Genomic DNA, 115,343 nt, shown 5'->3' on the forward strand with positions numbered 1-115,343 from the left:
GAGCCTGAACCAATTGTTGAGCCTGAACCAATTGTTGAGCCTGAACCAATTGTTGAGCCTGAACCAATTGTTGAGCCTGAACCAATTGTTGAGCCTGGCGCAAATGATTCTCAATTAATAGCCCACTCTGATGAAGATCCACGCACGTTGCTGCGTTGTCCACCTCAAGAACTGACAGGCGAGTGGAACCCAGAAAAGTGGGACTACTGGTTACAAACTGCTCGTGAAGGCGAGGTATTGGCACAAGATGAGCTAGCACTGGCACGACAAGGTACAATGACTGGTCAATGCAATGGCAAAGCCACGTTTTTGACCAGTGTTGATAGTAAGCATTTGCAGGTCACTTTTCAGCAATTGGCAGCTAAGCTACAACAGCAATTTACGCAAGCTGACATTGACTTGAAAATTGATAGTAGTATCATGCAGACCGAAGATAAAACCCCAGAGCGCCGACAGAAAAAACGTTTAGAGCAAGCGAAAACCGTTGCTGAAACGAAATTACTAAAAACACCAGTGATGCAGTATTTGACTGAACGCGGTGAAGGGAAAATGGGTAAAGTACAGCTGTATTGAAACTTTAGAGCAGTGATTGGTCAAAGTATTTGAAAGTATATTTATATATTGAACGTAGTTTTATATTAAATATCAAGGTGATAGCGATATATCATCTTGATATTTTTGTTTTTATTACGGGTCAAAATATATTTATCAAACAAGAGAGAACCATTTGATAACGATAAGATGAATGTAAAGTCGTTATAATGGTTAAGTTATATTAAAAACTGAAATGACGTTTAGGTGAGAATATGTTGGATAATTTACGCGGTATGGCTGTGTTCGCCAGTGTGGTCGGACATGGCTCTTTTAGTGGCTCAGCACGTGAGCTAGGTATTACAACCAGTGCAGTCAGTCAGCAAATTCGTTCATTAGAGAACGAGCTTGGCGTGGTATTGCTACATCGCTCAACTCGTAAGCTAAGCTTAACAGAAGCTGGTGAGAGCTTTTATGAAGCGGCAAAAGACGTCGTCAGTGCAGCGGAGCAAGGGCGTATCAAAGTTAATCAATTGCGTGATGAGCTAGCAGGTAGCTTGCGTGTATCGACCACGCCTGAGCTTGGTGTTAATCACATATTGCCAGCACTCTCTACTTGGATGGCGGCACATGATGATCTTAGCGTCACCTATCTAGCAGACAATCATTATATTGATATGATTGATGAGCGTATAGATATTGCTATTCGCATGAGTCCATCGATTAATGACTCTAGTCTGAGCAGTCATCCATTGACTGATGTGCGCCAATTATTGGTTGCCTCACCTCAGTATTTGCGTCAGCACAGTAAACTAAATACGCCTAAAGACTTGGCTGAGCATCAATTAATCTGTATTGAAATCATGAAAGATGCCAATCAGATCGATATGATTCAGACTGAAACTGGCAAAAAAACGCGTGTCAAAATGAACTCGCGTATCTATACCAATAACGTGTTTATGGCAACGACGTTGGCTAAAGAAGGTCACGGGTTGGTTAGAATGTTAGAAATGGACGTCAAAAAAGAGCTTGAGAGTGGTGAGCTGGTAGAAGTGTTGACTGGCTATCAATTACCAAGCTTTGTGCTATATGCGGTCACTTTAAATCGTGACCAACAGCCAGCTAAAATTACTCGTTGTCTAGAAGTATTGAAAAAGTACTTCCATGCAAATTAAGTGTTGTTCTCACTACGCACGAAACGTTTTTAGTTAGCAGTTAGCAAAAAGCCTATAGATAATGAATCATCTATAGGCTTTTTTGTTGTCTATTATTAACGTTAAAGCATGCTTTAAAATGATGGCTTTAATAAATTAATTAAACGCTCAATAACTTGTGTGCTTTCATCACGGCTCATGTTAAGTGGTGGCAGCAAACGTACAACATGACCACCCGTCACATTAATGATCAGCTTTTGCTCATCACGGGCACGATCTACCAGTTGGTTACAATCCATATCTTCAGGTAGCGCGATACCAATCATCATACCTGCACCGCGACTACTAACGCCATGTTGGCCAAATGTATCAACGATACTTTCTCTAATGAATAAACCCTCAGTCACTGCGTTTTCCATGATATTACTATTTGCTAGCACGTCATATACGCTATGTACCACACGGCTGGCCAATGGTGTGCCACCATAAGTAGAGCCATGACTACCAGCACCAAACAAACCATTGGCACGGCCACGTACCATGCACGCACCAACTGGGAAACCATTACCTAGACCTTTGGCTGTCGTCAACACATCAGGGCGAGCATTGCTATGTTGATAAGCAAAATATCTACCCGTACGGCCATTACCTGTTTGCACTTCATCCAGCATAAATAGCCAGTTATGAGCGTCACATTCTGCTTGCAAATCTTCAAGATAAGTGAAGCCATTGGCAGCAGTGTTTAGGCCACCTTCGCCTTGGATCGGCTCTACAAAGATAGCGCAGATATCATCATGTTCTTGAGCAGCTTGTTTGACAGCTTCGATATCGCCAAATGGCACACGAATAAAATCCTCATCTAGTGTATAAAACCCTTCTCGCGCTTTTGGATTTGCAGTAGCTGACAAAGATAATAACGTACGACCATGGAACGATTGCTCCATTACGATAACTTTTGGACGTTTAAAGCCTTGTTTGTACGCGTATAAACGTGCCAGTTTCAATGCAGCTTCATTGGCCTCGGCGCCGCTATTGGCAAAAAACACACTGTCCATTTGGGCTGCGGTACATAGTATCTCTCCAGCACGCTCTTGCCAGTCAATGCCGAACAAGTTGCTTGTATGAATTAACGTACCTGCTTGCTGCTGAATCGCGTCAGTGACTTGTGGATGACAGTGTCCTAAGCCGCATACCGCAATACCAGTCAAGGCATCTAAGTAAGGCGTGTCATCTTTGGTATAGAGCCAACTGCCTGCACCGCGTGTAAAGCTGATTGGTTGACGATTATAAGTGGGCATCAGGTAAGTAGCAGACATGTAAAGCATCCTTGATATAATAATTGAGTAAAAGTGTGGGTTATAGCTCGTCAGAAAAAGGCGTGGTTTCTGCAGGTAAGGTGTAGTCTTCGTTTGCCCAAGCACCTAAGTCGATCAGCTTGCAGCGACTGCTACAAAACGGCTTGTATTTATTGTCTTGCCAGGCCGTCTGAGTGCTGCAACGTGGACAAGGGTAGGTCTTTGGAGGCGTGTTTGCAGTAGAGTCAGTCATAAGAAAAGAGCAATGTCCTAAATGTTATTAGTATTGGTTGCATATGGCACGAGCAGAAAACGCATCCGTCATTTAAATTACGACGAAACGAGGCGTACTTGCTATCGCTGTATTACTATTCAATTGGATTGACTATATAATAGCATGGGGCCGAATAATGACAAAAGACAAATGCTTTAAGGATAGTAGATGACCGACAATATTGATCTCACGCATCAGCAAGAGCGTGCCTTTCAACCACAAAAACTGTCAGCACCGCGTGACTTTATTATTCCAAATATCATCAATGACAATAAAGATGAAAAACCGTTGATGCTAGAGATTGGGGCAGGGAAGGGTAAGCATGCACTTAGCTTTGCCGCACAAAATCCTGATAAGCATCTGATAGCCATTGAACGCACGCGTAATAAATTTGAAGCATTCTCAAAATTAGCCACTCTACAAAATCTATCAAACCTAGACGCGATTCATGCGGATGCGATTGCATGGACAGTGCATGCAATCAAACCAAACAGCTTGGCTAAAATCTTCATTCTTTATCCCAATCCTGAACAGCACAATCCAAATCAGCAATGGCTGAACATGCCTTTTTTTGAGTTTCTCTTATCACGCTTGCAGGTGGGCGGAGAAGTGATATTAGTCACTAATATCGAATCCTATATGGACAATGCAGAACACCAAGCAACCAAAGTGTGGTGTCTACCATCAACACGTTCTCGAGTACCAGCGACCAGTCAGCGCACTCATTTCGAAGTGAAATATCTTGCCCGACAAGAGGTGTGTTGGGAGCTAAGTATTCGTAAGCCAAAGTGGTATAAAACAAGATTCGATGATTGGCAGGTAAGTGCTATAAGCGAAAAATAATAGCCTAAGTAAATATAGGGCTTATGTCAGTGATACACAGTAAAGTTAGTAATATTAGATATAAAATAGCCTAAGCAAATAAAATTAAAACAATAAATAGCCGTCACTAAAGGACGGCTCAAAATTTACACATTTTATAAATAAGGTTTTACAAGGCTATTGGAGTTGGTATGAGCATCTAAAACAGTCAAAAAGGTATATGCACCGATAAACTTGCGGCTAATAAACATGAATTCTTTTGGTGGTAGATTAAATTCAAAAGATTGCATTGCGCGTGTAGCCGTAGTGGATAGGCGTGAATGTAATTTACTGTTGGCCCAAATATAGCGATTTTGCTCATCCAAACATTCACTAGGGATATTAGCGTTTTTCTCAGGATCACTAAAAGGCTCGGTAGCAAGCAAAAATAACGAAGCAATATCTGAACGAACTTTATTACTCATGCTATCGAAAAAGTCATATCCTGTCATAGCAAGGCTCATTGCTTGCTGATCATGGCGATATCCTGCGCGTAGTAGACCACGAGCAATCGTTAATAAGTTGCCATCAAATTGACGAATCGCCCCAAAATCTAGCAAAACCAATCTATCGATATCTTCTTCGTTTTCGCTCACACGCACCAGATAATTACCAAAGTTAGGATCGGTCTGCATTTCGCCCCATACAAAAATCTCTTGCATCATGATTTCAATAGCCGCTTGACCAATGGCATTACGGCGTTCATGAGGTAGTAATTGCAGTGCTTCCGAGACCACAGTGATACCTGGCTCGTATGACATACATAGCAGACGCTTTTTAGAATAAGTGCGATTGATCTTAGGCACGATATAGCGCGGATCATCAATTAAACGCTCGTAAAAACGTTCTGTCGTAGCCGCTTCAGCTTCATAATCAACTTCGTGATGGAGTAGGTCACGTATTTCCTCAAACCAAGCATCGAGTGCGCGTGTTTGGGGAACGATATTACTTACTTTTAACAATCGTTTGAACAAGGCAAGATCAGAATTGATAGCGTCTGCCACACCCGGATACTGAATTTTTAACACAACTTGTTCGCCAGTGGCGAGCACGGTCGCACGATGAACTTGGGCAAGAGAAGCAGTTCCAATGGGAACAGGATCAATGTCTAGCTCGTTTAGTTTGTTGCCCAGTAACTGGCGTAATGTTTGCTCAATCGTCGGCCAAGTCAATGTCGCCGTGTCATCATTAAGGGTTTGCAAAGCGCGCGTGATCTCTGGCGGCAGTATGTGCTCACCATAAATCGCTAGCATTTGACCAATCTTGACGACCGAACCTTTCAATTTACCCAGCTCTGATGCCAGATAATTCGCCTGAGTTTCCATAAACGCCTGATTACGTGCAGTACGTGCCTCTTTATTTAAGAACATACCAGACACGCTATTACCCGCCCAACGACGACCAATATTCAAAGAAGTTTTTGCAATCGACATACGACGATCAAACCCTGAGGTTTTTAGGCTATCGATTGATTGCTTGTTGCTAAAAGGTTTAGACGTATCATTTGCCATAAGTATAATCATTCATCCAATTGGTATTGATTTGCGGGTTCGAAACCTACAATACAAGGGAGACGTGATGCACAGGTACAAAATTGTATCATATAAAGCGCGTTGGTTTTATGAGCCTGAGCTGGCCATTGATAGTTACTTTGTAAGCCAATGTCTAGCGGTAACTATTGATAAATAGGTGCTTACTAATTTAAGTATGATTTATAAATAGTTAGTATTTTCTAGCAAGTTCACTGACTATTAAAATTTAGTGAAATCTATTTATAGCCAATAGGTCAGTATCAAAAAGATACTAAAAAATAAGACCTAGCATGATGCTAGGTCAAATAGTGATGTAGAGCTATAAAATATAGAAATTCTATTAATCAAACACATTGAGCAAAACCTTCGCGTTATCTAAAATATTACCCAAGACGTTACCCAATATGTTTTTAGTACGCCTTAGTTACTAAGCATTTTCGCGAGTGATGGCATGGTGACCAATATCACGGCGATACTGCGCACCATCGAAGCTAATAGCAGCGGTAACTGCTAATGCTGCTTGCTGAGCATCAGAAATACTATCTGCTAGCGCAGTCACACATAAGACGCGCCCGCCGTCTGTGACGACTTCTTTATCATTATCGTTAGAAAAAGCCGTGCCAGCATGGAAAACTTTCACAGCTTCGTCGTTATTAGGATCTAGTTCTGGCAAGCCAGCAATCACATCGCCTTTAGATGAAGTTTCAGGGTAGCCTTTTGATGCGACAACGATACCTAGAGCAGGGCGCGCATCCCATTTTGCTTCACTAGGTAACTGACCTGCCAAGCCTTGTGCGACCAAATCGACCATTGATGACTGTAAACGCATTAAGATAGGCTGCGTTTCTGGATCACCAAAGCGGCAGTTAAACTCGATGACATAAGGGTCGCCTGCCTTATCAATCATAAGACCAGCGTATAAGAATCCAGTATAAGGATGGCCTGCGTGTTTCATGGCATCGACTACTGGTTGAATCACTTGCTGCATGACTTTGTTATGAACATCGCTGGTAACAACTGGAGCAGGAGAGTAGGCACCCATACCACCAGTGTTTGGACCGGTATCACCTTCAAAAGCACGTTTGTGATCTTGGCTGGTTGCCATTGGTAGGATATTGTCACCATCAATCATGCAGATAAAGCTGGCTTCTTCACCCTGTAAGAACTGCTCGATAACCACACGGCTACCAGCATCACCGAACTTATTGTCCGCTAACATATCGTCGATAGCTTCATGTGCTTGTTCGATCGTTTCAGCAACGATAACGCCTTTGCCTGCAGCGAGGCCGTCTGCTTTGATAACGATAGGCGCGCCTTGCTCATCGACATAGGCTTTTGCAGCGACTGCGTCTGTAAAACCTTGATAAGCAGCGGTTGGAATATTGTTTTGTTCCATGAACTCTTTAGCAAAAGTTTTTGAGCCTTCTAACTGTGCACAGTATGCTGTTGGGCCCCATGATTTGATACCTGCTTCACGACAAGCATCAACAATACCCGTAACCAAAGGCGCTTCTGGACCAACAATTACCATGTCGATATCGTTATTTTGACAAAAGGCGATAACAGCACTGTGCTCGCCTGCGTCAGCGTCGGTAGACTCTAGCATAACGTTTTGGCATTTAGGCTCAAGGGCGGTGCCAGCATTGCCAGGAGCGATGTAGACATTTTTTACATTGTCATCTTTTGCACATTGCCATGCCAATGCGTGTTCGCGACCACCTGAGCCAACCACCAAAATATTCATCATACCTTTTGCCCTTAGCATTAAAGTTAATAGTGAGCGAGTCGTACGCTCTTAAATATGTTGGCATATTCTAACAAAAAAACGCCTTCAATTACCATGAGTATCCGCCTGCCAGCACCGAATCATCCATATCGATGTCTAAAAATGCATTGTCTCATTAGTAAAGGTTATCGACACATCGCTGATTCATGAAATGATGTTGTACACTTTAGCTCGCGCCTTATGTGCGTTACACTTCACTATATTGGTAGTATTAAATTCTGATGGCTACATATTAATAAAAAATAAGAGCAAAAAAGGAGAAAATTTCTAACTGTTATAAAAATAAAATAAGTCGCGTGAATGGAAATACTGCACCGTTGCACCAATGATGAATATGCAGTAACAGTAGTCAATCTAAATCGATAAACTTAAATAAATAAATGTTAAACCAAATCTATAAAAAAAGGACGCAGGAAATGCCAAACTCCCTCAGTATCGCAAAAGAGCGCATTAGCCAGATAAGCGATATTGCTACCAGTTATGTACAAAAAGACAAATCGCTATTTGATCATTTTATTCATAGCTATTATCAGCCATTGCATCAAGAAACTGCAGAGGCGATTAGTAATGCTGACTTGGCGGGCATGGCGCTACATCACTTTACACTACTCAAAGCTTACGACGGCAGCAAGCCGCAGCTGACAGTACTAAACCCAGCAGCAGAAGAGCAGCACTTTCACAGCTCGCACACTGTCATTCAAATCGCAGCTTATGATAGACCATTCTTAGTTGATACGATTTTGATGAGCCTAGAAGCTGAAGGTATCGATGTTCATCGTACTTACAACATCATTATCAGTGTTGAGCGTGATGACAATGGTGATATTACCCATATCGAAGGTGCACATGAAAGTGCCACTTCACATATGTCATTGATTCATTGCGAAATTGCTTACCAAGACAACGAAGACTTGGAAGCACTTCAACAGATGCTGATGTCAAAAATTGACACGCTTGATACGGTCGTTGGCGACTGGAAACAGATGCGTGCGCAGTTGAATGATATCAAAACTGAGCTTTCGACTAAGCCGTTACCAGAAGTATTCTATTCACAACAAGAAATCCAAGCATTTTTAGATTGGATCTTAGACGATCACTTCATATTCTTAGGGTATCGTGAATACCGCTTGGAAGGTGGTCAGTCTATCGAAGTGACTTCTGAGCCGACCGATTTAGATTTATTCGCAATCGGTAACAGTGGTCTTGGTCTATTACGTGGTTCTGAAAAAGACAAGCTATCAGAAAGCTTTAGCCAATTGCCTAGAGGATTAAAGCAATTATTGACTGAGCCGCGCGTGTTAATGCTGTCCAAATCAAGCCGTGTATCACCTGTGCATCGTTCAGTATATATGGACTTTTTGGGCATTCATAAGTTCGATGATAACGGTAACCTAATTGGTGAATACCGCTTTATCGGTTTGCTTACCTCACAAGCCTATCAGCTCACTGTACAGCAAATACCGCTGTTGCGCGAAAAAGCCAATAAGATTATGGCGATGGCAGACTTGCCACGTGACGGTCACGCTCATCACAAGATGATGCATGTGATTAACACCTTACCGCGTGATGATCTGTTCCAAGCCAGCGTCGAAGAGCTATACCCAATTGTTTCGGGCATTACTCAACTACAAGACAAGAAAAGTTTACGTCTATTTAGCCGTATTGACCATTATCAGCGTTTTGTTTCGTGCTTGGTCTATATCCCGCGTGATAAGTTCAACACCGAGCTACGTATTAAAGTACAAAACGTCTTAAAAGACGCCTATAACGGTATGTCTTCAGGGTTTACCACTGAGTTTAACGAATCTGCGCATGCTCGTGTACACGTCCACGTACGTACCGTACCTGGTCAAGTAAATGACGTCAATATCGCCACACTTGAAGCCAAATTATCAGCACTCATGCAATCATGGGATGATAATTATCAAAAGATGTTACTCGATAATGTGGGTGAGCAACAAGCCAATGCTTTAAATCGTCGCTTCTTAAACTATATCCCTGCTGCCTACCAAGAGCGTTTTGATGCTCGCACTGCAGTTGAAGATACCAAGCGTTTGGCGGGACTGACCGCAGAGCAACCAATGCTTTGGCACTTATACCAGTCAACAGGCGATGCACGTAACCAGCTCCATCTAAAACTGTACGGTCGCGAACAGCCGGTTATCTTGTCGAAAGTATTACCAATACTTGAAAACTTTGGTGTGTCAGTTATCTCAGCACAGACTTATGAGTTTGACTTGCCAGAGCAACCTATCTGGATGCAAGAGTATGAGTTGACCCTAGAGCATGTCGATACGGTCAATATGCAAGTCGTGCGTGGTCAGTTCGAAGACAGTCTTAAGCAAATCTGGGCAGGTCGCGTTGAAAGCGATTCATTCAATGAATTGGTACTAACAACTAAGCTCGATACTTATGATGTCGTCGTATTGCGTGCATTGTCTCGCTATATGCTGCAAGCACGTGCGCCATTCTCTAGTGCTTATATTCAGCAAACTGTGGTCAAAAACAGTGATATCAGTGTCGCGTTAGGTAGTTTGTTTGACGCACGTATGAATCCTAAGTATAGCGAAGAAGAACGTCAAGAAAAGGCTGCTACCATTCAAGAGCAAATCACAGCTGCGTTAGCAGATGTGGATAGCCTGGATGAAGATCGTATCTTGCGCTGGTACTTAGATTTGATCAATGCGATGGTACGTACCAACTTCTATCAAGTCGATAGTGATGGTCAGCGCAAAGATCGTCTGTCATTTAAGTTCTTGGCAGCAGACATTCCAAACTTGCCTAAACCAAAGCCAATGTTTGAGATATTTGTGTATTCACCACGCGTCGAAGCTGTACATTTACGTGGCGGCAAAGTCGCTCGTGGTGGTCTGCGCTGGTCAGATCGTATGGAAGATTTCCGTACTGAAGTACTTGGCCTTGTCAAAGCACAGATGGTCAAAAACGCAGTAATCGTCCCTGTAGGCTCTAAAGGCGGATTTATTGTAAAAACCAAGAGCATGGCTGATGGTCGTGAGGCGTTCCAAGCAGAAGGTATCGCTTGCTATCAGACATTCTTACGCGGCATGCTTGATGTCACAGACAATATTGTAGATGGCAACATCGTCCCGCCAGCCAACACGGTACGTCATGATGAGGACGACCCGTACTTGGTTGTCGCAGCAGACAAAGGTACAGCTACTTTCTCTGATATAGCCAACGCGCTAGCAGCAGAGTACAACTTCTGGCTAGATGATGCCTTTGCATCAGGTGGGTCAGTAGGTTATGACCATAAAGCAATGGGTATCACCGCTCGCGGTGGATGGGAGTCGGTCAAACGTCACTTCCGTATGCGCGGTATGGACATCCAAAACCGTGATGACTTTACCGTTGTCGGTATTGGTGACATGAGTGGGGATGTGTTCGGTAATGGTATGCTGCTATCAACGCATACTAAGCTCGTTGCTGCCTTTAATCATTTGCATATCTTTATTGATCCTAATCCAGATACGGCAGCCTCGTACGCTGAGCGCGCACGCTTGTTTGAGCTACCACGCTCCTCATGGGCAGATTATGAAGCATCATTGATTAGTCAAGGTGGTGGTATCTTCTCGCGCCAAGACAAAACCATCGCTATCAGTCCTGAGATGAAGTCGCTCTTCGATATCAGTGAAGACAGCCTTGCACCGAATGATTTGATCAGTGCGTTACTACGTGCACCTGTCGATCTTATCTGGAATGGTGGTATCGGTACTTATGTCAAAAGTGCAAACGAAACACATGCTGATGTGGGCGACCGTGCAAATGATTCGCTGCGTATCGATGGTAATGAGCTACGTGCAGCCGTCGTTGGTGAAGGTGGTAACTTAGGTCTAACCCAGCAAGGTCGTATCGAGTACGCTCAAACGGGCGGACGTATCTATACAGATGCAATCGACAACTCAGGCGGTGTTAACTGCTCGGATCATGAAGTCAACATCAAAATCCTACTCGGCAAAGTGGTCGAGCAAGGCGATATGACGCTGAAGCAACGTAATGAGCTGCTTGAGAGTATGACTGACACCGTAGCAGAATTGGTACTACGTCAAAACTACTTACAACCACAAGCGATTGAGCTGAGCCATATTCGTGCCGCAGCCAACCTGAGTGATCATCAGCGCTTTATTCAGATGCTAGAGAGTGAAGGGCGTCTGGATCGTGCAATTGAGTATCTACCATCAGATGAAGAGATTGCGAAGCGTCAAAAAGCGGATATTGGTCTGACCAACCCTGAGCTAGCAGTGGTCTTGGCTTATGGCAAGATGTGGGTTTATGACAATCTACTACTATCTGATTTACCAGATGATCCGTACTTTATCAATGAGCTACGTAAGTACTTCCCAGATGAGCTTGCGTCACGCTTCTTCGATGAGATGACTGAACACCGTTTGCATCGCGAGATTATCAGTACTTACTTGACCAACAGTGTGGTCAACCGCTTAGGTATTGAAGCGCTATTCCGTCTCTTTGAGGAAACCGATCAATCACTAGCCACTATCGTACGTGGTTATGCGATTAGCCGTGATGTATTCAACGTATCGCGTGCTTGGAAAGCCCTTGAAGCTCTAGACAATCAAGTTGAGGCGACATTATTGCTGAACCTTGAGCTACGTCTACGTGATTCACTTGAGCGCGGTGTGGTCTGGTTCATCAATGCCTTTGGTCAAAATCTGCAAGTCGCTGATATGATTAGCCGCTTTAGTGAAAGCGTTGAAAAACTGACTAAGCCAAGTGGTTTTATCGAGCAGCAATTTGCACAATATCTGCAAGAAGACACCAAGCGCTTGATGCAAAAAGAGCTGTCTGATAATGATGCTACGCTATTTGCGATGCTACCGTACCATGTCGATGCGCTTGATGCTGCATTGCTTGCTGAGCAATATGAGCGTCCTGTCGATGAGATTGCAACTTTATACTTTGAAGCTTATCAAGTATTGCAATTAGACTGGATGATGGAAAATATTGCGAACCTACCACAGCAAGACTATTGGGATCGCCGTGCACGCCATGCGTTAGTGAACGAGCTGTCACGCAGCTTGCGCCTATTAATGGATGCGGTACTCTCAAAACCAGATGCTAAGCAAGCATTTAGTGAATGGAGAGCAAGACACGTCGATCAGCTTGCAGCAGTCACCACAGAGATGAATAAGTTAGATGAGCTTCATAGCAACGATGAAGAAGGTCAAATCGGTCTTTCAACGTTGTCAGTATTGATGAGTGAGCTTAGTGGTTTAGTTACTAAGTAATGAAGTAATATCACTCCCAAACTGTCGCACAAAAAAACCACCGTTCTTAATGTTCGGTGGTTTTTTATTGTCTAAAAGAAATGGTTTAATTAAAAGTATTAAGTAGTAAAGTGATTAACCTAACTTATGATGCTTTTTCACTGACGACTTTATGACATCCTTGACCACTGATTCGACTAAATCCGCCCGAGAGCTTTTCGACCTTGATTTGGGTTAAAATGCGATCTTTTAGGGCCTGAACATGGGATATCACCCCGATTAATTTACCTTCTTGCTGTAAATTGGTCAGCGTATCAAGCGCAATGTCTAAGGATTCCTCATCCAATGTACCAAATCCTTCATCCAAAAATAGCGAATCTACCCGAATATTTTGACTGGCCATCTGTGAGAGTCCTAATGCTAACGCTAGGCTAATGATAAAACCTTCGCCGCCTGAGAGGTTTTTAGTACTGCGAATTTCACCACCTTGATAGTTATCAATCACATTTAGCTCAAGTGGACTATTATCATCACGAGCCAGCAAATAGCGATCGCTCATTTTTTGCAGCTGCGTATTGGCGTGAGTGACCATAAGGTCAAAGGTTAGCCCTTGAGCAAAAGTACGGAACTTTTTGCCATCAGATGAACCAATCAATTTATGCAATTGTTGCCAAACTTGCAGTTTGTCCTTTTGAGCAGTGATAGCATCAAGCTGTGCCTGTTGGGTGGTTTTTTTGTCTTCATTGTCCTTTAGACGCTGACTGATTGCACCGATTGACTCAATTCGTTTGTTAAATTCATCTTGGGCTTGTGATTGCTTTTGGGTAAGCGTTTCTCTATCGTCTACTGTCAGCGGATTGGCTTGTTTATCTGCAAGTGTTTTTTGTGTTGCATCCAATAAAGATTGCGCTTGCTTTAGGGCATAATCGATATGCTGTTGCTGCTGTCTAAGTGCGTTACGCTCATCTATGGGCAGGCGCGCCGCCAAAAATTCTGCTTCCGTATCAAAGCTAGAGGTGGCAAGTGTGTTATTAAATGCAGTATGTTGCGTTTCTAAGGTTTGCGTAGCTGCTTCGATACGATTGGCTAAGTTTTCTTGCTGCTTTATGAGCTGTTGCAAATTATACGTCTCTTTATCCAGTTGTCGTTGGGCAACACTGTGCGCCTCTTGTGCTTGCTCTAGAGTGTCTCTAAGCGTACGCTCAGCTGCTTCTAGGTCGGCCGCCTCAAAAACCTCTGCGCGTTCGTCTTGAAACTGGGTTAGTGCAGCTATTTGTTTATTCTTCGCTTGCATTAGACTGTTAAGCGAATCGGTATCTTTTTTTAGCTGTGCTTCTTTATTCTCAATATATGCTTTTATGCGTTCAAGGTCGCTCTGTATTGTCTGCTGTTTGTCCTTATCTTCAGCGAAAGCGTCTTTTAGCTGTACGAGGGCGCGGCGCTGCTGACGTAGTTCTTCAAGATAACTATCATAATCTGCATTGCTCAGAATTTTTTGCTGTTTAATGCTAGCCGATAACAACTGTAGGTTCTCGGGCGCACGTTGCAAGGTGCTCAGCGCCTCTGTCGGATAGCTACTGGCAGCATAAGGGTCAATACGCTGCAAAATGGCGGTAATGAGCGTTTGTAGTTCAGCAAAGTTCTCTGTGATTTTATTGTCAATACCCGTTATATTACTTTCGGTAATGGTGATTTTGTATCTCTGCTCAGTGATATCATTTGCTAGTACTTGCTGGTCTTGTGACGCCGTCTCTAGCGTCTTACGCAAACGGCTCATATCTTCAAGAAGTCTGTCATAGAGTGCTAACGAATCTTTGATACGGTCTTTATATGTCGCTAATTTGTTTTTGCTGGCGGTAAGCACTGGCACGATATCGTTATCACTACCCAACGCCAGTAACGGTTGTATCAAGTTGGCAATAGTACTGTCAGCTAAGTTTTCATCATTCATCTGCTGGCTGATGACATACAGCAGTTCTGTTATGGCGGTATCATGCTGCTGTATTTGCGCAGTGAGTTCGGCTTGCTGATTTTTTTTACTCGCAAGCGTACTTTGTTTACTTGCCTGCTCAATCTGCTGGGCAGTGATGCTTTTATTCAGCTCGGTAATTTGTTCATCTAAAACACTAATATACTGCGCTAATTGGGAGTTTTCGTCATCGGGTAAAAGGTGCGGGTGATTTTGAGCGTAAGGGTGCTCAAGCGCACCGCATAGAGGACAAGGTGTACCGTCTTGTAAATCGGCAATATAGTTCTCTAGCGCCGCAACCTTTTGTTGTAGTTGTAGCTGATTCAATTTGTCTTGGTGCTTTTCTTGCGTACTTTTGAGGCTTGCTTTTTTCGTTGTAATCAACTTTTCATAGCCATTGATTTCACTCTCTAGCTGCTCGATGTGACTGGTGATTTGTATCACTTGTGCGTTAAGGTCACGGCGCTGCTGGTCATGAAAGTGCAGCTGATCGAGCTGCTGGCTAGTGCTGTCTATCTGCTCTTGTGTCTCACGCATCTGTGTGACCGATTGCGCTTGAATCAGCTCGCTTTGTGCTTTTTTTAGTGCGATTAATTGCTTTTGGGTGACTTCATTTTTATCACTTTGTGCTTGTTGGCGTTGCTGTTGTACTACCAATGCGGTTTTGTATTCTTCTAATTCACGTGTTTGGCGTATCTTGTCTTGCGAAAGCACTGAATTTTGATGTATTACCGCTTTTAGGCGACTGCACTTTTCATCAAAAATGGCAATATGGCCGTCTAAATAGCTTAAATTATCCGTACCGGTAAGTTTTTCGGTCAATTGCGCGCTTTGGTTTTCTTTATCTATGGCAATGCTTTTTTGCGCGGCAATATTTTCAAGCAGTTGCTCAGCGTCTGCCTGAAGTGTGTCATGTCTGACACGTGTATCGTTTAAAGCGCGACGTTGCTGGTCAATCTCGTTGTCGAGGTCACGTGCTTTCTGAATTTTAGGCCGTGCAATTTGCATTGTGTTTTCTGCATCTTGACGCTGTGTTAGTTGCTTCTCTAGCTGTGTGCGAGCGCTTTTTGTGAGTGCTTGCTGCTTAGGTAAGTCATATTCGAGCTGCGCTTTTTCTCGGCTTAATTCGTTAACGTGCTTGCGGGTAGATGATAACTCACCAAACTGACTATCAATCTCCAACGCTTTATTAGCAGCGATTAAGCGTTTGGCACTAGGGATGAAGTCTTGCTGAGCCTGCTGAGCCTGCGCTAGATCATTTTGATAAGTATTCAGTTTTTCTTTTGACTCTGTCACGCTATCTAGCCACTTTATCTTTTCGGACAAATCTTGAATGGTTTGCTGCTGCTCACTTTGGGCACTTTGATATGACTGCAAGTCAGCCTTTAACTGACTTTCTTCATCAGCATCTAGAAGCATTAAGCCATCTAAACCGTATTGTAGCTTGCTGAGAATTTCTTCTTCGGTACGTTTCTTATCATGAACCTGTGTTGAGATGGTAGCGTAAATATCAGTGCCAGTGATTTTCTCTAAAATATCTGCGCGTTCATCAGCCTTTGCCTTTAGAAATGCTGAAAAACTGCCCTGAGCTAGCAATATAGAGCGAGTGAACTGTTGAAAATCCATCCGAGTCAGTTCAATGATCTTGTTTTTGGTATGCTTTAAGGTACTCTCTAACAGCTCATTCTCTTTTGACGAGTCATCAACGTTTATCTTAGCGATTTCATGAGTCGCATCTTGCAGATTGCCATCTGCTTTATTGTAAGCACGGCGTTGCCCCCAGCGGCAGCGATACTGCTCACCATTTAAGTCAATCACTACTTCAGCGAAACACTCTGCCGTCTGCCGCGTCATCACCTCATTACTGCTCTTACTGATACTATTAATCCTTGGCGTCTCACCATATAGCGCTAAGCAAATAGCATCCAATATGGTGGTCTTGCCAGCACCTGTTTGCCCAGTGATAGCAAAGATACCTTCATTGGTAAAGGCAGTATCAGCAAAATCAATATGCCATTCGCCTTTTAGGGAGTTGAGGTTTTTTAGTCTGAGTTCGATTAGGCGCATGGATAAGTCTTAATATTAGTAATAGCCGCAACTGCGAAAAATTGAGAGAGATAAGGAAGTGTGGTCATGATATGTCACTTATATCATTCTGCCTGTTTGTCTTCATGACGTAAGTTATAAAGTATCTGACCATAGGCATCGCGCAATGAGTCTTTTTGAGAATCAGCCACATCATTTATCGTCAAGCAGCGCTCAAACACTTCCATTTCATTTAAGTCCTGCAAGTTCTCAGATGTTTGCTGCTGATTGAGGACTTTATTATAAGTACGAGTGTTTTTTATCTTAAGCACTTCACATGGCAACCCTTCTACCATTGCTTGCACTTGCTCACGCAAATCACTGACGATTTCGTCACCTGTATAGACAATCTCTAGCCAAATAGAGTCCGATTGTGTAAGCGCTTGAATGGTTTGTTCAATTGTGGTTAGGTCACCAGATATTTGCGCCAATTGTTGGAACTTTGGAATGGGTAGGGATACTACTTGCATCTGATTAGCGTCATCGCGATGTAGAATTTTATTGCTATTCACGGCGTCAGTAGAAGTTTCTCGAATGCTTTTATATTGCTCAGGCTGAATAGGAGTATTTTCTACGACAGTAGATTTTTTAACTTCCTCATCTTCTAATGGCTCATCAAAGCCAAACAAGTCATCCATGAAAGGCAGTTCCTGACTAGACACTTTTTTAGCGGTTTTTTCTGCTAATTTATCTACTGTTTTTTTAACTTTGGAGACTCCAATGTCAGCATCTATATTGATAGCATGAGGAGTAATATCGTCAGGTGCGACGTTTAACCCTAAAATGTCGTTATTAAAATGCTCTGCGGCACCAAACTGTACCAGCAATACTTGCTTTTGCTGTTTGGCCTCTCCGAAACCCATCGCGATGGGTGAGCCTGAATAGCGAATACTCTCACGACCGCCAACGCGCTGTGGCACGTGCAAATGCCCAAGTGCCACGTAATCGAAGCCATCATTGAACATATCGGCGGAGATTTTACCTAGTGATCCGACATATAGCTCGCGTACACCATCATCCTCGGTTGTTCTGCCACCAGACGCGAATAGATGTCCTGTTGCGATGATAGGAATATATCGCTGATGCATTTTGATTAAGTCGGCTTGCTTAGACTTCGCAATGTCTGCAATATTGTCATAATGCTCGCAAATACCAGCGATAACATTGGCGTCTTTGCTATCTGCGGACTCGCCAGCGCTACTGCTACGCACATCACGGTCGCGCAGGTAGGGTACAGCGGCGATGATGCAATGAGGATTATTATCATCATCACCCAAGACCAATACTTCATCTTCCAAGTCATCACAAGCCGTGCCAATCACATGGACGTTCAAAAACTTAAGCACATTGCTTGGCGCGTCTAAAAATGTCGGTGAGTCATGATTACCTGCGACAATAACCACATGCTGACAGCAGGAGCGTGAGACCTTACCCAAAAACTCATAATACAGCGCTTGGGCTTTATTGCTTGGGGTCATGGTATCGAAGATATCACCTGCGACGATCAATATATCTACTTGCTGTGCGCTGATGGTGTCTTGTAGCCAATGCAGGAATAACTCAAACTCTTCATAGCGAAGACGCCCATATAGGCGTCGCCCCAAGTGCCAGTCTGAGGTATGCAATATGGTCAAAGGTTTCATTTGCGTGGTCAAAGAAGAAGACAAGCTAGCATCAGGTATGGGCATAAGTAGACTATGATTATGAGCAGTAGAAAGTCTTCATTCTAGCAAGAATCGTTGAGATTTGCGCTGTTGCCAAAAGAAAACCCTACCAATAATATACTGGTAGGGTTTTCTTCTTATTTGAGACTCATCGTTTTGCAGGTTAGCAGTAAGCGCTAGTCAACAATCAATTGCTCCAGACCATCTCCTTGCTGTGTTGCAAGATTTGCGACCATTGATAGGGCATGTGCTTGTTGGTCTATCGGTTGTTTTACTGCTTCACCTCTTGAGCCTTCACGCAACCAATTTTTAGCTATATCATCGCTGTTTTGACTGTGCTGCTGATTTTGTAAATTATACCAAGCCAAATCATGATGCAAGCTGACCACGTCGCCCATGATGAGAAGGGCAGGCGTTGGCAATTGTGCTTGTTCTTGTTTGGCAACAATCGTTGCAAGCGTACCTGTCAATACTTGCTGATTGGACATACTCGCATTAGAGACGATAGCAATCGGCGTCTCGCTACTACGACCAGCGTCAACCAAGCCTTCAGTCAAACGTGCCAGCGAGTGCAGACCCATATAAAATACGACCGTCTCATCAGTATTTAAGAAACTCTTAAAGTTACTGTTAGGTGCACCAGCTTTCAAAAATCCTGTCACAAAACGCACTGATTGTGAATGGTCACGGTGAGTGAGCGGAATGCCTGCATAGCTAGCAGCGGCATTGGCTGCAGTGATACCCGGTACGACTTGATATGGCACATTATGTGCCCGCAGGCTTTCGATCTCTTCGCCGCCACGTCCAAAGATAAATGGATCGCCACCTTTTAAACGCACCACACGTCGGCCTTGTTTGGCATGATTGACAAGTAGCTCATTGATGCCTAATTGCGCAACTGTATGATTGCTGCGTTTTTTACCGACGAATACTTTATCAGCATCACGGCGACATAAGTCCAACACCTGCGGTGAGACTAACGCATCATAAAATACCACATCTGCTTGTTGCATCAAACGAAGTGCTTTAAAGGTCAACAGCTCTGGATCACCCGGGCCTGCGCCTACGATATAAACTTCGCCAACGGCTGGTAACTCTTTTTCTGATTCATCAGATAGAGTAGAAGCAATCGTGTCTGTCTCTTTTACCGCATCTGCATTGTCGCTTTTCTTACTGATAGCAGCGGCAGTACTATCCAAATCAGCTTGCAGTTGTGCAGCCGCTTCAGTTTCATTACCTGCAAACATGAGCTGACTGACCTGACCTTCAAATGCGCGCTCCCAAAACTGGCGACGTCCAGTAAGCGTCGGTATTTTGGCTTTTACCTCACTGCGGAATTCACCTGCCAGCTTGGCCAATTTACCATAGCCTTGCGGGATTAATGTCTCAAGGCGTGCACGTAATAGACGTGCCAGCACAGGCGCCTTACCATTTGATGAAATACCAATCACGATGGGATTACGATCGATAATAGCTGGAAAAATAAAGTCACATAAATGCGGCGTATCGACCACATTGACTGGAATGTTTAGCTCAGTCGCATCTGCATGAATTTGGTGATTCAGCGTCTCATCATCAGTCGCGGCAATGATTACTCGTGCGCCTGACATATAGGTTTTATTATAATTCTTATAGATAAATTTATGTTTGCTGTCAGTTAGCAAAGCTTGTAGCTCATGGCTGATATCAGGTGCAAGTATAGTGATACAGGCGCCTGCACGGCTGAGCAAATCCGCTTTACGCAGTGCCACTTCGCCGCCGCCCACGATGAGCACTTTACGGTCTTCTAATTTAAAAAATAGCGGGAAGGTGTTCATAATGTCACCGTATATTTAATTGTTTATTATAAAAGGTAGAAAAGATATAAGGAATGCCGCCATTATGAGGTATCACAAGCACACTCTCACCTAGTGAATTGGCATTAGTATATTCGTTTTTGTCATGTTAATGATGATTTTTTGTGAGAAAGGGAATAGGTTTTATAAGACATGATAGGCGTACTAGAGGTTTAGAAGGGCATAATTTTATATTTTTTAATTCAGAACAATTATGAAGGCATCATAATGAGTCAAAACAATACGTTTAATAGACTAAAAAAATCAAGTACTGTCTTTTTCGGACTGATTTTAGGGTTGCTAGTTAGTTCAGATGTACTAGCAGAATGCGCGTTGGCTGAAGGTTATAAGTTACCAAATGGGGTTGTATTTGATGAACACTGTGAGTTTGATGGTGAACTCGCGCCCGTAATAAAAGGTAGTAAGTATGGATTCATCGATAAGCAAGGTGTGATAAAAATACCAACACAGTATGACTTTCCAATTGCTTTTGTAGAAGGTCTAGCAAGTGTTCATAAGGACAACTTATCCGGATACATTAATATGCAGGGTGAAGTTATTATACCTCTCAAATACAGCCTTACTTATCCATTTGAAGATGGTTTAGCTGTGGTTGGGGTAGATAATAGAAGAGGAGTCATTGATAAACAGGGACAGATAATTATTCCGATAATATACGATGATTTAATGGGTTTTAATGAGGGTTTATCTGCAGTTGAGAACGAAGGGAAGTATGGATACATTGATATTAATAATAAGTTAGTTATTCCTTATGAATATGATTCTACTATTTCCTTTACAGAAGGCCTAGCAGCAGTTGAAAAAAATGAAAAGTTCGGATTTATAGATAGGCTAAATAATATCGTGATACCCATTGAATATTATAGTGCGACTTGGTTTTCAGGTGGTTTAGCCGTCGTTAATAATGATGATAAGTTTATGATCATTAATAGGTCGAATCAAGTAGTCAAAGAGCTAGACTATGCAATGGTCTTCCCCTTCATTAACGGATTAGCACTTGTCTTGTCTATGATAACGGTAAGCATGGATTTATTGACAAAAATGGTGATGTAGCAATTGAATTAGACTATGATGACATTCCATTTATTGATCCTTTTAAAGATGGTACCGCCTATGTCAAAAAAGATGGTGAATGGTTCTACATTAATAGACAAGGTAAACGTGTAGAAAACAAGTTTTAAGTCCAATGAAAAACTGAAAAAAGCCCTTTCTTAAATCAAAGAAAGGGCTTCTCAAATTCATAAACAGCTAAAATTACAACTGCGTGTGCAGACCGCACTCACGGCTTTCTTCTACTTTAGTTGGATCAAAGTAGTCATGCTCGTTTGGCAAGTTGTGCTCATCTAAGTATACATCCAAATCTGCATCGGTTTTTTCAAACAATGGCGCTACCTTTAGTACGCCGTCTTTTGATAAGCTAAGTACATCAAGCCCTTGACGGAACTCAGTTTGGTCTTTACGAATCGCGTTAAACCATACGTCAGGCTTTAGCTCAGCAAGGGCGCGGCGGAATGGCTCAAGTTTCACTTGTTCAGTGAATTCGCCATGTTGCGGGTTGTCAATGCCTGGGATGCCATTCATGGTGGCGTCACGATGGGCAGCGGTTTGTTTTGGGATATAAGTCACAACGTTGAGATCAAGATCACGAATCAATTTGTTGGCAAACTGATAAGTAGCATCAGTGTTGTAGCCTGAGTCTACCCATAATACAGTAATATCAGGGCGCTGTTTAGCAACCAAATGCAAGATCGCTGATTCATACGGACGGAAGTTGGTGGTGATGATTGGGTTTTTGGCTTGCGTCAATGCCCACTCAACGATTTGCTCAGGTGATTTACCTTGCAAATCTTGGTTTGCTTGGTCGATATCTAGGTTTGGGTGTAATTGGCTCATAATACATTCCTTAATAATTGTTAATATAAAAATAGCGATTTGATAGTGAATAATAAAATCAGTTTTTTGAGAACATCGGTAATGCTGAAGCGTCTCGACCATCATAGCTACTGGCTAGGGCAGTGAAGGCTTGGCTAATATCAGATTTAGCATCATGCTCATTGAGTACAAAGCTGGTCGCACCAGCGCGCAGCAAATAAGCGATTTGATCACGACCAAACGCGCCTGCCATGCGAATATCACCTTCATAACCAAGCTGACGCAGGGTCTGTGCAAAACTAAAACCGCGACCGTCTACAAAACTTGGGACATGAATGACGATCAAGTCTTGCGTCAATAAAAATTCTTTTACATCAGACAGATCATCAGCATCGGTGTTGGATGTGATCCACACACCCAATCGGCTGCTGTGCTGCTTGAGGATATCCAATACTTGCTCTAGCAAACCGTTTGCCAGTTTTCCATCAGCATTTAATAAATCTGCTAGTGGGACAAGTACATCAACTTTTTCTTGTTTGTGTAACAGCTCAAGTAAGGTCAGGTTTGATAACGCGATACCGTCAGGCAGCTGCGCTGTCGCTAGCGCTTGCCAAGTATCTTCGCCACTGATGTCTGCGCCATGGCTATCAAGCACATGATGATTAGCCATAGACCTTCTCCTTAAAGGGGGCGATACCAACGCGGTCAATCACGTCACCAAAACCCTCAACATCTTGTTCGTTAGTGCCGCGTATATCGAGATACACATCTAAAATGGTTTGTAGCGTGCTGGCCACATCATCCGCTGGCACCGCTTTTCCTAAGATTTTGCCCAATTTGGCGTCATTACTAGAGTTACCGCCAAGGCTAATCTGATACCAGTGCTCGCCTTTTTTGTCCACACCCAAGATGCCGATATCACCTGTGTGATGATGGGCGCAAGCATTCATGCAGCCTGACATGTTTAGGCGAATATCACCAAGATCATACAAGTAATCTAAATCATCAAACTGCTTTTCGATTTGCTCAGCGATATTGTGCGTAGTCGCATTGGCCAGTGAGCAATAATCCCAACCTGGGCAGACAATCATGTCGGTTAAGGTGTTGATATTGGCGCGTGCTAAATGCAAATCTGATAGCTGCTGCCACAATTCATAAAGCTCATTGGTTTGCACATCAGCGAATACCAGATTTTGCTGATACGTACCGCGCAATTCACCAAAGCTATAACGATCAGACAAATCGGCAAGCGCATCCATTTGCGCATCACTCAAGTCACCTGATGGCACATAACGACCGTCCACCAGTCCGGCTTTTAAAGAGATCACTACCGCACGGTAACCGTCCACCTTATGTGCCACGGTGTTTTGCTTATACCAATCAGCGAAATCTTTATTGTCTGCCAATTGTGCTTGCAACTCTGATTGTACTGCGAGCGCATCAAATGACTGATAATCAGGCATGCTAAAGTAGCTAGCAGCGGTGTCAAAATTCTCTTCAGTCAAGGTAAGCGGGCCATCTTTAGTATGTGCTTCCCAGTCAGCCTCCACCAATTTGCCAAACTGATTGCCACCTAAGCTATCAACCAAAATTTTAATACGGGCTTTGTACTTGTTATCACGGCGACCATGCAAGTTATAAACGCGCAAAACGGCATCCAGATAGCTGAGTAAATGCTCACGAGGTAAAAACTTGCGAATCGTTTTGCCGATAATAGGGGTACGCCCGAGGCCACCACCAACGATCACTTCAAAGCCAAGCTCGCCTGCGTCATTGGTAACGACGTGCAGACCCACATCATGGACTTGCGTCGCAGCTCGATCCGCTTCGGTACCGATGACTGCAATTTTAAATTTACGTGGTAAAAAGGCAAACTCAGGGTGGAAGGTTGACCACTGACGGATAATCTCACAATAAGGGCGTGGGTCAGCAATTTCTTCTTTATGGATACCCGCATAAGGATCCGTTGTCGTATTACGGATACAGTTACCTGAGGTTTGGATGGCATGCATCTGTACTGTCGCAAGCTCAGCCAAAATGTCTGGCACTTCTTCTAGTTTTGGCCAGTTCAGCTGAATATTGGTACGGGTGGTCATGTGCCCATAGCCTTTATCATACTTACGGGTAATCTCAGCCAATTTGCGTAGCTGATAGCTGGCAAGCAAGCCGTAAGGAATGGCGATACGGAGCATAGGCGCATAACGCTGGATATACAAGCCGTTTTGCAATCGCAGTGGTAAGTACTGCTCCTCGGCAAGCTCACCTGCCAAAAACCGCTCGGTTTGGTCGCGAAATTGGGCAACTCGTTCCTCTACCAAAGTCTGGTCAGCGTAATTATATTGATACATGACGTAATCTCAGTTTTGTTTTTAATCTTAAAATCAGCGACGAAAATGATTTGCGTGTGTAATAGGTTTTATTGCCGTTCGCAATGTAAATAATTCAGCTATACATCATATAAGCTTGTAGCCAGAAACATAAATTCCTTTCAGACATATCCATATCCAAACACAGCATAAATTTTCATAACGAAAGTTAGGTAGCCTATGCGTATCAAATTTAATGCCCAGTCGCTAGTACGCTACTTATTATCTAGCGACGGCTTTCTTCTCAGTTTTGTACATTTAATCGCTTTTGCATTTTTGCTCATCTCTTCCAACCATTCTTTTTATAAGAGGTTTTAATAACTATATGTCTCAAACTCAAAGCCAAACCCAATCACAATTCAAATCAAAGCTGGTTCCACCACATGGTAGTGCAGAGCTTAAGCCACTATTATTAAACGGTGCAGCACGTGATCAAGCATTAGAGCTTGCCAGCACATTGCCGACCATCACTCTAAGCTCACGTGAGCGTGGTGATTTAATCATGTTCGGTATTGGTGGTTTTACTCCGTTAAATGGTTTTATGAATCAAGCGGACTGGCAGGGCGTGGTAGACAACATGCGTCTGCAAAGCGGTGAAAACGCTGGCTTGTTTTGGCCAATTCCTATCACTTTGTCTGCGCCAAAAGAAACTGCGGATAATTTGAGTCAAGGCGACAAAGTAGCCTTGGTCGCTCAAGATGGCGAAGTCATGGGTATCTTGACGGTAGAAGAGACTTATACCATCGATAAAGAACATGAGTGTCAGCAAGTATTCACGACCACGGATTCAGAGCATCCGGGCGTACAGCAAGTATTGAGCCAAGAAGCCATCAATATTGCCGGTAGCGTTGAAGTATTAAGCGAAGGTGAGTTCCCAGCACTATATCCAGAAATCTACAAAACGCCAGCAGAAACACGCGCAATTTTAGATGCTAAAGGCTGGAAAACAGTGGCTGCATTCCAAACGCGTAATCCAATGCACCGCTCACATGAGTATTTGGCCAAGATTGCGATTGAGATCTGTGATGGTGTGTTGATTCATTCATTATTAGGGGCATTGAAACCTGGCGACATCCCAGCAGAAGTTCGTCAAGAAGCCATCAAAACCTTGATCGACAACTACTTTAGACAAGATACCGTTATCCAAGCAGGCTATCCGTTGGATATGCGCTATGCTGGCCCACGTGAGGCATTATTACATGCGCTATTCCGTCAAAACTATGGCTGTAGCCATCTGATTGTTGGTCGTGACCATGCGGGTGTCGGCGATTACTACGGTGCGTTTGATGCGCAAACGATTTTTGAGCACGTTGGTAAAGATGACCTTATCACTCAGCCGCTCAAAATTGGCTGGACGTTCTGGTGTAATGCTTGTAATGCGATGGCCTCTGACAAGACTTGCCCGCATGACGCCTCTGAACACGTTAAAGTGTCAGGTACTAAGCTGCGTAAAGCACTATCAGAAGATGAAGATGTACCAGATAACTTTAGCCGTCCAGAAGTACTACAAATTTTGCGTGACTACTATGCCGGCATTGCAAAAGAAGAGCGTGCTGAAGTTAAATTAACGGGTGCATCTGCGGTATAAGGGCAGATCATCAGGATAAATAACTCGTACTAAGCCAGTTATAAAAAAGGTGTCAGACTTATAGTCTGGCACCTTTTTGTTTTTATCATCATGTTTAAAATGGAAAACAACTTAACGCATACTAGCGCTGTCTCTTAAATCTCCAAGCCTTCTGCCAGCTTCTTATATTCTCCAGCAAGAGAGCCACCACCTGAGCAAAAATAGTTCAGTGCATACTTATCTGGGCTGTCGATGATGAGGGAGTCGTCCTTAAATTGGAAAAAAGCCGTGCTGCCATTTACCTTTGACTGAAAAATCATACCATGAGCAGTATCTTGGCCCATCAATGTCGCCTTACTATCGAAGTGACAAGTAGGTTTTTTGATATCGCTGCGTGAACGAACTTTAATGTCAATCTGTCGATCACCATCTGCTCGTACCATCACGCCAACCCAATCATAGCCTTGTACTCGTTTATCGTAGTCGGCAGTAGCGTAATCCGCTGAAACCTTGTCTGTTGAAACCTTGTCTGCTGAGACATTGTCACCCAAATCATTATTTTGAATAGCTGGCAAAGTAGATGTTGTACTGGCAACTGATTTAACCGTGCTGTGGTTAGCGCTGTTCACAGTGGGCGACATACTATTACAGCCTGTTAAAGCAGCTAGGGTAGAGGTCAACATTATTAGCCCTACAATAGAACGAAATTGACGGTATAAAAGAGTCATATAAGGGCCTTTGGTCAAGTAGGAGGGTAAGGTTTGCATAGCATCAGGATAATGAAAGTATCATTAATACAGCAAACTTCATGACGTACAAATAATGGTACAGCCTACCCAAATCATAGTCTACTTAATAAACCTGCCAGCAGTTATGTACCTCCTTTTATGCTTGATGCTGCAAAACGATTGCTCCTATCACTTATGCCAACTTCACTAGTCGATAAGCTAATTCGTCACTAAGCGTTTGCTATTTATGCTGCTAGCATAGCTTGCATCATCCCGACAACCGAACTCAAAAAATTGTAGGCCCTGTGATGATGGTCAAGATTTTGACAAAACGCTTCTAATACTTTTATCGAGAGAATCATGCAAAAAAAATTCCAACAAATCAGCATTGCTAGCATTCAATCAACTAATAATAAGCCTGTAAAAGCGCGTGTACTTGCCACCAGCGGCATGCTCGCAGCAGCGATGATAATGACAGGCTGCAGTCCAACAGAAGCGACGCAAAATGACGCGACGAATAATGCAAGTGGCGAGACGCAAGATGTCAATTTACTCAACGTTTCCTATGATGTATCTCGCGACTTTTATAAAGACTACAACACTTTATTCAGTACCGACTATCAGAAGACTCACCCAAATAGCAAAGTAAATATCAATCAATCACATGGCGGCTCTAGTAAGCAGGCGCTCTCTGTCGCCAATGGTCTACAAGCCGATGTAGTGACCTTTAACCAAGAGAGCGATATGAATCTGTTGGTGGAGAAAGGTTTGGTCGCTGCTGACTGGCAGCAAGCACTACCAAATAATGCCGTGCCGTATACTAGCACCATGGTGCTACTGGTTCGCGCTGGTAATCCAAAAAATATCAAAGACTGGTCAGATTTGGCCCGTAATGATATCGATGTGGTCATCCCAAACCCGAAAACCAGTGGTACAGCGCGTTATGCCTTCTTGGGTGCTTATGGCTACGGCTTGCACCAATTCAAAGAAAGCAGTAATGAAAACCCTGTAAAAACCAATGATTTCATCAAAAAGCTGCTGGCAAACGTGGTTACTTATGACAATGGCGCACGCGCTGCGACGACCAGCTTTACTCAACGTGGTTTAGGTGATGTGTTGATCACGACCGAAAATGAAGCACATTTGACTGCCCAGCAATTTGCAAAGGGTAACGTTGATATTGTATACCCGAGCTATTCGATTACGATTGCCAACCCAGTAGCGGTCGTAACATCAGTGACTGAAAAATCTGGTAAGACGGAAGCGGCTAGTGCTTATCTGAAAGGTTTATGGGACAAACCTGCACAAGAGCTCATGGCAGAGATGTATATGCGTCCAAGCAACGAGCAAGTCTTAGCCGATCACAAGGATACGTTGCCTGATATAGAGACGTTTGATCCTGTGGCGGTCTTTGGCTCATGGAACCAAATTATGGATGGATTTTTTGTCGATGGCGGCCGTTTTGATCAGCTGGCGAGCACCAAGACGAGCAGCAAGTAGCCGCTGATGGTTTGATTCATATAACTGTCTATCTCGCTATTATCAGTAATAGTACATACAAGAAAGCGCATATTGGGCAGTTAGCATTTGTGCCAGTAGTGACACTGTTTATTGCCAAACCAACAGTTATACGTGACATCCAGTACGATAAATTATTGATATGTTTAGGTTTGTCCGCTTGTTATTCCCTTTTGGCAATAACATACGCATATTCATCATTAAACATAATAAGATGGCACTGTTAGCATACTTGCATTACACAACAGACATCTTTGAGGTATTTATGACAGACGTAGCTCGTTATCAACAGAAAAGTAAAACTCTTAGTGCCTTGAGTATTGCTGGCGTTGCTTTGACCCTTGGTCTAGCTGGCTGTAACAACAGTGAGACTACTGAGGCCGCAGCTGATGGTTCAGCGACGACAGAAGGGCAAAATATCGAGCTACTTAATGTCTCATACGATGTGGCACGTGACTTCTATAAAGACTACAACCCGTTGTTTGTTGAGCACTACAAAGCTGAAAACCCAGACAGCAATATCTTAATCAAACAGTCACATGGCGGCTCAAGTAAGCAAGCATTGTCTGTTGCCAACGGCCTACAAGCCGATGTTGCTACCATGAACCAAGGGTCTGATATTGAGCTGCTTGAGAAAAAAGGCTTGGTTGAGTCAGATTGGGAAAGCAAATTCCCAGACAATGCGGTTCCTTTTACCAGTACGATCGTATTCTTGGTGCGTAAAGACAATCCAAAAAATATCAAAGACTGGGAAGACTTGACCAAAGACGGTGTTGAGATTGTCATGGCCAATCCAAAAGTGACGGGTAACGGTCGTTATGCGTTCTTAGGTGCATACGGTTATGGTCTACATGCTTTTAATGAAGATGAAACAAAAGCTAAAGGCTACGTAAAAGACATGCTAAAAAATGTCAAAGTCTATGAAAACGGCGGACGTGCCGCGACAACGACTTTCGTACAGCGCGGTATTGGTGATGTGTTGGTTACTTTTGAAAACGAAGCCAACCTTGCAGCGACTGATTTTGGCGCAGGTCAAGTAGACATCGTTTATCCAAAATACTCAATTAAATCAGAAAGCCCTGTAGCAGTTGTGAAGACGGTAACAGATAAAAAAGGCACTACAGACGCTGCCAAAGCGTATCTTGATTACTTATGGAGTGAGCCGGCTCAGCAGCTAGCGGCCAATCTATATCTACGTCCTAGCGTTAAGAGCGTGCTTGACAAAAACGGTGACAAATTACCGCCAGTTGAGACTTTCCGCCCGAACGATGCCTTTGGTACGTGGGATGAGATCATGAGCACTTACTTCAGCGATGGCGGTGTATTTGACCAATTGGCAATTAACGCGCCTCAGTAATCACTTGCTGAGTAGTTAGAGCAGCTACTGCGCTAACTACTGCAACAGATTAACTCAGTTAATCGTACAGTCAGTCATGAAGCACCCCATAAAGGACATGGTCGTACGCACTATGTCCTTTATATCATAAGCCGACCAATAATAATTTTGATAACAATGGTAATAATGGTCTTACAGTGAGCACCCTCGCTAAGTACCATCAGTTAGGCAATAGGACATCACTATGAGTGCAACATCTTCTTCTGCCAGTAAGCCCAGCAATAAAAAAGGTTGGCTGACCCGTTTGCGTCAGCGCAATGTGCTACCCGGGTTCGGTCTGAGCATGGGTATTACTGTCTTTAGCTTGTCGTTATTGGTGGTACTACCGTTTGCTATGATGGCTTATACCACGACGCAGATGGGTTGGACGGGCTTTTGGGAAACCATTACCCAGCCACAAGTCACTGCCGCTATCAAGCTAAGCTTATGGATGTCATTTTTAGCGATGTTGACCAATATGGTATTTGGCACACTGGTCGCATGGGTGCTTGTCCGCTATGAGTTTTGGGGTAAGTCACTGATTAATGCCTTGGTTGATTTACCATTTGCACTACCAACGGCCGTTACAGGTATCTCGCTTGCCACTTTATATGCGCCTAATGGCTTGATTGGTCAATGGTTTGCCAAGTTCGATATTCAGGTTGCCTTTACGCCGATAGGTATTTGGCTAGCACTGGTTGTGGTGAGCTTTCCTTTTATTGTCCGCGCGGTGCAGCCCGTACTTGCTGAGCTATCGGTTGAGTTTGAAGAAGCGGCTGCGGTACTGGGTGCTAATCGTTTGACGACTTTTCGTAAAGTGATTTTGCCAGAGCTATTGCCTGCTTTGTTAATGGGTGCAGGTATGATGTTTGCCCGTGCCACTGGCGAGTATGGTTCAGTTATCTTTATCGCGGGCAATATTCCGATGCAGTCTGAGATTTTGCCGCTTATCATTATCAGTAAACTTGAGCAGTTTGATATTCAAGGTGCTTCTGCGGTTGCACTATTTATGCTACTCATATCATTTGTCATCTTGCTCACCATCAATATCATGCAGTGGAAACTGTCGCGCCGTGTAGGAGCTCGCTAATATGCAAATATCTAATAGCTACGACTACCAAAGCAACGCTGCGACCAAAGATACGCCATGGATACGTCGCACCTTTATTGGCATCGCTGTACTGTTTATGATCGTCATGTTGGTTGTGCCATTATTGGCGGTGTTTTATGAGGCGTTTAAAAATGGTTGGCAGTTATATATCGCCTCGCTGGTCGATCCTGAAGCTTTGCAAGCCATCAAGCTGACGCTTATCACGGCAGGAATTGTCTTACCGATTAATATGGTAATGGGCATTGCGATTGCATGGTTGGTCACGCGCTATCAGTTTAAAGGTAAGCAGCTGGTCACCACGTTGCTTGATTTACCATTTTCGGTATCACCAGTGGTTGCAGGTTTGATGTTTGTGCTGCTGTTTGGACTGAACTCTACTATTGGCGGTTGGCTTGAGAGTATGGGTTTTCAGGTCATATATGCGGTGCCTGGTATTATTCTGGCGACGCTATTTGTGACCTTTCCGTTTGTGGCACGTGAGCTGATACCATTGATGCAGACCCAAGGCGACTCTGAAGAGCAAGCAGCGTTGACCTTAGGCGCGACTGGCTGGCAGACCTTTTGGCATGTGACATTGCCTAATATTAAATGGGCGCTGCTGTATGGTTTGATTTTGACCAATGCACGTGCGATGGGCGAGTTTGGTGCGGTCAGTGTGGTATCTGGTCACATTCGCGGCGAGACTAACACCATGCCGCTATTGGTTGAGATTGCCTATAACGATTATAACTTTACCGCTGCGTTTGCCTTATCGAGCATATTGGCTGCACTTGCCTTAGTGACGCTACTGATTCAGCAAGTCATGACCAAGATACAAGAGCGTAAATTTGCCAAGTCTGAGCGGCTTGCCAGTGCACCTGAGCTGCCAGTAAGTGCTAACGCCACTGCCGCCACTGAATCGACGAGTGCGGACAGTACTGGCAAGGTATAACTGCCATTATCTGATAAATGATGTTAATACTATTGATGCAGTCGCTATTCAGCTACTTGCCACGATACGACAAAAGATATAATAAGAGATACGATTATGAGCATTGAGATTCGCAACGTTAATAAAAAATTCGGCAATTTTACGGCTTTGGACAATATCAATATCACTGTGCCGACTGGCAAGCTGACGACGTTACTAGGTCCATCAGGCTGCGGTAAGACTACCTTGCTACGTATTATCGCAGGTCTAGAATATGCTGACTCTGGACAGGTATTGTTCGATGAGCTGGATGTGACCAATACTCCAGTCCAAAAGCGCCATATTGGCTTTATGTTTCAGCATTATGCACTGTTTCGCCATAAAAATATCGCGGACAATGTGGCGTTTGGATTGACCTTGTTGCCAAAAAACGAACGCCCAAGCAAAGCTGATATCAATAAGCGTGTGGCAGAGCTCTTAGACCTTGTACAGCTACCACAAGTTGCCAATGCTTATCCACATCAGCTATCAGGTGGTCAGCGTCAGCGCATTGCCTTAGCACGTGCACTTGCTGTCAAACCGAAGCTGTTGCTGCTAGATGAGCCGTTTGGTGCACTAGATGCCAAAGTCCGTAAAGAGCTGCGCACATGGCTAAAAAACATCCACCACGAGCTTGGTATCACCAGTATCATGGTAACGCACGATCAAGAAGAGGCACGTGCGGTATCAGATGAGATCGTCGTGATGAATCAGGGCCGAGTAGAGCAGGTAGGCACTTCAGAAGAGCTAATACACCAGCCAGCCAATGCCTTTATTAGCGACTTCTTAGATCTTGTATAAGCATTTGATCTAGCGCAATTTAAGTCAAATTATCAATAGTTGAGCAAAAAAAAGACCTACGAAAGTAGGTCTTTTTTGGTCTGGAGCATTGCCGCAGATTTATGGTCTTTAACGCTTTTTATAAAGCACAGTCAAAGAACCAAAAATCTAAGCGGACACTAGTGTCTAAGCAAGATCTGATACATCTCTACTAGTGCCTCTAGGAGTGATTTGCTCGTAGGTGATGTCCAAGATATCTTGACACCAATCTGGTAAATCATCAGCGACCTCATACCACATCCAAGTACCATCACGTACACAGCTCAAAATACCCAATTTTTTCAAATGGTTTAGGTGGCGTGATATCGTTGGTTGTGGCTGGTCAAGCATATCTACCAAATCACCCACGCAACGTGCTTCTTTTTTAAAAAGAATTTGAAATATTTTTAGACGTGTCGGATCAGATAGGACTTTGAATAAATCGATAGGTCGTATCGTAAAATTATTATCAGACATAGGTGAATTCCAATGGGCTTCGTTAATAGGGGTTCAATATAACAGCAGTTATCTACAAAATCGATTAAAAAATAATCAAATTTACAGTTCATCGTCAATTCACTACCTTTGACAATATTCGGTTACACGCACACTTATATCCACTTACATAAATGAACTGCCTGTAATATAAGGATACTGTCTCGAAAAATAAATATATCGAATGTGATTGAAAATGATAATAATTATCGTTATTATACTGCAAGCGATAAACGTGATTTCAACGACTAAGTTTTCATTGCTAAAAAACAGTAAATTATCCGTTTATCAATGACACTTATCACAAAGGTTTTTATATAAGTGTCGTATGCTGTCATTATCGAATAGTGGTATTCCGAGGAGCCAATCCATGTACGTATGTATCTGCAACAACGTAAAAGAAAAGCAAATCAAAGCAGCTATTGCTGCAGGTGTTGATACGCTCGATGGTCTAAAAGATACGCTCGATGTAGCAACGTGCTGTGGCTGTTGTGAGCCGATGGTCAATGACTACCTAGATGAACACCATGCAAAACTCGATAATCTAGCATACGCTGTTTAAATATTATCAATCATATACCTTGTAATATAATACGATAAAATATATTCAATATTCTGCATCTAAATTTATTATACATAAAGGGTCGGGTGCAAGCGTCCATATAATCTCACTCAAACGCCAACATGTTACATAACACATATCAATACTAGTTGTAGCTAATTATGATTCTCAATTAGCATCTTATTCTTAGTTCATAACGTTACACCCTATACTGCGCCTGTATGCTACTATATTTACCTGAGATTAGAAGCCATTTTATTGATTTTGATTTTACTGATCAGTTTGCCAATTATGCTATCCTTATATAATAAATTGTGGATGTATGGTGATCGGTAAAAATAAATAGGGGAGTACGCGTTATGATAGGTAGCCAGAAAGTCATTGATTATTTGAATTTCTTACTAGGTGGTGAGCTTGCCGCTCGTGACCAATATTTTATTCATTCAGAGATGTACGCTGAGTGGCACTATGGCAAGTTATACGACCGTATCCATCATGAAATGGAAGACGAAACGCTACACGCACAGAATATCATTCGCCGTATCTTGATGTTGAGTGGCACGCCAAAGATGTCGGTCGACGCTATCCATATTGGTGCGACTGTCCCTGAGATGTTGCAGTTTGACCTAGATTTAGAGTACCAAGTACAAAAGCATCTAAAAGAAGGCATCGCACTTTGCGAAGCAGAGCATGACTATGTCACGCGTGAGATGTTGGTCGAGCAGTTGAAAGATACCGAAGAAGATCATGCGCATTGGCTTGAGCAGCAGCTCCGTCTCATCGACATGATTGGTCTACCGAATTACCTACAAAGCCAAATGGCTGAAGTCACTCCTAATATTGTCTGATATCATCCTACGTATGAATAGCATTCACAGTATTTAGCATAAATAATAGAGATAAAAGGAGAAAGGTAATGACAGGGGATAAAGAAGTTATTCGCGCGTTAAATAAAGTACTTGGGCAGTCATTGATTGCCATCAACCAGTATTTTTTGCATGCACGTATTGCACGTCATTGGGGATTAGAGGCGCTTAATGACTCATTATATAAGCAGTCTATTGCTGAGATGAAATGGTCAGATGACCTAATTGCTCGTATTTTACTGTTAGGCGGTTTGCCAAACTTGCAGGAACTGGGCAAGGTGTTGGTCGGTGAAGACGTACCAGAAATTATCGAGTGCAACTTACGTCTTGAGAGACAAAAGTTCGATATTATTACCGATGCCGTCACCTTGTGTGAAACAAAGTCTGACTATGTCTCTCGCCAGCTATTAGTCACGTTAAAAGATGGCAATGAAGAGTATGAAGATTGGTTAGAGACGCAGCAGGACTTAATCGAGAGTATTGGTGTAGAGCGCTACATCCAATCGCAAATGAGTGATGATGACGCATAATAGTATTAACTATTGATGTAAGTCGTAATAAAAAGCCAGTATGAGATTGATAATCCAATCGCTTACTGGCTTTTCTCTGTCTATAGATAAGCTATTTTTAACGTTTCGGCTATATAGAATAGAGATGTGTCGTACGTAAAGTCTCACTTAATAGAAAGCTTTTCTCGATTGAAGACACGCCCTAGTATAAACCGCGGCCATCCTCAGGTTTTAAACGTAAAAAATACAGCCCCGAGAGAATGGTCAAAATGCCCAATATCCAATAAGTGGTTTGGAACGCTACTAGTGTATCCATCTGTAGACGCTCACGTAATAGATTCAATACAGCAGCACCGAACGCAATACCAAAGCTAATCGCCAACTGCTGATTAACTGCCATTAAGCTGTTACCACTACTGGTTTGTGTGCCCTGTAAATCGCCAATCGTAATCGTATTCATCGCACTGAACTGCATGGAGTTACAGGCACCCATGATGGTCAGAATAGGTATAAACCATAGCCACTGCGAGGCATCATTAAACTGCGCTAGCACAATGATAAGCGAACCCATAAACAAGGTATTGTAGACCAGCACCTTACGATAGCTAAACCGCTGAATAATCTTGCTAACCCAAGGTTTGATACCTATAGCACCAACCGCAATCGGGGCAAGTAGCCAACCTGCCTGCGAAGGTGAGTACTCAAACACCACTTGTAGTAATAAGGGCAGCAAAAAGGGCACGGCACTGATACCAAGCCGCGTAAACAAGTTGCCTGTAATACCGATTCGAAAAGTACGAATATCAAACAAGCTGAGTGGAAACAGGGGAGCTGCTCGCCGTTTGGCATGCCAGATGTACGCGCCGATCAATAGACTTGCACCTAACCCGAGTAATAGCCCATAAATCCCGCGACCTGTCTGTGAACCAAACTCGACAGCCAGTGTGAATCCGCAAGCAGCGGCGGCAAACAATACAAACCCTGTCCAATCAAGACGCTTGGTATCTTCATAGAGTGCTGGAACCAGTTTTTTGCCCATGATAAAACCTGCCACACCCATCGGTATATTAATCAAAAATATCCAATGCCAGCTGGCATACTGCACGATATAGCCGCCCAATACCGGACCGACCAGTGGTGCAACCAACGCTGGTATTACAGCAAAATTCATCACAGTGAGCAGCTTATTGCGCGGATAAGACTTAACCAATATCAAACGAGCGACAGGCGTCATCATGGCACCACCGATACCCTGTACCACACGTGAAGCAACCAAAAAGTCTAACGTTTGCGACGCCGCGCACAGTAATGAGCCAACACAAAAAATGATGACCGCGGATAAAAATACGCGGCGTGTGCCATACTTATCCGCTAAAAAACCACTGATAGGGATAAAAATCGCCAAGGTTAATGCATAGCTGATGACGGCCCATTGCATCTTCAATGGTGACTCACCCAGTGCTTGCGCCATTTGTGGCAACGAGGTATTCAAAATAGTAGCGTCTAAAATCTGCATAAATAGCGCTACCGCTAGCACATAGGGTAAGTATTTATCTTGAGTCGGGGTGAGCGTTACCATGTGAGTCCCATTGAACGTCTCGTTATGAAGTAAGAAAATAGCGGATTTGCGAACAGATCACTATGCAAGCTGAGTAGTATAAGAAAGCCTAGCTCATAATAAAAGTGACTCAAAGTAACTGATATAAGATAACTTATATAAGAGCAACGATGCGAAGGGTAGCTAATAAAAAGGCAAAGAGGCGAAATATGACAAGAAATTCGATGCGTGCTAATAGCTCCTCTGTATTTACTCTGGCAGTAGAAACACAACATTGATTACAAGAGAGGACTTTAAAGTCGTTACGAGTTCTCGTTATAGTAAACCTTCACGGCAGTCATAAATACAAACCGAGGATAAATTATGAGTCAAGATAATAATAAATACGTACCACCAAAAGTTTGGACGCAAGATAAAGACAACGGCGGCAAGTTTGCTAGTATTAATAGTCCAACGTCTGGAGCTCGCTATGATAAAGAGCTGCCCGTTGGTGATGCTCCGTTACAGCTGTACTCGTTAAATACACCAAATGGTGTTAAGGTAAACATACTATTAGAAGAGCTGGCCGAACTTGGTATTGATGGGGCAGCATATGATGCCTATAAAATCGATATTTCTAAAGGTGAGCAGTTTGGCTCAGGGTTCGTAGAGATAAACCCCAATTCAAAGATTCCAGCCTTGGTCGATCATTCTACTGATACAGCGGGGGAGCCGATAGCACTCTTTGAGTCAGGCGCTATCCTAATGTATCTAGCAGAAAAGTTTGATAAATTTCTGCCACTGGCTACTGGCAAAGCGAGAGCGGATTGTCTGTCGTGGATCATGTGGCAAATGGGTAGTGCGCCTTTTTTAGGTGGCGGCTTCGGACATTTCTATGCCTATGCACCAGAGCCGTTAGAATATCCAATTAATCGTTATACCATGGAGACTAAACGTCAGCTTGATGTATTAGATACCCATCTAAAAGACAGTGAGTATTTATGCGGTAATGATGAGGCTGATTATAATATTGCCGATATGATTATTTGGGCATGGTATGGACAGTTGGTACTTGGCAAGCTATATGACGCGGCAGAGTTTTTGCAAGTACAAGACTACAAACACATACAGCGCTGGGCGAAAAAAATTGCTGAGAGACCTGCCGTTAAGCGTGCTGTGGAGCTAGAACTAAAGCCAATCGATTAATTATTAGCACGAGCATCATTTAATTATTTTCAATGACAGTTAGGCCGGTAAGTTTAAGTTACGCACTTATCGGCCTATTTTTATTATATTTAAAACAATAAATATTAAATCGATGACCACTTTCTTTTGTATTTACATAATGGTACATTAGCACAACAGATAGAAACATTAATGCGTTAAGATAACCGCTTATCACCGTGACAGACAGGTATTTATACTTATTTGATTGATGAGTAATGGATTATGAAACACAATAATAAAATGTGCTTACCTGTACTTGCAGCGCTTAGTACCGCTTTATTTAGTACCACCAGTATGGCCAATACATCGACTGAGTTTACTAGTCAAGACTGGCAAGTCGCTTGTGATAATACGCGTACGTGCCGGCTGGCAGGGTATCAAGCAGAGAATAACAGTGAGTTTCCGGTTTCTATATTGCTCGTACGCCGTGCAGGTGCAAATGCTGGCGTGGATGGTAAAGTAAAGCTCGGTGGCGCTAAAGACAGCTCTTCTAAAGCCTTAATGCAATTGGGTAACCGTCACCGAATATCACTATTTATTAACGATCGAAATTATGGTGAAACCAAGCCATATTCTGCAGCCGCAGGCAGTGCTGAGCTAACCCAAGCACAGGTTACAGCTCTGCTAAGCGCGCTTCAAAGGTCAAGTAAGATTACGCTAGCACTGCGTAACTCACGCTGGCAGCTTTCAGATAAAGGCGCTAGTGCAGTGATGCTAAAGGCTGATGATGTCCAAGGGCGAGTAGGTACACCAAGCGCTTTTATAAATAGCAATGAGCCCGTAAAATCTAATAGCAGTGTATTGCCACCCAAAGCTGTACCAGTACTGCGTTTTGTAGAGCCTAGTGGCAAGTCTGCTGCTAGCGATAAAAAGTTTGTCATGAGATCCTCTCAATTGGCCTCATTGATGAAAGGAACGATGAAAGATGCCGATGCCGACTGCCCAAATCTATCAGACAAGTCACCTTGGCGTGTCAGTCGCCTAAATGATTCACAGCTGCTCGCACAGCATGATTGTTGGACAGCTGCTTACAATGCGGGTAGTGGCGCGTGGGTGATCAATGATAGTAAGCCTTACAAGCCGACATTGGTCACAACTAGCGCCACCAATTACGACAAAGGTAAGCTTAGCTCAGTACAAAAAGGCCGCGGTATTGGCGACTGTATGAGTAAAGTCGATTGGGTGTGGACGGGCCGCGCGTTTGAGAAAAGCCATGAAAGCACCACTGGACTGTGCCGTCTTATCGAAGCGGGCGGCGCATGGCAGCTGCCGACTTATGTCACAGAAGTCAAAGTAGTACGATAGATAAATAGCCAGTAGCTCATTTACTTTGGTTATTAAATTTTGCTTTAGGTATTAAATAAATCACCTAAATTTGTTTATTATCAACACTGTTAGTGCTTATTTACTTAGTAATTGAAGAAATAGGTACATATATTTTTTTATTGTGCTATACTGCGTCGCCACGTTAGCTTAGGCTTTCGTGAATTATGAGATTGATAACATCGCCTGCGATTTTGGGTCTAGGATGACCATAAGTAATTGTTGCCGATGATTTTGTGTACTTAAATAACCTTTTAAAAATATCCGTTATTTTTGACTCATATCTTATCTACTGGCCTATAACTAGGGTCTAGATTGGTTGCTGTTTGCCTTTATCTGCTTTGGACAAAGCATTGATAATGAGCGTATATCAAGCAAGGATAAGACACTCGGCACTACCACCAAAATACGTCAGACAGCACGAACGCATTTATTATAAAGACGCTAAGCTCTATTGGCTTGGTTTCTAATTATCGACAATTTTATATTGCTCGGTAATGCTAATAAGAGCAGCGTGGTGAACGGTTATCAGTGGTATGCATCAAGTTTGCTGAATTTACAGCAACTTATACTTACCAAGGATTCTTATGACTGACATCTTATCTGCAATCGCCGCTGAAAACGGCATCATCGAAAGCACTGACACTCCAAATACTGATAACAATACTCAAGCGGCTGCTACTGACGCAACTGAAGAAAACAAAATCACTTTTACTGATCTTGGCATTGCTAAGCCAATTCTTACTGCCCTTGATCGCAGTGGCTATACCAATCCAACCCCTATTCAAGAACAAGCCATTCCTTTTGCTCTAGCCGGTCGTGACCTTTTATTGTCAGCGCAAACGGGTAGTGGTAAAACAGCGGCTTTCGTTATCCCTGTACTTGACCGTTTGAGCCGTGCTACTAGCTTTGACAAACTAACCAAAGCACTTATCCTAACGCCAACGCGTGAACTTGCTCAGCAAGTACATGACAGCGTTCGCACTTATTCTAAAGATATGCGCGGTCTATTTTGTGTACCACTAGTTGGCGGCGCACCATACAACGGTCAGATCACTGCTTTGAAAAAGGGCGTTCAAGTAATCGTTGCAACTCCTGGTCGTCTACTTGACCATATCAATGCAGGTCGCGTTGATTTGTCAAACCTAGAAGTATTGGTACTTGACGAAGCTGACCGTATGCTAGACATGGGTTTTGCTGATGACATTAGTGATATCCTTCGTGCAGCACCAATCGATCGTCAAACGATCATGTGTTCAGCAACTTGGGATGGCCCAGTCGGTAAAATCGCTGCCAGCTTCACTAAGAACCCTGAGCGCGTATCAATCAAAGTAGAATCTGCACACATCGAAGAGAAAGTGTACTACTGTGATGATTTTGATCATAAAAACCGTTTACTTGACAAAATTGTTTGCCAACAAGATATGGAACAAATCATTATCTTTGCTGCTACCAAACGTAGCACTGAAAAACTGGCTAAACAGTTACAAGAAGCAGGCCATAAAGCAAGCTTCCTACATGGTGACTTGCCACAGAGCAAGCGTAACCGTATCGTTCAAGACTTGCGTAATGGTAAAGTCAAAATCCTAGTAGCGACTGACGTTGCTGCACGTGGTCTAGACATCCCAGCTATCTCGCACGTTATCAACTATGACTTGCCGCGTCAGACTGAAGATTACGTCCATCGTATCGGTCGTTGTGGTCGTGCTGGTCGTACTGGTGTTGCTATCAGCCTATGTAGCATGGATGATCGTCCACAGCTTAACGCTATCAACCGTTATTTAGATCGCAAAATGGAAGTATGTGTCATTGAAGGCATGGAGCCTAAGAAGACTTATGTACCTAGCGAAAACAAAGGTAATGGTCGTGGCCGTGGTCGCGGACGCTCTAACGGCGGTGGTGGTCAAGGCCGTGGTCGTTCAGGTGGTGGCTATGCTGGTAAATCTAGTGGCGGTGGTCAAGGCCGTGGTCGTTCAAGCGACAGCGCCCCAACTGGTCAACGCGCTAGCAATGACAGCGGTTATCAAGGCAAACCACGCGATTCATCTGGTAAGCCAAATGAGCGTTCAGGTGGCAAGCCGTATCAAGGCAAGCGCACTGGTGGCCCAAGCCGCGGTGATAGCAATGGCGTTCCACGTGGTGAGCGTGCTGCAACTGGTCGCGGTCGTCCAAGCGGCAGCCAAGGTCGTCCAGCTGGTCGTTCTGACAGCCGTGGCCAAGGTCGTCCAAACGGCGGCAACCGTGGTAACAACTCGTAATACAGTTATATTTGACGATTAAAATTATTGATTCATTAATCGGCTACAGATAGAACTAAAAGAGCCAGATACTTGTTATCTGGCTCTTTTAGTTCTATCTGTTTTATATTGCGCCATGATTACTTTATTCCCTTACTTGCCTAGCCGTTACCTTGCTATTCATTCTGTCAAATACTACTCAGCAAATCTTAGCCTAATATTTGATGGCTGCTTGCAGGAGTTTTTTGCCTTGTCTATACTGATTTACTTTTGCCCGTTGTAACTCTTGGAGCGCCTTGATGCCTGCCACCTCAAACTTAGCAATTGATAATTTGCCATTAGCCTTTGGCATCATCATGGCCATTATTGGCCTGGTTTTTTATACCCAAGGCTTACCGGGTAAATTTTGGCGACGGTTTTATGCGGTACTACCAGGTATTGTGTTGTGCTGCTTTATACCAGCCACTCTGAATAGCTTGGGTGTGTTTGCTGATGGCGTTGGTTCGCAGATTTATGGTTTTACTGCGACTTATTTACTGCCAGCAAGTTTGCTGTTGATGACCTTGTCGATGGATGTGCCAAAAATATTGGGCTTAGGCTGGAAAGCGATTGCAATGTTTTTTGCTGCCAGTATTGCCATCGTCATCAGTGGTCCGATCAGTTTAGGCGTGGCTAAGTGGATATCACCTGCGATGTTCATTGATGATACGTTATGGCGTGGGTTCTCTGCTGTAGCAGGCAGCTGGATAGGCGGCGCGGCCAACCAAGCAGCGATGAAAGAGCTGTTTGGAGTCAGTGATGATTTGTTTGGTATGATGATTTTGGTTGATACTACCAATGCCTCATTGTGGCTGCTGGCTATTTTGTTAATGGCGAAACATAGCGACAAGATAGACCGTTTTTTACGCGCGGATACCAGTAGCATTGATAAAGTAGTCAAAGCAGTTGAAAGCTATGAGCGTGATCATGCCCGCCCAGCAACCATCAATGATTTGATGGTGATGTTTGGCTTATGCTTTGCCATGGTCGGAGTGGCACACTTTGTCGGTGGCCAGATTGCAGATTTCTTTGCCCCTTATAGTTGGGCCGTTCAATATAGCTTTGCCAGCTCGTTCTTTTGGATGGTGGTAATTATTACGGTAATAGGTGTTATATTTTCGTTTACTAAGATACGTAGGTTAGATCATGTTGGCGCATCAAAAATCGGCACAGTATTTATCTTTGTATTAATCGCCGCGATTGGTATGCAAATCAATCTGGCTGGAATCGTCTCGCAGTGGCGACTATTGCTTATCGGTTTACTATGGATGAGCATCCATGTCGTGATTATCTTTGCTGTCGCTAGAATCATTCGAGCACCGTTCTTCTTTTTGGCAGTTGGCTCTAATGCCAATACGGGCGGTGCATCCTCAGCACCGATTGTCGCTACGGCATTTCATCCATCGCTAGCACCAGTAGGAGTGTTTTTAGGTATTTTAGGTTACGCAGTAGGGACATTTGGTGGTTATATTAGTACCCAATTGATGCGCTTGGTGGTGTCTTAATCTCCAAGTCACCATTATCCTGATAGTCTTTTTTGCTAAACAAAACCCGCGTTGATGCGGGTTTTTTATTATTAATGATTGGGTGACTTGAGTTATCGTTTTGTCTATCTATGCTATTGATATGTAAGCCTAGCCATGGCTATGTATGAGTACGTGTTAACCTTTCTGCTAATTAAATAAAGACAACTAATCAAGTAAAGAAAACTAAGCACGTTAGGAATAAACAACGATTCGATAGGAACAATAACGCTATGGCAAATTCAGAAAAATTAGAAGAAAAAACAAGTAAAACAAGCACAGTGAGAAATACCCTTTATAACCCTGACCAAGATAATATTCAGGTCAGAGGTGCGCGCGTACACAATTTGAAGAACGTTGATGTTGACTTACCTCGTAATGCCTTGGTGGTCTTTACTGGTATCTCAGGCTCAGGCAAGTCGTCATTAGCATTCGGTACACTATTTGCCGAGTCACAACGCCGTTATCTTGATTCTGTATCGCCTTATGCCAGACGACTCATTGATCAGGTCGATGAGCCAGACGTTGATTCTATAGAAGGGTTACCACCAGCAGTCGCTTTACAGCAGAAGCGAGGTACGCCTTCAGTGCGCTCGTCTGTGGGTAGCGTTACGACGATATCCAATGGCCTGCGCATGCTGTACTCACGAGCAGGAGAATATCCGGCAGATCAAGGAATACTATATGCCGATGCATTCTCTCCCAATACGCCAGATGGTGCTTGCCCAACTTGTTCAGGTATTGGCCGCGTATTTGAGGTCACTGAAGAGTTGCTGGTGCCAGACAATACCAAGACCATCCGTGAGCGTGCGATTGCAGCGTGGCCACCAGCGTGGCAAGGTCAAAACCTCAGTCGTATATTGACCACATTGGGCTATGATATTGATAAACCATGGCACACACTACCTAAAAAAACACGCGACTGGATTTTGTTTACAGATGATACGCCGACAGTGCCTGTCTATCCTGAATACAATATTGAGCAAACGCGCGATGCGATTAAGAAAGACGAAAAGCCAAACTACATGGGCACGTTCACCAGTGCCAAAAACTTCATTTTGCACTCTTTTGCCACTACCCAAAGCCCACGTACTAAAAAGCGCGTCTCGCAGTTTATGCAAATATCTGAGTGCCCAGAATGTCATGGCAAAAAATTAAAGAAAGAATCGCTATCGGTTAAGTTTGCAGGATTGGATATAGGCGAGCTATCACAGCTAACGCTAACAGAAATGGCGGAAAAATTAGAAGTAACCGCTTGTACCAAGGTAGCCGATAACACACCAAACCGCGAAAAAGCCATCGTTGCCCAACGTATTGCCAGTGATATTCTCTCACGTGTTGAAGCGCTGACAAGGTTAGGGTTAGGCTACCTCTCGCTTGAACGTACCACACCGACTCTCTCTCCTGGTGAACTACAACGATTACGTTTGGCCACTCAAATTCGCTCGCAGTTGTTTGGCGTAGTCTATGTCCTTGATGAGCCATCGGCTGGTCTACATCCTGCTGATACTCAAGCATTGCTAGGGGCATTGGATGAGCTAATCGCAGCTGGGAATTCAGTGTTTGTTGTTGAGCATGACGTTAGTGTCATTAGACATGCTGATTGGATAGTCGATGTCGGGCCAAAGGCAGGCACGCATGGTGGCGAGATTATCTATAGTGGCCCTGTAGATGGACTTCGTAAAGTTACGCAGTCGCATACTGGTCAATATCTCTTTGCCAATACTACGTCTAACGCGAAGTCAAAATCTAGCACGAGGCAGCCGACAGAGTGGCTTAAGCTTGCTAACATCGAGCGAAACAATATCACAGGATTAGACGTTGAGTTTCCGCTTGGGGTCATGACCAGCGTCACAGGGGTCTCAGGCTCAGGCAAATCAAGTCTCGTCAGCCAAGCATTGGTAGAGCTTATCAGTGAAGCGTTGGGGCAGAAGACAGTTACAGAAGCGCCTGTCGGTGAGGCGGACTTACTTGAGCAAGAGCTTGAGTCGGTAACCAGTGGTGAAATCGTCGCTGGTATGGAGCACGTCCGTCGCCTTATTAATATCAATCAAAAAGCAATTGGACGTACACCGCGCTCCAACTTGGCAACCTATACGGGTCTGTTTGACGATGTGCGTAAGATTTTTGCGGCGACCAAGCAAGCAAAATCTCATGGCTATGATGCTGGCAGGTTCTCCTTTAATACCACAAAAGGTCGCTGCCCAAACTGTGAAGGCTTAGGGTTTGTCAGTGTTGAATTATTATTCTTACCAAGCGTCTATGCGCCTTGTCAGGTTTGTCATGGTCAACGCTATGACGAGGATACGCTAGCAATCACTTATCGAGATAAAAATATCGCTGAAGTATTAAACTTAACAGTTGAAAAGGCTCACGAATTTTTTGTTGATGAAGCGCCTATCTTGCGTGCATTAGAGGCGTTACTACAAGTTGGACTTGGTTACTTACGTTTGGGTCAGCCTGCCACTGAATTATCAGGTGGCGAAGCGCAGCGTATTAAGCTTGCCACCGAGCTGCAACGCACGCAGCGAGGCGACACACTATACATATTGGATGAACCAACCACTGGCCTACACCCTGCTGACGTGTCTATGCTTATGACGCAGCTGAACGGTCTTGTCGATGCGGGCAATACCGTCATCATGGTTGAACACGATATGCAAGTAGCTAGCAATAGCGATTGGATTATCGATATTGGGCCAGGAGCAGGGGATGCGGGCGGGGTAATCATCGCTCAAGGTACGCCATATGACGTTGCTCACTCAAAAGACAGCCGTACTGCACCGTTTTTATTGATGTAATAGAAATATATTTATATTAGTACGCGTCATTAAAATAGGTATGAGTATTAGAAATGGGGTTTTCTGATACTCATTTTTTATAAATATAAATAAATATCTATACAGATGTCTCTTGCTGCACCTGCAAACGCTCGATTCTATCTAGATAACTATGTCCTAACTCTGGCTCTGCCGAGGCTATCCAGGCGGCATATCCTGACAGTGTATTTAAAGTCTCATCAGCGCGTAATGTGCCGCCTGCCTCTAAATTATGAACGGCTGCACGCAACATTTTTTTGATTTGACGAGATACCCTAGGTACGCCTTGTCCATTGACCACCATGCCTGTCACTTGTTGCTGATTGCCTTTACGAATCACACGTGTCTTGTCGTTATTTAACGCAAAACCTTCTTCGCGTAATATCTTATGAACTGAGCCGAGCAGTTGCCCGATTAGCTTGTTGTGCTGTGTATCGGCTTGTTTCTTTGCGGTGCTGGTCGTGGCTTTAATCGTTGTTTTAACCTTCAATTTGGGTTTGGTGTCTTTAATAGTGGGAACACTAAAGGTCAAATCATCGGCGTAACGGCTATAACGTAGCCCCAACTTTTCTGCCAACCCTGTCAAGCGGCGGTCTAGATTTAAGCAAACGATGTTCGTTAATGCAGGACTGGTAGGCGCACCTTGCGGTAAAGCTCTATCGCCCAATGCCACATAATAGGTGATGCCATCTTGCTGTACCACTTGCCTAGGCGACTCCGTACAGAGTAATGCCAATAATGTGGCAATTTGCTCTGGGTAGCCAGTATGACGAAACACACCTTTGACACGGCGCCAGCTCACGTTAGGAAAGAAATCTTTGACATCCAACTTGATGAGCAGCTCACTATTGCTATGTACTGCTGCGTTGGTCACGATGGATTTGCCACGTACAAACCCATGCGCGGCACCATGGGTCATTAAATTGTTCAAAATATTGTGCAAAATCCAGCGCTGTACAAACTTCAAACGTGGTATCGGCGACCATATTTGACGCGCTGTGCCATTGCGTTTGGCAATAGTGAAATGCGAATAAGACAGATTGGTAGCGACCTCTCTTTGATAGCACAACCCTTTTAATTGCGGGATGCTAAGGTTCACCGCTTCTGCTAGTTCACTGTGTTTACTTAACAGCGGTAGTTTGTTTTCAATCAGTCGATTGGCTGCATTTTTTACGTCCCACTTGTCAGTACTGGTGTCATCCGACCAATATACATGGCGGCCAAGATGGACAATATGGTGAGCTTTATAGGCTTGCCACGCTGATTTTCTAAGGATTATTTCTTCTGCCGCCTCTTTTTTCAAGGCTTTTTTATAGCGATCCCGTTCTTTTGGGCTCATGTTATCGACAGGTTGGCAATCTACCATAAAGCCGTTCTTGACCAGCTGCTGCTGAACATATTGGTAACGTCCGCCTGCCAGCTCAATATCTTGCCATAGTTGATGCCACTGACGCTCAAAAGGAGTGGGTACTGGCTCAGGGCTGATGTAATCGTTATTGTTGGCTGTGTGTGTGGTCATACCTTACATCCCTTGGTTTTCGATAAAGCCTTTGGCTTCAAATCTGGCAATATGTTGTAAAAAAGCGGCTTTGGCTTGGGCAGGCTGATTGAACACCAGCTGCTGGCGCGTATCCTTGTCACCTATTGTTTGTTCAATGGTAATCTTCTTATGGGCAATGGTGATGTAAACATAAGCAATAGCGGTCTCTTGTGCGGTTAACGCTTGTGTCTTATCGCTTGTAGTCGCGTGTATCTGAGCAGCTGGTTGGGCTAAGGCCGTTAAATCAAGCGTCGGTGCAGAAGGTAATGTCATCAACGAGCTATAGGCTGCTACTTGTACGCTTTCTTTTTTATTCTTAGGCTGATTAAAGCGCTTACTCGGTACGCGTTTACTCAAGACACGAGTGTCATGCCAACTATCATTGCCCGTATTGTTTGGGTCGTATTGATTATATCTAAGTCGTAGCACAATAAGATGCGCGCACACGCCATGAGTGAGACGATGTTGCAAGTACTGCGGACAGCTACATTCCGCCTTGGTAACTAGCCCTTCATCGCCTAATTGCAGCTGGCTGTGATAAGTACGTCTGTCTTCTTCGACATAAATATCTGCACGAATAGTAATACCTTTGACAGCGACAGTCTCAACTGTGAATTTCTGCACAGCATCTGTACGGCCAATCAAATCAAAAGCCTGCTTTTCTGCTTCGTTGTGATAAGCGAACTGTGCCATATCAAGCGGCACTTGGCTCAAAGGTCTGTAGTGATACAGCTGCATCGCCATCTCATAGCGAATTAAGCCTTGCTGAGTACCTGACAGTAACCACTGCTGTACTTGTGAGTGAGAAACAGGCACAGACGTTAATGAAGCATCTGCTGATAGCGACTTTACCAAATCTTCTAGCGTACTAGGGGTATTTTCCAGTGTCTTAATTAATACAGACAAGCCATTATGCTCATCGTTACTATCATCTAAGGTTGCTTTACTACTGTCTGATAACCCTTCAATAGCAGCTAATGTATTTTGCAGTGGGCGCTTTGGCAGTAACAAGTCAAAGTTTAATGACTGTGACCAGTTGGCTTGGCTAAAGCCTGTCATAGCAAAGGTAAAATGAAAGCCTTTGCCTTTTAGTGTCCAGTAGCTTGGCATGCCTTGACCCAGTAGCGATACCGAAATGCTGTCAGTATGTGGCAACAGGCGTTTCAATAGACTCAGACGACGGCGACCCCATAAGCGAATGAGCTTTGCTTGTTTCCCTTGATAGGGCTTTTGCTGTTGGCTGACTTGGCTTGTGACAGTGATGTCAAAAGGCTCTAATATAATCACCGGCAGCTGCTGAGGTCTAAGCTCAATCAGCAGTCCGCGGCGCTTGCCTTTGATATCAGCATGCATACGCAGCTCAAACAGCACGTTATACAGTGCGATTGGATCAAGATAGATGGTGTCTTGCGGTAATTGACCTGCAGACTGTACTTGCAGCAGTGCTCTAATCCAACTTTTGGGCACATTGATGCGCTTTTCTATGATCTGTTTTTTTACGGTGGGCGTAGTTACTGTACTATCAGTATTTGCTTCAGCCGTCTCTGGCATAGTCTCGAGTAACTGTAAGCCGACCGCTTCATGACCAATGTCTAATATCGTTTGTTTATGATCTCGTATTTTCTCAATACCGTTAAACAAAGCCGTACTGTAATCAATACTGGTGGTACCAAGGGTAGCTTCGGCACTTTGCTCAAAAATTTCATTGGTCAATGTCAGTTGGGCATAGCAGCCTTCATCACGGCTAAACACCTCAAAGCTGACACCTTGCTCATGCACCTGAATAATCGGGTCCAAAATACAAAAAGCCAGTGGGTCGTTATTGAATAGCCACGTGAAATAATCACGCTGCGCAGTAAACAGGTTTTTATTGCTGCTGGCACGGCGCATCTGCATAAATACCGTGTACGCTGAGCGGTCTTTTGGCACATAGCGATAATCACTACTGACCACATCAAATAAGGCTAGCAAACTGTCACGAAAGACAAGGGGAGATTTGACCTTACCGTGGAAGTTAACCTCCGATCGATTCAGCTGAGCAAATAGTGCCACATGCTGAGTGTGTTCGCTTGTTTGCGCCTCCGACAGTGAGTCTGACGATTCGTTCATTTGACTGATTTGGCTGGGTGCGGCGTAGTCCAATTGCATCATCAGGCCATCAGTGTTTGCCACTACTTCTGACTCTGTTTCTGATGCTTGGTCTAATTGATTATCTATAGTCATTGACTATCTCCTTCACCCTGATTGCTTTTTTGACTGCTGTCCTGACTACTTTGTGCTGCGATGGATGACGACGGACGTTTTCGCTGTGCTCGTATCATGGCACGCTGCCAGCGGCGTAGTACTTTATAAGCAAGCTTCTGAATGTCTGAGTTTTCATGTGTCATGAGCGTCGTCAGCCACTGTTCAATATTTGGATCATGTAGCTGTCCAAGCGCTTCGATGGCACGGATGCGAACTGTCATCTCCATGTTGTCATTATTTGCACAATGATAAAGTGCGTCAGCGTCTTTTGCTTTGATCCACTGTAGTAGCTGCTGATTGATTGGTATCTCGGTAGACGAGCCCGTATGTTTTAGCGCATTGTTTTTCAGCGCATTTCTGACTACCGTTATTATGGATTTTTGGGTAGATGTACCGCTTTGTTCAATACGAGCAATCAAATTTTCTAACAAAGTCTGATTATCATAAGCGAGCTGCGGTTGAGCCGTAGCTGATACAGTGCTCAACGTTGGCAAGATATTTGATAGCATCTTATCTTCAGTGACAGGTCTAGCCAGCAATGCTAACAGCGCTTGCTGCCACCAATCACTGACGGTAGTAGAGAGCAGTGGAATAGAGGTGATGGTCAATGGTTGACGAGCATTATTGAGCCAATCAAGCATTGTCGCGATTTGCTTAGTAGCCGCTTTATCGACAGTTCCTTTGGCAGTTGTAATGGCTATATGACGCATGATTAACCACACCAGTTGTGAGATGGTGGTACGTACTTGCTCAACCATATTAATCCACTGACTATTATTGATGGTCGTTGGACTGCGGTTGATGGTATCGATCAGCGTATGCCATTGCTCGCTTGCAGTGTCAAAACGCTGCTGCAATGTCGCAACCATTTCTTTGTCTAAATAGTTAGTTGGATACTGGGTCAGATAGCACAGTCCAATATGCTGTGTCAGGGGATTACTACTGGTAATCAACGCGGTAAGCTGTGATGTTGGCATGTCTTGCTTGGCCATAATGGCATTTTGCAGTGCCATCAGGGTATCGGCTGGCAAGTGCGCGCCATGCTGGGTGATGAATGTTGCCAGCTCATCGATGCTGCTATTATCAATGATACGCTTTAGACTCAAATGCTCAGTCTCTTCTATAAAGTCAGTATTATGGCTTTGAATGGCTGCCCAATCATAAGGGTAAACCTGCGACGCGAGACTGCCCCAGGTTTTCTGTGCCGCAGTATAAGCCACCATGAGCACAGCACAATCTAAGTTGTTTTGCTTTAAGATATCTAAAATTAATGCTTTATTGGCATCGTTATTATTCATCTGCAGTAGCCATACCGCATGCCTTTGCGGACGGAAAAATATGGCTTTATCGATATGAGTGCGGATATAGCTGCGGATTTGTTCCCAAGCAGGCGTTGTATTCAACCAGCGCAGTCCATTTAACCAATGAATAATAGCTGGGTTGGTTGTTGTCAATACGGGGTCCGACAAATGCGATTTTAGTAGCTCAAAGATATGCGGACTATGCTCAAAGTCACCACCTTGTGCAAGGCGGCCTAAGGCTTCACTGGCCACGTCTTGTAAGTAGTACTCGTCGTCCTCGGCCAGTTTGATTAACTTATCATAGGCTTTGTATAAGGTATGAACCTGTAAGTTTTTATCAGCGTTGTCAACAGGCGAGCTAGCATTAGGCGAGTCAGCATTTTGATTTTGGTTTTGATGGTCACTGCTGCCTAGTAGCTCGCCAATGGCTAACACACTGCAGCTGCGGAACTCCGCATCAGGGTTATAATCGATCGTGGCCATCAAGATATTGACCCCATCAGCATGACCGCATTTAGCGAGTCCTTCAGCCGCGGCAAATTGCACATCGGCGTCTTTATTACGCAGGGCATTTTGTAATGGGGCAATGCTGCCGTGTCGTCTTTTGGCACGATATGCCAGTGCCTCGACCAATTTAAAGGTATGATTAGCTGGCATCTGCTCGTAGGCTAACGCCAAAGCGCTATCAATGCGCGAGGATAAATCGCTGTCGTCCGATTGTACCCATGCAAGTGACGGCAATAGCAGCGCGGCAAGTGCATAATCACTATGACTCATAAGGGTCGTAAACAGTGACAGCAAGACTTGCGAGTCTCTAGGGTGCTGACGTTGTAACCAACGCGTATCTTCACGCTCATCTAGGTAGTCATCAATGTGCTGATCGTAGCCACTAATTTTCACCAAAGTGTCAAATAAGTATTTACGCTCTTCTTTATTTTTTTGCGGCGTGTGCTCAAACAGGTTCTCTAAACGCTGTAGTAATGGCGCCACGAGATTCGTGTTACGTAGGTCAGCGATATCACTATAAATAAACTGCTTAGGTTTGTTGATATGTGGGTCATCAAGTAAGACTAATAATCGTAAGTGCGCTTCATTAGCAACTTGTTCAGCAGTAGCAATATCAAAGCTGCTCTCTAAACCACTCTTTAAACGACCCTCTAAAGTGTTCTTATTGATGAATTGGTACGATGTGAGTGCATCAACAAGCAACTGCCAGCTACGGTATTTCTCATTATTGGCCTGAGAATCTTCAGCAAAATCAAATAAGCTATCAAATAGCGTGCTGTCTGCAAAGAGTACGTCATAAAACTCAACCAGTTGACTCAGTGCTTGATATTTTGCATTCCAATCATCACTCTTCACAGCATGCAGCAAAAACGTCAGTTTGTCTTGACGCTGTACTGACGGCGATTGACTGTTTGCAAAAGGCGTGACAATGACTTGTTTCCATTCAGCAACGATCTGAGGCAGTAACGACTGACAATAAGTCTGTAGCCCAAGCAAGCTGGCTGGCAGATGGCCTAGTCGGCCTTTTAGCAGCTGATAGGTCTCTTCTGCTAAGGTGTGATTATTGGTTTTTAACAAATCAATGAGTTGTTGATCAGCGCTACTACTGACAGTCGCTGTATCCGATGGTTTGCTTTGCTGCTGTACGGCATTGTTATTTGCGGTATCTAGCAATAGATCCAAGCCGCGTTTGACCATATCACGGTAGGGCGTGCTCATGGCATAGTCAGCCAGTTTTTTGGCAGGCATGTTTAGCTTATACAAGCACGCCCAAGCCAGCTCACGAGTGTCAAAACTACTGTGGTTCAGTAGTGGCAACAACACGCGACTGGTGCTGTCTCGCCAGTCCTCATTGTTATTAGTATCAAACGCCGATGATTGAGTAGCAAGCCACATTAGCCCTCGAATGGCTTGGTCTGTGGTGCTGCTATTAGCATAATAATCATCGCCTGCGCGTATGACACCAATCCAAGCGCCAAAGGCAAGAGACTGGTATGGATAATGTACTTCCTGACTATCTTGTTGTTCAGTAGGAGAGCTACCGACTGTTTGCGCATTGCCTGCCATATTAACGGTGGCCGTAACTGGGTGAGCACTTAACAATGCCTGTAAACTGCGTTGCCATTTTTGTAATGTCTCAAAAACATCGTCCTCATCGTCATAGTAGTCATGGGCGAGTAATTCAGATAAGTGGCAAATGACACTAATGGTTTGGGCGCGTACCAATGGCTGCTGATGGCGACTGAGGTTGGCGAGCTGTTGTAAGTTTTCGGTACTCACCGTCGTTAGAATACTTGCTCGGATAGAGGCCGTATTATTCGACTGTCCTTTAACACCACCTTTATCTGCCGCGTTTGGTATAGCATCCATCATCATCGTGATGACTTCAGAGTGAGACGATAAAATACTGCCTAATTGACGTGACAAGTAATCATTTAGGTACTGCCACGTTGACGATAGGGCTTGTTGGTTATTAGGGTGTTGTACGTCAGTAGGATAACGAGCGAGTATATTGGCGTAGACTACTGCCGTGTCATTATCGGCAAAGCTTAACGCTTCAATCAGATGGTTAGGTCGACCAGTGCTAGTGGCGTCTGTTTTAGTAGCTTGCAAGCCATTCTGTAAGTCATTAAATATCAATAACAGTCTGGCTGCTACTGCATAGGACTCTGACTCAAACAAAGGCTGTAATTGTCGTGCATGTGTAATACCTAAACCGTGCTGCGCTTGAAGCCAATAAACAGGCATTTTTGATGCTACCAGATTGCTATTGTCGATATTGCCATAAATATCATGAGTCAACAAAGCCTGCCCACGCGTATCACCTAGGATAGCCAAACCAAAATTGGCACAATGGCAAATAATGGGGCTCTCATCTTTTTGCCATTTGAGCAGCAGATCAATATCGTTTACAGTCACCATGAGCGTGAGTGTTGGAGCAAGTGATTTAAAATCGGCGTCAGGGTGGTGTAAATATTTATCGTACCAGTTAAGCGCGTTGTATGTTGAGGGATAAGCTAGCTTCGATAAACCAAATAATGCTTGGCCTACATGACTGTACCACTGAGTATATGTTTCACTTTTTTTGTCCTGAGAGGGTATTGGTAGATCTAAGTAATGCTTAAAGACTTGGTACGCTTGCTCATCACTTCGCTTTGCCTGTTCTTCGTCAGTGTATAAGCGTGATTGGCTGGCCAGCAGTTGAGCGACTATTAGCTGAATATCAGGATAAGGACTGTTGAGGGCCGCGGTAATCAATGCTTCGTGATGATTCGGTTGATCATCGGTGCTACTATCATCTAGGCTACTGTAATCCGCTAAAATAGTAGGCTGTAAGTCTGTCAGCGCCAAAGCGACCGTCAAAGCTTGTTTACGTAGCTCAATACTGTCATCAGCGAACATGGCCACTATAGCTGGCATCAACTGTGTCAGCTGAGTCGTATTCGCTCTGGCTTGCACTGTCGTAAGGGCCAGTTGCTTGGTATCAGCATAAGAGCTGGCAAGCGCGCTCAACATGACGTCAGCAAACCCTAAATGCTTGCTTTGCTTAAGTGCGATGTCAAAGGCTTGCTTACGGATAGCGGCAAACGTATCTGAAAAGAATAAGGTCAGGACAGCTTGATTGGTCTTTTGGTGGCTGGTTTCTTCAGTGTTATTGGCTTTATTTGTTTTATGTTTCGAGTTCATTGCTAGCAACAGTCGTTGCCATTCTTCTATCGCAACTTGATGCACATCTTCAAAGAGGCTTTGCTGCAATAACTCGATGATGTCAACGATAGTACTATCAGAAACATCGTCAGAAACGTTTTTAGAAATAGTGTCAGATGACTGCTTAAATTGGCGGTTTAATAGAACTTTTACCACTTCTAACCGAATGCTGGTAAAAGGATTATTCAATGCCTGTAGCAGTATGTCTGTCATCTCTGACGACATCTGAGTGCTTTTGTCACCACTATTTGAGCTATCTGGTGCGACATGCTTTAGAAACAGTGCTAAAGACTGCTCATGAATGTCTTGATGTTTAGAAGCAAAACCTGTCGCTGCCCAAGACAATGCATTGTCTGCCAATTTGCCATAGGCTTGCATAGCCACTTGGCGCACGCCAGCGTCCTTATCGTCTATTAATGTCGGTAGGACTGCTTTGGCATCTTCTATATTTAAATGACCAAGCGCGGTGGCCACACCAGCACGGATGATGGCGCTGTCATTATGGCTCATCAGACTAATCAGGGTGCCAAACGCCCGTTTGTCTTGTAGGCAAGCCAGCGCATAAGCCGCTCGGAAACTGATATCTTCGTGACTATTGCTTAAGCTTTGTAATAAGGGCTCTAACGTGTCATTGCTTAGATTTATAGATTCAGCAGCAGGCTTCTTGGATTTGGTCGTTTTAGCCTTACTCTTAGATGCTTGAGTACTATCTGCTTGCGAGATAAAATCTTGCGTAGATAAGGTTAAACGGATCGCCTCATCGGATTCTGATGGTTTAACACTCTTATCATTGGTCGCTGTGCTGCTAGCATTATCTAGTAGCGTGCCGCGCAGTAAGCGAAAGTCATCAAAATCAGACAGGGTGCGCAATGTTTGCGTGTCACCTTGCTGTTTCAACGCCTCTATCAACTTAGGCTGAGACAGCAATGAGACATAAAATGCCGTTTGCCTAATCTCTATATTACGATGATTCTTTAGCAGCATCAATTGACGCGAGACTTCAAGGTGATTTAGCATGCCGCGCTGATACAGACGAATCAGCCCTGATTGGACAATGTCTGATTGATTGCAGTCTAATGCCATCAAATCTGCTTGAGGGCTGTTGTCAGGCAATAGTGTCTCAAGCGAGGCCAATGCTTGCTTACGAATATTTGCAAAACTGTGTGACAACGCGTCTCTTAAAATAGGCAAGATGCGGCGCTGACTAGTGGCATCCTTCATCGCAACCTTTAAGTAACCTTGTAACGCAGAAGCCACCACTTCTTCGTAGTAACGGTTTTTAAAGGCTTCTTCTAGATAATGCAGCGGGCGCTTCGCCGTACTTGCGCGGTCGGCCAAGGCATGAAAAGCAGCAAGACGTACTTTTGCACTGTGCGCCGAGCTTAGTTGCTGCTCTAAAACCTGTGCAGTTTTATCAAGATTAGTAGTAGCAACCCACTGTACCAATTGTAATGCTTGGTTGGCCGTGAGTGTGTCGCTATCAGCAAGTAATTTTTTAACCAGCTCTAACGTTTGGTTATCTGCTTGCGCCTGTAGTAGCGCCAAGCCTTCTTTAAACGAAACATCATTATTGTTTGACGTATCTGTCAGTAACTGGCTGATTCTCTGATAGCCGTCTTTGATGATATAAGTGACTGGCAATAGCTTGCTGTTTTTTGCCGTACTATTTTGTGAGGTGCTATTCTGTAACGTACTTTGAGTATGGTCAATAGGTATGAAACGTAAGCTCTGATCGGCACTGACGACGATGAGCGTTGGTTGTTCAGCGTAAGAAGATAAAACGATCTGTCGAGCCTTGGTTAGATCCTCTTTACAGCTGTTTGGCTGACCTTTATCAAATGCCCATGATTTGACGCTCTTGTCATCGGCGGCAGTGAAGAGCCGTGTGTCTGAGACACAAAGCACCGCGATCATTTCGCTGTGTTGGCTAGACTTAGCTCTATCAACAGGATGCAGATCGCCTTGGACATGAGTACGGTATAGACATTTGTCTGTGCCTGCTGAGAAGAAGTACTGCCCGACTGGCTCAAAACACAGCGCGTTTACCCTACCTTGGTGGAGCTGTTTTCGGCTACTTAGAGTGAGCTGAGCTTTATCTGAGCTCCATTGATAGCTACTAACATCTCCCGTTTTATCTGCTACGACTAACCACGAGCCATCACTTGAGGTTGCTAGCGCGGTTAATGCAGACTCCTTACTTGATGCTGCTATAGAAGACGAATAAGGCTCAATGATGACAGTACTGCTGGCTTGACTGTCCTGATAAGGCCATACCACGATATGTTTTGGATATAGAATAGCCAGTGCATCTTGTAGCGGCGCCATGGCTACGGCACGGCCTATAGCATTGTTATTATTTTTAGGTGCATCGAACAAGGATGTAGCACTGGTCTTCTTAACTTTCTTTGCTTGCCAATCCGTTTGGTAAAGATGACCATCGTCACCAATCATCACAATAGTGCTGTCATCTATTTTGGTGATGGCTTGCATCGCACAAGGCAGCGCAGTTGTCGATAAGCTAAATTGCTCACCTTGTTGATCAAGGATGTATAAGACCGTAGTAGATGCTTGCTGCTGGCGAGTAATAAAAAGACTGTGCCCATCTTGTTTGGTTGTCTTTTGAGTTGCCGTTTGGGTGCTGTTGGCCTTACTGACTAAGCCAATAATTTGACCCCAATAGGGGAGTGTTATTGTTTTCATGGTGTTATCTCAGTTGAGGTGACGTCATATTTTTTTAAGTATCTTTTATCTATATCTGTTTGCCAAAGCCGTTAAGCCGATGCCACTGGCTGCAGATTTTTAGATAGCTCAGGATAGCGATGCAATAACCGCGTGACGGCAACCAAACACGCATGACGCTCCATCTTGCCTGCAGAGTGCGTAAAGGTGAACAGTGTGGGCATAATGAGCGCCGCAAAGGTGCTGTCAGCCAATGCCACATCACGAAAGGTCTCAATCAACGCCAATTTAGCACGACTCGCAGATATAGGTTTTAGCGTGATATTGATATTTGACTCAGTTTGCTCCGATAAGGTTTTATCTGAGTAGCGTTGTTGCTTATGCTTACTGCTGTCAATAGTACTGGGCTCTTGCGAACCACCTAGACGGCCAGGTGGTAGCTCAAAGAGACCACGGCGTAGTAGCATCAATAACTGATCGACTTCTGCAGGCAAGCTTGCCAAACGACTATCTGACTGCTCTGTTAAGACTGGTTGAGCGCTGCTGTCTTTATCTTGAGTAGCATCTTTATCTTTACTATCGGTACTGGTTGGTTGCCAGTTTGGAGACACGTGACGCGCCTTGTAGTGTTTCCATAGCATGGTCACGGCGGAATAACGTACTTCACGGTCTGTGCTTTGGGTCAATCGATATAGAGACTGCACATCTTGGAAATTAGCATGACGCTGTAGTAGAGTGATACCGATTTGGCGAGCGACTCGCGCTTTGCTTTCAATCAAAGCATTCAACATGCCAGCATTCAATTGTGCTGGCTGAACGTGGTAACGTCGATTGGCAACAGATGGCTTATCCAATAGCGCACGCTTCAGCAGTTGCGTGACCTCAGTATAGGGAGATTCTGCCATCATCAGCCATAGGGCCGGCGTCGGTTGCCACGTCTCCATTTCATACTCACTCAGTAATAAGCCAAATGCTCGCAGCTGGCTGTTACGGTGTTGCAATAAAGGAATGACGCGCTCTGCATCAAAGAATGAAGAAGGGATAATCGCATCGGGATCGACTGGTCTGTCTGTCAGTGCCATACAGATCTGTTCATGATGATGACTGAGGTAGCTGATCGCAAGCTCACTGATAGGTGCAGTAGCATCATCTGTTGCCATATGCCACAGTGCATTGGCACCTGCAAAAGTATCGTCTTCAGATACCTCTCTCGATTGACCACTTAACATCTGCAAAAATGCGGTTTCGGAGATAATCTTTAGCGGCGCACCATCGGCGATTAAGCTTTCGGCCTTAACTTGCTTGCTACCTTTACGGCCATTGCCATATAATGGTGAACCATCATCACCGATGACCAAGTAATCTAACTTGCCGTTGACGGCACCACTGATGGCACCATTAGCCGCTTTCACAACTTTTTCGGCCTCGCCACGAGTCATGCTTTGCATCTTGCCTGTGAATAAATAGCGTTGGCCGGTTAAATCTACTTCAGCAGCAGCATCGCTATTTGAGTCTTTATTGTCAGTGCTATTACTGGAAGCGTTGTTAGTAGAGGCGCCTTCATTGCTGTCAAGATATGCGACAAAGTCGGCAGGCAAGAACCCTTTGTTAATGCGCTCAATCGCAAATTCACGATAGAGTGCCTGATCGCTATGCGCAAGATTCATAAGCCAGTCGAAACCTAGATCTATCGGCGCAAACCGACGCACATCAGATAGCCAGTCCCTTACGTTTTCTGCTAAGTACTCATCAAAGGCCAAGTGCTTTTGCCAGTTTTTAATAGGCGTGTCAGCAGATTTTAACTGTTCAATATATTCACTCACTTGCCAATCAGGCTCATAGGCAAGCGCATGCCAATATCTCATATCAAGCGTTGCCGCTGACAGTACATCTTCATCAAACCAGTCGGTAATAGTCGCTTGCGATAGCGGATGTAATAGCAGTGTTTGCCATACTGCCGCATTTACTTGGCTCAAGTCCAAACGTCTGAGCTGGTCCAACGCAAAGTCCATACAGTCGCTGTCGTTATAAGCAGAGAAGTTCTGTTGCTCTGGTATATCTAACTGCTGGGCAACGCGAATAAAGTATTCAGTCCCTAGCTCTTTGGCACTATAAAGCTCAGGCAGCTTTTTTATCGCAAATTTTACGCTGTGTGTTCTACCACTAGTCAATCGTTCAAAAAACCACTCAGGGGTTAAATCGCGTTTTGTAAAGTGTTTGCTAAGTTGTTTGCTCGCCGTTTGATAGTGATGTTCGCTATCTAATAGCTGACCCCAACCGTTGGCACCGATACCAGCAACAGGATCACGACTCAAGATATTGTTGATGGCAAATGCTCTAACAGGTTCATAATCTGACATGGCCAGTAACATCAGCTCAGTGAGCGATAAGTCTTGAGCATAGCTTTTGGCATAGCCAATCGCATATTGATAGGCGGCAGGATATTGTGAATGGAGTAGTTGCAGTACGACTTGATGCAAGCCCAATACTTGAAATTTAGACTTTTCAAAGTGCGGTGAGTTTTCTAATAGCCAAACTATCATCTCATCCCGCGCTTTACTGTGCGCTTGTCCAGCAGATAGATATTGTAGCGTCTCACCACTTACATCACGTAATTGGGTCTTAAAGTCATGCTTTAGGCTATCGGTTGCAAACTGTCTGATAGCCTCATTTTTGGCGATGGCCAATAGCTGGATAAGTGGTTCTAGGTCTCGTTGCCATGCCTCAGCGAACGCGCGCCCTTTTGCATCAAAGAGCTTGCGAGGTGAGCGACTGGTGAATCGATTGACGCCATAATCAAGGCTGTTATGGAAACAGATATGATTAAGTACCCAGCTGTTCGTTTGTTCAAGGCTGCCTGCCGTCATGGTTTCGTCATAGCTGGCGAGTACAGAGACGGCGGCATCAATATAGCCAACTGGCATTTGCTGACCCAATTGCCGCAGATAACGCCATGCTCTAAGGCTCATATAGGTTTTGGTGGCTAGGCTGACCGCAGAGTTAGCGGTTTGATTGAAACGCTGTAAATCAATCTTGGCAGCTATTTGTCCAAATATCTCATAATCTTGAGAAAATTCTGCTTGCTTATAAATACGCTTTAAACCCTTCCACACACCATAGCTGATTGGCAAAGCCGTAATGGCTTGTTTTAAAATAGTTCTAGAATACGCGCTGCCATCTTCCCACAGTGCGGTCAGTATTATGTGGATTTTGTAGCGATCTGGGAGGGGGTAAACGCCTTCGTCTGCTTCCAGTTTGGCAATCATTGCCACGCGCTCTGCAAACTGTACTTCGGGGTGTTGCTCCCGAAACTGATGACTAAATATCTTATCTAAAAACCGATCAAAAGTAAGATCATGCTCAGGGATGGGCGTCTCGGGAATCGCATCAGCTTGAGTTGCCAATGTACATAATTTATCGACCAAACTTGGATCTTGGACTTGCCAAGCTTGCTGAATTTGTGAAAATGACAGACTCATAGAAATTCGCCTTAATTTTTATTTTGTCAGTGCGCGTAATTTTGTAGCACCATAAAAGCGCGTTTCACAGAAAATATCAAGGACTTTTGTAAGGAAGTATATGGGCTGCGACATATAGCGTCGCGCATAATTTTATTTGTAATTATATATTGACAATAATAACTGTTATGAGGCAAACTTAACGAGTTGTGAGATTTAGCGTTTCACCGTTTACGGTGAGGGGCGACGTTGCGTCGTCCACGAGTCAAGCCATTACATTTTACCCAAGGAAGACTGTTTCAGTCCTGCTAATACCTAGATAAAGGCCCTAGTGTCATTAGCTCGCTGGCGCAATCACGCAATCGTGATTGAGCTAATGCACTAGGGCCTTTATCTAGGTGCAGTCCAGTGAGTCTTCCATGTACCAGGTCATGAGGTAGATTACACAACAATTGAGTGTGACATCATTATGATGGCATTCAAGGCCTTTAAAGCAAAACCGGAGTAGGGCTGTTTATTCAGCGCTACTCCGGTTTTTTATTGCCTGATTATTAGTTGATAATAAAAAAACCCTTTGTGATAGACAAAGGGCTTTTTAGTGCAGAAAATATGATTTTATACGGAGCTATTTACCCCCAATAACCATCAGGACATTTAGGCAATTCAACTAACGTGCGACGTAACGCATCTGACCATTGATGACGAATCGTATTAAAGTACTCGTCACGCTCATCAATACGTCGGCCATTGGGCAGAGCTAGGCTATCATTGTCATAAAGTACAAAATCTATCGGCATACCGACTGATAGATTTGAGTGAATCGTGGAATCAAATGATAGCATCAGCGCACGTGCCGCGTGTCTTACATCCGTGTTATAGCTGACAGAACGATCCAAAATAGGCTTACCATATTTGCTTTCGCCTAACTGAAAGAAGGGCGTATCTTCAGTGGCTTTGATGCAATTGCCTTCAGGATAAATCAGGTATAGCTCAGGTGGCTGTCCTTTGATTTGACCACCAAGCATAAACGAGCTGGTAAAGGCACCATCGCGACTAGAATTAGCGACTGCTTTTGCATGATTCATAACATCACGCATACATTCGCCAACCATTTGCGCGGCATCAAACAACGTTGCTACTGTATTGAGGTTACTCTCAGCACGCTGGTCAATGTCGCTTTGTAGTTTATTGAACACTGCCTGCGATGTCGCTAAGCTGCCAGCTGTCTGTAGCACCATAAAGCGCTCGCCTTCAACGCCGTATTGATACAGCTTTCTGAATGTCGATATGTGATCAACACCGGCATTCGTGCGCGTGTCACTGGCAAAGACCATACCGTCTTTTAGACGAATGGCAGCACAATAAGTCATAAGATACCCTTGATGAATAAACGTAATAAAAAATAGCAAACGCTATGATAGCTTTTTGACTAATACCAAACTGTAAAGATTTTCGTAACCGCCGCCCATACGCACGCCGCGAACAGGCGCCGTATCTAGATAGTCTCGCCCAATAGCCACATACACATGTGAGTTTGGGGTAAATGCCTGATTTGAGATATCAAAAGTATACCAGTAACCATCCAGCCAAACCTCAGCCCATGCGTGACTGGCCATGTGATTTTCGGTATCGTCATATAGATAACCAGACACATAACGCGCTGGAATCTGTTGATCGCGCAATATACTTAAAAATACATGCGTATGGTCTTGGCACACCCCAGCACTTGTCGCAAACGCCTCAGCAGCGGTCGTGCCCACATGCGTGACGTCTTTAACAAAAGGCATTTTCATAATCAGGGCATTTGCCATTGCCTTTAAGCTGTCATGAGTAGGGGTTTTCAGATAAGGTGCTGCAAATTCTCGCATCTCTTGTGAGCATTTGGTCAACGGAGTTTGTACGGTAAATAGCAGGTAAGGGACATGATCCATATCCTCTAGACGTTCGGTTTCGGTATTGATCTCAACGACACCCGACGCCTGCATTTGTAAGTTATTATGTGCCTCGTTACGACTGAGCGTGAGCCATGCATTACCAAAGCCGTCCTTTTGGTTGGTCGCCACTTTAGGGAGCATGACATCCCATTTATGAATGGTTTGGTGCGGCATTTGCATGGGGGTCATGCGTATGTACTGTACACTGCGCTGCGCCAGCTCATCGTAATAATAGTTGGTTTGGTGACTGATTTGAAGTTTCATAATATCTTCTCCTTTTTCTGTTTATTCCATATGTCTCATGAGCCATTATTATTGGTTTTTGGCTAGACACCTTCTATACACCTTGACGCAGTATGAGATTGAACTCTTTGCTAATCAGCGCAAAATCACTAAATTTCTTTGACCTGATCATCTGGTTGGTCAAGCGGATAAGTTCACGCCAGCGCGTATTCTCTGGCAACTCATTAATCCAGTGTCTGAATTCAAAACTGATCTCTGTTGAATCCTCTCCCAACAAGACGGCACGCTCAAGCTGCTCAAAGTGACGCCCTAATTGCCAGAAGCAAGTCACTGTCGGATTTTCTTGTTTCATCGCAGCGTTACACGCGTGTAGCTGCAAAGTCGCCGCTCGATACGTGCCAGCACTCGATAAACGCTTGATCAAGTTGTATAATTCAGCAGTATCTTTACCAATAACACCTTTGGCCTCTTGGACATTATCCTCAATCGATTGCACGATATTGGGTATGATGTTTTGTTCCAAATCAGCCATCATTTGTGCTTTCATGGTGGTCAGTGACACTTCACCATCAACAGCAAATCCTAAGTGACTAATTAGATGTCTGATCTGTGATTTTTTGAGATCGCCTTTGATAAGTTGTTTCATAACATCGTCGTAGTAATACAGACGCTCACTATATCGGCCTAACCATATTAAGTGACTGGCGGTAGAGAGTAGCAGTATCATGGGAGCGTCATCTAAACTCTCGTAACCTGTTTCTAAGGGCTGGACGCGATCATAGTAGTTCGCATGCCCTGAAGCATTGACCCCTACCGATGATAAAGGTGAGCACTTGTCGGTTTGCTGGCTGTCTAAATCACTGTCATCAATAATCCAAGTGTCTTTGATACCACCGCCTTGTGATGAATTGACGACCAAAGAGCCTTCAACCATGGCCACTCGTGTCAGACCACCGGGTACAATATCTACTGTGCCATCACCATGACTGAGGATAAAGGGGCGCAGGTCAATATGACGCGGTGCGATACCATCGCTTACGGCAGTAGGATTGGTAGATAGTGAGATAGTCGGTTGAGCAATAAAACCGGCTGGGTTTTCAAGCAAGCGAAGGCGATATTCTTCGATTTCTTTTTTGGTCGACGTTGGACCAATAAGCATCCCGTAGCCGCCTGAGCCTTGCGTTTCTTTTACCACCAGCTTGTCTAGATTGTCGAGCACATATTTGAGATCGTCAGGCTTACGGCACTGGTATGTCTCGATATTAGGTAGGATAGGCTCTTCATTTAAGTAGAACTTGATCATATCTGGCACAAAAGGATATAAACTCTTATCGTCGGCCACGCCCGTACCTGGGGCGTTAACAATCACTACGTTGCCAGCGCGATAAGCACTCATTAGCCCTGATACACCCAATATGGAATCAGATTTAAAGGCTAACGGATCAATATATGGATCATCAATGCGGCGGTAGATCACATCGACTTGTACCTTGCCGCGAATGCCTTGCATATAGACTTTACTGTCCTCAACGACCAAATCATAACCATGTACTAGGGGTACGTTCATCTCGTGTGCTAAAAATGCATGTTCATAGTAGGCGCTATTGAAGCGACCAGGCGTCAATATGACGATTTGTGGATCATATTTGGATGTTGAGCTGGCTAGACAGGCTTTAAGACGGCTAGGGTAATCACTGATGCCCATGATAGGCGTTTCAGTAAATATATCAGCTAATAGTGTCTCTGATATATTGCGGCTCTCAAGCATATATGAGACGCCTGATGGGGTACGCAGGTTATCCTCTAACACACAAAATTTACCTGTCTCGTCTCGAATCAAATCAATACCGCTGATGTGCGAATAGATAGGTTTGTCGAGCTCAATGCCCATCATCCATGGCTCATAACAGCCACTGGCATAGACGTAGCTGGCAGGGACAATATCCGCTTTCATGATGGCTTGGTCATGGTAGATATCATGTAAGAATGCATTGAGAGCGGTGATACGCTGTTTACAGCCTGCTTCTATTTGTTTCCATTCGCTCGCTGCAATAATGCGTGGAATGATATCAAACGGAATCATACGCTCGATGTTTTTGGCATCGCTATAGACGGTAAAGGTGACCCCTTTACGGTAAAAGATATTTTCTGCTTGTTCGTTTAAATAATTGAGGGCATCCATGTTGATGTTATCAAGCCAATGGCCAACAGCTTGTGCCACTGGGCGATACTTACCCTTACTTATCTGCAATTCATCGAAACTTTGTGGTTTTTGCTCAGGTTTTTCTGAAGTGTCTTTTGTTAAGGTATCTTTGGCTATCGTTGAATCAGGACTTGTGGTATCGGTACTGGTTGCTTTAATGGATTGACTCTGACTCTGATTTGCAGATTTTTCTTTGTCTGGGTTTCCATCCTTAGACTGACTTTGAGATGCTGTTTTATTCATAAATACCTCACGTATCCTTGGTAAAGTTATACTTTATGATGAATACACTGTCTATGCTAAGTAGAGTAGCACTTGTACTGCGCCCAACAGGTAGTCTATCTCCTGTATGGACTATACAACGGTTACTGAGCAATATACAACAAGAGTTAAATAATAGATTTTTAAAAACTTGAACCTGATTCCAATAAGTTTAACTCAATAAAAACAGGAGGAGAGAAGACGTGAAGCTACGTAGTAGGTTTTTAATGCTGGCAGGTATAGGGTTGTCAGTGACTATTAATGTGACTGGCTGTGGTAGCGAACCACAACAAGATATCTTGCCTGCTGGCAGCACAGTGGTTGCACTTGGGGACTCATTGACCTATGGTTACGGCGCAAACCCTAAAACAGCGTATCCTACGGTGCTAGCAGAGCTAAGCAAATGGAACGTCGTTAATGCAGGCGTCAATGGTGATACTTCTGCAGATGTGCTTACTCGAGTGAATGAGGTCACTGAGCAAAACCCTGATTTGGTCTTACTGGGTGTGGGTGGTAATGATGTATTGCAGCGCATCGCACCTGATACGACTCGGGCTAATATCGTCGCGACTATAGATACCTTACAATCCAACAATATTGATGTTGTCCTAATCGCTGAGCCGCATCTCAGTACTAGTGCTTTGTTTGGTAAGGCAAGTGATAATCCATTATATGAATATATTGCGGAAGCTGAAGACATACCGCTATACTCTGATGGCTGGTCGACTATTCTGTCAGATGACGCATTAAAATCTGATAAAATTCATGCCAATGCGGCAGGCTATAGACAGTTCGCTGAAGGGTTGCATGATTATCTGAAAGACGAAGGGTGGGTGCATTAAACCGCAATGTAAACTACAGCGTAAACCACAGTTTTTAATTTTAAAAGTTATGAGTAGGGCGTATGTCTGTAGTCAGTAGATAACGCACAAAAAAAGCAGAGAGCTTATTGACTAGGCTCTCTGCTTTTTTATTTTCATTTTGCTAATGACAAATAGTCGATGAATTTTATAGCCAGTTTTATAGCCTAGTCTTTTTCACTGTCACCCATGACAACTACCAAACCTTCATCAGCAGCTATCTTACCTTCGCAGATATCTTTATAAACCTCCAGTAAGCCATTGACTCCATCAAGCTCTTGAATCTTTAACCACGCACTAGTTTTTGCAGTGCTATTCATGATGTAGTGCATAGAGCGTTTATTGAACTCTTCAGGGCCCCATTCTTTCATACATTGCTGTACATGACTGGGCGCAAAAAATTGTTGGCTACGTTCTTGAATGATACCTTCGGTATGATGTGGCTCGTCCCAGTGCGTAAGACCGACATTGCTGGTATAGCGCATGTTGTCGCCTAAGTGTCTATGTAGACGGCTAAGCACGTCAGTATTGGCCGACATATCGACAATAACCGTTGGCTTACTTACATCAATCTGCTCTAGGGTGTCATAGCTAAGCACACTGTTATAAGCGTCAATTGACTTAACAAAATCTACATGACGGTTTGATGTGAGACCGATAACGTACGGTGCATCCTTATCATCAACTAAGCCGTATGCTAAGCCAATACTGGTCTTACTAGAGGCACTAATAATCACTACTTGCTCTGCACCAAACCAGTCATTACCCTTCAATAGGTCATGTAAACAGAATGAGGTCAGGTGCAATACGAACAACAGCATGCGCTGATTGTCATGAGCGCGATCATAGCCCCGTTCATGGTTAACGCGCTGATATAGGTTATAACCGGGTGGTAGTTCGGCACGATGAGCGCTGCCATCCAGCAGGCTGGTTTGGGTGACTCGCTTGGGTGTAATAATTAATTCGCTGGCAGGCGGGAAGTAACCGAATAAGCGCTCACCAACCGGTAGTGCATCGCTATTTGATTCGATCACATCGCCAAATCCCCAGACTGGAATGATGCCCCATTTTTCAGGCTCGTCACCATTTGGCGGAAAAAACTGCCAATAGCGTAATTGGTCACCCATGACTGCATAAGTAATATTATTCGCAGTAAAAGCAAAGCGATCAACTTTGACACGTACTTCACCATCACCTAGGGTATGTACAGGCGTCTCTTGTAGGCGAGCTTGAGTTAGGTTTGCTTTATTGGTCTGAAATTCTTGCATAGTTATTCCCTTTTTTATTTTATAGTTGTCGGATTAAGCATTAGCAGTTTTGGCTTGACGTGCTGCTGTAATTTGCATGATTTCACCCATAAGTTTGGGCATGTTTGCAGCAGCTTTTGGTCCTGCTTCTTTTAAACGCTTAAGAATAGCTAACTCTTCAGGCGGGGTGTCTTCGCTGGCTCGTACCAATTTGGTAAAGCCATCTAATCGATTGTTAATCATCCATTCACGTAGCGCAGGCTCTTTTGACCAACGCATCTGATTCTGCATTTGTTTAACAAGCCCAACCAAAAAGTCCGTATCATGATTTGGGATTGGCACCACTTGGCACAACTCGTTTTTGATGGTTTCATCATCATAACTGGCTTCAATGTGGGCGATAAATGCGGCACTAAATACAGGTTGATAGGTACGTACGGTTTGCACCACCACGGTATCACCTTTGAATACATCGTACGTCTCTGTCACTGGTACTGCCCGTGCAGAGCAGTCGATATGCATGGTGTTGGGGGTGGTAGAAATGCTGTCCTCACCAAAATAAATCTTGTCAGTATCTAAGCGGGTCACGCGACCTTTACGTACAATGTTTTTAACACGGCGTAACTGCTTGAGCTCTTCACTGCTAATGGTAGCGCCATGGAACATTTTCGGGCGTACATTTGGATCAATACGCATTAATACGCCGCCTTTTTCTAAACGATCAAACAGGTCTTCGATGTTTTCTGCCTCAGCAATCGCTTCTGCCTGAGTAGCCTGTGCTCCAATAGTATGGGTGAAAAAATCACGAGAGGGTTGGGTGTTTTTACGATCGATCAGCCAAGCATCTCTTGGCATAATCCACGTGATATTGTCTGGGTCAATTTGATTCTCTAGTAGCCATAAAACCGCATCAATACCTGTTTTTCCGCCGCCGATAATCACGTAACCATCACGAGGTTTGGTTAGACTCGGCAAATCATTTAATGGGCCAAACTTAACACCATCAGCAATCTCAAAGTTTGGGGTATGGGTCGCTGGTACTGAGGTTTTGAAATAAGTACCGTCAATGATTTTCTTATTGACCTTAACCTCATAGCTAGTATCAGACAGCAACGATGAAAACTTGCCGTCGCCTTTGTACTCACACATCAGGAAGTATTTCACGCGGCCACTTGGTAAAAACGTGTGCTTCATGACTTTATCAAAGTACGCCATGACTTCTGCGCCTGACGCCAGCTCGGACAAGCCTTTATTTAAACCAATTTTATCAATCATACCGCCGCAAAGCTCACGTGAGCTAACGCCATAAAAAGACGACGGCTGATGTAAGGTGACAAACGAATAGGCATCGTTCCAATGACCGCCTGGCTTATGATGTTTATCGACGATAATAATATTAGCATCTGTTTCTGTGAGCAGCACATCGGCAAAAGCCATGCCCACCGCGCCACTACCAATGATTAGATAATCCGTTTCTAGCTGTTGAATACTCATAGTGTCCTTACTCTAAGTTGAGCTTCTATCAACACAATCAATTCATAATTGTTTGTGCATAACAGTGTTATATACTAGAATAACACTGTTATAATTGTCAAGACATAGTGAGAATCTAATGGATGCCAGAACCAAAATACTAAACGCTGCATCTGAGCTTTTCTTAGAAGGGGGTGGGGAAGCCTTGAGTGTACGCGCCATATCCAAGCGGGCAGGATTGTCCACCATCGGTATATACAGTCACTTCCAAGGTAAGCAAGGCATACTAGATGCGCTGTACATAGAAGGATTTAATCTCGTCCGTGAAGCCATGGATGTCATTCCAGAAGGTAAGGCAAACAAAGAGCAAGTGCTAGAGGCGTGCCTAGGGTATCTCAATGTAGGCGAGCAACACGAGGCACACTATCGGCTGATTTTTGGGGAATCTGATGCAGGATATCAGCCCTCTGAAGAAGCAGTTGCAGCCAGAGACAGTGCATTTTCAAAACTGGTACGGGTGGCTGGCTCGTATCTACCAGATGGTGCGACTATTGAGGAGCGCAGACAAATAGCGCTAGATATTTGGGCAATCGTACATGGGTACGTGAGTATCAGTCACCACATGGTGTTTACTGATGATATAAATTTGGACTGGAAATCAATGGCGCTACGAGTGGTAGAAGTGCAGTTAGATGCCATAAAGTCTTCTTAGTAACGATATTGGCATATTTGTGGCAAGTGAGTGCATGCTAGGCTGAGTTATTTCAATATCGTAAGGTTTAAGGATAGCAAATTATGTTTGGCATCATAAAAGACTGGCGTGAACAGCGTATACTAGACAACAGTGAATTTACTCAGGCTGACTGGATGCAAGCGGCTGAGCGTATCGTGATACTTGATAGATTAAATGTTGACGAGATGAAACATTTATTTGAGTTAGCAACATTATTTTTAGCTGATAAATCTATCACTGGTGCACAAGGCTTTGAAATTACGAATGCTGTCAGACAGTCGATTGCACTGCAAGCATGTTTGCCGATCTTAAACTTAGGTCTTGACTGGTATGCTGGCTGGTCATCGATTATTATTTATCCTGGCTCGTACAAAAGCAACAGTACCACGGTAGATGAATTTGGTATCGTCCACGAAGGCAGTCAACATCGTAGCGGGGAAGCATGGCTGCGAGGGCCTGTCATTCTTTCATGGAAAGATGCCAAGCACTCAGGCGAACGTGACGGGCATAACGTTGTCATTCATGAGTTTGTTCATAAGCTCGATATGATGAATGGCCGTGCCAATGGCTTTCCGCCCATGCAACCTAATATGGATCCTGCAAACTGGACTCAGATTATGAGTCGCAATTTTGAAGACTTTCAAACACATCGCAAGTCAGGGCTTGATCGTTATGGCGCAACCAATCCTGCAGAATTTTTTGCGGTTCTGAGTGAAGTATTTTTTGAAACGCCGCAAAAGCTGGTTGATGCTTATCCGGATATTTATGAGATTATGGTGAAATTCTTTCGTCAGACGCCGTTATAAGTGATATTTATAGGGATGGTGATAGTAAGCTGTATTTAAGACCGCATAATCATATTGGAATTGGGGAAGCTGAGGTGACTAACACTATAAGTGATAATGTGGCAACAATAGAAATCTATGAAAGTGCTGATGGAACGTCGCAAGTCGATGTACGTTTTGAGCAAGAGACTGTCTGGCTGTTATAAGCACAAATGACTGTGTTGTTTGGTCGTGATCAATCAGTAATTTCTCGTCATATTGCCAATGCGATAAAAGATGAAGAAATCGATGAAAAAAGTAATATGCAAAAAATGCATATTGCAAACTCAGACCATTCGGTGAATTTTTATGACTTAGACGTGGTTATATCAGTCGGTTATCGCATCAAATCGCATCAAGGCATACAATTTAGGCGTTGGGCAACGAAGCGACTACGTGAATACTTAGTACAAGGCTATACGCTCAATTAACAGCGCTTCTATAAAAACTCAAGCGAGCTACAACAAGCGCTAAAATTAATCAAAAAAATTGCCCAAAGCACCGAGCTTAAAACTGACGAAGCTTGTCATTAAAAACTATACCAAAGACCATGTAGCACAAGCTGCTATATATATTTAATTGAATATATATAGCATTTATAACCAGATAGAGCAGGTTGCCAATTTAAACAAGTCTTATAAAAGTTGTCGGGCAATCTTTCTCTACACCTTAAACCGTCCATTGGTCATTAATGATAGCCACTAGGTAACGCTTGCCTTGATACTCATCAAATACCAAGCGTAGTACCCGCCAGTCCATACCATCATACTCATCCGTGCCTTTATAATAAAATTCTACAACATCTGATGTTTGGTATATTTCTTTTAAATTATTGATAGAATTACCATTATTTTTGAATTCATTGACATTGATACTAGCATTATTGAACTTTTTGCCATCCACCCAAGTATCCAGATAAGCAGGCAACGGCGTGACCAATAGATCGCCAGTACCGTCTTTTTCGCCCCAAGTAAATTGAATGTTAGACTGCTGTAAATACTGTGCAAATTGCCCGCGGCTAAAGACTTTATCTGACTCAGGCCGTACATAAGCGTACATCGAAAAACGAACGCCACGTGTTGGATGGATATCATTAGTGATTCTAGAAAAGTCCTTATTTGCCAGTGCGCGCTGTATACGTAACGCTTGCTGCCTAAGGGTTTGCTGGCTGATATCAGCATTACTAGGTGTTGATGAGCTACTGGTTGGCTGAGATACAATGGCTTCACTGGACTCAGAAGCAGACTGACAACCCGTAGCAGCTAGCGTGAATAACAGAAGGCTGCTAGAGACTAATGTTGCAGATTTTTCCTTAAAAAAAGCAGGTAATGTCATCATAAAATTATCCTTAGCACAGTTATTAGCGAAAGAAACATCACTATAAATTGTCATGGGAACTGGTAAAAAATACCATAAAAGCGCTATGTAATCGATATTTTAGTAAGTAAACCTGAATGATACGATAATACAGCAGAGTCCGAATATAGGTATGATGTAATAGTCGGTAACACTTATAGGACAAAAGCTCGCAGAGAATAAAATGCCAACATATAAATCGCTGACATTACTATTAACCATAGGACTGATGCCTGTCGGTCACGCTATAGCTGATGTATCAAAAGTAGATCAGAAACAAAATGCCATGGCTAATATAAAGATTGCGACTATCACGAAAATGTACCAACAAGATATTGATGACCAAGGTATGAGTAATCCTGTAGTGCTGCAGCAATACGCCGATGCTGATTTGCAAGCAGCCATGCAACTTGAGCAAGAATATTTTGATAAAACTCAGACGTCCTGCAATATAGATTACGATGTACTTTGGAACTCGCAAGATCCTGACTATGAGCAAGACAAAAAGTTTTCAATAACTGATCAAGGATTGGTTCAGGTTAGCTTGGCACAAGGTAGCTATATTTATTATGAGCTGTCATGTGATGACAGTGATAAAACGTGCCAAGTCGAAGATGTAGTTTTAGATCAGGATAGCAAAACGTTGCGTCAGCATTTACTTGAAACTTGTCGTTAGTAAGATTCTATAACTAATATAAAATCCGATCTAAGGCACAAGAATGACATGGTATAAATGGTTTTTCGCCTAACTACTAAAACCGTTGGTTTGTTTTCGCATAATGTATATTATGTTAAATAAAGTCTATTAGGTCGTAGGTTTAAGCCTTACTAACTATAGAATCATGACGATCATACATTTCTGATACTGCTAGGTATAAACATCCTACCAAACTATTTAGCTCTCACCGACTAACTCTGTCCTGTTAATTCAACCGAATCTTTTGGATGATAGTTCACGCTTGATCAGTTTTACTTCTAAACATCTCTGACAGGTATATTATTACGTCAATCATTTAACGTTTTATTAGACGTTAAGGTTTGAATGCTCTGTATGACTGGTTATTAATATTTTATGATTTGCGATAATACGAATGGCTACATCCAAACCCATCATTAGCTTTTTCTTCGATATGATCATGGCTATTCGTCTGCGATAGCTTATTTATTATCCGTGTCCACCGGCTAAGTCTTTAATATAGATATGCTAATAGCCTATTTTTGATAACCATCATTTGTGTGGCTAGACATCGCTCAATATCACCAACCTATATCTAATTGCAAAAAATCAGCCAGACGTTGTAACTCCTTCGAATATTTCCAATCTTATCTAGTCTTTAAACGCTATACCTAAGTCATTACATATAACCTTTTAAATTTAAATCATAGACAGACTGTTAAATCATTAGAACTGACTCTGCTTATTCTTGTAGAGCGATGAATTTTATCTACCCACAAACAGCCGTCCTCTGTTTATTGTTATCAAGCCATTTTTAAGATGAATGAGCTATCTATTGATATTTTTTAATATATTCAGCCTTTCGTTATATATTTTCTATAAACCACTCAAAATTGGTACATTCCAAATTTGCACAGAACAGTACTATAACCCTGATTTTTATATTCTGTGCGAGTACAGGAGCATGTGTTTTATAGAGAATATGCTCAACTCCTTGCCGAATCAATCATGGATACCATAATCGCATTTAACTATGTATCGAAATAACTGGTAGAAATGCCGTGTAACCCTCTCAGCGTATGGCCTACTCAATATTTGGCCACTATGCTATAATTATTCCCAAGTGAACCTTGGGGATAATTACGTCTTAAAAACTATTATCTAAAAGGCTTTACTAACAACACTAACGAATATCAGTGTCCATGATAGTGTCCAATACTTCTATATTTTTCTACAGAAGAGACTTTTTATAAGTCATCAATCATAAACCTATCATCAACCTTAATTATCATATGACGGATATACATTATGGCTATCGACACAGCAAACGATATCAACAAGCTCGAATGCCGAGACAAAGATTATTCTGTCAGTGTCTCAGGTGTAGCTGGCTTAAGTCTTCGTATTTATCCAAATGGCAAAAAGGAATACTACTTACGTTACTCCCATCCGCATATCGAGGGCAAACGCCCTAGGATGATGTTGGGTAAGATTGAGGATGTCAGTCTCCATGAGGTTAAGTATAAAGCAGACACCATTCTTGATATGGTCGCAAAAGGCTCTGACCCTAAAGCTATCCAGCAAAAAGAACAAACCAATAAATATACTCACCTAAAAAACGCACCATTTTCTGAGATTGCAAAAGCATGGCGAGAACACAAAACAGCAGGTCGCAATCAAAGTAAATCTAAAAAACCGTCATACAGTGAGTCAACCCTCAAGTTCTGGGATTTATGTCTAGGATATATGTGCCAAGAGATTGGTGATTTAAGAATGGACGATATCACCAGTGAGATGATACTGAGTGTGTGCGAGTCGATTCAAAATAATGGCAATCAAGCGACTTTCGTTGGTGCGAGCACTCGGCTATACACTGAAAAAGTCTTTTCATTCGCTGTTGCTCGAGGGTTGTGCGATAGAAATGTAGCTGTCGATACCCGTGGTGAGCTTGCCCCTGCCAATTCAGGCCATCACTTGCCAGCCATCACCAAACCAGATCAATTTGCGACTCTCTTAAAGGATATGTCCAATTTTAAAGGCGCAAGCAAAATCACACTAGAAGCTATGAACTTATTGCCTTATGTGTTTGTACGTAGTATCGATCTGCGCTCGATGCGTTGGGATGACATCGATTGGGATAATAATACATGGGCATTCTCCCCGACTAAGGGCGAAGGTCGTGACGATATGGTCTCGCACTTAGTTGTTCCCTTAGCCACGCAAGTGATTTCGCGATTACGAAACATCCAGTCAATTACAGGACATAAGGAATATGTATTTGCGTCGATGCGCGGTTCAAGCAACGCCTATATCAGTAAGGCGACGTTGGTGCAGATATTCCACCGGCTTGGATATAAAGACGTGCAATGTGCGCATGGATTTCGAGCATCGGCTAAAACCTTGCTCATGGAACAGCCTGAGCTACGCTATTCTGACATCGTCACAGAATTACAACTAGGTCACAGGATAAAAGACACACATGGCGGGGCTTACAACAGACTTGACGAAATCGATACTAGGGTACAGATGATGCAAGATTGGGCAGATTATATAGATAATCTTCGGAGTCGTTAGAGAGTTATTTTAGAGTCAAAAACCATATTTTTTTGCACTTATTTATGGCTCTTTGAAATGTATTTTACGGAAGTTCACAGGAGACATGCTAGTAAACTGCTTAAACTGTCGACTAAAGGCGCTATGATCACCGTATCCACAGTTTAAGGAGACTTGAGTCACTGTTAGCTTATGATTCGCTAATAGTCGAATGGCATGCTCTAGACGCATTTTTTGTACAAACTGAATGGGTGACATATTGAGTACTGCTTTGAAGGTACGCTCCAATTGCGATTGACTAAGATTTGCCAATTTCGCCAATTGACCAATATTAATCTTTTGATCAAGATTGTCTCGTACGTATTGATCTACGCTTGCCAATCGAGCGTGTTTGCGTAATATCCGCTCGTTATCTTCATCAATATCTACTGATATACCTACCATTGCTACAATATGATTTTTTACATCATAGACGGGGATTTTTTGCGTGATACACCATCCCAGCTGTCCTGATGCATAGCTATGAAGTTCTAGTTTATCAACAATTTCCCTACCTTCCCTTAACACTCTCAGATCCTGATTGAGATAATCCTTGCCTTGAGACTTCAAAAATACTTGCTCTGTAGTCAGTCCTATTAGTGCTTTTTTGTTTTTAAGCCCGCTACGCTTAATGAGCGTTTTACTGACTAATCGATAGCATGCTTGGTCATCTTTAACAAAAAACACCACATTTTTCATAGTATCAAACAAAGGCATCAATAACGATATATTGCCAACAAACTCATCAAAATTGGCTGGTTGATAAGTCTGTAGATGTTTTGACAGTTGTTTTGTAGGTGTTTCTAATACTAACGGCCGCATCGGTATATTCCCATATAGCATCTCAAGCTTGTCGTTGAGCTTTTCAGGTATTTTAGGGTGCTACACAATATTTATACTCCTAAATATCCTTATAACCTGTGCAGAAATGCGCATTTATTCATATAAAAACATCAAGACTGCTTTTCTGAAAAACGTCATTCTATATTTACGCTTTGTTCATTTATGAATAATGCTAACAGTATATTAACTCACGGATGAATCAGGTAGGCAGTCATGTTTGATACGCTTTTCACTCTTAAGATTATTGATTCGCATACTGGCGGTGAACCTACTCGTATGGTGTATGAAGGATTTCCTGAGCTTAGTGGGCAATCTATTCAAGAAAAACTTCAAGACTTCAAACAGAATTTCGATCATTTACGTCAAAGTATTATCCTAGAACCTCGTGGTAATGACGTGCTTGTCGGAGCGCTTTTGTGCCCGCCTTCTGATCCTCGTGCCACGGCTGGCGTGATCTTCTTTAATAATCATGGCTATTTAGGTATGTGTGGCCATGGCACTATCGGCGTTATTGCATCTCTAGCTTATCAACAAAAGATAACCGCTGGTGATCACTATCTAGAAACAAGCGTAGGCCTAGTTAAAGCAACCTTGCATGATGATGGTAGTTGTAGCGTCCAAAATGTCCCCTCTTATCGCTACCAAAAACAAGTAGAAGTTCAAGTACCCAATATCGGTCCTATCTATGGAGATATTGCTTGGGGTGGTAATTGGTTTTTCTTAGTCAACGATCATAAGCAAGCTATTGAAGCCAATAATGTTGAGGCGCTTACTCAATTTAGCATACAGATCAAAAAAGCTCTTCATAAGTCTGGAATTATGGGTGCTAACAATGGCGAAATTGATCATATAGAACTGTTTGGCAAGAGCGATCTCACCGGCACTAACAGCAAAAACTTCGTATTATGCCCTGGATCTGCCTACGATCGCTCTCCTTGTGGTACTGGAACCAGTGCCAAATTGGCTTGCTTAGCCGCCGACAATGTACTCGCACCTGGTGAGACTTGGTATCAGCAAAGCATCATTGGCAGTGTCTTTAGTGCCAGCTATCAGCCTATTGATGTGCTTAGTAATCATAACCCTCTTCATAACCACCCTATCAATACTATTATCCCCACGATCCGAGGGTACGCCTACGTATGTGCAGAGACCTCTCTCATCGTTCAAGACAGCGATCCGTTCAAATGGGGTATTTCTTTATAAATACCCGTTTGTATGGCTTCTAGAACGCAACCAATCACTGCTCAGTAAGGTCAGAAAAGCGAGAGTCTCATGGACACACAAGTGTTTGATATACATATTATCGGTGGTGGCATTATCGGGCTATGTGCTGCGGTTACCCTACAGTCTCGCGGGGTAAAAGTTGCGATTTTGGAAGCCGATAAAATCGGTCGCGGTGCAACTTATGGCAACGCAGGTCACATTGCCACTGAACAGGTTTTCCCTATCGCTGATGCCAGTATCTTACGACATGTTCCTGCCATGCTACTCAACCCTGAAGGACCTCTGCGGATAGATTGGCGCTACCTTCCACGCTTAGCACCATGGGCCTTCAAGTTATTACTTAATATGCGTACCGAACCATTTGCACGCAGTCACCAAGCGCTTTTGGCATTAAATGCACAGAGCCTTCAAGCTTGGCAAGATTTTGCCAAAGAGTGGCAATTACATTCTTGGGTACAAATACAAGGCTCTGTATTAACCGCAGAGACGCCCAACAGCCTAAAAGTGCTGACTGAACACGGCCAACGCTTAAACCGTTTAGGGGTTTCTAACAACCTACTCTCACAATCAGCACTGACAGATCTTGAGCCTGCGTTAAAAGACAATCAATTGGGTGCTTTGTTTTTTCCAGAGACAGGTCATATCACCAATATAGAAGCCATTACCCATAAATTAAGTACTATTTTTAGATCGCTTGGTGGTCAGATTTATGAAAATTGCCGTGTTCTGAGCGCGGAAGTAATAACTGATGGTATTCGTTTGACGACGACACAAAAGCAGCTTCATGCCAGCAAAATTATGCTCGCCGCAGGGGCGCATTCTAAAGCCTTAGCCAAACAGCTAACAGGCGTCTCAGTACCAATGGATACAGAGCGAGGCTATCACCTGATGCTTCCTAACGAAATTCAGCGTCTTACCATCCCTATTTCTAGCATGGATCGCCGCTTTATTATGACACCAATGGAAAAAGGGCTGCGCTTGGCTGGCACTGTTGAGTATGCAGGACTTGAGGCGCCAGCAAACATGAACCGTGCGAATATGCTGTTTAAACAAGCTCAAGCAATGCTAAACACCCCACTAGATAGTGACAGCAATACGCAATGGATGGGGTTTAGACCTTCTACAGCAGACTCGCTACCCATCATAGATAGACATAACTCAGTCTTTTTAAACTTTGGTCATCAGCATCTAGGTCTGACCCAAGCTGTCATAAGCGCACAGATGATCGCGGCTTTGTATTTTGGCGATACTGCCATGGTAGATCCTACTGCCTATCGTCTAAACCGCTTCAAACTTAAATCTTTTAAATAATAATCGAACATCTTATCTCTATGACAACTCATAGAACCAACAACGTCGCTAACAGCTCATGGCTGACTAACGGCTTTTACTTCCAAATAAGGATATTTATATGAACATTCATGGCGTTTTAGTCCCTATCGTTACTCCTTTCGATGTTAATGGAGATATCGATACTCAAAAGTTAACCGAACTGGTCAATGTATTCATAGAAAAAGGCGTTACCGGAATCGTAGCTTGCGGTACAACGGGTGAATACTACACGTTCTCGCCTGCAGAGCGCGAACTGGTTTTGACCACTATCGCTGATGCTGCCAAAGGCAAAGTCACTCTGATTGCAGGTATCAACAGTTTATCGACCAATCATTCTATCGAACTTGCTCATCAAGCCAAAAATTTGGGCTACGACGGTTTAATGTTATCAGCCAATCCGTATAGCCTACCAGACCAAGACGGTATTATTGCGCACTTTGAAACCGTCGCTGATGCCACTGACCTGCCTATCATTATGTACAATTTTCCAGCACGCGTCGGTGTGAGCATTGAATTTGAAACCGTCGCGCATTTATCCAAACATCCTCATATTGTAGGCGTCAAGGAGAGCAGTGGCGATTTTAGCCATGCATTACGTATGCTACAGGCTGATTTTGAAAACTTTGAAGTGGTCTGTGGTTGTGACGATCAACCAGTAGATTTCTTCTTTTGGGGTGCTAAGAGCTGGATCGCTGGTGCGGCTAACGTATTTCCAGCAGAACAAGTCGCATTGTTTGAAGCCACACAAAAAGGCGATTGGAACCGTGCTAAAGAACTAATGACAGCCATGTATCCTGCTATCCACTCTATGGAGTCTGGAAACTATAACCAAAAGGCCAAAGCAGGCTGCATTAACGGGAGCATTAATGTTGGGTCAGTACGACTACCTTTGACTGATATGTCAAAAGAAGAGACTCAGTCATTTTTAGCACTTCTGTCTTGATACATCGAACCATTCTTATCGTTCCTACCATTGTATAGAAAAGGACAATCTAATGAGTATGACCACAGCACAAGTCTTCGAACTCGCCAGCAACCAACAGCTTTGGGCAGGCCATTTAATAGATACCACAGCACCAGTATCCGAGACAACACTCCCTAACTACAGCCCTATTGATAATACCTGCATAGGTAGTATTGCTAATGGGAGTCAGCAAGATGTTAATACGGCGGTCGCGGCAGCCCGAGACGCTTTTGAACAGGGTGAGTGGCGACGGATGTCTCCTGCAGAGCGCAAAGCTATCATGCAGCGTTGGTGTCAGTTAATGCATGAGCATATGGATGAGTTAGCTGCCTTAGATTGCGTCGATGCAGGCAAGCCTATTACGGAATGTCTCAACACTGACCTGCCCGCTACGATTGAAACCTTCGAATGGTACGCCGAAACGGCTGATAAAGTTTTTGGCAAGGTTGCTCCTACTGGCGCAGATGCACTAGGCCTTGTAGTACAAGAGCCTATCGGTGTAGTGGGTGCAGTACTACCATGGAACTTCCCAGCACAAATGTATGCATGGAAAGTTGCACCCGCATTAATAACTGGCAATTCAGTCATTGTTAAACCTGCTGAATTGACTTCGCTCTCAGCATATCGATTAACACAATTGGCGTACGAGGCTGGCGTGCCAAAAGCGGCGTTGCAGTTAGTCTGTGGGCTTGGTGAAGAAGTAGGTGCGGCACTCGGTCAGCATATGGATGTTGATATGGTTTCTTTTACAGGATCAACCGAAGTCGGTCGACTGTTTCTACAGTACTCTGCACAAAGCAACCTTAAGGAAGTCGTCTTAGAGTGTGGTGGCAAAAGCCCTCAAATCGTCTTTGCAGATGCCATTATCAATGAACAAACCATCGATCATATTTTATCCGCTGCCTTTTGGAATATGAGCGAAAACTGTAGCTGTGGTTCACGTCTACTTGTCCATTCTAGTCAAAAAGAAGCCTTATTAACACTATTAAAAGAAGGTCTTCAGTCTTGGAAGGTTGGTCATCCTTACGACCCCGAGGTCGCTATTGGCCCAATGATCGAAAAAGCGCATTTTGAGAAAGTAATATCACATCTCAATACTGCAAAAACGGAGGGTGCTCGTTTGATCGCAGGTGGACGTATCCACGATGAACTCGGTAGTGGCTGGTATATCGAGCCTACCGTCTTTGATAATGTCAGCCCAGACATGACGCTGTTTAAAGAAGAAGTTTTTGGTCCACTTTTAGCTGTCACTAGTTTTGAAACCGAAGAGGAAGCTATTCAGCTCGCCAATCAGAGTAATTATGGGCTTGCCGCTTCCTTTTATACACAAAACATCCATCGCGCATTCCGCGTGGCATCCGCTATTAAAGCTGGTACCGTCTCGATTAATGGTTTTTCTGAGGGTGATATTACGACACCTTTTGGTGGCTATAAACAATCTGGCTTCGGCGGTCGTGACAATGGCTTAGAGGCGTTGTCCCAGTATACCCAAACCAAAACTATCTGGTTGGTGAACTAAAAACTGACATTGTCCGCTATCCACGCCCAAGTCAGCATAACCAAAAACATTACAAGGAAGTAAAGTTATGGAAAATATCATCAATACTATCGTCGGGTATATTTGGAGTGACGCCCTAGTCTATCTTGCGTTAGGTGTCGGCATATATTTTACGATTATGACTCGCGCCGTACAAATCCGTTATTTCAAAGAAATGATTAGGCTGTTGTTCGACAAACAAAGCTCATCAGCTGGGATTAGCTCCTTCCAAGCTTTCTGTATGGCGCTATCAGGACGTATTGGTGTGGGTAATATTGCTGGGGTTGCAACAGCCATTGCAGCAGGTGGCCCTGGGGCAGTATTTTGGATGATTGTCATGGGTGTGTTAGGTGGTGCTAGTGCTTTTATTGAGTCGACCTTAGCGCAGGTATACAAACATAAGGTCGGTGATCAATATCGTGGCGGCTCCCCGTTCTATATTGAAAGAGGATTGAAGCTAAAACCTTTTGCTATCATCGTCGCTATCGTGACCTGTCTATCTTACGGCGTGTTAGTGCCTGGCGTTCAGGCCAATACCATTGCGGACTCTTTTAATACAGCATTTAACATACCGCCTGTTGTAACAGGAATTATCCTTGTCGTACTCTTAGGTATCATTATATTTGGCGGTGTAAAGCGTATTGCTAATTTTGCAGGAAAAGTCGTACCTGTCATGGCAATCGGTTATATTCTCATGATGGTGATTGTATTGGCATTTAACGCTCAAAATATCCCTGCCATGTTTGCACTTATCTTTAAGAGTGCTTTTGGCATGGATGCAGTGTTTGGTGGTATGGTTGGAACTGCTATCTCTTGGGGCGTACGCCGTGCTGTTTTCTCAAACGTTGCGGGTGCTGGCGAGGCGACCTTTAGCTCAGCGGCAGCCGAAGTATCACATCCTGCCAAACAAGGTTTAGTGCAAAGCTTCTCTATCTACATCGATACGGTGCTTGTCTGTACGGCAACAGCGCTAATGATTCTATCAACTGGCATGTATAACGTGGTGACCCCTGAAGGTGTAACCCTAGTTGATAATATGCCGGGTATTGAAGCTGGCACGGCATTTACCCAAGCGGCTGTCTCTACTGTCTTTAACCAGTATGGAAGTGGCTTTGTGGCGATTGCTATCTTCTTATTCGCCTTCACCTGCTTGGTTGCTTATTACTATATTGCCGAAACTACGTTGGTCTATTTGGACAATAAACTGCGCTACCCCATCCTCAAGCATGTACTCAAACTGGTCTTTTTAATCGTTTGTTTCACGGGTAGTGTCCAGTCAATCGGTATGATGTGGGCGTTAGGTGACATAGGGTTTGGCAGTATGTGCTACTTGAATTTCATTGCCATTTTGCTGCTAAGTAAAGTTGCTCTAAAAGTTCTAAAAGACTACGACGAGCAGATGAAATTAGGTATAAACCCTGTCTTTGACCCTAGAAAGGCTGGAGTGGATAATGCGGACTTTTGGATAGAATATAGCAATGAGCATGGTCATAAAAAATTGCTTTAATAATAGTGCATTAGAGGTCTGCTAATATCTACTAGTAAAAAAGTTGCTATCAACATCAAGCAGGCCTCACCTATTTATGTTAAATTGCAAAAAACCATAAGGATATTACGTATAAGATAACCATAGTATTGTATCCACTCATTTGATAGGAAGGTTGAAGATGACACTAGATAACAACGTACTACGTAAACGTACCAGCTTGTTGGGTTCATTATTAGGTGATGCTATTTCTCGCCAATCTGGTGAGCAGACGCTAGATACGATTGAGACGCTGCGCAAAGGCTTTATTCAACAGCGTCGTGAGCCGAATGAGGCACATAAACAGCAGCTTATCGATTTTATTGCTTCTTTGGATAATCAAACCTTAAAAAACGTCATACGCGGATTTTCTATCTATTTTTTCCTAGCCAATCTAAGCGAAGAGAATTATTTGCGTGAGCAGCGTCATGAGCTGCGTATGCAATCTGAGCAAAGCTGGGAAGGATCATTTCGTCGTACTTTACTTGAGTGTCGTGAACGCAATATTGAGCCCGCTCAAATGCAAGAGCTGATTGATCAGCTGAAGTTTACACCTGTATTTACGGCGCATCCTACCGAAGCGCGTCGGCGTACAACGATGAATATCTTACAAAGTCTATTCACGCATAGCGACGCTTTAAACAACGTGTCTGAAAACAGCTTTGCCTATGAACAAGCCAAAGAGCAAACGGCGCAAACGATTGATCTATTATGGTCGTCTGATGAAGTGCGCACCCGTAAGCCATTGGTATATGATGAAATTAACAATGGCTTGCATTACTTTAATGCCAGTTTATTCAATGCCATTCCTAAAGTATATCGTAATATCAAAAAAGCCATTGTCGATATCTATCCAGAGCTCACAGACTATCCACTGCCTGCATTTATGAGCTTTGGTTCATGGATTGGCGGCGATAGAGATGGCAATCCTTTTGTGACTTTTGAGACCACAGAACTTGCCGTATTGATGCATGCTGATACCGTGCTGCGTCACTATCAGGTGCTACTCAAAAAGCTGCGGCGCCAGCTGATTCATAGTGACACCATTGTCACCGTTTCACCTGACGTATATGCCAAAATCAAAAGTTATGATGAGCTCGATCAGCGTGTGTTTGACTATAACCTCGATGACTATGGCAATGAGCCATATCGTCGCCTGCTCTCTATCATCCTAACTAAAGTCAAAGCCACCAATCGCCGTATCCAAAGCAAAGGCACGGACATCGAGGCTGAAAAAGATGCCTATGCCAATCCAGAAGAATTACTAGAAGACCTGCGCATTATCCGTCAAAGTGTCAATACACACGATACGGCACACAGCGATGGGTTACTACTAGATGTGATTCGTTTGGTCAAAACGTGCGGCTTTCATTTGGCCGCGCTCGATATCCGTCAAGAGTCGTCATACCATGGCGAAGTGATTGCAGATATCTTTGCTAGTGCCTCCAACCTGCCTGACTATCAGACGCTAAGTGAAACCGAACGTCAAGAGTGGTTGACGCGCTTGCTAGAAAAACCAGGCACGCCGCTTATCTATACTGATAACCTGACAGACAAAACGCGTGAACAATTGTCACTGATGAATTCGGTCGCCACTCTACGCAAACTGGTGGGACAGGCTACTTTTGGTAGCTATGTTATCTCGATGACCAATAATGCTAGCCAGCTACTAGAAGTATTGCTGCTCATGCGGTTTGCAGGCTTATGCAGAATTGATGACGAAGGTCAATTGTCTGCTGATTTGCCAGTTGCGCCGTTGTTCGAAACCATCGAAGATCTCAAAAATATCGATAAAATCTTGCCTGCCGTATTAGATAATCCACTATATCGTGGACTGCTACGGAACACGGATAACACGCAAGAGATTATGCTAGGTTATTCAGACTCATCAAAAGACGGCGGTATTATCACCTCTGCATGGCAGCTTTATAGTGCACAGCAAACCATTAATAACATTGCTGAGCAATATGGTATAAAAACACGCTTGTTCCATGGTCGAGGCGGCTCTGTGAGCCGTGGTGGTGGATCAACACACAAAGCCATTGCTGCACAGCCGGCAGGCACGCTGCATGGGCAGATTAAAGTAACCGAACAAGGCGAAGTGCTCTATGCCAAGTATGCCAATACAGATACCGCTGTGTTTGAGCTGACCATGGCTATTACAGGTACACTCAAAGCCTGCTCAACAAGGTTTGTGGTGCAACCGACTGAGTTGCCAGAGTATGAAGCGCTGTTTGCACAGCTGGCAGATGCTGGCGAACAGCGTTATCGCGAGCTGACCGATCGTACCGAAGGGTTTTATAAATTCTATTCCGAGGTGACCCCAGTACAAGAAATATCTCTGTTAAACATTGGCTCACGTCCTGCCCATCGCAAAAAAGGCCTACCAAGTAAGACCACCTTGCGAGCGATTCCTTGGGTATTTGGCTGGTCACTGGCACGCTTTACCTTACCTGCTTGGTATGGCGTCGGTAGTGCGCTAGATAGTGTCAAAAAAGACGAAGCATTGATGAAAGAGATGAATCAGCATTGGCCTTTCTTTAGCGTATTTATCAGTAATATCGAGATGGCCTTTACCAAAGCCAATATGAATATCGCTGAGGCTTATAGCCAACTGTGTGATGATGAGCCGTTACGCGAAAAAATCATGACATCGGTCACCGATGAATACGCGCTGACCAATTCAGGATTAAACTCTCTGCTTGAGCAAGACTCTTTATTGTCCAATCAGCAGAATCTTGCTTCATCCCTGCAGTGGCGAGACGCTTATCTAGATCCTATTAACTATATCCAGATTGAGCTGTTAAAGCGTGCCAGACAACAGGACACCCCAAACGATTCGGCACATGGCGACCTTAATGTAGAAGATCCATTAATCCGTAGTATCAATGCGCTAGCTGCAGGGTTACGAAATACTGGTTAAGGTAGCTTTTCGATAATTAGCTTTCGGATAAATAAAAAGCTTATACCAATTGTCGCAAATATTAAGGCTTCGTTCGCGAAGCCTTAATATTATTCAAAACCCTTCAAAAAATATCTCGCCAGATATCAATCGCAGTTTAGTACTGCGTTTATTGATATTGCCTATTAAGTGATTCGTAATTCATTGTTTGAATAACCGATCCGAACAAGATACCGTAAAATATATTTTTACTTCATGTATATATAGGGTCTGCTCCAATGGAAACGCCTCAATCAACACCATCTCTAGACATCGCCGTAGCAACTGACTATCAAATAGAATCCGTTGCGCTCATTGACCGCGCTATTAAAATACGCTGGAATGATGGTATTGACAGCACCTACCACTATATCTGGCTGCGTGATAACTGCCCATCGGCTTTTCATCCGCACACTGGCGAGCGTAGCTTTGATTTGCTGAGTATCTCAAAAGATATCCATCCACTTTCTGTTTCTTTTAATGACACAACGCTGACGATTGAATGGTCAGAACAAGCACATATCAGCCACTTTGATCAGAGTTGGTTACGTGAGTTTGGGTATTCTAGTGCATTGGCCAAGGACCATAGCAGTCCTTATGAAAGTTGGGATGGCACGTTTATTGACCACATCCCCATGTATGACCAGCAGAGTATCATGACCAGTGACAGTGCTTTATATGAGTGGATGAGTGCGCTGGATAAATATGGGCTTACCATTATTGATAATATGCCAGATGACTCTGATGCTGGCGTACAGACCGCTATGCGAGTCGATTATCTACGGCAAACTAATTTCGGTATGACCTTTGATGTCATATCAGAGAAGTCGCCTATTAATTTGGCTTATACCTCGCTCTCATTACCTTTGCATACCGACTTGCCAAATCAGGAACTGCCTCCAGGCTATCAATTTTTGCATTTTTTGAGTAATGAAAGTATAGGTGGCGAATCTACTTTTGTGGATGGATTAAAGGTGTTAGAAGGGTTACGAAAAGAGCAGCATGAGTATTTTCGCTTGCTTGCCGAATATGCCATCCCCTTTCGTTTTCATGACACTGCCCATGATATCCGTGAGCACCATCCCGTCATCAATTTAGACAACTTTGGCAATATTGTCGAAATCAAATACAACGCGCATCTTGCAGATGTTTTTGATTTGCCAAGTGATGTTATGTACGACTACTATCTTGCTTATCGAGAGCTGATGGCTCGACTAAAAGACAGTCGCTATAAGATTGAATTAAAATTAGCGGCGGGTCAAATGGTAGTTTTTGATAATCGCCGAGTCCTGCATGGGCGTAACGCATTTGATGAAAACGTCGGTGAGCGTCGTCTCAAAGGCTGTTATGTTGACCGCTCAGAGTTCAAAAGCCGTTTGCGAACGCTCAAAAAGCAACTGGCTTAACACGACCCACAGTACTTGGCCTCGGTGTCTGTTGATGACTCTAAGCTGCGTCCCTTCATGTTGCCTTATGAAAAATACAAGCGCTCTATCAAGCAGCTTTACGACCTTTCACAAATAACACCAAGCTAAAGCATGGAGCACTGAGCCCACAAAAAAAGCCCCATTTCTCCTCTCTAAACATGAGAGAAGAGAAATGGGGCTTAATATTATTCACTTACTGACTTATAGTTATCATAATCTTATAGTGCTAATAGCAGCCCTAATAACTGGATTCACGATATAAGGTTTTATGTGCTTCTATTTTAAAGTCTGCAGCGCTGACAGCAGGCGTTATACCATGTGCACTGTATTTAGCTTGTATGATCTGTTCTTCCTCACGAAATAGTACATTTTGCGCTTCTTGCTTGAAGTCATGATAGCTAAGGGCGGTGTCATCCTCATGACCGTCAATCACTATAGGTCTGCTAGGTTGGTTTTGGCTATTCGAATACTGTTGTACAGTCTGATTAGCATTAGCCTCTTTAGTAATGTTGCTGACTGTTAAACCGTTATTAGTAGGCGACGCTTGAGATAACGTGGAAGAAATACGGTTAGACATATAGAAAGCAGATATTAGAACAATACAGATGACACTGATAATAGCAAAAACAAGACTACGGGGTCTGATGCTTTTTGGCTCGATATCATTATTCACGTTTTCTGATTCATTCATAGTTACGTACCGTCTAATTCATATCACTAATAGCACATAACCGTGCCTTTTACATAATGATACGAATTTTATATTGTATTGCAACGATTTCTAGTACGAACGTCTCGAATAAATTGATAGACGGTTATCTAACTGTTAAAAATGGTATAAAACGTAAATCCTTTAATCATTGGTTTCGCGGTATAAGGTGGTCTGTGACTCTTGTCTAAAATCTTCATAAGTTATAGCAGCTTCTTCAGTAGCTATAACAGTGGCATCATCTTCTGGTGTAGGATCTTTAGAAGTTGACTCTAATTCATTAGCAGCTGGCAGGTCCTGACTATTGTTGCCCAAAGTATCTTGCTGAGTAGTGGCTGGTTTACTGTCTGTCTCTACGTTGACATCAGTGCTGTTGTCTATACTATCAACCGCAGAAGTAGATAAGACTCCTGAAAATACAAGCATTAATGCAATAGCAACCAATACGATTAAACCAATCGCCACAACTGTTATGAATGGTTTCTTGCTTTTGATCACTTTATTGTCTATGACTGGCTCTTCGATAACTGATTCAGACACATTCTCAATTTTTAAAGGGATGTTTAAAGAATCATCATCTGATATCTCAGTTATGACAGATTCACTATGGTCAATCGTAGAGGGTGACTCTGTTTGATTACTACTATCTATATTGTTGCGATCTATATATTCTGGGGCCTCTGTATCTGAACTGACATCATTGACATCAATACTAATACTGTCGCTATCATTAGCGATATTCAGCACATGATTTTCAGATACATTTTCAAATAATGTACTTGTATTTGAGGCTTTAGAGGTGGTGTTTGCTGCTGTAGCATTTTCTGTTTCTAGTAATAATTCTTGTTCACTGCTTTGATCTTCAAACAGCTGCAACTCTTCTGTGCTCAAGGGTTCGAAAGCGGCAAGGTTCTTTGCACTTTCTAGTGTTTCAAACGCAGCCTGATCGTTCTCTTCAGAACCATGAACTCGATTAATAAAGCGTTCATAGATATCATTGTTATTACGCTTACGCGACTTTTGGTCAATAATTCTAGCCAATTTTCCTTCAAAATCGGTGCCAGCGTCTTCTTTTTCGTCGCTCATAGAATAATACCAAACCAGTTTTCTCTACTGGTGTTAAATGATTGCTAGAATGAATTTTCTTACTATAGTGTAACAGTGTTATTAGCCAACAATATAGTTGCTCGACCTATTATCTTCAAGCACAATTTATGGGATAGCGCTAATATTGATAAGAACTATTCTAAATAATATGATAAACCAATCTTAAGAACTGTTCTATGTAGAGATAGCATAGACTATGACAGGCTCAATAGTATGGATTTAAAACAGCTTAATGCGTTTATCGCGGTTGCAGATTTGCGCAGCTTTAGCGCTGCCGCCACCAAGACAGGACTGTCACAGCCGAGCCTGAGTCGCTTGCTAAAACAGTTAGAGACTGACATGGGCGTGGTGCTTATTGATCGCTACCACAGACCACTACATCTGACTGAAGCGGGCAGTTTTTTCTACGATAAAATAAGCACGATACTGACCGAGATTGATACTGTAACCAGTATGACTCAGCGCCTATCAGCACCCAGCAGCGTTTTAAATATAGGTTTTGTGCCCTCAGTACTATATGGCCTATTGCCTGAAATCATTGCCACGCTTAAACAGTTCAGCCCTGATATCGACGTTAATTTAAAAGACATTAGCTCATATCAACAAATAGATGCACTCAAGTCTGGTGAGATTGATATTGGTTTTGGCCGATTTGCCCATCAAGACCCATGGATTCAGCAGATTCTGCTACGTCATGAACGCTACGTGGTGGCATTGCCAAAATCACATCCGCTTGCCAATGTACGTAAGCAGCGCTTGATAGACCTAGCGAACAATCGCTTAATTTTATATCATCAAACACATTTGCCAGTATCGTCCACGGTGACGACAGAGACAGGAACCCAATCGAGCGACAAGTTATCTACAAATAGAGTCAACCGTGCTGCTACTCATGAAGCATCATCTAGCGCTAGCGAGCCTATTACTGAGCCTTTACTACATCTTTTTGCCCAGTATGGCATCTCACCTTTTATGACCACGACAGTCAGTGATTTGCAGGTAGCATTGGGACTGGTCGCGGCAGGCGAAGGCATTACATTGGTGCCTGCCAGTTTGCAAACCGTACGTACGGAACAGATCAGCTACCAACGTTTGGTTCATGAAAATGTCACCTCCCCTATTTATTTACACACCCTCAAAGACTTTGTACATCCCAAAATACCTGACTTGCTCACAGCTATTTATCACGTCTACGAACAGCGCGGCATCACTTATCGGCAGCAAAATTTTGTGTCACAGGCCTAAATGGGCAGATATCCGATGAATATTGTGTTATAAAGAACCGCCAAAAATAATTCATTTTAAATATTGATATTATTTTATAAGTATGCTAACTAACAAGAATAGCAATGCAAACAAATAGTAATACTAACTAGAATAATCATTCTCCTAGACAGTGTTGGTGTGATAAAGTCGATACGATGTAAATCGTTTTATATTTAGACGATTTATAGGACGTTCTTTTCTGATCATTAGCAAGCTGACACAGGTAAGTGATAATTTGCTGTTTTAACCATTTCGAGGTATTCATGTCCACACAACAACTCAACAACCCAAGTGCCCCTGACGATAGCGTTGCCTCGCAACAAGAGGGCTTTAGCTGGCGCATCTTTGGCCCAGGCATTTTGATGGCGACTGCTGCCATTGGTGGTTCGCATTTGATTTCATCAACACAGGCGGGTGCTATCTATGGCTGGCAATTGGCTATTATGATTGTATTGGCCAACGTGTTTAAGTATCCGTTTTTTCGCTTTGCAACTGACTATGTCTACGATACTGGCGAGAGTTTGATTGCAGGCTATGCCAAACGCTCAAAGGTATATCTTTGGGTATATTTTATTCTTTCTATCTTGTCAGCGGTTATTAGTACGGGTGCGGTTTCACTTATTGCGGCCGTAATTTTGGGCTTTATGTTGCCAGCCTCACTTGGTCTGTCGACAATGGCGTTATCTCTCATTATCGTCGCGGTCTCTTGGTTCTTTTTGATTGCAGGGCATTATAAGTTGCTCGATGGCGTGACTAAGTGGATTATGATTGCGCTTACCACGGCTACCGTTGCTGCAGTTATCATTGCAGCTGGCAAGCCAACCGTTATGGCAGTAGATTTTGTGGCGGCTTCTCCTTGGAATTTAGCCACGTTGGGATTCATCGTAGCACTCATGGGCTGGATGCCAGCACCGCTTGAGTTTGCTGCAATTACCTCTATGTGGACCTCTGCCAAAGTCAAAGCGGATCACACCACGCATAGCCAAGGCTTGTTAGATTTTAACGTTGGCTATGCAGTCTCAGCGATATTGGCCTTGTTCTTCTTATCGTTAGGCGTGTTTGTCCAGTACGGATCAGGACAAGAGATTGAGTTGGTCGGCGGTGCTTATATCAACCAGTTGATCAATATGTATACCGCAACCATTGGTGAATGGTCGAAATTGCTGGTCGCTTTCGTCGCCTTTATGTGTATGTTCGGCACAACCATCACCTGTGCTGATGGCTATGGACGCGCTAATGCTGAATGCTGGCGCCTGCTAAAAGGTGAAAGCGAAATCAATAAAAAGCAGATCGCTTTTTGGACGACCTATGCTATCGGTGGTGGTCTAGTAATTATCACTTTCTTCACAGGACAACTAGGCGCTATGCTTAAATTTGCCATGATATCGGCGTTCGTCTCTGCGCCTATTTTTGGTTGGTTAAACTACTCATTGGTTAAAAAGCATAAGAAACTGTCAGCAGGTATGAATGCTCTGTCTATCGCGGGTCTAATATTCTTGGCAGGCTTCGCATTATTGTTCTTGGCCAATCTTGCAGGTCTATTTGCTTAAGCTTTTGCTTACTATAAGACTCAGCACTTAACAATCTTATTTAAGCGAAACATAAGCCCTAATAGCCTAGCTGTTGGGGCTTTTTGATGATTGTCGTTAAATTAATAAAACAGTAATCATGAATTAGCAAACTTAGTAATTGTAACTAAATGTAAAAAATAGAAGGTTTTAAAAGCTGTAATTTTAAGCAATATGAATACTTATCATAGGAAATTACCAATAAATGCATAATGCTATTTGAATTATAAATACTATTAAATATACTACATTTAATTATTATTTAAATTAAATATTAATTGAGAACTCAAACTTTTCAGGCATGAATAATTGAGTATAATCAGCTACAACAATTAGAATATTTTCCCTCCATGTAAGGACAATCATATGACCTCATCTTCAGCAGGCGCGCGCTTTCGCAGTGCTCTCACTCAAAAAAATGATAACAACCAGCCATTACAGATTGCAGGCGCTATCAATGCCTATACAGCGATGATGGCGACCCAAGTTGGTCATCAAGCGTTGTATCTCTCTGGTGCTGGCGTGGCCAATGCGTCATTTGGCTTGCCTGATCTTGGTATGACCAGCCTTGATAACGTACTAGAAGATGCTCGCCGTATCACTGATGCAGTCGATACCCCACTGCTTGTCGATATCGATACGGGCTTTGGTGGCGCATTTAACATCGCTCAAACTATCAGAAAAATGGAAAAAGCAGGCGTCGCGGCAGTACATATCGAAGACCAAGTGGCGCAGAAACGTTGTGGTCATCGCCCCAACAAAGAAATCGTTAGTATCTCAGAGATGGTTGATCGTCTAAAAGCGGCGTTGGACGCAAAAACTGACCCTGACTTTGTAGTGATGGCTCGTACAGATGCCCTATCAGTAGAAGGTTTGGACGCTGCTGTTGAACGTGCCGTTGCCTTCCAAGAAGCGGGCGCAGATATGATCTTTGCAGAAGCGCTGACCGATATCGAGATGTATCGTAAGTTCACTGATGTACTCGATATTCCAGTACTGGCAAACATGACAGAGTTTGGTCAGACAGATCTATATACCACTGATCAGTTGTATAGTGTGGGTGTCGAGATGGTGCTATATCCACTATCCGCTTTCCGCGCTATGAACAAAGCAGCATTGAACGTTTATCAGCATTTGTTAGATGATGGTACACAAGACAAAGTCGTTGATACCATGCAGACTCGTATGGAGCTCTATGATTTCTTGAACTATCATGAGTTTGAGCAGACACTAGACAAGCTATTTGCTGATAATAAGTAGTTAATAACTAATAATTGCCAAGTAGCAACGCCGAAACGATAAACCACCTCTGTGTGCTTTATCGTTTCAAAACCCGTCTTCATTTACCTTTAGGTTATTTATGCCATTTTCTACTGCTCATACGGTTGTCAAATCCTCACTACTTAGTAGCACGCTTGCGGCGCTGTTATTCATGACAGGCTGTGATAAAACACCAGAAAACGTCGACGATACTACCAGTGATACGAGCGAGACTGTGGTTAGCGAAAGCGAAACTGATGCTCAAAATGACTTGATCATGACGACGATTACATTAGATACCGTCAACAGCCTATTGTTTGCACCAATTATCAATAGCGGCGCGCTCAGTGAAGAGCAAGTCAGCTGCCTCGAGTCACGTGACAAAGACTTGGGTAAAGCGGAAGTCGATCGTTTTTATAAGAGTCAGTTTACTGATGCAGAGTTAAAAGAATTAGATGACTTTTATACGTCGGATGTGGGTAAAAAATTACTTGCTTTTGGCAATGAGCAATTGCGCGTTATGAATGGCGAAGAGGTGGCAACGCCAATGGCTGACCCTACCCCAGAAGAAATGACTGAAATTCAGACATTTATGGAGTCACCACTAGGTGCCAAGTATATGAAGATCAATAATGCAGAAGGCGAAGGCAGCGCAATGGAAGTCTTAAATGGCCCTATTGAAGCTGAGTTTGAGCGCTGTAAGGTCGATTTAGACGGCCCACAGCCTGAACAGCCTGCATAACGCTAAACTGGCGCTATAGTCAGTCATTAACCAATAAATTTATTATCAGAAACACCGTTTTCACTCAAAAAAGCTACCAACAAAAGGAATGTAAACATGGCAGCACAAAAAGAACTTTCAGGCGCAGGTCTACGTGGACAAGTCGCTGGTAAAACCTCTTTATCTACCGTTGGCAAATCAGGCTCTGGTCTGACCTATCGCGGTTATGATGTATCAGAGCTGGCAGATAAATGTATTTTTGAAGAAGTGGCGTATTTGCTGTTATACGGCAACTTGCCTACTCAAAGTGAGCTTGATGCCTATCAAGCCAAACTCAAAAGCTTGCGTGGCTTACCACAAGCATTAAAAGACGTACTTGAACGTATCCCAGCTGATGCGCATCCAATGGACGTGCTACGTACGGGCTGCTCTATGCTTGGCAACCTTGAGACCGAAACTGATTTTGCTCAGCAAAACGATCAAACTGACCGTATGCTAGCGGCCTTCCCATCGATTATCAACTATTGGTATCGTTTTACCCATGACAATGTACGTATCGAGACCGATACAGATGATGCCACGATTGGCGGACATTTCTTACATTTGCTCAAAGGCGAAAAACCAAACGAGCTACACGAAAAAGTAATGAACGTCTCGCTTATCCTTTATGCAGAGCATGAGTTCAATGCTTCGACCTTTACCGCTCGTGTGTGTGCATCTACCTTATCTGACATTCATTCTTGTATCACTGGTGCAATCGGTTCACTACGCGGTCCATTGCATGGTGGAGCGAATGAAGCGGCGATGGATATGATTGAAGGCTTTAGCTCACCTGATGAAGCTGAAGAAGAAATGATGGGTATGCTGGCTCGTAAAGACAAAATCATGGGCTTTGGTCATGCGATCTATAGCGAGTCAGACCCGCGTAACGTTGTGATTAAGGGTTGGGCTGAGAAGCTAGCTGCTGATGTTGGTGATGAAGTGTTATACCCAGTGTCAGTACGCTGTGAAGAGGTCATGTGGCGTGAGAAAAAACTGTTCTGTAATGCTGACTTTTTCCATGCATCAGCCTATCACTTCATGGGTATCCCAACCAAACTGTTCACACCTATTTTTGTCTGCTCACGTCTGACTGGTTGGGCAGCTCATGTATTTGAGCAACGTGCTAACAACCGTATCATTCGCCCAAGTGCTGAATACACGGGTGAAGAGCTGCGCCCAGTACCGGATATGAGTGCGCGTTAAGTTGATTTCTTTTAAGTAGCTATTGTTACGTACTTACTATCAGCTAGCGGCAGTGCTAGCTGATACAGGTATGATGATTGAGCCTTGCTATGATCTCTGCAGGTTTAATCGTCATACGCTATCTTTTTTATAGACCACGCCCTTTTAATTTTCGATATCGCTTCTTTAGCAAAGCCTACAAAAGCAAACGATGATTTTGCTAAAGGAATGAATTTTTACCCAATATCCACGCTTAACTACTTATTATAATTAGCCAACAGCCAAAGGTGACTTATGGACAACGCCCTAGTACAACCAATGAACGAACAATTCAAGAAGCCACTTCCCGGTACTGACCTTTATTACTTTGACACCCGCGAAGCCGTCGAGAGTATCGAAGCAGGCGCGTATGACAAACTACCATTCTGCTCAAAAGTATTGTGTGAAAACCTAGTACGCCGTTGCCCACCAGAAGAGCTGACCGATGCGCTAAAGCAGCATATCGAAGGCAAGCAAGACCTCGACTTTCCTTGGTACCCTGCCCGCGTCGTTTGTCATGATATCTTGGGTCAGACGGCCTTTGTTGATTTGGCGGGTCTACGTGATGCTATCGCTGAGCAAGGCGGTGATCCGTCCAAGGTAAACCCTATCGTGCCAACCCAGCTTATTGTTGACCATTCATTGGCCGTTGAGCATGCAGGCTTCGAAGACGACGCGTTTGAGAAAAACCGCGCGATTGAAGAGCGCCGCAACGATGACCGTTTTCACTTTATCAACTGGTGCCAGTATGCCTTTGACAATGTCAACGTCGTACCGCCTGGTAACGGCATCATGCATCAGATTAACTTAGAGAAAATGTCACCTGTTGTACAAGTCGTACACAATAAAGCCGGTGAAGAAGTCGCGTTTGCCGATACGTTGGTCGGTACGGATAGTCACACGCCGATGGTCGATGCCCTAGGTGTGATCTCAATCGGTGTTGGCGGTCTAGAAGCCGAAAGCGTCATGCTAGGCAACCCGTCATATATGCGCCTGCCTGATTATGTGGGTGTTAAATTAACAGGCAAACTGCAAAAAGGCATTACTGGTACGGATCTCGTACTGGCGATGACGGAATTTTTACGTAATGCAGGTGTGGTCTCTACCTATATTGAATTCTTTGGTGACGGTGCACGCCAGCTAAGTGTCGGTGACCGCGCCTCTATCTCCAATATGACGCCTGAATATGGCGCAACTGCTGCGATGTTCTATATCGATGAGCAAACCATTGACTATCTACGTCTGACGGGTCGTTCTGAGGAACAGATTAAATTGGTTGAGCAGTATGCCAAGCAAACTGGCCTATGGGCTGACGGCATGGAAAAAGCCGAATACGCACGCGTCCTTGAGTTTGATTTGTCATCAGTCGGTCGTAACATGGCAGGCCCATCGCGTCCCCATGCGCGTGTATCTACCGATGATTTGGTGGCCAAAGGCATCGCCCACGCGCCTGATCAAAAACTGCCTGAACCTAAAGATGGTCTGATGCCGGATGGCGCGGTTATTATCGCTGCTATTACCAGCTGTACCAATACCTCAAACCCTCGCAACATGGTAGCTGCAGGCTTAGTTGCCCGTAACGCGAATGCCAAAGGACTATTGCGTAAACCGTGGGTTAAGTCATCCTTAGCACCCGGCTCAAAAACGGTCAAAATGTATTTAGAAGAAGCAGGCCTGATGCCAGAGTTGCAAGAGATTGGCTTTGACGTGGTTGGCTTTGCCTGTACGACATGTAACGGTATGAGCGGTGCACTTGACCCTGACATCGAGCAAGAAATCATCGACAATGATTTGTTCACTACGGCAGTGCTATCTGGTAACCGTAACTTTGACGGTCGTATCCATCCGTATGCCAAGCAAGCATTTTTAGCATCGCCGCCACTGGTTATCGCTTATGCCATCGCTGGTAACATCCGTTTTGATATTGAAAAAGACTCGTTGGGCAAAGACCAAGACGGCAATGATGTGTATCTAAAAGACATCTGGTTTGATGACGAAGAAGTGGATGCCATTGTTGCTTCTGCTGTTAAGCCTGAGCAGTTTAATGCCGTATATATCCCCATGTTTGATGAGGCCAAAAAGGATACGGGCAAAGCGTTAAGCCCATTGTATGACTGGCGTGAAATGACCACATATATTCGCCGTCCGCCGTATTGGGAAGGTCAAATGGCAGCGATGAACAAACTAAAAGGTATGCGTCCGCTTGCCGTATTAGGTGATAACATCACAACCGATCATATGTCGCCATCAAATGCTATTCTTGGTACGTCCGCAGCTGGCGAGTATTTGGACACTATGGGCTTGCCTGCCGAAGACTATAACTCATACGCGACCCATCGCGGCGACCATTTAACCGCGCAACGTGCCACCTTTGCCAACCCTAAACTATTGAACGAGATGGTACGCGATGAAGATGGTGAAGTTATCCAAGGCTCACTGGCGCGTGTTGAGCCAGAAGGTCAAGTCATGCGCATGTGGGAAGCGATTGAGACCTACATGAACCGTGAGCAGCCGCTGATCATCATCGCAGGTGATGGCTATGGTCAAGGCTCAAGCCGTGACTGGGCGGCCAAAGGCGTCCGTCTCGCTGGTGTGGAAGCGGTTGTCGCTGAAGACTTTGAGCGTATTCATCGTCAAAACTTAGTGGGCATGGGCGCGCTGCCGCTACAGTTCGAGGAAGGCGTGACTCGTCATACGCTAAATATCGATGGCACGGAAACCTTTGATGTCACAGGTGAAGTCTCGGCTGGCGGGTTGATGACTCTAGTAATCCATCGTACCGATGGTAGTACCACTGAGACGCCTATTATCTGCCGCTTAGATACGGCTGATGAAGTAAAAATGTACAACGCTGGCGGTATGCTACAACGCTTTGCTAAAGAGTTTATCGAAGGTACGTTAGATATCGTCTAGGGCTATCCTGTAGGTTTTAGTGTGATAAGCAATAAAGAATAAAAGTTGCCGATGTTGTATAACCTTATATGACGTCGGCTTTTATTTGCTAATATTAAAGCTTAGTTCAAAACATGGTTTGCACGCTATACATTGAGTTTACTTAACTAATGGCGTAGTATGTACTATATATTGTACAAGTCATGAAGCGTATTATGAAAGGAGTAAACTATGAGAGTCGTTAGTTTTTCAGAAGCCAGAAAGCACCTAAAATCTGTCCTAGATACGGTAAACGATGATGCCAATGCCACTATCGTAACCCGCCGTGACGCTGATGATGCCGTTGTGATGTCACTTGATTACTACAATAGCCTGATGGAAACCGTCTATCTGCTAAAATCTCCTGCCAATGCGGCGCACTTAGCGGACTCTATTGCCCAATATAAAGCTGGCAAGACCGTGACACGTGAGTTAATTGATACAGCAGAAGGTAGTGATAAAAGTGATGGTAGCAACGATGACAATGAGCACACGGATAGCGATATTGAGAGTGCTTAAACTCAAAGGCTTCAATCAATCCAAAGGGTCTAACAATGAGTGAGCAATTAGCATGGACAGACACTGCGTGGAAAGACTACCTTTACTGGCAAACGCAAGACAAAAAAACACTTAAGCGTATTAATAAACTTATCACCGACTGTAAGCGTAATCCGTTTGAAGGGATTGGTAAACCTGAACCTTTAAAAGAAAACCTATCTGGATTTTGGTCAAGACGCATCGATGACGCCAATCGATTGGTATATGCCGCCGATGATAATTATCTGACGATTATCTCTTGTCGCTATCATTATTAATGAGCGTTCTTAGTCGTTCGTGTTTACTTGCTGATGACGCCATACCCAATCTTATAACAATATAAAAAGGACTCAATACAGTGACCCAAACCAACTCTCAATCAAAAGCTTCTTTCGCCCCGCAAATCCCCATCCCTGCCACCTATATGCGCGGCGGTACCTCAAAAGGGACGTTTTTTAAATTGTCTGATTTGCCTGAGCGATGCCAAGTTGCTGGCGAGTCGCGTGATAAGTTTTTGCTGCGCGTCGTCGGTAGCCCAGATCCTTACGGTAAGCAGATCGATGGCTTAGGCAATGGCAGCTCTAGCACATCAAAGACCGTTATCTTATCGGCCTCTGACAGACCAGATCATGAAGTGAATTATCTGTTTGGACAAGTTAATATCGCCAAGCCGATGATTGATTGGGCGGGTAACTGTGGTAACTTAACTGCAGCCGTCGGTGCCTGTGCCATTAATATGGGTCTAGTTGATGCCGACAAAATTGCTAATAGTATCGATGACAATGCTGAAAGCGGGATTTGTGAAGTGCGTATCTGGCAAGAAAATATTGGTAAAACCATCATTGCTCATGTGCCAGTCTATAAAGATGCAAATGACAAAGTACAGGTTCAAGAGACAGGTGATTTTGAATTAGACGGTGTCACCTTCCCAGCAGCTGAAGTTAAAATTGAGTTTATCGATCCGGTTGATGCCACCAGCGACATGTTCCCGACGGGCAATTTGGTCGATGATTTCGATGTATCAGGCTGCGGTCTAAATGCTGATAGCATCAAAGCCACCTTCATTAGTGCAGGTATCCCAACCATCTTTATAAACGCAGAAGATTTGGGCTTTACGGGTACTGAGCTACAAGGCGACATTAATAGTGATAGTGAGCTACTTACCAAGCTTGAAAAAATCCGTGCCACAGGCGGCGTGGCGATGGGATTATTTAAAGATGTGAGCGAGGCGCAAACCAGCCAACACATTCCTAAAATCGCATGGGTTGGTAACGCACAGAGCTATACCGCCTCTAGTGGTAAATCGGTCGATGCAGAAGAGATTGATCTAGTCGTACGTGCCATGAGTATGGGGCAATTGCATCACGCCATGATGGGGACAGCAGCAGTCGCTATTGCCTCTGCCGCGACCACGCAAGGCACGCTTGTTAACAAAGCTGCTGGTGGTGGCGAGCTGACAGAGGTACGTTTTGGTCATCCATCAGGCACATTGCTCGTCGGTGGAAAAACCGAACTGGTCGATGGGCGCTGGCAAGCCAAAAAAGTGTCGATGAGCCGCTCAGCAAGGCGTATCATGGTTGGTGAAGTTTTTGTGCCAGCGGATGCGTTTTAACCAGTAATCAGGGTATTGATAAATGAATAGAAATTTATATAAGCAGTCATTTACCTTGAGTAATTCACCTGATTATAATTGTCCTAAGTGTAATATTGGACTTCTACGTATTCAGAAAGATAGTTTTAAAAAATATACAACCTTTGACCTAGATGAGCTGCAGAAACATCCCGATTTTGAACCAGAGTGGATTGAATATATTTTTAACTGTGTCTTTGAATGTAATAACGATAGATGTGAAGGTAAGGTACTATGTACAGGACATGGAAGTGTGGGTTTCGATATAGATGTTGATGATTATGGACAACAATATCAAGAGTGGGATGATTATTATCGACCGTTATTTTTTCATCCAAACCTCAATTTAATTATTATCCCAGAAGATACGCCTACTGATATCAAAAAAATCCTCAACCAGTCATTTGAATTGTTTTTTACCTCTCCTTCTGCAGCAGCTAATTTAGTAAGAATAGCTATTGAAGGTATTCTTACAGATCAAGGTGTAAATCTGTATTCTAAAAAAGATGGAAGTAAAAAAATATCTTTACATAGTAGAATTGAGGATCATCTGCCAGATAAATATCAAACTATAAAAGAGCATTTTGAGGCTGTGAAATGGTTGGGTAACGCTGGGAGTCATTCAGGTGAGGAATTAACTGCAAATAATACTATGGATGCTTACGAACTGATTGAATACATTCTCTCTCAGGTGTATGCGCCCCCTACTAACAATTTAAATAGATTGGCACAAAATATAAATAAAGTTAAAGGTCCAATAAAAAACAGGTGATTTAACAATAGTAATTAATATAACGTTGCAATAAGGTTTTATGCCGACACCTCCCCAACCCCGCCGTGTGCAATTAGATAAAAAACCGCCCGTCGAAAAGAAAGAACGGCGGGCGCTGCTGTGGGATATCCTCAAAAAACTGGCGGTATTTGCTAAGCCTTATCGCTCGCTTATCATCGCCACCTTAGCGCTGACTGCTCTAGGCTCCTTTACCGCGCAAGTTAATGCCTTTGTGCTGCGCTATGCCGTTGATACCTTGACCGAAATCGCTACCCTCGCTGAGCCTTGGGAAGCTGGCGTGCGCATGCTGACCATTATCAGTGCGGTACTCTTAACCAAAGAGATATTATCGATATTCATCTCGTTTGGGCAACGCTTCTTCGGCGAAAAGATTCGTATCAATCTATCACGTGATTTATCGCAAAAAATCATTGAGCGCATCTTGACCTATCGGATGGCATTTTATACCAGTAGCGAAAACGACAGCGGCAAGTTGCAAACGCGTATCGATTATGGCGTCAGCAGCTTAACCAGTTTAGTGCAAAACTTTTTTATCGATATGCTACCGCTGTTTGCCAATGCGATCGTGGCGCTTATCATTATGTTTTCGACCAATTTTTGGATAGGCTTGGTCGGTCTTATTATCATTCCCATTTACTTTTTTATCAGTCAAAAACAAGCGCAGCGTCTACAAGGGTTTCGTCGGCAGATGCGCGGCTATAGAGAAGCCAAAAGCGGTTTGGTAATATCTTTGATCAATTCGATCAGCGTGGTGAAATCCTTTGTCCGTGAGTCGATAGAAGCAGAAAAGCACTTAGCCATTCAAAAGGAAATGACCGATAATCAGCTGCGTATTCGCAGTATTGGTTTTGTTTATGATGCCATCAAAACCTTTATCGAACAGATTGGTGTGGTGGTTATCATCTTGCTCACCGCTTATTTTGTCCTACAAGGTGAGATGACCATTGGTATGATTTTGTTTCATGTCATGCTGTTTCAAAATGTCGCCGCCCCTATTCGACAGCTGCATCGCATCTACGACCAGATAAATAATGCATTGACCTATGCCGAAGGGTTTTTTGATATTTTAGAAGATGACAGCCAAGTCGAGAGCATCGCTGGTATCAGTAGCGACAACTTAAAAGGTCATATCGAGCTTAAAAATGTCGACTTTACTTATCCGAATGGGACGCAAGCGCTCAAAGACGTCAGCTTCACTATTAAGCCCAACCGTATCACGGCGCTGGTTGGCCTCTCTGGCGCTGGCAAGAGCACGATTATCAATCTATTGGTCAAGTTCTATGCGCCAGACGCAGGCTCGATATGCCTAGACGGGCGTGATTTGGCTGACTGTGATACTCATGAGCTGCGTCAAAACATTGGTCTGGTGCTACAAAGCAATCATATTTTTTCGGGTACGATTAGTGAAAACATCCGTTATGGGAATATGAATGCTAGCATTGATGACATCATTGTAGCGGCAAAAAAAGCTTCGATACATGAGCAAATTGTCGCCTTGACAGACGGCTATGAGAGCACTGCCAAGTCGTTATCAGGTGGGCAGCAGCAGCGTATCGCGCTGGCAAGGATGTTTTTAAAAGATCCGCCGATTGTGTTTTTGGACGAGCCGACCGCCAGTCTCGATGCTATCGCCAGTCAACAGGTCAAAAAAAGCCTTGATCTGATCAAAAAAGATCGTACCGTCATCATGGTTTCGCACAATATTGCTCAGATTATCGACGCCGATGATCTGGTAGTGATAGAAAATGGCGAAGTGGTTGAGACAGGCACACACGAGGCGCTCTATGCCCAACGCGGCAAATATTTTGAAATCTTTAGTGCCATGTCTGATAGCTTAAATTTAGACAAAATCAGCCAGACCCTAAAGGGTTAGGAATGGTTAATGACTGCCTAAATCGTTATAATGCCCCTATTTTACCGCCTATTGCCAGAAGCTAGACCATTATGAATTGTGAATTTTCTATCAAAACCTTTGACGAGCTGACCTCAGTTGACCTTTACCATATCCTAAAAGCACGCTCACAAGTGTTCGTCGTCGAACAGAACTGTGCTTATCAAGATATGGATGAGGTCGATTTTGATTGCTTACACTTGATTGCTCATCAAAACGCGGCGTTAGTGGGCTATTGCCGCATTGTCCCGCCCGAATTCAATAAACTAAAATCCAATCTATCGGTCGCCGACCCTACGATCAAGACCAACCACACTGCCATGCCTGCCATCGGTAGAGTGCTTGTGTTATCAGAGCACAGAGGTGACGGCCTAGCACGGCAGATGATGACTCAGGCTATTGCTCATTGCCGCAAAAAATATGGTAAAAAGCGCCCGATTATTATCTCGGCACAGGCCTACCTGCTTAGTTTTTATGAGTCTTTGGGTTTTGTACCTGAAGGTGAGCATTATCTTGAAGATAATATCGAGCATGTGAAGATGGTGCTATACGTTGCTAAGAAAAACAAAATCAAAAAAGAGAGCACGGATATTGCGTCAACCACGACCAAAGTTTTAAGTTTCCTGCTGTTTATCATGGCCGCTTTGTTTGTTTTAGGTCTGTTGTACTTAATGATTTAGACCGCTGCTAACATCTTAATTCTTAACATAATTCAAATTGGTTGTTCCATATTGAGTATGCTACTTTTAAATAATGATTCCTTTAAAAGGATGGCTGAGATAATCAGTCAAGGAAGTAGCACACTCAGGATGAGGAACCAACCATGTCAAATAATCACTTAGATAACCATTCAAATACAGCCAATGTGGATATAGCCAATTCAAATACAAACGATGCGACGGTAGAAAGCAACGTCCGTCCAGAATATGACAATGAAATTCAAAAAATCGCCGATTACGTTCTCAACTATTCAATAGATAGGCAATCCCCAAACCCTACTGATGCGTGGAATACCGCGCGCCACTGTCTGATGGACACGCTTGGCTGCGGTCTATTGGCGCTGCGCTTTCCTGAGTGTACCAAGCACTTAGGACCTGATTGTCCCGATCAAATAACGCCGCATGGCGCTCGCGTCCCTGGCACCTCCTATAGACTAGACCCCATCAAGGCCGCTTTTGATATTGGCTGTATGGTGCGCTGGCTTGACTATAACGATACGTGGCTTGCTGCCGAATGGGGCCATCCTTCTGATAACTTGGGTGGTATCTTAGCGGTTGCCGACTATATTAGTCAGAAAATTATCAGCCAAGGACAAGCACCACTGACCATGAGAGCAGTGCTTGAAGCCATGATCATGGCGCATGAGATTCAAGGTGTACTGGCACTCGAAAACTCATTCAATCGTGTGGGGCTTGATCATGTGTTTTTGGTCAAGTTGGCATCAACAGCCGTCGTTGCAAAACTTTATCAGCTGCCACGTGAGCGCATCATGGCAGCCATCTCACAAGCCATCGTCGATGGTCAGGCACTGCGCACCTATCGTCATGCACCCAACGCGGGCAGCCGAAAATCATGGGCGGCAGGTGATGCAACCAGCCGTGCGGTACGTCTGGTAGATATCACCGCACGTGGTGAAATGGGTGTCCCTGGCGCACTAACCGCACCGCAATGGGGGTTTTATGATGTGCTGTTTATCCATACCAATAAAGATCTTGCAACCAAACCCGAAGACGAGCGTCGATTTACCTTTCAGCGTGACTTTGGCAGTTATGTGATGGAGAATATCTTATTTAAAATCAGCTTTCCCGCTGAATTTCATGCGCAGACTGCTTGTGAAGCGGCGGTTATTTTGCATCCACATGTGAGAGGTCGAATTGATGATATTGAAAAAATTGTCCTAACCACGCATGATTCTGCAATTCGCATCATCTCAAAGGAAGGTGCGCTTGCTAACCCAGCTGATCGGGATCACTGCTTACAATATATGGTGGCTGTGCCACTATTGACAGGCGATTTGATGGCGGAGAACTACGAGGATGACTATCATGAAGAGCATTTATCAATCGATGAGCTACGCGAAAAAATGATGGTAGAAGAAGACGCACAGTATTCAAAAGATTACCATGACCCCAGTAAGCGCTCTATTGCCAATGCCATTCAAATATTCTTCAAAGATGGCAGTAGCACAGAAAAAGTCGCCATCGAGTATCCTATCGGTCATAAACGCCGCCGTGCCGAGGGCATTCCTATACTTGAGGCAAAGTTCCGAGCCAGCTTGGCTACTCGCTTTATCGACAGTCGGTGTCAGCAAATCATTGAGCTGTGTGACGATCAAGAAAAATTGGAGCAAACGCCAGTGAATGAGTTTATGGACTTATTTATGGCTTATTAGTGTTTTAACAGGATAGCCATCCTAAACCACCCTATCATTTGTATCATTACCAAGATATTGATTACCAAGGTATCGACTCTCCTGCCCAATCGACAAAACTGCCTGATTGGGCAGCCGTCATCCCTGATAGCACTTCCAATAAACACTCGGCGCTATAGGCTGGCGAGAATAGATGTCCTTCAGCGACATTGCCTTGAAACGGTGCGGACAGTTGGGTATTCACGGTTCCCGGTTGCATAACGACTACGCACACCTCTTTGAGTGATCGGCCCCATTCGATACTCAAGTTTTTCATCCCCATATTGAGCGCCGCCTTGCTCATTCTATAACTATACCAGCCGCCAAGTTGATTGTCCGTGATACTACCGACACGAGCTGATATGGTCGCAAAAATACCTGGATGCTCAGCGCTGCGTTCAGCTTTGGCGAGCAACGGTTTGATATGCTTGGCTATCAGCAAGCTTGCTAGTGCATTGATTTGCATGTTCTGTAAAAAGAACTCCGTTTCAATCTGCCTCAAGGCCTTTTCTGGCTGCGCAGTCTTGGTATGTAATAATCCCACGCAGTTGATTACCCAATCGACATGACCCACTGTCTGCTTGATGGTGTCGGCCGCTTTTTTGATGCTGTCTTCATCACTGATATTCATGGGTAACCAGTGTAGATTTTCTGCTTCAAAGTTCGGCTCACTGCGATGATAAGTGGCGAATACTTGTGTACTATGTCTTTTAGCAGATGCGCCGTCAGTTTGATCGGCAGCTGACTCTTGTACCAGCTGCTTGACCATGGCCTGACCAATACCGCCCGTTCCGCCGATGATAAGATAGGTTTTATTATTCATGTCGTTATTCATATGCTACCCTCACTCTTTTTATACAGCTCTTAGCACGTGTTGGTTTGTTTATTCATTTTGGCTGATTTTACGAGTGTTTGCTATGATAAAAATAATAGACACTATTCTCATTCTATATACGATACAATAATTTTTAGCGATTAAACCCGCATTTTTTGCTTTCCATTACTTATATTGACGTTCTTATACGGATATCAGCGCCTTATGCTATCACCCCAAGACCAACTGACCGAGCTGGTACGTGCCTTAGAGACCGATCAGCACGTCTTTGCCACTGACCCGTTACTAATCACAGAAAAGCTACAGAGTGAGGATGGCACGCCTATCCAAAAGCTGCATCGACGGGCATCACGGATAGATAGTAATGGTGCACTTGCGCGGGTACTGGGTAAGATTGATGGCCGCATAAAAGGCATCATGATCGTTATGAGTGTGGTGTGGTGCATCTCGGGATTTTTGGGTCTGTTCACGCTATTGCAGTCCAATGTGGTGAACTTCTTTTATGTATTGGTTTGCTTGCTTGGGTTCCACACTATCATGCTTGGTGGTTGGCTGGTCATGACACTCATCAATCGAGACCAACAAGCACCCAGTTGGTTTGCCAGCTTTGTCAGTCCAAGCTACCTTATACGCGGTAAAGACGATGTGACCAAAGCGGCTGTCGATCTGTATGAACGCCAGTTGCAGCACAGCGGTATGCGCTGGTATTTGGGGCGGTTTAGTCATCAGTTATGGCTCGCGACATTGACCGGTATGCTGCTTGCGATTATATTTTTGTTGGTTGTACGCCAGTATAGCTTTAGCTGGGAGTCAACCCTACTCTCTGATCAGGCGCTGGTGAACTTGACTCAAGTATTAGGATGGCTACCGAGTATGGTAGGGTTTGGTGTGCCAGACAGTACAGCGATCGCACAGAGCAGGCTTGTCACCGAAGCCATGCCGCTGTCTGTTGCACGGCAATGGGCGGGGTTACTAGTCGGTAGCTTGCTGATGTACGGCATTGTACCGCGAGCGATAGCATGGGCATTCTGTGCATTGATGTTCCGCCGCAAAAAAATGCGTTTGGATATCAAACAACCCTATTATCAAAAAATCCTAAACTTTTGGCAGCGGCACGTGGTAGATGCTGATGACTTTATAGAAGCGCTAGCCCCTATCGCCCCAAAAGCGACGGTCAGTATGGGCAAAAAGTTAGTTGCGCTGCTTGAATACCCTGCAAATCAGGACGAATGGTGGCAGTCAGGGCTTGATGGCAGCAACCATGGTTTTGAACAATCAAGCGAAGTTGAGGATTTTGGCATCGTTGATGACCGTGATGATATGGCACGGCTTAAAAACTATTTAGATGCGCATCCTGTACAGGTCTTACTTGGCATTCATAGCAACGCACTGCCCGACCGCGGTACGCTACGAAAAATCGATCAAATCGCTACTCACGCCAAAGATGGGCTTATTGTACAGCTGCTTAGCGATACCAACTCTGCGGCTAGCTTGACTGATGCACGTACCGATGATGAGCCATTAGACAAACAAGCAGTTCGCTATCAGCAATGGCAAACAGCGCTCTCTGCACGAAAAATTGGCTTGGTTGATATAGATGCTTAATACATTCTAATTTTTAATCTATTACTTGCAATCTATTTTTCATATATGAACTTATCATTATGACTCGCATGATATACAATAAATAAATATTATAGATCTATAACCTCAGACAGGCTTAAAGACTTATTGATATAACAGTTGTTAAGATATATTTTGATAGCTGTGACGTTATATCAAGATGACAAGGATGTTTTATAGTGTCTAGGAGCCCAAGATGGCAGCAGATATCTCTTTAGACAGCCCCCTTATGACCCTAGGTCAGTATGGTCAACTATTGGATGGTTACCGAGAGGCGTTAAACCAAAGTATCTTAACGGCTGCGCCAGAGTCATGGCAGCCAATGCTGGCAAGCATTCTGCCCGCGTATTGGCAAGAGTGGCTACTACCGCTGGCTGGAGGTCCATTTTTCTTGTTATTTTTGGCAGAATGGCTCTATCAGTCCAAGCGCGGCAATAGTAAAAGCTTTAGTTGGCGCCGTGCGATGACCAATTTTAGCTTAGGCGGCTCTTATTTAGGGTTCGAATTGATTGTCCAAGCGCTTATCGTCATACCTATCTGCTTATGGTTATATCAATATCGCTTATTTACTATTGAGGTGACATGGCTCACCGCCATTCCTATATTCGTCGCGGTTGAATTTAGCTACTACTGGTTCCATCGTGCGTCACACCGTATGAATTGGTTTTGGTCAGCGCATGTCGTGCACCATTCAGATGACCATATGAATCTGTCCACCGCCATGCGTCAAAGCCTGCTGTACTCAGTGACGGGATGGTGGCTATTCTTTGTCCCGCTGATGATGTTAGGCGTACATCCTGTCTGGGTATTTTTCTTTTATGGGTTGGATTTGATTTATCAATTCTTTATCCATACCGAAACCGTAGGAAAATTTCCAAAATGGGTTGAGTATGTCTTTGATACCCCATCCAATCACCGTGCTCATCATGGCACCAATAACGAATATATTGACCAAAATTACGGCGGCGTTCTCATTATTTTTGATCGCTGGTTCGGCACTTATGTAGAAGAAGATACGGTCAATAACCCCGTCAAATATGGTGCCGTTGGTGAAACCAGCCACGACAATATTGTTAGCCTGATATTTGGCGTCTTTTACCGTATGTGGCAGCGCTTTTTTCGTGCTAAAGGGCTTAAGAAAAAGCTCAAGGTACTGCTGCGTCCACCAAGTGCTGTTTAATATAGTCAATTCTCTATAAATTGGATACGGTGTCAGGCTCGCTTAGCCTACTACTTGTAGTGCTTTCATTCGGCTGCCTTGTATCCAAGTTATTCAAAGTATATTGAACCGACTAGAGCATGATTATAAATGCGTGGACTACGATTTATGATATGGATTATACGCATTCATAACCGATACCCAGTCAGATTTGTTTTACAATAAATGGCTACTGTGTGTTTTTGCCATCAATAAATATAAGACGTTACTATGAATAATGACAATAAAAATAATCATGAGAATAATAAGCCTGCAGGTCTCTTTGCAGACAAGGCTTATGAGCCAACCTCTAATGTCTCAAATCATCCTTCAGACAACACCTCAAAATCCACAGTAGCTACTCAGGATAATCAACCTGTATCAACCGAAGCATCAGCAACGACAGCACCAGCGTCAAAGATGACAAAGAAAACGATTGCCAGTGGTGAACCGCTTAAATTGGCGGTCGTCGGTCATACAAATACAGGTAAAACCTCTATATTGCGCACGTTATTGCGAGACGTATATTTTGGTGAAGTCAAAAACGAAGCTGCAACCACACGTCACGTCGAGCAAGCACAGCTGACAGACAGCCGAACTGGTGAGGTGCTGGTAGCGCTATACGATACACCTGGTCTGGAAGATGCTTCAGGGCTTATGGACTGGCTAGAGGATAATACTGCTAGTCGCCGTGATGGTATTGAGCGCTTACAACAGTTTTTAGCAGCGGATGTTGCTCAAGGTGCAGACAGTTATGACTTGCCCTATGATTATAGTCAAGAAGCCAAAGTCATTCGTCAGCTGCTGACAAGTGATATGGCCATTTACGTGGTAGATGCTCGTGAGCCTGTATTGGGTAAATATAAAGATGAGCTAGCGATTTTGTCTTGGGCTGCTATCCCCGTGATGCCTGTTTTTAATTTTACAGACAGCCAGAATGCCAATATCGATGACTGGCAGACTATGCTGGCAAGACGCAATCTGCATATTTCAACGCGTTTCGATTCGGTCGCGTTTGAGTTTGAAGATGAGATGCGCCTATGGAAAAACCTAGCCACTATGCTCACCCACTCTGAGATGCTTGAGCAGTTGATGCAACGTCGAACGGAAGACTGGGCTCAGCTGTATGATGAGGCCAATATCATCATCGCTGATTTTTTATTGAATGTTGCTGCCTTTGTGCGCGAGATCAATGAAGATGACGACCCACTTCCTGTACTACAGCAAATGCAAGAAGCGGTCAGGCAAAGTGAACGTGCGATGCAGCACAACCTACTTAACCTTTATAAGTTTTATGACAATGCGGTCGCAGCAACACCGCTTGAACTACAAGCCTATCAACAAGACCCTTTTGACCCTGAACTTCTCAAAAGCTACGGCATTCGTACCACTTCTGGTGCAGCAGCAGGTGCGCTGCTCGGATTGGGCATTGATGCGGCAGCCCTAGGTACGACACTGGGATTGGGTGCCGCAATAGGTGGTATCGCAGGCGGGTTGCTATCAAACACCAGCAGCATTGCCGATAGGATTACTGGGGTGAAACGCTTATATATCGACCCTGCTACGTTGACGCTATTAGCCACGCGAGCATTAGACTTACTTACGGCATTACGTCATCGTGGTCATGCTGCTACAGACGCTACTCAGTTATTATATAAGGGCGAAAACAGCAGTCTTGAAACGTCGCTAACTGACGACGGTGACCATGCAGATGAAGACAATAATCCAATTACGGTATGGCCAGCACATAAATTACCAAGTGAGCTCAAAAAAGCCCGAGGTAAACCGCAATGGTCGTCGCTGAGCAGCGGTAAGTCTGAACAAGCTCAGTTATTACGCACAGACATGGCATGGTCACTGTCAGGTAAATTGCAGTCGTATAAGCGTGAGTCATAAATTACTAGCTAACTATCTATGCACTTAACAACGCACTCAATGCATCAGTACCGCGTACATCTGTCTGTTGCAGATAGATCGGATACAGCGGGTACTTGGTAAAGCTTTGTTCGATATCCTGCAGCAGATGCTGCTGACGCTCAGCACGGCGTCGCCAAAACTCATCCGACTGTGTGGTTGATATCAACTGATTGATAACGATTGCTGCTGGCATGAGCTTACTATCCTCTAATTGCTCGATAGCGCGCTTGGTCTCAGCCAATGGTAAAACATCAGCGGTCATCACCAACACAATCGCTGTTTGTGTACGGTCATGTAGTAGCAACCCTGCTTGGCGGAACAATTGCTTGCGCTTTTCTAATACGGATACAGCTTGCTCCCAACGGTCGGATTTTTTTGCTGCAAATGGATTGGCTACATCGTTCTTTTGAGCGCTGTTTTTCTGATTGTGACTGTCCAAATGCGTTGCCACCGAACGTAGTTTGGCCTGTCGTCGCTGCTGTGCAAGCAGCCCATCCGTCCACGCCCCCATCATTTCTGGTAATACCAATAATCGCAAAGTATGACCTGTCGGTGCGGTATCAAAGATGATGTGTTCATACCCAGCATCTGCCGCTTCGACTAAATGGTGACACATGGATTCGAGCATCGCGGCTTCTTGGGCGCCAGGTGCCGACTTAGATAGCCTCAGATGCTCACGAATTTTTGGCATCATATCTGGGTTGGCATAAGCTTTAATTGTACGTTCGACTTGAGCAAAATGTTCATCGACAATCACGTCAGGATTTAACTCAATCGCATCTAGATAAGGTGATATTACCGTTGTCTCATTATTGAGTCGTACATTCAATACATCGCCCAAACTATGTGCTGGATCGGTTGAGACAATTAAGGTTTTTTGCTGCTGGCTTGCATAGTAGCTGGCTAGAGCTGCTGCCGTGGTGGTCTTCCCTACACCACCTTTGCCGCCGATAAATATAATCGGTTGTGTCTCTAACTGCTCTACCAATCCATGTAAAGGGTGTAATGCCATATTGTTATCTCGTATTTTATCTCATTATCTAATAAATGCTTAGCTACTTTTTTATATAGTCAATCCACTACTGTTAGCAGCACCCAACGTGGTCAAATGGACATCTATCCATTCCCATACGTGTATGCCACTCATGAAAGTTCTCTAAAAACAGAGGTTGCAACTCTAATGTATAAAAGCTGGCGGGATTATCAATACCCAAGCTCTCAGCAAACATGAGCAACATAAAAAAATCTTCTTCATCACGTGCGGCGCGTGCCATCGTCTGACGATAAGGCGCATGATAAAATTCATTTAATCCACTCTTAAACCGTTGCCACCATGGTTGAGTGTTCTCTAGTGGTTGAACATTTTCTATATTATTTGATGTGTTTTCATTTTCCATAATGTGCTCGTATTTTACTTAATTCTTATGACCTATCATGCCTATACGATACAAAAAACGCCAGCAATTGCTGCTAGCGTTTTTTATTAAACATATACTCAATATGGTTTAGTGTTTAAACTTCACCGCTTTTACCTTTATGTAGTGACCACTCTTTTCGTAGTACAGACAAACTCTCAAACGTCACCAAAATGGTCGCGATTAAGATAATAATATCCATAATAATAAGTAGCCAATTACCATCAGTAAAGAAGGTTTTGAGCTGAATCAATAGTGCAAAAACAGTCATAACCAACAAGAACGACAATGGTGCTAAGGTGTACCAAACTGGCTTACCCTTACGTAACAAGATAATGGTAACGATCATCAAGGTTAAAGCAGCCATTAACTGGTTGGTTGTACCAAATAGCGGCCAAATGATCATACCGCCCGCGCCATCGATACCACCAGCACCGAACGCTAATAACAAACAGCTTCCGACAGCAAGTAACGTTGCAACGACACTCTTATTGAGTACGGGCAAATTATAAAATTCACCAAATTCTTGGAAGATATAACGTTGTAAACGTACGCCAGTATCCATCGTCGTACCAGCAAACAATGCAGCCATTACTGTAAGCATGGTCTGTGATAGCACCATATCGATACCAACGCCTGCATTCAAGATGGTCGCACCGCCGTCAATGAAAGCACCGATAGAGCCATCACCGAACTTTTGGTAGACCGCTTGCCAGTCACCAAGAGTTGCAAAACCTGCGGTTGCTGCAAGGATTGCCCCAAGTGCTAGCATGCCCTCACCCAATGCACCGAAGTAACCAACGAAACGAACGTCTTCTTCTTTATCAATCTGCTTAGAGGTAGTCCCTGTTGCGACTAAACCATGGAATCCTGATATGGCACCACAAGCAATTGTCACAAACAACAATGGTAGAAGTGACGGCGTATCGGCTGGTAATGCAGTATTAATGGCTGGCGCGACAATATTAGGCGTGCCAATAAAAATAGCAGCATACAATAAAATCAAACCGACAAATAATTGTAAGCCATTAATATAATCACGAGGTTGAAGCAGCATCCATACGGGCAACAACGACGCAATCGCCGCATAGGCGAACAAAATCAAGATCCATACTGCGTTATCAGGCAAACCCATAACGGTCTCAGGTAACACAATCGGGAACATAGGGCCAAGATAGATAAGCCCGTACAGGGCCGTTACCCCGATAATGGATACCCAGACCAGATTCATATTGTAGCGATAGATACACTGCCCGATGATAAAGGCAACCACTAAGGCACCCCAAACTGGCAATACCGCAGATGGCGTCTTGATCATCATATTGGCAATAGCTACACCAAATACAGCATTGACCATCAGTAGTAATAAGAAGATAACAACCATCATCAAGCTGCGGACACGTGTGCCCATGACAGTACCAGCAATAGAGCCAATCGACTGACCTCTATTACGCATACTTGCCCAAATAGCAGACATATCATGTACGCCAGCCATAAAGATAGTACCTACCACTACCCAAATAATGGCAGGTACCCAGCCCCAAATGACTGCAATGGCAGGACCGATAATTGGTGCAGCCCCTGCTACTGACGTAAAGTGATGCCCCCACAATACATACTTATTGGTAGGAACATAATCGATCCCATCTTTCATCGTATGTGCGGGTGTAGGACGGCTGTTGTCCAATGCTAAAATTTTGGTGGCGATAAATTTTGAATAAAATACGTAGCCGCAGAGCATAGCGGCAACGGCGAATAGTAGTACAATAGCACTATTCATCTCATCTCTCCCTAGACAAGTAGTCAATAGCCTTATAAGTTCAAGCTTTTTGAATTAAAATATGAAAAATATGCTAAATTAGTGTGCGATGAGTGACTCAGCTCATCTATCGTTTAGGTAAATTCTAGCAATTTGCAAAATTATTACCAATCAACAAAGTCATTTATCTTATAACTAGGGCATGTCACTAATCAGCACTTGGTGTGATGAGCCTGAGACTAAAACTTTGTTTGAATAATAACCGATTTGGTGATAAATGTAACGCAAGTAAGACATAAAAAACAACAAATAAAGGAAGTGCAATGGCACATTATTTTGGATTCGTACCCTCAGATAAACTAAAAGCTTTAATCAGTGAGGCCGAACAAGTCGTTGCTTCAAATGAGAATGTAGAGTACTACCCTTATCGCGATGCCCTTACGCATCAGACAGCGCGTGATCTTACTGATAATTTATTGGTTGGTTTGGTAGATATTATTCCGAACCCTGAGCGCCAAGCCTCTATGCGTAAAATTGTTGGAACGATTGAACGTGCGACAGATACTTTGCTCAATATCTTACTAGGTAAAGAAAACAACAAAGACGTATTACCAAGTTTTCATTTTCTAAGAGATCATGCAACCTTTATTGATAATGAAGGCATTAAACGTGTTGGCTTTAAACTATCAGAAAAAGACGCCAATACCATCACTGAAGGTTTTGCTGCTATCACGCCTGAGCATGTAGATAGAGCCAAATTTAAAACGGCACTCGAAACCATGAACGAAGAAACATTGACCCACTTCATCAGTCGTTATGCCGAGACATTAAAGCTAGGCATGATCAAGCGTAAGTCAGTTCCAGTTGCCAAATCGGCAATTGATAAAGGCATGAGTATGGCACTTAATAAGCTATTACCTGACCTACCAAATGACTCATTGAATAGATTGGCCAATTATTACCGTCCATTTATTATAGAAAAGCCAGAATAACCCCAAAAGTTGGATTAATTTTGTCCCAAAAGTCATATGACGTTGGGCAAATTCACTAAAATTTGCTAAAATAAGCGGCACTTTTTACCAAAGGCGCACCCGATGACCCAAATCAGTAACCAAGAAATTGAAAAAACCTTACGCAACTCAGAGTGCCTTATCAGCAGTATCGAAGTAGCTGCTGCTTATGAGCGTTTGGCCGCTCAGCTCAATCTACATTATGCTGGTCTAAACCCAATTGTTATGGTCGTGATGAACGGCGGCTTGATTCCAGCTGGTCAACTATTGACACACCTTACGTTCTACCATCGTATGCATTATATCCATGCGACTCGTTATCGTGATAACGAAGGTACTAATGAGCTTGATTGGAAATTCAAGCCTGATGTTAGTATCGAAGGTGAGCACGTATTGTTAATCGACGACATCTTTGACGAAGGTATTACTCTAAAAGCAGTTGTTGAAGAATTAAGTAAAGAAAAGCCTCTATCACTTGAGTCTTGTGTCTTGCTTAACAAGCAACATGATCGCAAAGTTGCAGATTTTGACGTAGATTTTGTGGGTATTGATGTTGCAGATCGTTATGTTTACGGTTGTGGTATGGATTTCCATGGTTACTTGCGTCACCTGCCAGGTATCTACGCAATCAAAGAAGACAAAGTTTAATTCTTAGACTTAATTGATTAAAATAGTTA

79 protein-coding genes and 2 pseudogenes are annotated in these 115,343 nt (G+C 43.7%); 51 read left to right on the forward strand and 30 right to left on the reverse strand.

Translation table 11 applies throughout. The features are described 5' to 3' along the window. Window positions 1-573, forward strand: a pseudogene (locus ACQKCG_RS04245) (DNA polymerase III subunit gamma/tau); the annotation flags it as partial. A 233-nt stretch (window positions 574-806) separates the two neighbouring features. Further along, window positions 807-1,706, forward strand: coding sequence for a LysR family transcriptional regulator (locus ACQKCG_RS04250; RefSeq protein ID WP_057760292.1), 900 nt, complete (start codon window positions 807-809; stop codon window positions 1,704-1,706). A 113-nt stretch (window positions 1,707-1,819) separates the two neighbouring features. Here the strand turns inward: ACQKCG_RS04250 and ACQKCG_RS04255 are convergent, their stop codons facing one another. After that, window positions 1,820-3,001, reverse strand: a complete 1,182-nt coding sequence (locus ACQKCG_RS04255) for an aspartate aminotransferase family protein (RefSeq protein ID WP_101205916.1) — start codon at window positions 2,999-3,001, stop codon at window positions 1,820-1,822. Window positions 3,002-3,041: 40 nt separating this feature from the next. Beyond that, on the reverse strand, window positions 3,042-3,233 hold the full coding sequence (locus ACQKCG_RS04260; protein WP_101205915.1) for a DNA gyrase inhibitor YacG: 192 nt from the start codon (window positions 3,231-3,233) through the stop codon (window positions 3,042-3,044). A gap of 189 nt (window positions 3,234-3,422) precedes the next feature. On the opposite strand from ACQKCG_RS04260, the gene ACQKCG_RS04265 reads away from it, so the two are divergent. Continuing rightward, window positions 3,423-4,097 carry a DUF938 domain-containing protein gene (locus tag ACQKCG_RS04265; protein ID WP_101205914.1) on the forward strand — a complete coding sequence of 225 codons (675 nt, stop codon included), beginning with the start codon at window positions 3,423-3,425 and terminating at the stop codon, window positions 4,095-4,097. Window positions 4,098-4,231: 134 nt separating this feature from the next. On the opposite strand, the gene ACQKCG_RS04270 is transcribed toward ACQKCG_RS04265, so the two are convergent. Together ACQKCG_RS04270 and purD are read right to left on the reverse strand one after the other, a co-directional pair. Beyond that, the gene (locus tag ACQKCG_RS04270) at window positions 4,232-5,626 is read right to left on the reverse strand and encodes an ABC1 kinase family protein (protein ID WP_134292207.1); all 1,395 of its coding nucleotides are present in this window, start codon (window positions 5,624-5,626) and stop codon (window positions 4,232-4,234) included. A gap of 448 nt (window positions 5,627-6,074) precedes the next feature. After that, the gene (gene purD / locus ACQKCG_RS04275) at window positions 6,075-7,391 is read right to left on the reverse strand and encodes a phosphoribosylamine--glycine ligase (RefSeq protein WP_101205924.1); all 1,317 of its coding nucleotides are present in this window, start codon (window positions 7,389-7,391) and stop codon (window positions 6,075-6,077) included. A gap of 458 nt (window positions 7,392-7,849) precedes the next feature. Here purD and ACQKCG_RS04280 point away from each other — a divergent pair, with 458 nt between their 5' ends. Then, a complete protein-coding gene (locus ACQKCG_RS04280; RefSeq protein ID WP_101205913.1) occupies window positions 7,850-12,697 on the forward strand; it encodes an NAD-glutamate dehydrogenase in 4,848 nt (1,615 codons plus the stop codon). A gap of 124 nt (window positions 12,698-12,821) precedes the next feature. Here the strand turns inward: ACQKCG_RS04280 and ACQKCG_RS04285 are convergent, their stop codons facing one another. The 3 genes from ACQKCG_RS04285 to cysG all read right to left on the reverse strand — a co-directional run bounded on the left by ACQKCG_RS04285 (window position 12,822) and on the right by cysG (window position 20,211). Beyond that, window positions 12,822-16,712 (reverse strand): AAA family ATPase, encoded by a 3,891-nt coding sequence (locus ACQKCG_RS04285; protein ID WP_101205912.1) that lies wholly within the window; start codon window positions 16,710-16,712, stop codon window positions 12,822-12,824. An 83-nt stretch (window positions 16,713-16,795) separates the two neighbouring features. Then, window positions 16,796-18,418: an exonuclease SbcCD subunit D C-terminal domain-containing protein gene (locus ACQKCG_RS04290; RefSeq protein WP_180952652.1), complete on the reverse strand. Its 1,623-nt coding sequence runs from the start codon at window positions 18,416-18,418 to the stop codon at window positions 16,796-16,798. A 152-nt stretch (window positions 18,419-18,570) separates the two neighbouring features. Then, window positions 18,571-20,211 (reverse strand): siroheme synthase CysG, encoded by a 1,641-nt coding sequence (cysG, locus tag ACQKCG_RS04295; protein ID WP_101205911.1) that lies wholly within the window; start codon window positions 20,209-20,211, stop codon window positions 18,571-18,573. A 246-nt stretch (window positions 20,212-20,457) separates the two neighbouring features. Here cysG and ACQKCG_RS04300 point away from each other — a divergent pair, with 246 nt between their 5' ends. Beyond that, window positions 20,458-21,303 carry a WG repeat-containing protein gene (locus tag ACQKCG_RS04300; RefSeq protein ID WP_101205910.1) on the forward strand — a complete coding sequence of 282 codons (846 nt, stop codon included), beginning with the start codon at window positions 20,458-20,460 and terminating at the stop codon, window positions 21,301-21,303. Window positions 21,304-21,305: 2 nt separating this feature from the next. After that, a complete protein-coding gene (locus tag ACQKCG_RS04305; protein WP_366925147.1) occupies window positions 21,306-21,431 on the forward strand; it encodes a hypothetical protein in 126 nt (41 codons plus the stop codon). A 73-nt stretch (window positions 21,432-21,504) separates the two neighbouring features. On the opposite strand, the gene ACQKCG_RS04310 is transcribed toward ACQKCG_RS04305, so the two are convergent. Genes ACQKCG_RS04310 through ACQKCG_RS04320 form a run of 3 tightly spaced genes read right to left on the reverse strand, consistent with a single transcriptional unit; the run spans window position 21,505 to window position 24,470 of the window. Then, complete coding sequence (locus tag ACQKCG_RS04310) at window positions 21,505-22,143, reverse strand: phosphoadenosine phosphosulfate reductase family protein (RefSeq protein ID WP_101205909.1); 639 nt, start codon at window positions 22,141-22,143, stop codon at window positions 21,505-21,507. Between the two features lie 58 nt (window positions 22,144-22,201). Further along, the gene (locus tag ACQKCG_RS04315) at window positions 22,202-22,792 is read right to left on the reverse strand and encodes a DUF934 domain-containing protein (RefSeq protein WP_101205908.1); all 591 of its coding nucleotides are present in this window, start codon (window positions 22,790-22,792) and stop codon (window positions 22,202-22,204) included. Then, the gene (locus ACQKCG_RS04320) at window positions 22,785-24,470 is read right to left on the reverse strand and encodes a nitrite/sulfite reductase (RefSeq protein WP_101205907.1); all 1,686 of its coding nucleotides are present in this window, start codon (window positions 24,468-24,470) and stop codon (window positions 22,785-22,787) included. The genes ACQKCG_RS04315 and ACQKCG_RS04320 overlap by 8 nt, the downstream gene beginning before the upstream one ends. A 343-nt stretch (window positions 24,471-24,813) precedes the next feature. Between ACQKCG_RS04320 and sat the strand changes: the two genes are divergently transcribed. After that, complete coding sequence (gene sat / locus ACQKCG_RS04325; RefSeq protein WP_101205906.1) at window positions 24,814-26,076, forward strand: sulfate adenylyltransferase; 1,263 nt, start codon at window positions 24,814-24,816, stop codon at window positions 26,074-26,076. Window positions 26,077-26,210: 134 nt separating this feature from the next. Here sat and ACQKCG_RS04330 read toward each other — a convergent pair whose 3' ends face one another. Beyond that, entirely contained in the window at window positions 26,211-26,738 is a 528-nt protein-coding gene (locus ACQKCG_RS04330; protein WP_227522954.1) for a hypothetical protein, read from the reverse strand. Window positions 26,739-27,143: 405 nt separating this feature from the next. Here ACQKCG_RS04330 and ACQKCG_RS04335 point away from each other — a divergent pair, with 405 nt between their 5' ends. The 5 genes from ACQKCG_RS04335 (at window position 27,144) to ACQKCG_RS04355 (ending at window position 32,537) form a co-directional block, all read left to right on the forward strand. Continuing rightward, window positions 27,144-28,283, forward strand: coding sequence for a sulfate ABC transporter substrate-binding protein (locus ACQKCG_RS04335; protein WP_101205904.1), 1,140 nt, complete (start codon window positions 27,144-27,146; stop codon window positions 28,281-28,283). A gap of 283 nt (window positions 28,284-28,566) precedes the next feature. Next, window positions 28,567-29,658, forward strand: a complete 1,092-nt coding sequence (locus tag ACQKCG_RS04340; RefSeq protein WP_101205903.1) for a sulfate ABC transporter substrate-binding protein — start codon at window positions 28,567-28,569, stop codon at window positions 29,656-29,658. Window positions 29,659-29,881: 223 nt separating this feature from the next. After that, window positions 29,882-30,766, forward strand: a complete 885-nt coding sequence (cysT, locus tag ACQKCG_RS04345; protein WP_101205902.1) for a sulfate ABC transporter permease subunit CysT — start codon at window positions 29,882-29,884, stop codon at window positions 30,764-30,766. Window position 30,767: 1 nt separating this feature from the next. Further along, window positions 30,768-31,718 (forward strand): sulfate ABC transporter permease subunit CysW, encoded by a 951-nt coding sequence (gene cysW, locus ACQKCG_RS04350; protein WP_101205901.1) that lies wholly within the window; start codon window positions 30,768-30,770, stop codon window positions 31,716-31,718. A gap of 96 nt (window positions 31,719-31,814) precedes the next feature. After that, a complete protein-coding gene (locus ACQKCG_RS04355; protein WP_082624600.1) occupies window positions 31,815-32,537 on the forward strand; it encodes a sulfate/molybdate ABC transporter ATP-binding protein in 723 nt (240 codons plus the stop codon). Between the two features lie 165 nt (window positions 32,538-32,702). Here ACQKCG_RS04355 and ACQKCG_RS04360 read toward each other — a convergent pair whose 3' ends face one another. Further along, a complete protein-coding gene (locus tag ACQKCG_RS04360; protein WP_057760261.1) occupies window positions 32,703-33,032 on the reverse strand; it encodes an ArsR/SmtB family transcription factor in 330 nt (109 codons plus the stop codon). Between the two features lie 388 nt (window positions 33,033-33,420). Here ACQKCG_RS04360 and ACQKCG_RS04365 point away from each other — a divergent pair, with 388 nt between their 5' ends. The 3 genes from ACQKCG_RS04365 to bfr (ACQKCG_RS04375) all read left to right on the forward strand — a co-directional run bounded on the left by ACQKCG_RS04365 (window position 33,421) and on the right by bfr (ACQKCG_RS04375) (window position 35,008). Next, the gene (locus ACQKCG_RS04365; RefSeq protein ID WP_101205900.1) at window positions 33,421-33,612 is read left to right on the forward strand and encodes a (2Fe-2S)-binding protein; all 192 of its coding nucleotides are present in this window, start codon (window positions 33,421-33,423) and stop codon (window positions 33,610-33,612) included. A gap of 359 nt (window positions 33,613-33,971) precedes the next feature. Next, entirely contained in the window at window positions 33,972-34,460 is a 489-nt protein-coding gene (gene bfr / locus ACQKCG_RS04370; protein ID WP_057760257.1) for a bacterioferritin, read from the forward strand. Between the two features lie 68 nt (window positions 34,461-34,528). Then, a complete protein-coding gene (gene bfr, locus ACQKCG_RS04375; RefSeq protein WP_057760255.1) occupies window positions 34,529-35,008 on the forward strand; it encodes a bacterioferritin in 480 nt (159 codons plus the stop codon). A 181-nt stretch (window positions 35,009-35,189) separates the two neighbouring features. Here the strand turns inward: bfr (ACQKCG_RS04375) and ACQKCG_RS04380 are convergent, their stop codons facing one another. Further along, window positions 35,190-36,566, reverse strand: a complete 1,377-nt coding sequence (locus ACQKCG_RS04380; RefSeq protein WP_201570950.1) for a DHA2 family efflux MFS transporter permease subunit — start codon at window positions 36,564-36,566, stop codon at window positions 35,190-35,192. A gap of 342 nt (window positions 36,567-36,908) precedes the next feature. Here ACQKCG_RS04380 and yghU point away from each other — a divergent pair, with 342 nt between their 5' ends. The 5 genes from yghU to uvrA all read left to right on the forward strand — a co-directional run bounded on the left by yghU (window position 36,909) and on the right by uvrA (window position 45,674). Further along, a complete protein-coding gene (gene yghU / locus ACQKCG_RS04385) occupies window positions 36,909-37,730 on the forward strand; it encodes a glutathione-dependent disulfide-bond oxidoreductase (RefSeq protein ID WP_427585177.1) in 822 nt (273 codons plus the stop codon). Window positions 37,731-37,973: 243 nt separating this feature from the next. Beyond that, window positions 37,974-39,056 carry a DUF1176 domain-containing protein gene (locus ACQKCG_RS04390; RefSeq protein ID WP_427585178.1) on the forward strand — a complete coding sequence of 361 codons (1,083 nt, stop codon included), beginning with the start codon at window positions 37,974-37,976 and terminating at the stop codon, window positions 39,054-39,056. A 605-nt stretch (window positions 39,057-39,661) separates the two neighbouring features. Then, on the forward strand, window positions 39,662-41,332 hold the full coding sequence (locus tag ACQKCG_RS04395; protein WP_201580219.1) for a DEAD/DEAH box helicase: 1,671 nt from the start codon (window positions 39,662-39,664) through the stop codon (window positions 41,330-41,332). Between the two features lie 278 nt (window positions 41,333-41,610). Next, window positions 41,611-42,855, forward strand: a complete 1,245-nt coding sequence (locus tag ACQKCG_RS04400) for a DUF819 domain-containing protein (protein WP_427585180.1) — start codon at window positions 41,611-41,613, stop codon at window positions 42,853-42,855. Between the two features lie 251 nt (window positions 42,856-43,106). After that, window positions 43,107-45,674, forward strand: coding sequence for an excinuclease ABC subunit UvrA (gene uvrA / locus ACQKCG_RS04405; RefSeq protein WP_427585182.1), 2,568 nt, complete (start codon window positions 43,107-43,109; stop codon window positions 45,672-45,674). 97 nt (window positions 45,675-45,771) lie between these two features. Here the strand turns inward: uvrA and ACQKCG_RS04410 are convergent, their stop codons facing one another. From ACQKCG_RS04410 to ACQKCG_RS04440, 7 genes are all read right to left on the reverse strand, one after another. Then, window positions 45,772-47,211 carry a reverse transcriptase family protein gene (locus tag ACQKCG_RS04410; RefSeq protein WP_427585183.1) on the reverse strand — a complete coding sequence of 480 codons (1,440 nt, stop codon included), beginning with the start codon at window positions 47,209-47,211 and terminating at the stop codon, window positions 45,772-45,774. 3 nt (window positions 47,212-47,214) lie between these two features. Then, entirely contained in the window at window positions 47,215-49,455 is a 2,241-nt protein-coding gene (locus ACQKCG_RS04415; RefSeq protein WP_427585184.1) for a hypothetical protein, read from the reverse strand. Beyond that, the gene (locus ACQKCG_RS04420) at window positions 49,452-57,191 is read right to left on the reverse strand and encodes a HEAT repeat domain-containing protein (RefSeq protein WP_427585185.1); all 7,740 of its coding nucleotides are present in this window, start codon (window positions 57,189-57,191) and stop codon (window positions 49,452-49,454) included. The genes ACQKCG_RS04415 and ACQKCG_RS04420 overlap by 4 nt, the downstream gene beginning before the upstream one ends. Window positions 57,192-57,262: 71 nt before the next feature. Continuing rightward, on the reverse strand, window positions 57,263-60,649 hold the full coding sequence (locus tag ACQKCG_RS04425) for a hypothetical protein (RefSeq protein WP_427585186.1): 3,387 nt from the start codon (window positions 60,647-60,649) through the stop codon (window positions 57,263-57,265). A gap of 608 nt (window positions 60,650-61,257) precedes the next feature. Continuing rightward, window positions 61,258-61,998 carry a peptidase gene (locus tag ACQKCG_RS04430; RefSeq protein ID WP_201570928.1) on the reverse strand — a complete coding sequence of 247 codons (741 nt, stop codon included), beginning with the start codon at window positions 61,996-61,998 and terminating at the stop codon, window positions 61,258-61,260. Window positions 61,999-62,040: 42 nt separating this feature from the next. Beyond that, window positions 62,041-62,826, reverse strand: a complete 786-nt coding sequence (locus ACQKCG_RS04435) for a transglutaminase family protein (protein WP_371532129.1) — start codon at window positions 62,824-62,826, stop codon at window positions 62,041-62,043. 73 nt (window positions 62,827-62,899) lie between these two features. Then, the gene (locus ACQKCG_RS04440) at window positions 62,900-65,251 is read right to left on the reverse strand and encodes a circularly permuted type 2 ATP-grasp protein (RefSeq protein ID WP_427585187.1); all 2,352 of its coding nucleotides are present in this window, start codon (window positions 65,249-65,251) and stop codon (window positions 62,900-62,902) included. A 221-nt stretch (window positions 65,252-65,472) separates the two neighbouring features. Here ACQKCG_RS04440 and ACQKCG_RS04445 point away from each other — a divergent pair, with 221 nt between their 5' ends. Then, window positions 65,473-66,111, forward strand: coding sequence for a GDSL-type esterase/lipase family protein (locus ACQKCG_RS04445; protein ID WP_427585188.1), 639 nt, complete (start codon window positions 65,473-65,475; stop codon window positions 66,109-66,111). 185 nt (window positions 66,112-66,296) lie between these two features. On the opposite strand, the gene ACQKCG_RS04450 is transcribed toward ACQKCG_RS04445, so the two are convergent. Both ACQKCG_RS04450 and ACQKCG_RS04455 read right to left on the reverse strand, forming a co-directional pair. Further along, window positions 66,297-67,397 carry a DUF2855 family protein gene (locus ACQKCG_RS04450; RefSeq protein WP_427585189.1) on the reverse strand — a complete coding sequence of 367 codons (1,101 nt, stop codon included), beginning with the start codon at window positions 67,395-67,397 and terminating at the stop codon, window positions 66,297-66,299. A gap of 33 nt (window positions 67,398-67,430) precedes the next feature. Next, entirely contained in the window at window positions 67,431-68,870 is a 1,440-nt protein-coding gene (locus ACQKCG_RS04455) for an NAD(P)-binding protein (protein ID WP_427585190.1), read from the reverse strand. Window positions 68,871-68,988: 118 nt separating this feature from the next. On the opposite strand from ACQKCG_RS04455, the gene ACQKCG_RS04460 reads away from it, so the two are divergent. The 3 genes from ACQKCG_RS04460 to rhuM all read left to right on the forward strand — a co-directional run bounded on the left by ACQKCG_RS04460 (window position 68,989) and on the right by rhuM (window position 70,837). After that, window positions 68,989-69,561 carry a TetR/AcrR family transcriptional regulator gene (locus ACQKCG_RS04460; protein WP_427551806.1) on the forward strand — a complete coding sequence of 191 codons (573 nt, stop codon included), beginning with the start codon at window positions 68,989-68,991 and terminating at the stop codon, window positions 69,559-69,561. Window positions 69,562-69,644: 83 nt separating this feature from the next. Further along, a complete protein-coding gene (locus ACQKCG_RS04465; protein WP_427585192.1) occupies window positions 69,645-70,388 on the forward strand; it encodes a zinc-dependent peptidase in 744 nt (247 codons plus the stop codon). 191 nt (window positions 70,389-70,579) lie between these two features. Further along, window positions 70,580-70,837 (forward strand): RhuM family protein, encoded by a 258-nt coding sequence (rhuM, locus tag ACQKCG_RS04470; protein ID WP_427585193.1) that lies wholly within the window; start codon window positions 70,580-70,582, stop codon window positions 70,835-70,837. Between the two features lie 238 nt (window positions 70,838-71,075). Here rhuM and ACQKCG_RS04475 read toward each other — a convergent pair whose 3' ends face one another. Further along, a complete protein-coding gene (locus ACQKCG_RS04475; protein ID WP_414558812.1) occupies window positions 71,076-71,744 on the reverse strand; it encodes a hypothetical protein in 669 nt (222 codons plus the stop codon). Between the two features lie 202 nt (window positions 71,745-71,946). On the opposite strand from ACQKCG_RS04475, the gene ACQKCG_RS04480 reads away from it, so the two are divergent. Then, window positions 71,947-72,438 (forward strand): hypothetical protein, encoded by a 492-nt coding sequence (locus ACQKCG_RS04480; RefSeq protein ID WP_427585195.1) that lies wholly within the window; start codon window positions 71,947-71,949, stop codon window positions 72,436-72,438. 1,308 nt (window positions 72,439-73,746) lie between these two features. Beyond that, window positions 73,747-75,012, forward strand: coding sequence for a tyrosine-type recombinase/integrase (locus tag ACQKCG_RS04485; protein WP_201570910.1), 1,266 nt, complete (start codon window positions 73,747-73,749; stop codon window positions 75,010-75,012). 42 nt (window positions 75,013-75,054) lie between these two features. On the opposite strand, the gene ACQKCG_RS04490 is transcribed toward ACQKCG_RS04485, so the two are convergent. Further along, on the reverse strand, window positions 75,055-75,852 hold the full coding sequence (locus tag ACQKCG_RS04490) for a helix-turn-helix domain-containing protein (protein ID WP_201570908.1): 798 nt from the start codon (window positions 75,850-75,852) through the stop codon (window positions 75,055-75,057). A 234-nt stretch (window positions 75,853-76,086) separates the two neighbouring features. On the opposite strand from ACQKCG_RS04490, the gene ACQKCG_RS04495 reads away from it, so the two are divergent. The 7 genes from ACQKCG_RS04495 (at window position 76,087) to ACQKCG_RS04525 (ending at window position 86,802) form a co-directional block, all read left to right on the forward strand. Further along, window positions 76,087-77,076: a proline racemase family protein gene (locus ACQKCG_RS04495; RefSeq protein WP_201570906.1), complete on the forward strand. Its 990-nt coding sequence runs from the start codon at window positions 76,087-76,089 to the stop codon at window positions 77,074-77,076. Between the two features lie 69 nt (window positions 77,077-77,145). Beyond that, complete coding sequence (locus ACQKCG_RS04500) at window positions 77,146-78,408, forward strand: NAD(P)/FAD-dependent oxidoreductase (RefSeq protein ID WP_201570904.1); 1,263 nt, start codon at window positions 77,146-77,148, stop codon at window positions 78,406-78,408. Window positions 78,409-78,508: 100 nt separating this feature from the next. Continuing rightward, window positions 78,509-79,372, forward strand: coding sequence for a 4-hydroxy-tetrahydrodipicolinate synthase (gene dapA, locus ACQKCG_RS04505; protein ID WP_427585198.1), 864 nt, complete (start codon window positions 78,509-78,511; stop codon window positions 79,370-79,372). A gap of 52 nt (window positions 79,373-79,424) precedes the next feature. Next, window positions 79,425-80,912 carry an aldehyde dehydrogenase gene (locus ACQKCG_RS04510; protein ID WP_201570902.1) on the forward strand — a complete coding sequence of 496 codons (1,488 nt, stop codon included), beginning with the start codon at window positions 79,425-79,427 and terminating at the stop codon, window positions 80,910-80,912. Window positions 80,913-80,979: 67 nt separating this feature from the next. Continuing rightward, window positions 80,980-82,437 (forward strand): alanine/glycine:cation symporter family protein, encoded by a 1,458-nt coding sequence (locus ACQKCG_RS04515; RefSeq protein ID WP_201570901.1) that lies wholly within the window; start codon window positions 80,980-80,982, stop codon window positions 82,435-82,437. A 160-nt stretch (window positions 82,438-82,597) separates the two neighbouring features. Next, window positions 82,598-85,378 (forward strand): phosphoenolpyruvate carboxylase, encoded by a 2,781-nt coding sequence (gene ppc / locus ACQKCG_RS04520; protein WP_201570899.1) that lies wholly within the window; start codon window positions 82,598-82,600, stop codon window positions 85,376-85,378. A gap of 257 nt (window positions 85,379-85,635) precedes the next feature. After that, the gene (locus ACQKCG_RS04525) at window positions 85,636-86,802 is read left to right on the forward strand and encodes a TauD/TfdA family dioxygenase (RefSeq protein WP_427585200.1); all 1,167 of its coding nucleotides are present in this window, start codon (window positions 85,636-85,638) and stop codon (window positions 86,800-86,802) included. Between the two features lie 259 nt (window positions 86,803-87,061). Here ACQKCG_RS04525 and ACQKCG_RS04530 read toward each other — a convergent pair whose 3' ends face one another. Beyond that, window positions 87,062-87,514, reverse strand: coding sequence for a hypothetical protein (locus tag ACQKCG_RS04530; protein WP_404693584.1), 453 nt, complete (start codon window positions 87,512-87,514; stop codon window positions 87,062-87,064). A 162-nt stretch (window positions 87,515-87,676) separates the two neighbouring features. Next, window positions 87,677-88,618: a hypothetical protein gene (locus tag ACQKCG_RS04535; protein WP_427550901.1), complete on the reverse strand. Its 942-nt coding sequence runs from the start codon at window positions 88,616-88,618 to the stop codon at window positions 87,677-87,679. A gap of 234 nt (window positions 88,619-88,852) precedes the next feature. Here ACQKCG_RS04535 and ACQKCG_RS04540 point away from each other — a divergent pair, with 234 nt between their 5' ends. From ACQKCG_RS04540 to ACQKCG_RS04600, 13 genes and pseudogenes are all read left to right on the forward strand, one after another. Continuing rightward, window positions 88,853-89,884 (forward strand): LysR family transcriptional regulator, encoded by a 1,032-nt coding sequence (locus ACQKCG_RS04540; protein WP_296206942.1) that lies wholly within the window; start codon window positions 88,853-88,855, stop codon window positions 89,882-89,884. A gap of 284 nt (window positions 89,885-90,168) precedes the next feature. Then, window positions 90,169-91,455, forward strand: coding sequence for an NRAMP family divalent metal transporter (locus tag ACQKCG_RS04545; protein ID WP_404693587.1), 1,287 nt, complete (start codon window positions 90,169-90,171; stop codon window positions 91,453-91,455). Window positions 91,456-91,839: 384 nt separating this feature from the next. Next, window positions 91,840-92,733: a methylisocitrate lyase gene (prpB, locus tag ACQKCG_RS04550; protein ID WP_114700000.1), complete on the forward strand. Its 894-nt coding sequence runs from the start codon at window positions 91,840-91,842 to the stop codon at window positions 92,731-92,733. A gap of 100 nt (window positions 92,734-92,833) precedes the next feature. Further along, a complete protein-coding gene (locus ACQKCG_RS04555) occupies window positions 92,834-93,475 on the forward strand; it encodes a DUF2059 domain-containing protein (RefSeq protein ID WP_404693588.1) in 642 nt (213 codons plus the stop codon). Window positions 93,476-93,571: 96 nt separating this feature from the next. Next, window positions 93,572-94,699 carry a bifunctional 2-methylcitrate synthase/citrate synthase gene (prpC, locus tag ACQKCG_RS04560; protein ID WP_102090708.1) on the forward strand — a complete coding sequence of 376 codons (1,128 nt, stop codon included), beginning with the start codon at window positions 93,572-93,574 and terminating at the stop codon, window positions 94,697-94,699. A gap of 297 nt (window positions 94,700-94,996) precedes the next feature. Next, window positions 94,997-97,630: a Fe/S-dependent 2-methylisocitrate dehydratase AcnD gene (acnD, locus tag ACQKCG_RS04565; RefSeq protein WP_427550909.1), complete on the forward strand. Its 2,634-nt coding sequence runs from the start codon at window positions 94,997-94,999 to the stop codon at window positions 97,628-97,630. A 210-nt stretch (window positions 97,631-97,840) separates the two neighbouring features. Then, window positions 97,841-98,098: pseudogene (locus ACQKCG_RS04570) on the forward strand (type II toxin-antitoxin system Phd/YefM family antitoxin); the annotation flags it as partial. Window positions 98,099-98,202: 104 nt separating this feature from the next. Then, window positions 98,203-98,463 carry a Txe/YoeB family addiction module toxin gene (locus ACQKCG_RS04575; RefSeq protein WP_427550897.1) on the forward strand — a complete coding sequence of 87 codons (261 nt, stop codon included), beginning with the start codon at window positions 98,203-98,205 and terminating at the stop codon, window positions 98,461-98,463. An 80-nt stretch (window positions 98,464-98,543) separates the two neighbouring features. Next, window positions 98,544-99,797 carry a 2-methylaconitate cis-trans isomerase PrpF gene (gene prpF / locus ACQKCG_RS04580; protein ID WP_427550895.1) on the forward strand — a complete coding sequence of 418 codons (1,254 nt, stop codon included), beginning with the start codon at window positions 98,544-98,546 and terminating at the stop codon, window positions 99,795-99,797. 22 nt (window positions 99,798-99,819) lie between these two features. Further along, a complete protein-coding gene (locus ACQKCG_RS04585) occupies window positions 99,820-100,587 on the forward strand; it encodes a DUF4145 domain-containing protein (protein ID WP_427550893.1) in 768 nt (255 codons plus the stop codon). A 40-nt stretch (window positions 100,588-100,627) separates the two neighbouring features. After that, the gene (locus ACQKCG_RS04590; RefSeq protein WP_427585201.1) at window positions 100,628-102,481 is read left to right on the forward strand and encodes an ABC transporter ATP-binding protein; all 1,854 of its coding nucleotides are present in this window, start codon (window positions 100,628-100,630) and stop codon (window positions 102,479-102,481) included. A 71-nt stretch (window positions 102,482-102,552) separates the two neighbouring features. Next, a complete protein-coding gene (locus tag ACQKCG_RS04595; RefSeq protein WP_427585202.1) occupies window positions 102,553-103,179 on the forward strand; it encodes a GNAT family N-acetyltransferase in 627 nt (208 codons plus the stop codon). 143 nt (window positions 103,180-103,322) lie between these two features. Next, window positions 103,323-104,891 (forward strand): bifunctional 2-methylcitrate dehydratase/aconitate hydratase, encoded by a 1,569-nt coding sequence (locus tag ACQKCG_RS04600; protein WP_427585203.1) that lies wholly within the window; start codon window positions 103,323-103,325, stop codon window positions 104,889-104,891. A 61-nt stretch (window positions 104,892-104,952) separates the two neighbouring features. Here ACQKCG_RS04600 and ACQKCG_RS04605 read toward each other — a convergent pair whose 3' ends face one another. Next, a complete protein-coding gene (locus tag ACQKCG_RS04605; protein ID WP_427585204.1) occupies window positions 104,953-105,744 on the reverse strand; it encodes an SDR family oxidoreductase in 792 nt (263 codons plus the stop codon). A 204-nt stretch (window positions 105,745-105,948) separates the two neighbouring features. On the opposite strand from ACQKCG_RS04605, the gene ACQKCG_RS04610 reads away from it, so the two are divergent. The 3 genes from ACQKCG_RS04610 to ACQKCG_RS04620 all read left to right on the forward strand — a co-directional run bounded on the left by ACQKCG_RS04610 (window position 105,949) and on the right by ACQKCG_RS04620 (window position 110,461). Beyond that, complete coding sequence (locus ACQKCG_RS04610; RefSeq protein ID WP_427585205.1) at window positions 105,949-107,349, forward strand: DUF2868 domain-containing protein; 1,401 nt, start codon at window positions 105,949-105,951, stop codon at window positions 107,347-107,349. 214 nt (window positions 107,350-107,563) lie between these two features. Further along, window positions 107,564-108,547 (forward strand): sterol desaturase family protein, encoded by a 984-nt coding sequence (locus tag ACQKCG_RS04615; RefSeq protein ID WP_427585206.1) that lies wholly within the window; start codon window positions 107,564-107,566, stop codon window positions 108,545-108,547. A gap of 438 nt (window positions 108,548-108,985) precedes the next feature. Beyond that, window positions 108,986-110,461, forward strand: coding sequence for a DUF3482 domain-containing protein (locus ACQKCG_RS04620; RefSeq protein WP_427585214.1), 1,476 nt, complete (start codon window positions 108,986-108,988; stop codon window positions 110,459-110,461). Between the two features lie 16 nt (window positions 110,462-110,477). Here the strand turns inward: ACQKCG_RS04620 and ACQKCG_RS04625 are convergent, their stop codons facing one another. From ACQKCG_RS04625 to ACQKCG_RS04635, 3 genes are all read right to left on the reverse strand, one after another. Continuing rightward, window positions 110,478-111,494 carry an ArsA family ATPase gene (locus ACQKCG_RS04625; RefSeq protein WP_427585207.1) on the reverse strand — a complete coding sequence of 339 codons (1,017 nt, stop codon included), beginning with the start codon at window positions 111,492-111,494 and terminating at the stop codon, window positions 110,478-110,480. A 73-nt stretch (window positions 111,495-111,567) separates the two neighbouring features. Continuing rightward, window positions 111,568-111,879, reverse strand: coding sequence for a cory-CC-star protein (locus ACQKCG_RS04630; protein ID WP_427550880.1), 312 nt, complete (start codon window positions 111,877-111,879; stop codon window positions 111,568-111,570). A 115-nt stretch (window positions 111,880-111,994) separates the two neighbouring features. Continuing rightward, complete coding sequence (locus ACQKCG_RS04635) at window positions 111,995-113,677, reverse strand: carbon starvation CstA family protein (RefSeq protein WP_427550879.1); 1,683 nt, start codon at window positions 113,675-113,677, stop codon at window positions 111,995-111,997. Between the two features lie 302 nt (window positions 113,678-113,979). Between ACQKCG_RS04635 and ACQKCG_RS04640 the strand changes: the two genes are divergently transcribed. After that, the gene (locus ACQKCG_RS04640; RefSeq protein ID WP_160021771.1) at window positions 113,980-114,648 is read left to right on the forward strand and encodes a hypothetical protein; all 669 of its coding nucleotides are present in this window, start codon (window positions 113,980-113,982) and stop codon (window positions 114,646-114,648) included. Between the two features lie 102 nt (window positions 114,649-114,750). Continuing rightward, window positions 114,751-115,314, forward strand: a complete 564-nt coding sequence (locus ACQKCG_RS04645) for a hypoxanthine-guanine phosphoribosyltransferase (protein WP_057760160.1) — start codon at window positions 114,751-114,753, stop codon at window positions 115,312-115,314. The last annotated feature ends 29 nt before the right edge of the window (window positions 115,315-115,343 follow it).

This window comes from Psychrobacter sp. NPDC078929 (assembly GCF_050267985.1).
Taxonomy (GTDB): domain Bacteria; phylum Pseudomonadota; class Gammaproteobacteria; order Pseudomonadales; family Moraxellaceae; genus Psychrobacter.

What these genes read in the sequence shown, in the direction of transcription:
- purD (WP_101205924.1), bottom strand. Translation starts at nt 7,391, where the DNA reads ATGAATATTTTGGTGGTTGGCTCAGGTGGTCGCGAACACGCATTGGCA.
- ACQKCG_RS04530 (WP_404693584.1), bottom strand. Translation starts at nt 87,514, where the DNA reads ATGAATGAATCAGAAAACGTGAATAATGATATCGAGCCAAAAAGCATC.
- ACQKCG_RS04450 (WP_427585189.1), bottom strand. Translation starts at nt 67,397, where the DNA reads ATGCAAGAATTTCAGACCAATAAAGCAAACCTAACTCAAGCTCGCCTA.
- bfr (WP_057760257.1), top strand. Translation starts at nt 33,972, where the DNA reads ATGATAGGTAGCCAGAAAGTCATTGATTATTTGAATTTCTTACTAGGT.
- ACQKCG_RS04640 (WP_160021771.1), top strand. Translation starts at nt 113,980, where the DNA reads ATGGCACATTATTTTGGATTCGTACCCTCAGATAAACTAAAAGCTTTA.
- ACQKCG_RS04510 (WP_201570902.1), top strand. Translation starts at nt 79,425, where the DNA reads ATGAGTATGACCACAGCACAAGTCTTCGAACTCGCCAGCAACCAACAG.
- ACQKCG_RS04320 (WP_101205907.1), bottom strand. Translation starts at nt 24,470, where the DNA reads ATGTATCAATATAATTACGCTGACCAGACTTTGGTAGAGGAACGAGTT.
- prpC (WP_102090708.1), top strand. Translation starts at nt 93,572, where the DNA reads ATGGCAGCACAAAAAGAACTTTCAGGCGCAGGTCTACGTGGACAAGTC.
- dapA (WP_427585198.1), top strand. Translation starts at nt 78,509, where the DNA reads ATGAACATTCATGGCGTTTTAGTCCCTATCGTTACTCCTTTCGATGTT.
- ACQKCG_RS04365 (WP_101205900.1), top strand. Translation starts at nt 33,421, where the DNA reads ATGTACGTATGTATCTGCAACAACGTAAAAGAAAAGCAAATCAAAGCA.
- ACQKCG_RS04270 (WP_134292207.1), bottom strand. Translation starts at nt 5,626, where the DNA reads ATGGCAAATGATACGTCTAAACCTTTTAGCAACAAGCAATCAATCGAT.
- ACQKCG_RS04250 (WP_057760292.1), top strand. Translation starts at nt 807, where the DNA reads ATGTTGGATAATTTACGCGGTATGGCTGTGTTCGCCAGTGTGGTCGGA.
- ACQKCG_RS04515 (WP_201570901.1), top strand. Translation starts at nt 80,980, where the DNA reads ATGGAAAATATCATCAATACTATCGTCGGGTATATTTGGAGTGACGCC.
- ACQKCG_RS04540 (WP_296206942.1), top strand. Translation starts at nt 88,853, where the DNA reads ATGGATTTAAAACAGCTTAATGCGTTTATCGCGGTTGCAGATTTGCGC.
- cysG (WP_101205911.1), bottom strand. Translation starts at nt 20,211, where the DNA reads ATGAACACCTTCCCGCTATTTTTTAAATTAGAAGACCGTAAAGTGCTC.
- ACQKCG_RS04410 (WP_427585183.1), bottom strand. Translation starts at nt 47,211, where the DNA reads ATGACCACACACACAGCCAACAATAACGATTACATCAGCCCTGAGCCA.
- ACQKCG_RS04395 (WP_201580219.1), top strand. Translation starts at nt 39,662, where the DNA reads ATGACTGACATCTTATCTGCAATCGCCGCTGAAAACGGCATCATCGAA.
- ACQKCG_RS04400 (WP_427585180.1), top strand. Translation starts at nt 41,611, where the DNA reads ATGCCTGCCACCTCAAACTTAGCAATTGATAATTTGCCATTAGCCTTT.
- cysW (WP_101205901.1), top strand. Translation starts at nt 30,768, where the DNA reads ATGCAAATATCTAATAGCTACGACTACCAAAGCAACGCTGCGACCAAA.
- ACQKCG_RS04575 (WP_427550897.1), top strand. Translation starts at nt 98,203, where the DNA reads ATGAGTGAGCAATTAGCATGGACAGACACTGCGTGGAAAGACTACCTT.
- ACQKCG_RS04620 (WP_427585214.1), top strand. Translation starts at nt 108,986, where the DNA reads ATGACAAAGAAAACGATTGCCAGTGGTGAACCGCTTAAATTGGCGGTC.
- ACQKCG_RS04290 (WP_180952652.1), bottom strand. Translation starts at nt 18,418, where the DNA reads ATGCCCATACCTGATGCTAGCTTGTCTTCTTCTTTGACCACGCAAATG.
- ACQKCG_RS04280 (WP_101205913.1), top strand. Translation starts at nt 7,850, where the DNA reads ATGCCAAACTCCCTCAGTATCGCAAAAGAGCGCATTAGCCAGATAAGC.
- ACQKCG_RS04555 (WP_404693588.1), top strand. Translation starts at nt 92,834, where the DNA reads ATGCCATTTTCTACTGCTCATACGGTTGTCAAATCCTCACTACTTAGT.
- ACQKCG_RS04585 (WP_427550893.1), top strand. Translation starts at nt 99,820, where the DNA reads ATGAATAGAAATTTATATAAGCAGTCATTTACCTTGAGTAATTCACCT.
- ACQKCG_RS04645 (WP_057760160.1), top strand. Translation starts at nt 114,751, where the DNA reads ATGACCCAAATCAGTAACCAAGAAATTGAAAAAACCTTACGCAACTCA.
- acnD (WP_427550909.1), top strand. Translation starts at nt 94,997, where the DNA reads ATGAACGAACAATTCAAGAAGCCACTTCCCGGTACTGACCTTTATTAC.
- ACQKCG_RS04335 (WP_101205904.1), top strand. Translation starts at nt 27,144, where the DNA reads ATGCAAAAAAAATTCCAACAAATCAGCATTGCTAGCATTCAATCAACT.
- ACQKCG_RS04490 (WP_201570908.1), bottom strand. Translation starts at nt 75,852, where the DNA reads ATGCGGCCGTTAGTATTAGAAACACCTACAAAACAACTGTCAAAACAT.
- ACQKCG_RS04500 (WP_201570904.1), top strand. Translation starts at nt 77,146, where the DNA reads ATGGACACACAAGTGTTTGATATACATATTATCGGTGGTGGCATTATC.
- ACQKCG_RS04390 (WP_427585178.1), top strand. Translation starts at nt 37,974, where the DNA reads ATGAAACACAATAATAAAATGTGCTTACCTGTACTTGCAGCGCTTAGT.
- ppc (WP_201570899.1), top strand. Translation starts at nt 82,598, where the DNA reads ATGACACTAGATAACAACGTACTACGTAAACGTACCAGCTTGTTGGGT.
- ACQKCG_RS04435 (WP_371532129.1), bottom strand. Translation starts at nt 62,826, where the DNA reads ATGAAACTTCAAATCAGTCACCAAACCAACTATTATTACGATGAGCTG.
- ACQKCG_RS04625 (WP_427585207.1), bottom strand. Translation starts at nt 111,494, where the DNA reads ATGGCATTACACCCTTTACATGGATTGGTAGAGCAGTTAGAGACACAA.
- ACQKCG_RS04465 (WP_427585192.1), top strand. Translation starts at nt 69,645, where the DNA reads ATGTTTGGCATCATAAAAGACTGGCGTGAACAGCGTATACTAGACAAC.
- ACQKCG_RS04265 (WP_101205914.1), top strand. Translation starts at nt 3,423, where the DNA reads ATGACCGACAATATTGATCTCACGCATCAGCAAGAGCGTGCCTTTCAA.
- ACQKCG_RS04355 (WP_082624600.1), top strand. Translation starts at nt 31,815, where the DNA reads ATGAGCATTGAGATTCGCAACGTTAATAAAAAATTCGGCAATTTTACG.
- ACQKCG_RS04255 (WP_101205916.1), bottom strand. Translation starts at nt 3,001, where the DNA reads ATGTCTGCTACTTACCTGATGCCCACTTATAATCGTCAACCAATCAGC.
- rhuM (WP_427585193.1), top strand. Translation starts at nt 70,580, where the DNA reads ATGACTGTGTTGTTTGGTCGTGATCAATCAGTAATTTCTCGTCATATT.
- ACQKCG_RS04615 (WP_427585206.1), top strand. Translation starts at nt 107,564, where the DNA reads ATGGCAGCAGATATCTCTTTAGACAGCCCCCTTATGACCCTAGGTCAG.
- ACQKCG_RS04260 (WP_101205915.1), bottom strand. Translation starts at nt 3,233, where the DNA reads ATGACTGACTCTACTGCAAACACGCCTCCAAAGACCTACCCTTGTCCA.
- ACQKCG_RS04600 (WP_427585203.1), top strand. Translation starts at nt 103,323, where the DNA reads ATGTCAAATAATCACTTAGATAACCATTCAAATACAGCCAATGTGGAT.
- ACQKCG_RS04605 (WP_427585204.1), bottom strand. Translation starts at nt 105,744, where the DNA reads ATGAATAACGACATGAATAATAAAACCTATCTTATCATCGGCGGAACG.
- ACQKCG_RS04310 (WP_101205909.1), bottom strand. Translation starts at nt 22,143, where the DNA reads ATGAGCCAATTACACCCAAACCTAGATATCGACCAAGCAAACCAAGAT.
- ACQKCG_RS04315 (WP_101205908.1), bottom strand. Translation starts at nt 22,792, where the DNA reads ATGGCTAATCATCATGTGCTTGATAGCCATGGCGCAGACATCAGTGGC.
- ACQKCG_RS04340 (WP_101205903.1), top strand. Translation starts at nt 28,567, where the DNA reads ATGACAGACGTAGCTCGTTATCAACAGAAAAGTAAAACTCTTAGTGCC.
- ACQKCG_RS04595 (WP_427585202.1), top strand. Translation starts at nt 102,553, where the DNA reads ATGAATTGTGAATTTTCTATCAAAACCTTTGACGAGCTGACCTCAGTT.
- ACQKCG_RS04480 (WP_427585195.1), top strand. Translation starts at nt 71,947, where the DNA reads ATGCCAACATATAAATCGCTGACATTACTATTAACCATAGGACTGATG.
- ACQKCG_RS04460 (WP_427551806.1), top strand. Translation starts at nt 68,989, where the DNA reads ATGGATGCCAGAACCAAAATACTAAACGCTGCATCTGAGCTTTTCTTA.
- ACQKCG_RS04525 (WP_427585200.1), top strand. Translation starts at nt 85,636, where the DNA reads ATGGAAACGCCTCAATCAACACCATCTCTAGACATCGCCGTAGCAACT.
- ACQKCG_RS04380 (WP_201570950.1), bottom strand. Translation starts at nt 36,566, where the DNA reads ATGGTAACGCTCACCCCGACTCAAGATAAATACTTACCCTATGTGCTA.
- ACQKCG_RS04485 (WP_201570910.1), top strand. Translation starts at nt 73,747, where the DNA reads ATGGCTATCGACACAGCAAACGATATCAACAAGCTCGAATGCCGAGAC.
- yghU (WP_427585177.1), top strand. Translation starts at nt 36,909, where the DNA reads ATGAGTCAAGATAATAATAAATACGTACCACCAAAAGTTTGGACGCAA.
- ACQKCG_RS04440 (WP_427585187.1), bottom strand. Translation starts at nt 65,251, where the DNA reads ATGAATAAAACAGCATCTCAAAGTCAGTCTAAGGATGGAAACCCAGAC.
- cysT (WP_101205902.1), top strand. Translation starts at nt 29,882, where the DNA reads ATGAGTGCAACATCTTCTTCTGCCAGTAAGCCCAGCAATAAAAAAGGT.
- ACQKCG_RS04425 (WP_427585186.1), bottom strand. Translation starts at nt 60,649, where the DNA reads ATGAGTCTGTCATTTTCACAAATTCAGCAAGCTTGGCAAGTCCAAGAT.
- ACQKCG_RS04415 (WP_427585184.1), bottom strand. Translation starts at nt 49,455, where the DNA reads ATGACTATAGATAATCAATTAGACCAAGCATCAGAAACAGAGTCAGAA.
- ACQKCG_RS04420 (WP_427585185.1), bottom strand. Translation starts at nt 57,191, where the DNA reads ATGAAAACAATAACACTCCCCTATTGGGGTCAAATTATTGGCTTAGTC.
- ACQKCG_RS04630 (WP_427550880.1), bottom strand. Translation starts at nt 111,879, where the DNA reads ATGGAAAATGAAAACACATCAAATAATATAGAAAATGTTCAACCACTA.
- ACQKCG_RS04545 (WP_404693587.1), top strand. Translation starts at nt 90,169, where the DNA reads ATGTCCACACAACAACTCAACAACCCAAGTGCCCCTGACGATAGCGTT.
- uvrA (WP_427585182.1), top strand. Translation starts at nt 43,107, where the DNA reads ATGGCAAATTCAGAAAAATTAGAAGAAAAAACAAGTAAAACAAGCACA.
- ACQKCG_RS04495 (WP_201570906.1), top strand. Translation starts at nt 76,087, where the DNA reads ATGTTTGATACGCTTTTCACTCTTAAGATTATTGATTCGCATACTGGC.
- ACQKCG_RS04360 (WP_057760261.1), bottom strand. Translation starts at nt 33,032, where the DNA reads ATGTCTGATAATAATTTTACGATACGACCTATCGATTTATTCAAAGTC.
- ACQKCG_RS04300 (WP_101205910.1), top strand. Translation starts at nt 20,458, where the DNA reads ATGAGTCAAAACAATACGTTTAATAGACTAAAAAAATCAAGTACTGTC.
- prpB (WP_114700000.1), top strand. Translation starts at nt 91,840, where the DNA reads ATGACCTCATCTTCAGCAGGCGCGCGCTTTCGCAGTGCTCTCACTCAA.
- ACQKCG_RS04635 (WP_427550879.1), bottom strand. Translation starts at nt 113,677, where the DNA reads ATGAATAGTGCTATTGTACTACTATTCGCCGTTGCCGCTATGCTCTGC.
- ACQKCG_RS04475 (WP_414558812.1), bottom strand. Translation starts at nt 71,744, where the DNA reads ATGATGACATTACCTGCTTTTTTTAAGGAAAAATCTGCAACATTAGTC.
- ACQKCG_RS04330 (WP_227522954.1), bottom strand. Translation starts at nt 26,738, where the DNA reads ATGTTGACCTCTACCCTAGCTGCTTTAACAGGCTGTAATAGTATGTCG.
- ACQKCG_RS04610 (WP_427585205.1), top strand. Translation starts at nt 105,949, where the DNA reads ATGCTATCACCCCAAGACCAACTGACCGAGCTGGTACGTGCCTTAGAG.
- ACQKCG_RS04455 (WP_427585190.1), bottom strand. Translation starts at nt 68,870, where the DNA reads ATGAGTATTCAACAGCTAGAAACGGATTATCTAATCATTGGTAGTGGC.
- ACQKCG_RS04430 (WP_201570928.1), bottom strand. Translation starts at nt 61,998, where the DNA reads ATGACTTATTGTGCTGCCATTCGTCTAAAAGACGGTATGGTCTTTGCC.
- ACQKCG_RS04285 (WP_101205912.1), bottom strand. Translation starts at nt 16,712, where the DNA reads ATGCGCCTAATCGAACTCAGACTAAAAAACCTCAACTCCCTAAAAGGC.
- bfr (WP_057760255.1), top strand. Translation starts at nt 34,529, where the DNA reads ATGACAGGGGATAAAGAAGTTATTCGCGCGTTAAATAAAGTACTTGGG.
- ACQKCG_RS04535 (WP_427550901.1), bottom strand. Translation starts at nt 88,618, where the DNA reads ATGAGCGACGAAAAAGAAGACGCTGGCACCGATTTTGAAGGAAAATTG.
- ACQKCG_RS04590 (WP_427585201.1), top strand. Translation starts at nt 100,628, where the DNA reads ATGCCGACACCTCCCCAACCCCGCCGTGTGCAATTAGATAAAAAACCG.
- sat (WP_101205906.1), top strand. Translation starts at nt 24,814, where the DNA reads ATGTCTCAAACTCAAAGCCAAACCCAATCACAATTCAAATCAAAGCTG.